Annotated in this window: 102 protein-coding genes and 1 pseudogene (1 of these 103 running past the window's edge); 60 read left to right on the forward strand and 43 right to left on the reverse strand. The window is 65.0% G+C overall.

What is annotated here, in order from left to right:
* Window positions 1-14 precede the first annotated feature (14 nt).
* Window positions 15-134, forward strand: a complete 120-nt coding sequence (locus tag GM910_RS27545; protein ID WP_281354853.1) for a hypothetical protein — start codon at window positions 15-17, stop codon at window positions 132-134.
* A 49-nt stretch (window positions 135-183) separates the two neighbouring features.
* Here GM910_RS27545 and GM910_RS00010 read toward each other — a convergent pair whose 3' ends face one another.
* Window positions 184-594 carry a DoxX family protein gene (locus tag GM910_RS00010; RefSeq protein ID WP_159585745.1) on the reverse strand — a complete coding sequence of 137 codons (411 nt, stop codon included), beginning with the start codon at window positions 592-594 and terminating at the stop codon, window positions 184-186.
* Between the two features lie 374 nt (window positions 595-968).
* Between GM910_RS00010 and GM910_RS00015 the strand changes: the two genes are divergently transcribed.
* The 6 genes from GM910_RS00015 to GM910_RS00040 all read left to right on the forward strand — a co-directional run bounded on the left by GM910_RS00015 (window position 969) and on the right by GM910_RS00040 (window position 7,444).
* Entirely contained in the window at window positions 969-2,036 is a 1,068-nt protein-coding gene (locus tag GM910_RS00015) for a LacI family DNA-binding transcriptional regulator (protein WP_159585293.1), read from the forward strand.
* A 30-nt stretch (window positions 2,037-2,066) separates the two neighbouring features.
* A complete protein-coding gene (locus GM910_RS00020; RefSeq protein WP_159585295.1) occupies window positions 2,067-3,332 on the forward strand; it encodes an ABC transporter substrate-binding protein in 1,266 nt (421 codons plus the stop codon).
* Window positions 3,333-3,394: 62 nt separating this feature from the next.
* Entirely contained in the window at window positions 3,395-4,465 is a 1,071-nt protein-coding gene (locus GM910_RS00025) for a carbohydrate ABC transporter permease (RefSeq protein ID WP_159585297.1), read from the forward strand.
* On the forward strand, window positions 4,465-5,346 hold the full coding sequence (locus GM910_RS00030) for a carbohydrate ABC transporter permease (protein WP_159585299.1): 882 nt from the start codon (window positions 4,465-4,467) through the stop codon (window positions 5,344-5,346). Before GM910_RS00025 ends, GM910_RS00030 begins: the two co-directional genes overlap by 1 nt.
* Before the next feature lie 21 nt (window positions 5,347-5,367).
* Window positions 5,368-6,363, forward strand: coding sequence for a glycoside hydrolase family protein (locus GM910_RS00035; protein WP_159585301.1), 996 nt, complete (start codon window positions 5,368-5,370; stop codon window positions 6,361-6,363).
* Window positions 6,364-6,373: 10 nt separating this feature from the next.
* Entirely contained in the window at window positions 6,374-7,444 is a 1,071-nt protein-coding gene (locus GM910_RS00040) for an ABC transporter ATP-binding protein (protein ID WP_159585303.1), read from the forward strand.
* Window positions 7,445-7,503: 59 nt separating this feature from the next.
* On the opposite strand, the gene GM910_RS00045 is transcribed toward GM910_RS00040, so the two are convergent.
* On the reverse strand, window positions 7,504-7,983 hold the full coding sequence (locus GM910_RS00045) for an Lrp/AsnC family transcriptional regulator (RefSeq protein WP_159585305.1): 480 nt from the start codon (window positions 7,981-7,983) through the stop codon (window positions 7,504-7,506).
* A gap of 144 nt (window positions 7,984-8,127) precedes the next feature.
* Here GM910_RS00045 and GM910_RS00050 point away from each other — a divergent pair, with 144 nt between their 5' ends.
* The 7 genes from GM910_RS00050 to GM910_RS00080 all read left to right on the forward strand — a co-directional run bounded on the left by GM910_RS00050 (window position 8,128) and on the right by GM910_RS00080 (window position 15,731).
* The gene (locus tag GM910_RS00050) at window positions 8,128-9,141 is read left to right on the forward strand and encodes a 1-aminocyclopropane-1-carboxylate deaminase (protein WP_159585307.1); all 1,014 of its coding nucleotides are present in this window, start codon (window positions 8,128-8,130) and stop codon (window positions 9,139-9,141) included.
* 218 nt (window positions 9,142-9,359) lie between these two features.
* Window positions 9,360-10,070: a FadR/GntR family transcriptional regulator gene (locus GM910_RS00055; RefSeq protein WP_159585309.1), complete on the forward strand. Its 711-nt coding sequence runs from the start codon at window positions 9,360-9,362 to the stop codon at window positions 10,068-10,070.
* Window positions 10,067-11,239 carry a PLP-dependent transferase gene (locus GM910_RS00060; RefSeq protein ID WP_159585311.1) on the forward strand — a complete coding sequence of 391 codons (1,173 nt, stop codon included), beginning with the start codon at window positions 10,067-10,069 and terminating at the stop codon, window positions 11,237-11,239. Before GM910_RS00055 ends, GM910_RS00060 begins: the two co-directional genes overlap by 4 nt.
* Before the next feature lie 40 nt (window positions 11,240-11,279).
* Window positions 11,280-12,536: an ABC transporter substrate-binding protein gene (locus GM910_RS00065; protein WP_159585313.1), complete on the forward strand. Its 1,257-nt coding sequence runs from the start codon at window positions 11,280-11,282 to the stop codon at window positions 12,534-12,536.
* A 343-nt stretch (window positions 12,537-12,879) separates the two neighbouring features.
* On the forward strand, window positions 12,880-13,812 hold the full coding sequence (locus GM910_RS00070) for a carbohydrate ABC transporter permease (protein WP_159585315.1): 933 nt from the start codon (window positions 12,880-12,882) through the stop codon (window positions 13,810-13,812).
* A gap of 4 nt (window positions 13,813-13,816) precedes the next feature.
* Window positions 13,817-14,650 (forward strand): carbohydrate ABC transporter permease, encoded by an 834-nt coding sequence (locus GM910_RS00075; RefSeq protein WP_159585317.1) that lies wholly within the window; start codon window positions 13,817-13,819, stop codon window positions 14,648-14,650.
* Window positions 14,651-14,660: 10 nt separating this feature from the next.
* Complete coding sequence (locus tag GM910_RS00080; protein ID WP_159585319.1) at window positions 14,661-15,731, forward strand: ABC transporter ATP-binding protein; 1,071 nt, start codon at window positions 14,661-14,663, stop codon at window positions 15,729-15,731.
* A 37-nt stretch (window positions 15,732-15,768) separates the two neighbouring features.
* Here GM910_RS00080 and GM910_RS00085 read toward each other — a convergent pair whose 3' ends face one another.
* On the reverse strand, window positions 15,769-16,488 hold the full coding sequence (locus GM910_RS00085) for a response regulator transcription factor (RefSeq protein ID WP_159585321.1): 720 nt from the start codon (window positions 16,486-16,488) through the stop codon (window positions 15,769-15,771).
* A complete protein-coding gene (locus GM910_RS00090; RefSeq protein ID WP_159585323.1) occupies window positions 16,485-17,729 on the reverse strand; it encodes a GAF domain-containing sensor histidine kinase in 1,245 nt (414 codons plus the stop codon). The genes GM910_RS00085 and GM910_RS00090 overlap by 4 nt, the downstream gene beginning before the upstream one ends.
* Window positions 17,730-17,997: 268 nt before the next feature.
* Between GM910_RS00090 and GM910_RS00095 the strand changes: the two genes are divergently transcribed.
* The 5 genes from GM910_RS00095 to GM910_RS00115 all read left to right on the forward strand — a co-directional run bounded on the left by GM910_RS00095 (window position 17,998) and on the right by GM910_RS00115 (window position 23,601).
* The gene (locus GM910_RS00095; RefSeq protein WP_159585325.1) at window positions 17,998-19,014 is read left to right on the forward strand and encodes an ABC transporter substrate-binding protein; all 1,017 of its coding nucleotides are present in this window, start codon (window positions 17,998-18,000) and stop codon (window positions 19,012-19,014) included.
* Window positions 19,015-19,321: 307 nt separating this feature from the next.
* Entirely contained in the window at window positions 19,322-20,782 is a 1,461-nt protein-coding gene (locus tag GM910_RS00100) for a sugar ABC transporter ATP-binding protein (protein WP_159585327.1), read from the forward strand.
* Window positions 20,779-21,726, forward strand: a complete 948-nt coding sequence (locus tag GM910_RS00105) for an ABC transporter permease (RefSeq protein ID WP_159585329.1) — start codon at window positions 20,779-20,781, stop codon at window positions 21,724-21,726. The genes GM910_RS00100 and GM910_RS00105 overlap by 4 nt, the downstream gene beginning before the upstream one ends.
* The gene (locus GM910_RS00110; RefSeq protein WP_159585331.1) at window positions 21,723-22,673 is read left to right on the forward strand and encodes an ABC transporter permease; all 951 of its coding nucleotides are present in this window, start codon (window positions 21,723-21,725) and stop codon (window positions 22,671-22,673) included. The genes GM910_RS00105 and GM910_RS00110 overlap by 4 nt, the downstream gene beginning before the upstream one ends.
* Before the next feature lie 13 nt (window positions 22,674-22,686).
* Window positions 22,687-23,601, forward strand: a complete 915-nt coding sequence (locus GM910_RS00115; protein ID WP_159585333.1) for an SMP-30/gluconolactonase/LRE family protein — start codon at window positions 22,687-22,689, stop codon at window positions 23,599-23,601.
* Window positions 23,602-23,731: 130 nt separating this feature from the next.
* Here GM910_RS00115 and GM910_RS00120 read toward each other — a convergent pair whose 3' ends face one another.
* The gene (locus tag GM910_RS00120) at window positions 23,732-25,261 is read right to left on the reverse strand and encodes a winged helix-turn-helix domain-containing tetratricopeptide repeat protein (RefSeq protein WP_201285369.1); all 1,530 of its coding nucleotides are present in this window, start codon (window positions 25,259-25,261) and stop codon (window positions 23,732-23,734) included.
* 127 nt (window positions 25,262-25,388) lie between these two features.
* Here GM910_RS00120 and GM910_RS00125 point away from each other — a divergent pair, with 127 nt between their 5' ends.
* A complete protein-coding gene (locus GM910_RS00125) occupies window positions 25,389-26,555 on the forward strand; it encodes an MFS transporter (RefSeq protein WP_159585746.1) in 1,167 nt (388 codons plus the stop codon).
* 139 nt (window positions 26,556-26,694) lie between these two features.
* Here GM910_RS00125 and GM910_RS00130 read toward each other — a convergent pair whose 3' ends face one another.
* Entirely contained in the window at window positions 26,695-27,057 is a 363-nt protein-coding gene (locus GM910_RS00130; protein WP_159585337.1) for an MFS transporter, read from the reverse strand.
* A 6-nt stretch (window positions 27,058-27,063) separates the two neighbouring features.
* Window positions 27,064-27,273, reverse strand: a complete 210-nt coding sequence (locus GM910_RS00135; RefSeq protein ID WP_159585339.1) for a hypothetical protein — start codon at window positions 27,271-27,273, stop codon at window positions 27,064-27,066.
* A gap of 15 nt (window positions 27,274-27,288) precedes the next feature.
* Between GM910_RS00135 and GM910_RS00140 the strand changes: the two genes are divergently transcribed.
* Window positions 27,289-27,627 carry a TetR/AcrR family transcriptional regulator C-terminal domain-containing protein gene (locus GM910_RS00140; RefSeq protein WP_281354854.1) on the forward strand — a complete coding sequence of 113 codons (339 nt, stop codon included), beginning with the start codon at window positions 27,289-27,291 and terminating at the stop codon, window positions 27,625-27,627.
* Window positions 27,628-27,670: 43 nt separating this feature from the next.
* Here GM910_RS00140 and GM910_RS00145 read toward each other — a convergent pair whose 3' ends face one another.
* Entirely contained in the window at window positions 27,671-28,705 is a 1,035-nt protein-coding gene (locus GM910_RS00145; RefSeq protein WP_159585343.1) for an aldo/keto reductase, read from the reverse strand.
* Window positions 28,706-29,106: 401 nt separating this feature from the next.
* Between GM910_RS00145 and GM910_RS00150 the strand changes: the two genes are divergently transcribed.
* From GM910_RS00150 to GM910_RS27550, 3 genes are read left to right on the forward strand one after another with little or no spacing between them, the layout of a single operon-like run.
* Window positions 29,107-29,919 (forward strand): BtpA/SgcQ family protein, encoded by an 813-nt coding sequence (locus GM910_RS00150; protein WP_159585345.1) that lies wholly within the window; start codon window positions 29,107-29,109, stop codon window positions 29,917-29,919.
* Between the two features lie 11 nt (window positions 29,920-29,930).
* Window positions 29,931-31,034 carry a M42 family metallopeptidase gene (locus GM910_RS00155; RefSeq protein ID WP_246225789.1) on the forward strand — a complete coding sequence of 368 codons (1,104 nt, stop codon included), beginning with the start codon at window positions 29,931-29,933 and terminating at the stop codon, window positions 31,032-31,034.
* Window positions 31,031-32,533 (forward strand): FGGY-family carbohydrate kinase, encoded by a 1,503-nt coding sequence (locus GM910_RS27550; protein ID WP_159585349.1) that lies wholly within the window; start codon window positions 31,031-31,033, stop codon window positions 32,531-32,533. The genes GM910_RS00155 and GM910_RS27550 overlap by 4 nt, the downstream gene beginning before the upstream one ends.
* Before the next feature lie 179 nt (window positions 32,534-32,712).
* On the opposite strand, the gene GM910_RS00165 is transcribed toward GM910_RS27550, so the two are convergent.
* From GM910_RS00165 to GM910_RS00175, 3 genes are all read right to left on the reverse strand, one after another.
* Window positions 32,713-33,594 carry a carbohydrate ABC transporter permease gene (locus tag GM910_RS00165; protein WP_159585747.1) on the reverse strand — a complete coding sequence of 294 codons (882 nt, stop codon included), beginning with the start codon at window positions 33,592-33,594 and terminating at the stop codon, window positions 32,713-32,715.
* A 55-nt stretch (window positions 33,595-33,649) separates the two neighbouring features.
* On the reverse strand, window positions 33,650-34,786 hold the full coding sequence (locus tag GM910_RS00170; RefSeq protein ID WP_425482635.1) for a carbohydrate ABC transporter permease: 1,137 nt from the start codon (window positions 34,784-34,786) through the stop codon (window positions 33,650-33,652).
* Between the two features lie 439 nt (window positions 34,787-35,225).
* The gene (locus tag GM910_RS00175) at window positions 35,226-36,896 is read right to left on the reverse strand and encodes an ABC transporter substrate-binding protein (RefSeq protein ID WP_159585351.1); all 1,671 of its coding nucleotides are present in this window, start codon (window positions 36,894-36,896) and stop codon (window positions 35,226-35,228) included.
* Window positions 36,897-37,476: 580 nt separating this feature from the next.
* Here GM910_RS00175 and GM910_RS00180 point away from each other — a divergent pair.
* The 7 genes from GM910_RS00180 (at window position 37,477) to GM910_RS00210 (ending at window position 45,078) form a co-directional block, all read left to right on the forward strand.
* A complete protein-coding gene (locus GM910_RS00180; RefSeq protein ID WP_159585353.1) occupies window positions 37,477-38,532 on the forward strand; it encodes an ABC transporter ATP-binding protein in 1,056 nt (351 codons plus the stop codon).
* A gap of 152 nt (window positions 38,533-38,684) precedes the next feature.
* Window positions 38,685-39,137: an RbsD/FucU family protein gene (locus tag GM910_RS00185; RefSeq protein WP_159585355.1), complete on the forward strand. Its 453-nt coding sequence runs from the start codon at window positions 38,685-38,687 to the stop codon at window positions 39,135-39,137.
* 3 nt (window positions 39,138-39,140) lie between these two features.
* Entirely contained in the window at window positions 39,141-40,079 is a 939-nt protein-coding gene (gene rbsK / locus GM910_RS00190) for a ribokinase (protein WP_159585357.1), read from the forward strand.
* Window positions 40,080-40,323: 244 nt separating this feature from the next.
* Entirely contained in the window at window positions 40,324-40,572 is a 249-nt protein-coding gene (locus GM910_RS00195; RefSeq protein WP_159585359.1) for a glycine zipper 2TM domain-containing protein, read from the forward strand.
* Window positions 40,573-40,588: 16 nt separating this feature from the next.
* On the forward strand, window positions 40,589-40,954 hold the full coding sequence (locus tag GM910_RS00200; protein WP_159585361.1) for an EF-hand domain-containing protein: 366 nt from the start codon (window positions 40,589-40,591) through the stop codon (window positions 40,952-40,954).
* A 342-nt stretch (window positions 40,955-41,296) separates the two neighbouring features.
* On the forward strand, window positions 41,297-43,165 hold the full coding sequence (locus GM910_RS00205; protein WP_159585363.1) for an ABC transporter ATP-binding protein: 1,869 nt from the start codon (window positions 41,297-41,299) through the stop codon (window positions 43,163-43,165).
* A complete protein-coding gene (locus GM910_RS00210; RefSeq protein WP_159585365.1) occupies window positions 43,165-45,078 on the forward strand; it encodes an ABC transporter ATP-binding protein in 1,914 nt (637 codons plus the stop codon). The genes GM910_RS00205 and GM910_RS00210 overlap by 1 nt, the downstream gene beginning before the upstream one ends.
* Before the next feature lie 575 nt (window positions 45,079-45,653).
* On the opposite strand, the gene GM910_RS00215 is transcribed toward GM910_RS00210, so the two are convergent.
* From GM910_RS00215 to GM910_RS00255, 9 genes are all read right to left on the reverse strand, one after another.
* Window positions 45,654-46,568: an ABC transporter ATP-binding protein gene (locus tag GM910_RS00215; protein WP_159585367.1), complete on the reverse strand. Its 915-nt coding sequence runs from the start codon at window positions 46,566-46,568 to the stop codon at window positions 45,654-45,656.
* Window positions 46,565-47,545 carry an ABC transporter ATP-binding protein gene (locus GM910_RS00220; RefSeq protein ID WP_159585749.1) on the reverse strand — a complete coding sequence of 327 codons (981 nt, stop codon included), beginning with the start codon at window positions 47,543-47,545 and terminating at the stop codon, window positions 46,565-46,567. The genes GM910_RS00215 and GM910_RS00220 overlap by 4 nt, the downstream gene beginning before the upstream one ends.
* Before the next feature lie 51 nt (window positions 47,546-47,596).
* Window positions 47,597-48,454 carry an ABC transporter permease gene (locus tag GM910_RS00225; protein ID WP_159585369.1) on the reverse strand — a complete coding sequence of 286 codons (858 nt, stop codon included), beginning with the start codon at window positions 48,452-48,454 and terminating at the stop codon, window positions 47,597-47,599.
* 7 nt (window positions 48,455-48,461) lie between these two features.
* On the reverse strand, window positions 48,462-49,466 hold the full coding sequence (locus GM910_RS00230; RefSeq protein ID WP_159585371.1) for an ABC transporter permease: 1,005 nt from the start codon (window positions 49,464-49,466) through the stop codon (window positions 48,462-48,464).
* Between the two features lie 267 nt (window positions 49,467-49,733).
* Window positions 49,734-51,641, reverse strand: coding sequence for an ABC transporter substrate-binding protein (locus GM910_RS00235; RefSeq protein WP_159585373.1), 1,908 nt, complete (start codon window positions 51,639-51,641; stop codon window positions 49,734-49,736).
* A 200-nt stretch (window positions 51,642-51,841) separates the two neighbouring features.
* Window positions 51,842-53,353 (reverse strand): arabinosylfuranosidase ArfA, encoded by a 1,512-nt coding sequence (gene arfA / locus GM910_RS00240; protein WP_159585375.1) that lies wholly within the window; start codon window positions 53,351-53,353, stop codon window positions 51,842-51,844.
* Window positions 53,354-53,697: 344 nt separating this feature from the next.
* Complete coding sequence (locus GM910_RS00245) at window positions 53,698-54,627, reverse strand: ArsR/SmtB family transcription factor (protein ID WP_159585750.1); 930 nt, start codon at window positions 54,625-54,627, stop codon at window positions 53,698-53,700.
* A gap of 320 nt (window positions 54,628-54,947) precedes the next feature.
* Window positions 54,948-56,750: an ABC transporter ATP-binding protein gene (locus GM910_RS00250; protein WP_159585377.1), complete on the reverse strand. Its 1,803-nt coding sequence runs from the start codon at window positions 56,748-56,750 to the stop codon at window positions 54,948-54,950.
* 369 nt (window positions 56,751-57,119) lie between these two features.
* A complete protein-coding gene (locus tag GM910_RS00255; protein ID WP_246225791.1) occupies window positions 57,120-58,043 on the reverse strand; it encodes a helix-turn-helix domain-containing protein in 924 nt (307 codons plus the stop codon).
* 92 nt (window positions 58,044-58,135) lie between these two features.
* On the opposite strand from GM910_RS00255, the gene GM910_RS00260 reads away from it, so the two are divergent.
* The 5 genes from GM910_RS00260 to GM910_RS00280 all read left to right on the forward strand — a co-directional run bounded on the left by GM910_RS00260 (window position 58,136) and on the right by GM910_RS00280 (window position 64,359).
* On the forward strand, window positions 58,136-59,413 hold the full coding sequence (locus GM910_RS00260) for an ABC transporter substrate-binding protein (RefSeq protein ID WP_159585379.1): 1,278 nt from the start codon (window positions 58,136-58,138) through the stop codon (window positions 59,411-59,413).
* A gap of 97 nt (window positions 59,414-59,510) precedes the next feature.
* Window positions 59,511-60,371 (forward strand): carbohydrate ABC transporter permease, encoded by an 861-nt coding sequence (locus GM910_RS00265; RefSeq protein WP_159585381.1) that lies wholly within the window; start codon window positions 59,511-59,513, stop codon window positions 60,369-60,371.
* Complete coding sequence (locus GM910_RS00270) at window positions 60,368-61,204, forward strand: carbohydrate ABC transporter permease (RefSeq protein WP_159585383.1); 837 nt, start codon at window positions 60,368-60,370, stop codon at window positions 61,202-61,204. Before GM910_RS00265 ends, GM910_RS00270 begins: the two co-directional genes overlap by 4 nt.
* Window positions 61,205-61,215: 11 nt before the next feature.
* Window positions 61,216-62,301 carry an ABC transporter ATP-binding protein gene (locus GM910_RS00275; protein ID WP_159585385.1) on the forward strand — a complete coding sequence of 362 codons (1,086 nt, stop codon included), beginning with the start codon at window positions 61,216-61,218 and terminating at the stop codon, window positions 62,299-62,301.
* Between the two features lie 42 nt (window positions 62,302-62,343).
* A complete protein-coding gene (locus GM910_RS00280; protein ID WP_159585387.1) occupies window positions 62,344-64,359 on the forward strand; it encodes an aldo/keto reductase in 2,016 nt (671 codons plus the stop codon).
* A 71-nt stretch (window positions 64,360-64,430) separates the two neighbouring features.
* Here GM910_RS00280 and GM910_RS00285 read toward each other — a convergent pair whose 3' ends face one another.
* From GM910_RS00285 to GM910_RS00310, 6 genes are all read right to left on the reverse strand, one after another.
* Window positions 64,431-64,814, reverse strand: a complete 384-nt coding sequence (locus GM910_RS00285) for a type II toxin-antitoxin system VapC family toxin (protein ID WP_159585389.1) — start codon at window positions 64,812-64,814, stop codon at window positions 64,431-64,433.
* Window positions 64,811-65,005 (reverse strand): type II toxin-antitoxin system VapB family antitoxin, encoded by a 195-nt coding sequence (locus tag GM910_RS00290; protein WP_159585391.1) that lies wholly within the window; start codon window positions 65,003-65,005, stop codon window positions 64,811-64,813. The genes GM910_RS00285 and GM910_RS00290 overlap by 4 nt, the downstream gene beginning before the upstream one ends.
* Before the next feature lie 115 nt (window positions 65,006-65,120).
* Complete coding sequence (locus GM910_RS00295; RefSeq protein WP_201285370.1) at window positions 65,121-66,344, reverse strand: sialidase family protein; 1,224 nt, start codon at window positions 66,342-66,344, stop codon at window positions 65,121-65,123.
* Window positions 66,345-66,383: 39 nt separating this feature from the next.
* A complete protein-coding gene (locus GM910_RS00300; RefSeq protein ID WP_159585393.1) occupies window positions 66,384-67,295 on the reverse strand; it encodes a dihydrodipicolinate synthase family protein in 912 nt (303 codons plus the stop codon).
* A 2-nt stretch (window positions 67,296-67,297) separates the two neighbouring features.
* Entirely contained in the window at window positions 67,298-68,302 is a 1,005-nt protein-coding gene (gene pdxA, locus GM910_RS00305; RefSeq protein ID WP_159585395.1) for a 4-hydroxythreonine-4-phosphate dehydrogenase PdxA, read from the reverse strand.
* Window positions 68,299-69,063, reverse strand: a complete 765-nt coding sequence (locus GM910_RS00310) for an SDR family NAD(P)-dependent oxidoreductase (RefSeq protein ID WP_159585397.1) — start codon at window positions 69,061-69,063, stop codon at window positions 68,299-68,301. Before GM910_RS00310 ends, pdxA begins: the two co-directional genes overlap by 4 nt.
* Window positions 69,064-69,364: 301 nt before the next feature.
* Between GM910_RS00310 and GM910_RS00315 the strand changes: the two genes are divergently transcribed.
* From GM910_RS00315 to GM910_RS00360, 10 genes are all read left to right on the forward strand, one after another.
* Complete coding sequence (locus tag GM910_RS00315) at window positions 69,365-70,996, forward strand: ABC transporter substrate-binding protein (RefSeq protein ID WP_159585399.1); 1,632 nt, start codon at window positions 69,365-69,367, stop codon at window positions 70,994-70,996.
* Between the two features lie 259 nt (window positions 70,997-71,255).
* Complete coding sequence (locus GM910_RS00320; RefSeq protein ID WP_159585401.1) at window positions 71,256-72,212, forward strand: ABC transporter permease; 957 nt, start codon at window positions 71,256-71,258, stop codon at window positions 72,210-72,212.
* 8 nt (window positions 72,213-72,220) lie between these two features.
* A complete protein-coding gene (locus GM910_RS00325; protein WP_425482641.1) occupies window positions 72,221-73,171 on the forward strand; it encodes an ABC transporter permease in 951 nt (316 codons plus the stop codon).
* Complete coding sequence (locus tag GM910_RS00330; protein ID WP_159585405.1) at window positions 73,171-74,181, forward strand: ABC transporter ATP-binding protein; 1,011 nt, start codon at window positions 73,171-73,173, stop codon at window positions 74,179-74,181. Before GM910_RS00325 ends, GM910_RS00330 begins: the two co-directional genes overlap by 1 nt.
* 5 nt (window positions 74,182-74,186) lie before the next feature.
* A complete protein-coding gene (locus GM910_RS00335) occupies window positions 74,187-75,179 on the forward strand; it encodes an ABC transporter ATP-binding protein (RefSeq protein WP_159585753.1) in 993 nt (330 codons plus the stop codon).
* Window positions 75,180-76,292, forward strand: coding sequence for a four-carbon acid sugar kinase family protein (locus tag GM910_RS00340; protein WP_159585407.1), 1,113 nt, complete (start codon window positions 75,180-75,182; stop codon window positions 76,290-76,292).
* Window positions 76,289-77,047 carry a FadR/GntR family transcriptional regulator gene (locus GM910_RS00345; RefSeq protein ID WP_159585409.1) on the forward strand — a complete coding sequence of 253 codons (759 nt, stop codon included), beginning with the start codon at window positions 76,289-76,291 and terminating at the stop codon, window positions 77,045-77,047. The genes GM910_RS00340 and GM910_RS00345 overlap by 4 nt, the downstream gene beginning before the upstream one ends.
* Before the next feature lie 347 nt (window positions 77,048-77,394).
* Window positions 77,395-78,378: an alpha/beta hydrolase gene (locus GM910_RS00350; protein ID WP_159585411.1), complete on the forward strand. Its 984-nt coding sequence runs from the start codon at window positions 77,395-77,397 to the stop codon at window positions 78,376-78,378.
* Window positions 78,379-78,420: 42 nt separating this feature from the next.
* Window positions 78,421-79,293: a TIGR02587 family membrane protein gene (locus GM910_RS00355; RefSeq protein ID WP_159585413.1), complete on the forward strand. Its 873-nt coding sequence runs from the start codon at window positions 78,421-78,423 to the stop codon at window positions 79,291-79,293.
* A gap of 14 nt (window positions 79,294-79,307) precedes the next feature.
* On the forward strand, window positions 79,308-79,754 hold the full coding sequence (locus tag GM910_RS00360; protein WP_159585415.1) for a TIGR02588 family protein: 447 nt from the start codon (window positions 79,308-79,310) through the stop codon (window positions 79,752-79,754).
* Window positions 79,755-79,829: 75 nt separating this feature from the next.
* Here GM910_RS00360 and GM910_RS00365 read toward each other — a convergent pair whose 3' ends face one another.
* From GM910_RS00365 to GM910_RS00380, 4 genes are all read right to left on the reverse strand, one after another.
* A complete protein-coding gene (locus GM910_RS00365) occupies window positions 79,830-80,450 on the reverse strand; it encodes an outer membrane protein (protein ID WP_159585418.1) in 621 nt (206 codons plus the stop codon).
* Between the two features lie 506 nt (window positions 80,451-80,956).
* Window positions 80,957-81,667, reverse strand: a complete 711-nt coding sequence (locus tag GM910_RS00370; protein ID WP_159585420.1) for an ABC transporter ATP-binding protein — start codon at window positions 81,665-81,667, stop codon at window positions 80,957-80,959.
* Window positions 81,664-82,905 (reverse strand): ABC transporter permease, encoded by a 1,242-nt coding sequence (locus GM910_RS00375; protein WP_159585422.1) that lies wholly within the window; start codon window positions 82,903-82,905, stop codon window positions 81,664-81,666. Before GM910_RS00375 ends, GM910_RS00370 begins: the two co-directional genes overlap by 4 nt.
* 7 nt (window positions 82,906-82,912) lie before the next feature.
* Window positions 82,913-83,920 (reverse strand): efflux RND transporter periplasmic adaptor subunit, encoded by a 1,008-nt coding sequence (locus tag GM910_RS00380; protein ID WP_159585424.1) that lies wholly within the window; start codon window positions 83,918-83,920, stop codon window positions 82,913-82,915.
* Between the two features lie 157 nt (window positions 83,921-84,077).
* Here GM910_RS00380 and GM910_RS00385 point away from each other — a divergent pair, with 157 nt between their 5' ends.
* A complete protein-coding gene (locus GM910_RS00385; protein ID WP_159585426.1) occupies window positions 84,078-84,770 on the forward strand; it encodes a TetR/AcrR family transcriptional regulator in 693 nt (230 codons plus the stop codon).
* A 102-nt stretch (window positions 84,771-84,872) separates the two neighbouring features.
* Entirely contained in the window at window positions 84,873-85,994 is a 1,122-nt protein-coding gene (locus tag GM910_RS00390; RefSeq protein ID WP_159585428.1) for a 5-methyltetrahydropteroyltriglutamate--homocysteine S-methyltransferase, read from the forward strand.
* 173 nt (window positions 85,995-86,167) lie between these two features.
* Here the strand turns inward: GM910_RS00390 and GM910_RS00395 are convergent, their stop codons facing one another.
* The 10 genes from GM910_RS00395 to GM910_RS00440 all read right to left on the reverse strand — a co-directional run bounded on the left by GM910_RS00395 (window position 86,168) and on the right by GM910_RS00440 (window position 97,046).
* Window positions 86,168-86,446 carry a hypothetical protein gene (locus GM910_RS00395; RefSeq protein ID WP_159585430.1) on the reverse strand — a complete coding sequence of 93 codons (279 nt, stop codon included), beginning with the start codon at window positions 86,444-86,446 and terminating at the stop codon, window positions 86,168-86,170.
* 103 nt (window positions 86,447-86,549) lie between these two features.
* Window positions 86,550-87,248, reverse strand: coding sequence for a L,D-transpeptidase (locus tag GM910_RS00400; protein ID WP_425482636.1), 699 nt, complete (start codon window positions 87,246-87,248; stop codon window positions 86,550-86,552).
* Window positions 87,249-87,262: 14 nt separating this feature from the next.
* The gene (locus GM910_RS00405) at window positions 87,263-88,222 is read right to left on the reverse strand and encodes an ABC transporter substrate-binding protein (protein ID WP_159585434.1); all 960 of its coding nucleotides are present in this window, start codon (window positions 88,220-88,222) and stop codon (window positions 87,263-87,265) included.
* Between the two features lie 485 nt (window positions 88,223-88,707).
* Window positions 88,708-89,451 (reverse strand): GntR family transcriptional regulator, encoded by a 744-nt coding sequence (locus tag GM910_RS00410; RefSeq protein ID WP_159585436.1) that lies wholly within the window; start codon window positions 89,449-89,451, stop codon window positions 88,708-88,710.
* A gap of 119 nt (window positions 89,452-89,570) precedes the next feature.
* The gene (ligM, locus tag GM910_RS00415) at window positions 89,571-90,968 is read right to left on the reverse strand and encodes a vanillate/3-O-methylgallate O-demethylase (RefSeq protein ID WP_159585438.1); all 1,398 of its coding nucleotides are present in this window, start codon (window positions 90,966-90,968) and stop codon (window positions 89,571-89,573) included.
* Window positions 90,969-91,005: 37 nt separating this feature from the next.
* The gene (locus tag GM910_RS00420; protein WP_159585440.1) at window positions 91,006-91,902 is read right to left on the reverse strand and encodes a methylenetetrahydrofolate reductase; all 897 of its coding nucleotides are present in this window, start codon (window positions 91,900-91,902) and stop codon (window positions 91,006-91,008) included.
* 389 nt (window positions 91,903-92,291) lie between these two features.
* The gene (locus tag GM910_RS00425; RefSeq protein ID WP_159585442.1) at window positions 92,292-93,308 is read right to left on the reverse strand and encodes an amidohydrolase family protein; all 1,017 of its coding nucleotides are present in this window, start codon (window positions 93,306-93,308) and stop codon (window positions 92,292-92,294) included.
* An 84-nt stretch (window positions 93,309-93,392) separates the two neighbouring features.
* Window positions 93,393-94,172 (reverse strand): IclR family transcriptional regulator, encoded by a 780-nt coding sequence (locus GM910_RS00430; protein ID WP_159585444.1) that lies wholly within the window; start codon window positions 94,170-94,172, stop codon window positions 93,393-93,395.
* Window positions 94,169-96,085 (reverse strand): TRAP transporter permease, encoded by a 1,917-nt coding sequence (locus tag GM910_RS00435; RefSeq protein ID WP_159585446.1) that lies wholly within the window; start codon window positions 96,083-96,085, stop codon window positions 94,169-94,171. The genes GM910_RS00430 and GM910_RS00435 overlap by 4 nt, the downstream gene beginning before the upstream one ends.
* Before the next feature lie 7 nt (window positions 96,086-96,092).
* A complete protein-coding gene (locus tag GM910_RS00440; RefSeq protein WP_159585448.1) occupies window positions 96,093-97,046 on the reverse strand; it encodes a TAXI family TRAP transporter solute-binding subunit in 954 nt (317 codons plus the stop codon).
* A 214-nt stretch (window positions 97,047-97,260) separates the two neighbouring features.
* On the opposite strand from GM910_RS00440, the gene GM910_RS00445 reads away from it, so the two are divergent.
* Both GM910_RS00445 and GM910_RS00450 read left to right on the forward strand, forming a co-directional pair.
* Window positions 97,261-98,982: a thiamine pyrophosphate-requiring protein gene (locus GM910_RS00445; protein WP_159585450.1), complete on the forward strand. Its 1,722-nt coding sequence runs from the start codon at window positions 97,261-97,263 to the stop codon at window positions 98,980-98,982.
* A gap of 158 nt (window positions 98,983-99,140) precedes the next feature.
* A complete protein-coding gene (locus GM910_RS00450) occupies window positions 99,141-99,890 on the forward strand; it encodes a sulfite exporter TauE/SafE family protein (protein ID WP_201285373.1) in 750 nt (249 codons plus the stop codon).
* 19 nt (window positions 99,891-99,909) lie between these two features.
* Here GM910_RS00450 and GM910_RS00455 read toward each other — a convergent pair whose 3' ends face one another.
* Together GM910_RS00455 and GM910_RS00460 are read right to left on the reverse strand one after the other, a co-directional pair.
* Window positions 99,910-101,388, reverse strand: coding sequence for a methyltransferase (locus GM910_RS00455; protein WP_159585452.1), 1,479 nt, complete (start codon window positions 101,386-101,388; stop codon window positions 99,910-99,912).
* Entirely contained in the window at window positions 101,385-101,657 is a 273-nt protein-coding gene (locus tag GM910_RS00460; protein ID WP_201285374.1) for a hypothetical protein, read from the reverse strand. The genes GM910_RS00455 and GM910_RS00460 overlap by 4 nt, the downstream gene beginning before the upstream one ends.
* 197 nt (window positions 101,658-101,854) lie before the next feature.
* Between GM910_RS00460 and GM910_RS00465 the strand changes: the two genes are divergently transcribed.
* A complete protein-coding gene (locus GM910_RS00465) occupies window positions 101,855-103,555 on the forward strand; it encodes a hypothetical protein (protein ID WP_159585454.1) in 1,701 nt (566 codons plus the stop codon).
* Here the strand turns inward: GM910_RS00465 and GM910_RS00470 are convergent.
* Window positions 103,513-104,631: a Gfo/Idh/MocA family protein gene (locus GM910_RS00470; protein WP_159585456.1), complete on the reverse strand. Its 1,119-nt coding sequence runs from the start codon at window positions 104,629-104,631 to the stop codon at window positions 103,513-103,515. The two genes, GM910_RS00465 and GM910_RS00470, sit on opposite strands and share 43 nt — an antisense overlap.
* Before the next feature lie 252 nt (window positions 104,632-104,883).
* On the opposite strand from GM910_RS00470, the gene ytfQ reads away from it, so the two are divergent.
* The 9 genes and pseudogenes from ytfQ to GM910_RS00515 form a co-directional block, all read left to right on the forward strand.
* Window positions 104,884-105,846 carry a galactofuranose ABC transporter, galactofuranose-binding protein YtfQ gene (ytfQ, locus tag GM910_RS00475; RefSeq protein WP_159585756.1) on the forward strand — a complete coding sequence of 321 codons (963 nt, stop codon included), beginning with the start codon at window positions 104,884-104,886 and terminating at the stop codon, window positions 105,844-105,846.
* Between the two features lie 216 nt (window positions 105,847-106,062).
* Window positions 106,063-107,586, forward strand: coding sequence for a galactofuranose ABC transporter, ATP-binding protein YtfR (gene ytfR / locus GM910_RS00480; RefSeq protein WP_159585458.1), 1,524 nt, complete (start codon window positions 106,063-106,065; stop codon window positions 107,584-107,586).
* Window positions 107,583-108,617 (forward strand): ABC transporter permease, encoded by a 1,035-nt coding sequence (locus GM910_RS00485; RefSeq protein WP_159585460.1) that lies wholly within the window; start codon window positions 107,583-107,585, stop codon window positions 108,615-108,617. Before ytfR ends, GM910_RS00485 begins: the two co-directional genes overlap by 4 nt.
* Window positions 108,614-109,600 carry a galactofuranose ABC transporter, permease protein YjfF gene (gene yjfF, locus GM910_RS00490; RefSeq protein WP_159585462.1) on the forward strand — a complete coding sequence of 329 codons (987 nt, stop codon included), beginning with the start codon at window positions 108,614-108,616 and terminating at the stop codon, window positions 109,598-109,600. Before GM910_RS00485 ends, yjfF begins: the two co-directional genes overlap by 4 nt.
* Window positions 109,597-110,337: a FadR/GntR family transcriptional regulator gene (locus GM910_RS00495; protein WP_201285385.1), complete on the forward strand. Its 741-nt coding sequence runs from the start codon at window positions 109,597-109,599 to the stop codon at window positions 110,335-110,337. The genes yjfF and GM910_RS00495 overlap by 4 nt, the downstream gene beginning before the upstream one ends.
* 833 nt (window positions 110,338-111,170) lie before the next feature.
* A pseudogene (locus GM910_RS27090) lies at window positions 111,171-111,473 on the forward strand (DUF2269 family protein); the annotation flags it as partial.
* 69 nt (window positions 111,474-111,542) lie between these two features.
* On the forward strand, window positions 111,543-112,712 hold the full coding sequence (locus GM910_RS00505; protein WP_159585468.1) for an acetyl-CoA acetyltransferase: 1,170 nt from the start codon (window positions 111,543-111,545) through the stop codon (window positions 112,710-112,712).
* A gap of 72 nt (window positions 112,713-112,784) precedes the next feature.
* Window positions 112,785-113,684, forward strand: coding sequence for an NAD(P)-dependent oxidoreductase (locus GM910_RS00510; RefSeq protein ID WP_159585470.1), 900 nt, complete (start codon window positions 112,785-112,787; stop codon window positions 113,682-113,684).
* A 69-nt stretch (window positions 113,685-113,753) separates the two neighbouring features.
* A protein-coding gene (locus tag GM910_RS00515; RefSeq protein ID WP_159585472.1) for a sugar-binding transcriptional regulator crosses the window boundary here: on the forward strand, window positions 113,754-114,272 show its 5' portion. The gene runs 435 nt beyond the window's last position; the window shows 519 of its 954 coding nt (coding positions 1-519); the start codon lies at window positions 113,754-113,756; its stop codon lies off the right edge, out of view.

Genomic DNA, 114,272 nt, shown 5'->3' on the forward strand with positions numbered 1-114,272 from the left:
TGACCGTCGTGGGCGTGAAACGGCCGCGGACGGAGTTCACCTATGCGACGCCGGAAACCATGATCGAGCGGGGCGACCTGCTGATTGTGTCGGGCCCAACCAAGCTGGTGGAAAAGTTCGCGGCGATCGGCTGACGAGCCACGACCGCGATCAAGCGGCCAGCCTGGTTACCCGGAGTGCGGTTCAGGGCGTCGCGAAGCCGCTTCCGCGGCGGGCCGCATCGACGCTCCACGCGCCACCTCCCGCGAAGAAGAAGTAGAGGAAGATGAAGCTGAAGAGGATCGCCGCATCGCCCTGGTTGAAAATCGGATAGAAATTTTGCGGTGCGTGCGCCATGAAATAAGCGACCGCCATGTTGCCGGACAGAACGAACGCGACGGGCCGGGTGAAGAACCCGATCGCCAGCAGTATGCCGCCGATCACCTCGATCAGGCCCTGAACCAGGAAAAGCCCCGACAGTTGCATCGGCTCGGCCTCGGGCGGAAAATTGAAAAGCTTCTGGGTTCCGTGCTCCAGGAACAGGAGCGCCGACATGATCCTCACGACGCTTAACCACTGCGGCGCCCAGGCCGAAATCCTGTCGAAATTCATCAGATCGCCTCCTTCATGGTCACCGGCGATTCTGGCCGGCAGGCTGAGCCATCAATGATTTCCGCGCTTATAGCATTTTGCAGTCAGGTGGAATCACCTGACGTCCGCATAAATGCGGAAAAACAAAGAGATAGAGCGTCCTTTGTGCGTCCAAATGGACGCACGGCGCTCTAGCGAGAATGGCATGATGCATAACGCGAGGCGCAAAACCAATGATGCCCGGTTCACAGTCGCGTGAGGACGGAACGCGCGTCGCTCGCGCGCCCGTTCTGAAGCAGTGACCCGACGCACGGACTGCCTTGCATATGCGCTGCGGTTTCTGTTATGACACCGATGTCATGACATCGGTGTCATAACATCGCATGCGGGAGGACGATTTGGCGACCATCTACGACGTTGCCAGGAAAGCGGGTGTGTCGCCGAAAACGGTCTCACGCGTCATGAATGGAGACGCGCCGGTCAATACCGAGACCCGCAAGGCCGTCGAAAGCGCAATGGGCGAGCTCGCCTATGTGCCCTCGCGCGCTGCGCGCACCATGCGGTCCAACAAGACGGGGCTGGTCGGCCTGATCACCGGCGCGATCAGCACCACGCCGTCCTCGCCCGAATCCTCGGGCCTGCCGGACCTTTTGATCGTCCAGGGGATCCTGCGCGTCCTTACCGAAGCAGGCATCACGCTCCTGATCTCCGACACGGGCGGCGATCCGGCCAACGTCGCGGATCTGACCCGCACCTTCGCCCAGCATCGCGTCGAGGCGCTCATCTATGTCGCCGACTACCATCGCAAGGTCGACCTGCCGGAGATCGCGCGGGCCGAGACGCTGATCCTCGTGAACTGCTTCGACGATGCGGGAACGCCCTGCGTCCTCCCGGACGACCGCCGCGGCCAGCATGCGCTCGTGGCGCGGCTGACCGCGGCGGGGCATCGCCGTATCGGCTTCCTCACCTTGCCGGACGACCTCGTTGCGCAAGGGCTGCGTCTTCAAGGCTACCGCGACGCGCTGGAGGAGGTGGGCATCGCATACGACCCGGACCTCGTCGCCGTCGCCGGCCTCCACAACAGCGGTCCGCGCGAGGTCACGCTGATCGGTGACGCCATCGCGCGCATGATGGCGCTCGACGCGCCGCCGACGGTGCTGTGCTGCGGCAACGACCGGATGGCGCTGCAGGTCTACGGCATATTGCGCAGCCGCGGCATCGCGGTGCCGGGAGACATCTCCGTCGCCGGCTTCGACGATTACAAGCTCATATCCGAAACGCTCTACCCGCCGCTGACGACGGCGGTGCTTCCCTATCAGGCCATGGGCGAGAAGGCGGCGCACATGCTGCTCGAACGCCTGCGCGCGAACGCACCCGCAAAGGGCGGGCCATCGCCACTGATAAGCGGTCCGGTTGTCTGGCGCCAATCGGTCACCGAGCAAAACCCGAGCGCCCAAACGGGATGAAAGATCCCTGTCACGGAGGAGGAAATACCTATGAGGAAGACATCATTGTTCGCCGCCGCGCTTCTGGCGTCCGCCGCGCTGCCGTATGCGGCGCATGCGCAGACCGAACTCAGCATGTGGTACCACGGTGCCGGCAACGAGGTTGAATCGAAGCTGATCAACCAGATCGTCTCGGACTTCAACGAGAGCCAGTCCGACTGGAAGGTGGTGATCGAGAGCTTCCCGCAGAGCTCCTACAACGATTCCGTCGTGGCCGCCGCGCTTGCCGGAAACCTGCCCGACATCATCGACGTCGATGGTCCGGTGATGCCCAACTGGGCCTGGTCCGGTTACATGCAGCCGCTGTCCATCGACGAGAGCATCATCGAGAACTTCCTGCCCGGCACCAAGGGCTACTGGAACGACGAACTCTATTCCATTGGCCTGTGGGACGCGGCCGTGGCGCTCTATGCCCGCGCCTCGACGCTCGATGAGCTTGGCTTGCGTCGTCCGACGCTCGAGGAGCCATGGACGGGCGAGGAATTCACGGCGGCCCTCAAGGCAGCCAAGGACAGCGGCAACTACAAATTCGCCCTCGACCTCGGCATGAACGACCAGGGCGAGTGGTATCCTTACGCCTTCGCTCCGTTCCTCTGGTCCCGTGGCGGCGGCATCGTCAACCGCGACACCTACCAGACCGCCGAGGGCGTGCTGAACGGCGATGCGGCCATCGAATTCGGCGAGTGGTGGCAGTCGCTCTTCGAGGAAGGCTATGCGCCGGGCACCAGCGAGACCCCCTCCGACCAGGAGCGCGGCTTCATCGAGGGCGACTTCGCCTTCCAGTGGAACGGCAACTGGCGCGCCGTGGCCACGCTCGAGGAGGTGGACGACGTGGTCTTCCTGCCCGCGCCCGACTTCGGCGAGGGCAATTATATCGGCGGCGGCTCCTGGCAGTTCGGGATCTCGGCCAGCTCGGAGAACCCGGAAGGCGCTGCCGCCTTCATCGAGTTCGCGCTTCAGGACAAGTACCTCGCGGCATTCTCCGATGCGATCGGCCTGATCCCCTCGACACCCAGCGCGGCGGCGATGACCGAGAACTACGCCGGGGGCGGCCCGCTCGAGGCGTTCTTCGCCCTTTCCGAGCAGCAGGCGCAGCTGCGCCCGGTGACGCCGGGCTATGTCGTCCAGTCCAAGGTCTTCACCAAGGCTCTGGCCGATATCGCCAACGGCGCCGACGTCGGCGACACGCTCGATGCCGCCGTCGACGAGATCGATGCCGACATCAAGCGCAACCAGGGCTACGGCCACGAAGGCTGAACCAGGCGCGGCTCCCGGCGCGTGCCGGGAGCCATCTGCCGCGGAACTAGCGGAGGCGGACCGTGGGATCGAAACTGACGCAATCCAACAGGGCGGGGTGGGCCTTCGCGCTGCCGGGTTTCGGCCTCATCGCGCTCTTCATCATCGTGCCCTTCTTCTTCGCGTTCGCCCTTTCGCTGACCGATCAAAGGCTCATCTCGCCGAACCCGACCCAGTATGTCGGCCTCGAGAACTACCGCAATTTGCTCGGCCTTGCGGTCATCACGCTGGAGCCGGAACGCGACGAGAGCGGCGGGATCGTCCGCGACGAGGACGGCGCCCTGCAATATCCAAGGGTCCGCTCCATCACCCGCAGCGACGAATACAGCCAATATGCCGGCATGCGCGAGTGGTTCCGCTGGCAGTCGGGCGACAATGCGCGGGTGGTGGTCGCCAGCGACGTCATCTTCATGAAGGCGCTCGTCAACACGCTGACCTTCGTTATCGTCGTCGCCCCCGTCCAGGGCGGGCTGGCGCTGGTGCTGGCTTTGCTGATCAACCAGAGACTGCGCGGCATCAACGTGTTCCGCACGGTCTTCTTCATGCCCGTCGTCGTCTCCATCGTCGTCGTCTCGCTTCTGTGGCGCTTCATTTATGACGGCAATGACGGCCTGTTGAACAACCTGCTCTCGGGCCTCACCTTCGGCCTCTTCAAACCGGTGGACTGGATCGGCAATCCCGACACCGCGCTCGGGTCGATCATCGCCATGTCGATCTGGCAGGCCGTCGGCTTTCACATGGTGATCTGGCTCGCCGGGCTGCAGACGATCTCGCCGACGCTCTACGAGGCTGCGGCGATCGAGGGCGCATCGAAGTGGCAGACCTTCCGCTATGTCACCTGGCCCGGGCTGCGCAACACCGCCGTTCTGGTGCTGATCGTCATCACCATGCAGTCGTTCGCACTGTTCGCGCAGATCGACGTGATGACCAATGGCGGGCCGCTCGACAGCACGCAGACGCTTGTGTTCCAGGCCGTCGAACGCGGTTACGGCAAGCAGGACATTTCCGGCGGATCGACGATCTCCGTAATCCTCTTCCTGCTCGTCCTGACCATCTCGCTCATTCAGCGCTACCTGACGCGGGAGCGGAACTGATGGCCACGATCTCCCGCGACAATCGCGGCCTGCGGCTCGCCGTGCGCTATCTGGTGCTGGTGCTCGTCGCGCTGGTGTTCGCCTTTCCCCTCGTCTTCATGATCGTCTCTTCCCTGAAACCGACGGCGCAGCTCCTCAGCGACACGTCTTCGCTGCGCGCCTTCCTTCCCGTCGGCGACATCAGCCTGAGCAACTATACAGCCGCCTTCCAGCGCGCGCCCATCGGGCGCTTCGTGCTCAATTCCGTCTTCGTCACCGTCGTCACCGTGACGGCCTCCCTCTTCCTCTGCTCGCTCGCGGCCTTTTCCTTCACCTATCTGAAATGGCGCGGCAACGGCCTGCTTCTGTCGATCGCGCTTGCCACGCTCATCGTCCCCTTCGAGACCATAGCCATACCGCTCCTCCTGTTCGTCTCGCGGCTGCCATGGCTCGGCCTCGACGGCATCGAGTATGGCTGGCTCAACACTTACCGGGTGCAGATCATCCCCTGGATCGCCGATGCGCTGACGATTTTCCTCTTCGTGCAATATTTCAAGGATCTGCCCCGCGAGCTCATCGAAGCGGCGCGCGCGGAAGGCGCGTCGTGGTGGCAGATCTATCGAAGGGTGGTGATGCCGCTGTCCGGCCCGGTGCTGGCGACGGCCGCCATCCTGAAATCGCTGAAGATGTACAACGAGCAATATCTGTGGCCGCTGATCGTCGTGCAGGACGAGGCCCACCGGCCGATCATGGTCGGGCTCGGCTACTTCTTCCAGCTCAATGTCGCCTGGGGGGAGGTGATGGCCTACCTGTCGGTCATCACCCTTCCCGTTCTTGCCTTCTATCTCGTCCTGCAACGCGCCTTCATCGCCTCGATCGCATCGACCGGCGTGAAGGGCTGAAAAAGGGAAAAACTGAAAAATATGGTTCTGGCGCTCGACGACAAATGGATATGGGACAGCTGGTACGTCCGCGACGGCGACATCTGGCATGCATTCTTCCTGCAGGCCGACAAGGCGCTGGTGGACCCGGACCTGCGCCACTGGAACGTCAGCCAGGGCCACGCGACGAGCCGCGATCTCGTTAACTGGACGCATCTCGGCACCTGTTTCTCGCCTGCGCCGGGGCCGGCCTGGGATGACTATACGACATGGACCGGTTCGGTCGTGCACGGCGACGAGGGCCTGTGGCACCTGTTCTACACCGGCGCCAGCCACGGGGAGGACGGGCTGATCCAGCGCATCGGCCATGCGACCTCCACCGATCTTCATTCCTGGAAGCGTGTCGGGCCCGATCCTTGCCTCGATCTCGTCGGAGAGGCGGCGAAGGCCTACGAGGCGGACCACGCGCATGGCTTCTGGCACGACCGCGCCATGCGTGACCCGTGGGTCATGCGCGATCCGGCGGGCGACGGCTGGCTGATGTATTTCACTGCCCGCGCGGCCGGCATCGCCGAGCCGAACGGCGGCGGCGCCATCGGCTTCGCCACATCCCCCGATCTCCACCACTGGACCTTGCAGGAGCCCGTTTTCGTCGGCGGCTTCGGGCAGCTTGAGGTGCCGCAGGTCTTCGAGAAGAACGGCCGCCGGTATTGCCTCTTCTGCACCGCGGCCGAGCACTTCTCCAGGGACCAGGCCGAGGCGGTGCCCGGCGGGCCGGTTACCGGCACCCATTATCTGGTCGCCGACGATCCCCGCGGGCCATGGCAGGTGGCGCCGGGACCTTTTCTCGACGGTGCCCTGCCGTGCCGGCGCTATGCCGCGCGCATTGTCGAGACCGGCGAGGGCATGGCGATCATGGGCTTCGCAGATCGTCCGGACGGCCGCGGCTTCGCCGGCCATATCATGGACCCGGAGCCCGTCGTCATCGATGAAAATGGCGCGCTGAAGGTCGTCACCAAGACGGCCCTGGCCGTATGAGGAGGAAGCCATGGCGGATGTCTCGCTGAAAGAGGTGCGCAAGAGCTACGGGAAGGTCGAGGTCATCAAGGGCGTCGACCTCGACATCGAGGATGGCGAGTTCGTCGTCTTCGTCGGGCCGTCCGGCTGCGGCAAGTCCACGCTCCTGCGCATGATCGCCGGGCTGGAGGACATCACCTCGGGCACGCTCGAGATCGGCGGCCGCATCGTCAACGAGGTCCAGCCGAAGGACCGCGGCATCGCCATGGTGTTCCAGACCTACGCCATCTTCCCCCACATGTCGGTGCGCGAGAACGTCGGTTTCGGGCTCACCATTGCCGGCGTTGCGAAGGAGGAGAAGGAGAGGAAGGTCATGGAGGCGGCGCGTATCCTGCAGATGGAGCACCTGCTCGATCGGCGCCCTTCGCAGCTTTCGGGCGGCCAGCGCCAGCGCGTCGCCATCGGCCGCGCCATCGTGCGCGATCCCTCCGTCTTCCTGTTCGACGAGCCGCTGTCGAACCTCGACGCGGCGTTGCGCATGGACATGCGCATGGAGATCGGCAAGCTGCACAAGCAGCTCGACGCGACGATGGTCTACGTCACCCATGACCAGGTCGAGGCGATGACGCTGGCGGACAAGATCGTCGTTCTTCGCGACGGCATCGTGCAGCAGATCGGCGCTCCGATGGAGCTTTACCACAACCCGGCAAACCTCTTCGTCGCCGGCTTCATCGGCTCGCCCTCGATGAACTTCATGGATGTCGATGTGGTGGAGCGCTCGGCGGAGGGCGTCACCGTGCAGGCCCCCGCCCTCGACCCGGTGACCCTGCCCGCCGCCGGCCGGGACTACGCCTCGATGGCAAAGGCGAAGCTCGGCATCCGGCCGCAATATCTCTCCGTTTCGAAGAACGGCGCCGCCGGCGCGCTGCACGGCACAGTGGCGCTGGTGGAGCGGCTCGGCACGGAAACCGTGGTCAATGTCGAACTGACGCGCGGCGGCCGCATCGTCGCGGCACTTTCGGAGGATCGCCCGCTGGATCTCGGTTCGCAGATAGCGCTCGGCTTCGATCCCGCGCGGGCACATTTGTTCGAGGCTACGTAGGACAGCCTGCTTCAAGCGCGACGCTTCGGCTGTTTGAAAGCGTGCAAAGGCCGCTGGCCTCAGAAGTCGAGCTGCGCCCCGTCCACCACCTCCTTCATGACGAAGAAAGTGCGCGTCTGGCGCACGCCTGGCAGGGCGATGAGCTGGCTTCCGTGCAGCCGGTTGAAGTCGGCCATGTCGCGGACGCGGATTTTCAGGAAATAGTCGAAGTCGCCCGCCACCAGGTGGCAGTCGAGGATGAAGGGCAGCTTCCGCACGGCGGTCTCGAAGGCGGAAAAGCTCTCAGGCGTGGAACGGTCGAGAACCACACCGACGATGACAAGCGCGCCCCGCTCGACGCGCTCGGGCGCGATCGCCGCATGGACGCCGCGGATATAGCCGGCCCTGAAGAGCCGCTCGGTGCGGCGATGGCAGGTCGCGGCGCTGACGCCCACCAGCCTGGCGAGATCGGCATTGCTCAAGCCGCCGTCGCGCTGCAGTTGCCGGAGGATCTTGAGATCGATCCGGTCCAGCGCCGCATTATCGGAAGGTTCTCTCATTAAGTCTGCCTTTTGCAAAAGCTTCCATCATGAATGCCATGAGAATGAAGAGCTCATAGCAACTCCATCGGCAACTATGAAAGCACCTTTCGGGGAAAGTTCGCTAGCCTCTCTGCCGGCTCCACTCCTTCGGAAAGGTTGTACATGCTGCAAAAATTCGAACGCTATCCGCTTACCTTCGGTCCCACCCACATCGAAAAGCTGGAGCGTCTTTCGGCGCATCTGGGCGGCGGGGTGGAGCTTTATGCCAAGCGCGAGGACTGCAATTCGGGCCTGGCCTTCGGCGGCAACAAGCTGCGCAAGCTGGAGTATATCGTGCCCGATGCCATCGCTTCCGGGGCCGATACGCTGGTGTCGATCGGCGGCGTGCAGTCGAACCACACGCGCATGGTCGCCGCCACGGCGGCGAAGATCGGCTTCAAATGCCGCCTGGTCCAGGAAAGCTGGGTGCCGCACGAGGATGCCGTCTACGACCGCGTCGGCAATATCCTGCTCAGCCGGGTCATGGGCGCGGAGGTGGAACTGGTCGACGAGGGGTTCGACATCGGCATCCGCGAGAGCTGGGAAAATGCGTTGAGGGATGTCGAAGCGAAGGGCGGCAAGCCCTATCCGATCCCCGCCGGGGCCTCGGTTCATAAATATGGCGGGCTCGGCTATGTGGGTTTTGCCGAGGAGGTGCGCGCGCAGGAAGCCGAGCTCGGCTTCAAGTTCGACTATATCGTCGTCTGCACGGTGACCGGCTCGACCCATGCCGGCATGCTGGTGGGTTTTGCCGCCGACGGGCGGGCACGAAAGGTGATCGGCATCGACGCCTCGGCGACCCCCGCGCAGACGAAGGCGCAGGTTCTCGATATCGCACGGAAGACGGCGGCGCTCGTGGACCTCGGGCATGCGATCGAGGAAGACGACGTGGTGCTGGTCGAGGACTATGCCTATCCGCTCTACGGCGTGCCGTCGGAGGAGACGAAAGAGGCGATCCGCCTATGCGCGCGGCTCGAGGGCATGATGACCGACCCTGTCTACGAGGGAAAATCCATGCAGGGCATGATCGACCTGGTGAAGAAAGGCTTCTTCCCGGAGGCCTCGAAGGTGCTCTATGCGCATCTGGGGGGCGTGCCGGCGATCAACGGCTACAGCTACGCGTTCCGGAACGGGTAGGGCAGCCACCTTCATCGACGTCAATCGTGCGGGGCATGACCGATGCGCGTATCGGTGCGAAGGCGAACGCGTCCTCAATATCGCTTTTGACAATCCTGCCCCGCCGAGCACGGAAGTTTCTCCGCTCCCAAACATCTTGACCGCCGCGACGCGGTGGGTCAAACTGCTATGATGTCAGACCAATTCTACGAGCGCATGCCGGTCGGAGCGCGGGGACGATGAGCGGAAATCCGATGATCCACTCGCTGCCCGCGCACGACCGGGTGAGCCAGGTGTCGGAGGCGTTGGCCGCCTATATCGAGCGTGCCGAGCTGAAGGCGGGCGACCGGCTTCCTGCCGAAAGGGAACTGATGGCCGCCCTTGCGGTGGGGCGCTCGACGATCCGCGAAGTCATCCGCCGCTACGAGGCGCTCGGCGTCATCGATACGCGCAGGGGCAGCGGGAGCTATCTCAAGAAACCGATTTCCGCCGGCACGATCCATATGCCGCTGTCGTTGAACACCGTGCATCTGCGCGACGCGCTGCTTAAGACGCTGGAGGTGCGCCGCGGCATCGAGGCGGAGGCGAGCGTGGTGGCGGCGAAGCGGCGCACGGAAGACGACATTACCACCATCGAGGAGAAGCTCGACGAGATGGAGCGCGTGCATCTGGCCAAGGGCACGTCCGGGCCGGAAGACCTTGCCTTTCATCTGGCCATCTACGATGCCACGCACAACCCGCTCTTCCGCCAGCTTCTGGAGCAGATGCGGGAAGCGTTCGAGCGCTTCTGGGAGCACCCGTTCGACCGCCAGGACTTCGCCCGCCGCTCCTTCCCGTTCCACCGCGAGCTGTTCGACGCGATCGTCGCGCAGGACGCGGAAGGCGCGCGGGAGAAAACGCTGAAGATCCTCGAGATCGTCGAGGAAGACATCAAGGAAATGTCCAGATGACAGGCGGTCCCGACCCGCTCGCCCAAGCCGCCCTCATCGTCGCCCATGACGAGGGCAACGCCTTCGACGCGGTGGTGCCGCCCATCGTGCAGACCTCGCTCTTCACCTTCGCAAGCTATGACGAGATGCTCGCCACCTATCGCGGCGAGAAGGTGCGGCCCACCTATACGCGCGGGCTGAACCCGACGGTGCGCATGTTCGAGGAGATGCTGGCGAAGCTCGAGCGGGGGGAGGACGCCATCGGCTTTGCCAGCGGCATGGCGGCAATCTCTTCCACGGTGCTGAGCTTCGTTGCGCCCGGCGACCGCATCGTCGCAGTCCGGCACCTTTATCCCGACACCTTCCGCCTTTTCGGCACGCTTTTGAAGCGCATGCGCGTGGAGGTGACCTATGTGGACGGCCGCGACGAGGCGGCGGTGGCGAAGGCGCTTCCCGGCGCGAAGCTCTTCTACATGGAAAGCCCGACGAGCTGGGTGATGGAGACCCACGATGTCGGCGCCCTTGCAGCGCTTGCGAAGGCCGCCGGCGTCCTGACCGTCATCGACAACAGCTGGGCGAGCCCGATCTTCCAGCGGCCGCTCACACTCGGCGCCGATCTCGTCGTCCATTCGGCCTCCAAATATCTGGGCGGCCACAGCGACGTGGTGGCCGGCGTGGTGGCGGGCTCGAAGGAACTGATCGGCCGCATCCGCGCCGAGGCCTACGCCTATCTAGGCGGAAAGCTGTCGCCCTTCGATGCCTGGCTTCTGATCCGCGGCATGCGCACGCTTCCCGCCCGCATGCTGGCGCATCAGGCGGCCGGGCTTACGATCGCAAAGAGGCTTGCGGAAAGCCCGATGGTGGAGACGGTCTGCCATCCGGGGGTCTTGGGGGCGCTGCCGCCCGGCCTCGAAGGCACCTCCGGCCTGTTCTCCTTCGTCTTTCGCGAGGGCGTGGACATCCGCGCTTTCGCCGACCGGCTGCGCCTCTTCAAGCTCGGCGTGAGCTGGGGCGGGCACGAGAGCCTCGTCGTGCCGGCCGAAATCGTCCTGAACCAGAAGGCTGAGCCCAACTCGGCCGTCGCCTTCGGCATCCACCCGCGCTCCGTGCGACTTCACGTAGGCCTCGAGGGCATCGAGGCGCTGTGGGCTGACCTGGAAGGAGCGATCGCCGCTGCTTCCGAAACCTGAAGGGAGAGAGACCAATGAAAAACAAGAAAGGGGAACTGACATGAGAAAGCTTCTGACGGCGGCCCTGTTCGCCTCATTGATGACGGGAACGGCAACGGCCGAGACGCTGAAGCTGGTGGAGGTGATCACCAGCCCCGAGCGGACGCAGACGCTGAAATCCATCGTCGCCAAGTTCGAGGAGGCCAATCCGGGAACGACGGTGGAGATCGTCTCGCTGCCCTGGGGCGAGGCCTTCCAGAAATTCGCCACCATGGTGTCGGCGGGCGAGATTCCCGACGTGATGGAAATGCCCGACACCTGGCTGTCGCTCTATGCCAACAACGGCATGCTGGAGAGCCTGGAGCCCTATCTGGAAGCGTGGGAGCATACCGACGGCCTGACGGCCCGCGCGCTGGAGCTTGGCCGCGACGTCGAGGACACGGCCTACATGCTGCCCTACGGCTTCTATCTGCGGGCCATGTTCTACAACAAGAACCTGCTCGATGAGGCCGGCGTCTCCGAACCGCCGAAGACGCTCGACGAATTCGTCGAGGCTTCGCAGAAGGTCTCCGAACTGCCGGGCAAATACGGCTACTGCATGCGCGGCGGGCCCGGCGGGCTCAACGGCTGGATGATGTTCGGCGCCACCATGGCGGGCGACAACACCTTCTTCAACGAGGACGGCACCTCCACCATGAACAGCGAGGGCTGGGTGAAGGGGCTCACCTGGGTGATCGATCTCTACAAGAACGGGCTGGCGCCGAAGGACAGCGTCAACTGGGGCTTCAACGAGATCGTTGCCGGGTTCTACACCGGCACCTGCGCCTTCCTCGACCAGGACCCGGATGCGCTGATCGCCATCGCCGAGCGCATGGACGAGGACGATTACGGCGTGACCACCATGCCGAAGGGGCCGTCGGGCAAGACCTTCCCGACCATCGGCTATGCCGGCTGGTCGATGATGGCGGCGAGCCAGAACAAGGATCTGGCCTGGAAGCTGATCGCGACACTTGAGGGGCCGGAAGGCAATGTCGAGTGGAACAAGCGCACCGGCGCGCTGCCGGTCCACACCTCGGCCGAGAACGATCCCTTCTATTCGAGCCCGCAATTCGCCGGCTGGTTCGCGGAGCTTGAGGACGCCGACGCGGTGCCGACGGTGATGCCGACCTATCTGGAGGAGTTCGCCTTCTTCAAGGATTCGCTGGCCATCAAGACGGGGCAGGAGGCGCTTCTGGGCGATATTTCGCCGGAGGAGCTGGCCAATCAATGGGCCGAGTACCTGACCAAGGCGCAGCAGAAGTATCTCGCCGGAAAGTGAGTGGCTGGCGGCGGGCGAGGGGGCGTCCTCCTGGCCTCGCCCGCCACTTGCCCCAGGGCCATCTAGGTGGAAACAGCCATGCATGGAACTGCCGGCGCCCCTTCGCGCCCCCCTCTGTCCTGCCGGACATCTCCCCCACGAGGGGGGAGATCAGCCGTCACCACGACTTTCGCCACTCGGCAACGTCGCAGAACAGGTGCCGGAGCAAGCGGCCAGCGCAATCTCCCCCCTCGTGGGGGAGATGTCCGGCAGGACAGAGGGGGGCGCGAAGGGGCACCGTCATCTCCATCCGGCTGCGCCGACCTATAAGCAGAAGGCTTTAGAGAAAGCGAGGCTCCGCCTGATGGCTACAACCGTCATCGCCGAACAACCACCCGGCCGCAAGTCGCTCATGCAGCGCTTTGCTCGCGGCTGGGAACCTTATCTCTACAGCGCGCCGGCGCTCATTCTCATCGTCACCGTCATGCTGGTGCCCCTGGTCGTCGGCATCTCCTATGCGTTCCGCGACGTCCAGATCCTCAACCCGTTCTCCGGCGGCTTCATCGGCCTCGACCATTTCCGGGCGCTGGCCGGGGATCGGGCCTTCCTGGTGGCGCTCAAGAACACCGTGTGGTGGACGGGGGCGTCGGTTCTCCTGCAATTCGCCTTCGGCCTCATCCTGGCGCTCTTGCTCGACAAGCCCTTCACCGGCCGCGGCCTCGCCCAGGCGCTCGTCTTCCTGCCGTGGGCGGTGCCCACTTTTCTCACCGGCCTCAACTGGGCCTGGCTGTTCAACCCGGTGATCGGCCCGCTGCCGCACTGGCTCCATGCCCTCGGCATCCTGAGCGAGCCGAACAACATCCTCTCCGACCCCGAGCTTGCCATGTGGGGGCCGATTATCGCCAATGTGTGGTGGGGCATTCCCTTCTTCGCAATCACCCTGCTTGCCGCCCTGCAGGCGATCCCGCGCGACCTCTACGAGGCCGCCTCCATCGACGGCGCGGGGCCCGTGCAGCGTTTCCTCTCGATCACGCTGCCCTTTCTCGCCCCCACCATCGCCATCACCATACTGCTTCGCACCGTGTGGATATCGAACTTCGCCGACCTTATCGTCGTTATGACCAAGGGCGGGCCGGCCGACCGCACGCAGATCGTCGCCAGCTATATCTTCACCCAGGCCTTCACGCGCCTCGACTTCGGCTATGCCTCTGCGGTGGCCATGGTGCTTCTGGTCTTGCTGCTCGTCTATTCGATGCTGATCGTCGTTTTGCGCCAGACGCTGCTCAACAAGGACTGAGGACATGAGAGCAAGACCGTTGATCCTCACCCTTGCGCACCGGCTGGCGATCCTCGCCTATATCCTCTTCGCCCTGTTCCCGCTCTTCTGGCTGCTCAAGGTCTCGCTGACGCCGAACGACCTGCTTTATTCGGAAGGCGTGCGGATGTGGCCCTCGCGCACGAGCTTCGACCATTTCCGCTTCGTCATCGCGCACAGCGATTTCCCGCTGTTCTTCCGCAACAGCCTCATTGTCGCCGGCTCCACGGCGCTTGTGGTGACGGCGGTCGCCTCGCTCTCCGGCTATGCCCTGTCGCGCTTCGCCTTCCGGGCGAAATACTGGATCGTGGCGCTCATGCTGCTCACCCAGATGTTCCCGCTCGTCATGCTGGTGGCGCCGATCTTCCGGCTCCTGTCGCCGCTGGGGCTCACCAACAGCCTCACCGGCCTCGTCATCGTCTATTCGGCCTTCAACGTGCCCTTCGCCACCTTCCTCATGCAGTCCTTCTTCGACGGCATCCCGAAGGACCTCGAGGAGGCGGCGAAGATCGATGGGGCGACGCAGTTCATGGCCTTCCGACAGATCATCCTGCCGCTGACGCTTCCGGGCATCGCCGCAACGGTCGGCTTCGTCTTCACCGCCGCCTGGAGCGAGCTTCTGTTCGCGCTGATGCTGATCTCGGGCAACGAGGCGGCGACCTTCCCGGTCGGGCTCCTCTCCTTCGTGTCGAAATTCTCGGTCGATTTCGGGCAGATGATGGCGGCCGGTGTGCTGGCGCTCATCCCGGCCTGCATCTTCTTCTTCCTCATCCAGCGCTATCTCGTCCAGGGCCTGACGGCCGGCGCCGTGAAGGGCTGAAAGGGTTTCCATGGCCTCCATAGACATTCGCGACATCCACAAATCCTACGGCAAGATCGAGGTGCTGCACGGCGTCGACCTTACCATCCGCGACGGCGAGTTCATCGTGCTCGTCGGCCCGTCCGGCTGCGGCAAGTCCACGCTCCTGCGCATGATCGCCGGGCTCGAAGAGGTAACGGGCGGCGATATCCTGATCGCCGAGAAGCGCGTCAACGACCTCGCCCCGAAGGACCGCGACATCGCCATGGTGTTCCAGTCCTATGCGCTCTATCCGCATATGAGCGTGGCGCAGAACATGAGCTACAGCCTGAGGCTGCGCAAAACCCCGCGCGAGCGAGTGGCGAGCGCCGTTTCGGCCGCCGCCTCGAAGCTCGGCCTCGACCCATTCCTGGAGCGGCGGCCGAAGGCCCTGTCCGGCGGCCAGCGCCAGCGCGTCGCCATGGGCCGCGCCATCGTGCGCCAGCCCAAGGCCTTCCTCTTCGACGAGCCGCTTTCCAATCTCGATGCCCGGCTGCGCGAGCAGATGCGCGCCGAGATCAAGAAGCTGCACGGCGAGCTTGGCGCCACCTCCATCTACGTCACGCACGACCAGATCGAGGCCATGACGCTCGCCGACCGGATCGTCGCCATGCATGGCGGCGTCGTGCAGCAGGTGGGAAGCCCGCTCGACCTTTACGACCGCCCGGCCAATCTCTTCGTCGCCGGCTTCATCGGCTCACCTGGCATGAACTTCATCGAGGCCCGCTATCAGCCGGGCGAGGGCAGTCCGGCGGCAAGGCTCGCCGACGGCACGCTCGTCGCCCTGCCGCATGCCTATGCGCTTGAGCCGGACACCCCGGTGACGCTCGGCATCCGCCCGGAGCACGTCGTCATCGGCGGGGAGGGGAGGGAGGCGGCGGTGGAGCTGATCGAGCCCACCGGCTTCGGCACCATCCTCCACCTCGCGCTCCATGGCCTGCCCTTCAAGGTCTTCACCACCGACCGCAAGGTCTTGAACGCGGGCAATGCGGCGACGATTTCCTTCCCGCCGCAGCACCTTCATCTCTTCGACCAGGAAGGCGCGCGGGTCGGCGCAGTGTGAGTTGGGCGCGGCGCGGCCCGCCCTTGCGACGAGCCCCTCACCGCCCCTCGAGCCATTCCTTGAGCTCCGCCTCGGCGCGCTCCAGGGCGCTGTAGTTCAGGAGCTTGCGCAGGAAGGCCACGGCGACCGCGCGGGTGCGCAGGTTGAAGCGGCCGTCGTCGTCCTCGCCCGCCGTCTGGTAGACCTCGAGCTTGTCGTAGAGCTGCTGCAGGCGGTTCTGCACGCTTCTGAGCGAGAGATTGCGGCGCTTGGCGATGGCGCGGTCGGTCATCCCCAGCGCGATGTCGACGAGGATCTCGTATTCGCTGTCGGTGAAGCCGCTCACCTGGCCGAGGCTCTTTTGCTGCAGGCCGCGCACCTCGCGGTCGATCACGCACTGGCTCTCGATGAAGATCGAGCGCAGCGCCAGCTTCAGCCTCCCGTCGGAGGCCGATTTGAGGACGTAGCCGTAGGCCGCGCCGTCCGGCACGATGCGGGAGACGCCGCGCACATAGGCTTCGTCCGAATAGTTGGACCAGAAGAGGATGCGCGTCTCCGGCCGCTCCTTCCAGATGGTGCGCGCCGCCTCGATGCCGTTCCTCACGCTCATCTGCAGGTCCATGACGATGTGCGCGGATTCGTGATGGCGGGCAAGCTGCTCGCCCGCCGTGCCGTTCTCCGCCTCGATCACCGTGTCGCACTCCGGCAGCGCCGCACACACGGCCTCGTGCAGATAGGACCGGTGCAAAGGGTCGTCCTCGACGATCAAGACCTTCATCGCAGTTCCTCATGCATGCCGGCTATCTCCGTGGGGAGCGGCAGCAGCACCCGGACCGCCGTTCCCTTGCCCGCGCGCCCGGCGCCGATGGAGAATTTCGCCGAGATCAGCCGCGCCCGCGTCTTCATGTTGTCGAGGCCGCCGCCGATGCGTCCGCATGGCCTGGAGATCCCTTCGCCGTCGTCGCTGATGTCGATGGCGATCCCGGCCTCGTGGCAGGAAAGCCGCACCCTGATCGCCGAGGGCCGGGCATGGCGGACGGCATTGTTGATCGCCTCCTGGGCGATGCGGAAGAGCGCCACGCTGACCGTCGGCTCCAGCCGGTCGCAGACGCCGTCCGTCTCGTCGGCAAGCTCCCATTCGATGGCCGTGCCGCTGTCGCGCACCGAGCGTTCGAGATGGTTCTCCACCGCCTGCGCCAGCCCGAAAAGCTGCAGCACGGAGGGCTTGGCCTGCTCGATGATGTGCCTCAGGTCCTGCATGCAGTGCTGCAGGCTCCGCGACAGGGGTTCCAGCGCTTCCGGCGTGATATCGCCGGTGCGCGACAGGTGCTCGATGCGCCGCGCCAGCCGCGTCAGGTCGGCCAGCGTCTGGTCGTGCAGGTCCATGCCGATGCGCTGGCGCTCCTGCTCCAGCGCCTCGGTGAGCTTCAGCGCGCCCTGGCGCAGGCCCTCCTCGCGGGCGCGCGCCTCCGCCTCCACGATGGCCGAGCGCTGCGCCTGCTCGGCCGCGCGCAGCGCGAAGAAATAGGGGGAGAGAAGATCGGCGATGGCCCGGGCATGGCCGATATCCTCTATCGTGTAGAGGCCCGCCGTCTGCGACGAGCAGGAGAGGGCACCGATGATCTCGCCCTGCACCTTCATCGGCACGTGCACGCGGCTTCGAAGCGACTGCTCGACGATCGGCGCCTTGAACGCACCCTCGAAGTGGAAGCGCGGGTCGGCGCAGGCGTCGTCGGTCAGGAGATGGTCGACCTCGCCCCACAGCAGCGAGCGGATCGGGCTGTTGGCGACGGGCGCAGATTTGAGCTCGCCCCAGGCCGTGCTCATGCCCGTCTCGTAGGCCGTGTGGTACTTGCCGTCGACCATGAGGATGCAGACATCCATGTGGTCGTGGGGCAGGATGTGGCCGACCTCGGCCGCCACCGCTCGGATGGCCGAGCGGAAATCGAGCTGCCCGGCGAGCAGGCGCGAGATTCCAAGATAGTGATCGACGAGCGCCGCCGGCGCCATCTGAAGCATGTCGCGGTTCCTCCCGCGGCCGTACGGTTTCGGCCGCTTATACGAATAAGCGCCGGAGCGGGCGCCTTCGTCCTGCATAAACCCGCATCATTTGCGGTAGGACCCGCAAACGGCTTGCCTCAATGATCCTATACACGATCCGCATTCTATTTCATCCTGCGCGCACTGAGGGAGGAGACTCAGCGCAAAAGGACCGTCCGTTTTCTGCCGCCGCGGCGGCCGATGGAGTGTTTCCTGCTGGCGGGCGGAGTTCACAAGGGAGAGAGACATGAGATTCCACAAAACGCTTCTGGCCTCGGCCGCCATCCTGTGCGCGGCGATGCCCTTTTCGGCGAACGCCGGCACGTCGGACAAGCGCATCGCGCTTTCCAACAACTATGCCGGCAATTCCTGGCGCCAGGCCATGCTGACGAGCTGGGACAAGGTGACCGGCGCGGCCGTGGAAGCCGGCACTGTCGCCGCTGCCGACGCCTTCACCACCGCCGAGAACCAGGTGACTGAACAAGCGGCCCAGATCCAGAACCTGATCCTTCAGGGATACGACGCGATCGTGCTCAACGCCGCCTCGCCCGAGGGGCTGAACGGCGCCGTCAAGGAAGCCTGCGACGCCGGCATCACCGTCGTCTCGTTCGACGGCATCGTCACCGAACCCTGCGCATGGCGGATCGCCGTCGACTTCCACGAGATGGGCCGCAGCCAGATCGAGTACCTCGCCGGCCGCCTGTCCGACGGCGGCAACCTCCTGGAGATCCGCGGCCTTGCCGGCGTTTTCGTCGACGACGAGATCTCCGCCGGGATCCACGACGGGGTCGAGGAGCATTCGCAGTTCAAGATCGCCGGTTCCGTGCATGGCGATTGGGCGCAGGACGTGGCGCAAAAGGCCGTCGCCGGCATCCTGCCAAGCCTGCCGGACATCGAGGCCGTGGTCACGCAAGGCGGCGACGGTTACGGCGCGGCACAGGCTTTTGCCGCGACGGACAGGGAGATGCCGATCATCGTCATGGGCAACCGCCACGACGAGTTGACCTGGTGGAAGGAGCAGAAGGACGCGAACGGCTACGAGACCATGTCCGTCTCCATCGCCCCCGGCGTCTCCACCCTGGCATTCTGGGTCGCGCAGCAGATCCTCGACGGCAAGGACGTGCCGAAGGACCTGACGGTGCCCTTCCTGCGCATCGACCAGGACAATCTCGAGGAGAACCTGGAGAATACGGAAGCCGGCGGCGTCGCCAATGTGGAATACTCGCAGGAGGACGCGCTGGAGGTGATCGACGCGGCGATGTAGGGGACTTGGCGGTGGCGGCGACCCCTGGCACCGGCGATGGCGGTAGGGGCGCAAACCTCCGCGACTCCCCTCCCCCTTGTGGGGAGGGGTGAGGGGTGGGGGTCGTCACGACGGCCGCCGGCCTACGTGATTTGCCGGTTCCTTGCCATAACAAGGGAACGCCGGTGTGCGATCGCCGCCACCCCCACCCCTTACCCCTCCCCTCAAGGGGGAGGGGAGTCTTCTGGCGAAGATGCGTTTCGTGCTGGACATCGCAGGGGCTTGCCCACCATAGGTCGACAATCATCACCCGCTCATGAAACCCTCCATGCCAACACCTTCCGCCCCGCCACCACCCATCATCGAAGTCGAGAACGCCCGGATCAGCTTCGGCGCGGTCAAGGCGCTCGACGGCGTCACGCTCCAGATCATGCCCGGCGAATGCGTCGGCCTCGTCGGCCATAACGGCGCCGGCAAGTCGACCATCGTCAACGTCATCAATGGCGGCCTGACGCCGGACGAGGGCGGCGTGTCGGCCAACGGCAACGCCATCGACGCCTACGGCATCAACGTTGCCCGCGCCCATGGCGTGCGCTGCGTGTTCCAGGAACTGTCGCTCTGCCCCAACCTGACGGTGGTCGAGAACGCCCGCATCGTGCACCGCGACCTCGGCGGTGCCGGCTGGCGGGGGAGGGCGCGCCGGATCATCGAGGAAAGCCTCGACGCGGTCTTCCCCGGCCACGGCATCGACAGCGGCGAGACGGTGGGCGCCCTTTCCATCGCCGAGCGCCAGATGGTGGAGATCGCCATGGCCTTCTCCGATGCAGGAACCGCGCCGCGCCTCGTCATCCTCGACGAGCCGACCTCCTCGCTCGACGCGAGCCTCGCCAAGCAAATGCTCGCCCATGTGCGCCGCTTCGTGGCGGCGGGCGGTGCGGTCATCTTCATCTCGCACATCCTGCACGAGATCCTCGCCACCGCCGACCGCATCGTCGTCATGAAGGACGGCCGCATCGTCGCCGAGCGCCCGGCGGGCGGCTTCACCGCGCACAGCCTGTTCGAGACCATGGGCAGCGTCGCCAAGGGCGAGGCCGCGCGCCGCGAAAGCCGCGACCTGGCCTCCGCACCCCTCGTCCTCGAACAGGCCGGAAGCGGCCTGCCGTTCACGGCGCGTAAGGGCGAGATCGTCGGTCTCGCAGGCCTCAGCGGCCACGGCCAGACCGAGATGCTGATGAAGCTCCATGCGCAACGGAGCGGCAACTGGTGGCCGCGGCACGACCCGGCGGTCGCCTTCGTCGCCGGCGACCGGCGGCTCAACGGCGTCTTCGAACTGTGGAGCATCCTGAAGAATCTCTCCATCGCCTCGCTCAGTGACCTGTCGCGCCAGGGTTTCGTGAACGATGAGGCCGAAGAGGGCAGGGGAGAGGACTGGAAGAAGAGGATCGACATCCGCACGCGCGCCATGGAAAATCCCATCCTCTCCCTTTCCGGCGGCAACCAGCAGAAGGTGCTGTTCGCCCGTGCCCTTTCCACGCGCGCACCCGTGGTGCTGATGGACGACCCGATGCGCGGCGTCGATGTCGGCACCAAGCAGGAGGTCTACCGCATCGTCCGCGACGAGGCGGCGGCCGGCCGCACCTTCGTCTGGTACTCGACGGAGATGGAGGAGGTGTGCCTGTGCGACCGCGTCTACGTCTTCCGCGAAGGCGTGATCGTCGCCGAACTCGCCGGCGGCGACGTCAACGAGGCGAACATCCTCGCCGCCTCCTTCCAGGGAGCGGCGGCGTGAATCTCAGGCCTTCCTCCGACACCATCCGGCTGATCGTTCCCGCCCTCTCGCTGGCGAGCCTCCTCGCCGCCGTCTTCTGGCTGCAGCCGCGGGCGATGAGCTATATCGGCCTGAACCTGCTTTTCAATCTGGCGGTCCCCATCGCGCTGGCGACCATCGCCCAGATGCTCATCATGGCGGTCAACAATCTCGATCTTTCGATGGGCGCCTTCGTCAGCTTCGTGGCCTGCGTGGCGGCAACCTTCCTCTACGACAGCCCCTTGCTCGGTGTGCCGATCCTCGTCGCCGCCGTCGCCGCCTATGCCCTCCTCGGCGTCGTCATCCACCTGCGCAACCTGCCCTCCATTGTCGTCACGCTCGGCATGAGCTTCATATGGACGGGGCTCGCAGTGCTTCTCCTGCCGGCCCCCGGCGGGCATGCGCCGGAATGGGCGCGCTGGCTGATGACGGCCAAGCCGCCGCTCATGCCGATGGCCATCGTCGCCAGCATCTTGATCGCCCTTCTCGCCCATTTCATCGTCATGCGCTCGTCCTTCGGCGTGCTCGTGCGCGGCGTCGGCGGCAACGAGCGCTCGGTGGAGCGGGCCGGCTGGTCGGCGCTGGCGGCCAGGGCAGGGGCCTACGGGCTGGCCGGCGCCTTCGCGGTGGCCGCCGGCATCGCCCTCGTCGGCCTCACCACCTCGGCGGACGCCAACATCGCCCTGCGCTACACGCTCCTTTCCATCGCCGGCGTCATCCTCGGCGGCGGCGAGTTCGTCGGCGGCCGCGTCTCGCCCATCGGCGCCGTCATCGGCGCGCTGACGCTGACGCTCGCCGGCTCCTTCCTCTCCTTCCTGCGCATATCGCCCGACTGGCAGATCGGCGCGCAGGGCGCCATCCTCATCATCGTCCTGGCGCTCCGGCTGTTCCTGAACCGCATCGAGAACAGGGAGAGGCGCCGATGACCCTCTTCCACGGCCTCTTCAAAAAACCCTGGCTCTGGTCCTGGCTCGCCGTCGCCGTCGTCTGGTCCGCCACCGTCATGGTGACGGGCGGGGCAGGCGCGCTCGGCCTTTCCCAGGCCGCGCTCACCTTCGCCGCCTTCTCGGTGATCGTCGGCATCGGCCAGATGTTCGTCATCACGCTGGGGCCGGGCAACATCGACCTCTCGGTCCCGGCCACCATGACGCTCGCCGGCACGGTGGCGCTCAAGCTGATGAACGTCGACAACGGCATGATCGTGCCGGGTCTCCTTGCCGCGCTTGCCGTTGGCGTCGCCGTCGGCATGTGCAACTACACGCTCATCAAGCTCCTGCGCATCCCGCCGATCATCGCCACGCTGGCCATGAGCTTCATCGTCCAGTCGGCGGCGATCTGGACCAATCGCGGCCTCAGGATCAAGCCGCCGAGCCTCTTGGCCGAGTTCACCACGTCGAGCACGCTCGGCATCCCCAACATGGCCATCGTGGCGCTCCTCATCGCCGTCGCCGCCTGGGTCCTCCTGGAAAAAACCCTCTACGGCCGCTGGATCACGGCCATCGGCCAGAGCATGGCGGCCGCCCGCATGGCCGGCATTCCCGTCGACGGCACGCGCTTCATCACCTACGTGCTGTGCGCCGTGCTCGCCGCCCTTTGCGGCTATCTGCTCGCCTGCTTCTCGGGCGGTGCGGCGCTCAACATGGGGGCGGAGTATCTCCTGATGTCGATCGCCGTCGTCGTCATCGGCGGCACGTCGGTCGCCGGCGGCGATTCCAACGTGCCGGGCGTGTGGGGCGCCTCGCTGTTCATGTTCCTGGTCGTCTCCATGCTCAACACCTACGGGCTTGGCGCCGGCGTCCGCCTGATCATGACCGGCCTCATCATCATCAGCGTCATCGTCGTGGCCAGCGGCCGCCGGGCGCGGCAACCCTGAGACAGAACGAAGCATGAGCCACGATACTCTCTACGAAGTCCACGACCCCCGCTTCCGCTCGCTGATCATCGAGAACGCGCGGCTCGAACAGCTCCACACCGGCTGCCGCTGGGCCGAGGGCCCTGTCTGGTTTGCCGACGCCAACCAGCTTCTCTTCAGCGATATCCCCAACCAGCGCATGCTGCGCTGGGAGCCTGACGGCGGCGTCTCGGTCTTCCGTGCGCCCTCCAACTTCGCCAACGGCAACACACGCGACCGCCAGGGCCGGCTCGTCACCTGCGAGCACGGCACCCGCTGTGTGACCCGCACCGAGCCCGACGGCACGATCACCGTGCTCGCCGATTCCTTCGCCGGCAAACGGCTCAACTCGCCCAACGACGTGATCGTGCGCTCCGACGGCTCGGTCTGGTTCACCGATCCCACCTACGGCATCCTTTCCGACTACGAGGGCTACAAGGCCGAGCCGGAGCAGGGCGCCCGCAACGTCTACCGCCTCGACCCGGAAACGGGCGAGCTTACAGCCGTCGCCGGCGACTTCCGCCAGCCCAACGGCCTTGCCTTCTCGCCGGACGAAAGCACGCTCTACATCGCCGATTCCGCCGCCAGCCACGACGAGACCGCCCCACGCCACATCCGCGCCTTCGACGTAGTGGACGGCAAGACGCTCGAAAACGGCCGCGTCTTCGCCTCGATCGACAAGGGTATCCCCGACGGCATGCGTGTCGACACGGAGGGCAACGTCTGGTCGAGCGCCGCCGACGGCGTCCACTGCTTCGCCCCCGACGGCCGGCTCCTCGGCAAGATCCTTGTCCCCGAGACCGTTGCCAACCTCACCTTCGGCGGCCCCCGCCGCAACCGCCTCTTCATCACCGCGACGACGTCGCTCTACGCACTCTACGTCACCGCAACCGGCGCGCAGCGGCCTTAGGCCCGAACGGCGCCGAACCGCAGCGCATAAGTTCCATAACGTATATTATGCGATCTTTCTGTGGGTGCAGGTGCATTCCATTTTGAAGTGCGGCTTCCCTGACCCATCACCGGGAGGTCACGCCGGCGCGTCACTCCGGAAGACCGGCCTTGCGGTAGCCATCGACGAAATGCTCAAGCGTCGCAGCGTCGCGGAATGGCTCCGTCGTGGCCCAGTGGCGGGTTGTGAAATGCGGGTTGCCGACGAGGAACAGTTCGACCTCCGCGCGCGCCTCGTCGAGCCGGCCGAGTTGGGCAAGGCTTGCCGCCAGGAACCGGCGTGAGCTTGTGCGATAGGTCTCGTCCCTGCGCAGCGTCTCGACAGCGGCTTCGTATTCGCCGGCCGCATATTGCGCCTGGCCGAGCGTCAGATAGTACCAACTTGCCGGAAACGGGTTCAGCCGGAACGCCTTGCGAATGTGCTCAAGGCCCTCCTCTACCCGCCCGGCGAGGACCGCGATGTCGGATAATGCCGCCCACGCGTCGGCCTCGTTCGGGTCGAGCTCGATCGCCTTGGCGAATTCCGCATCCGCTTCGGCGAAGCTGCGGTTATATGCAAGCAGGTAAGCCAGGACCCAGCGGCAGCCGGCATCGTTGGGATCGATCGCCACAGCCTTGCGCGCCAGCTCCAAAGCAGCGCTGCGGGAAGATTCAGTCGGCCCGCCAGAATGCACCCACCCCATCCAGTGGTTCAGGGCAAGCCAACGATAGGCCTCTGCGTATTCCGGATCGAGCGAAACCGCGCGCGTGAGCATCAGATGCGCTTCCCGCGCCGTCTGCGGCGCATCGTCCATCAGCTTGCGCGCCCGCACGCAGAGATCGTAAGCCTCGAGATTTTTGGGCCGCTTGCGCGGCGGCGGTGCGCGCAGCCGGCCGAGCAACGCCTCCACGATCCTGGCCGTGACCTCGTCCTGAACGGCAAAGATATCTTCCAGGCTGCGATCGAAGCGTTCCGCCCATAGATGATCGCCGCTCGCCGCGTCGACCAGCTGTGCGTTGATGCGCACGCGCCCCGCCGCGCGTCTTGCGCTGCCCTCCAGCAGGTAGCGCACGCCGAGGTCCCGTGCGATCCCGCGCACGTCCATCGCCTTTCCCTTGTAGGCAAAGGCCGAGTTGCGTGCGATGACGAACAGGCCGGAGATCCTGGACAGGTCCGTGATCAGGTCTTCGGTCAACCCATCCGCGAAGGATTCCTGCTCGGGATCGTTGCTGACATTGACGAAGGGCAGCACGGCTATCGACGGTTTGCCGGGCAGCGGCAACGGTTTTCGCTTCGCGCCACCGAGCTGTTCGACGGCGCCTAAGAAGCGGTAGCCGACGCGTGGAACCGTGGCGATCCATTCACCGCCCCCATTACCGGCATCGCCGGCCGGGCCAAGCAGCTTCCGTAAGAGCGCGATCTGGACGGTGAGATTGCCTTCCTCGACCGCCCTGCCCGGCCACGCCGCGTCCATCAACTCGGCCTTGCTCAGGATTTCGCCGGGCCGTCCGACGAGCGCCGCAAGCAGCTTTATCCCGCGGTAGCCAACGGCAACGGGGACATCGTTCCGAAGGAGCGTTCCCGCAACCGGATCAAGCACGAACGGACCAAAGGCAACGCGCGATCCCTCCATGCGGCGCATCTATAGCCCGTTTGGAAGTTTTTGGAACTATTTGGGAGCGCTTAATTACGGCGCTGTCCGTATCCGGCAGAAGTCATCCTCTTTCAAGGTTGTGGGCCTGCGGACCCCCAAACCAATGGAGGTTGCCATGACTGCCGAAAGCACGACATCACCGCGAGAGGATCGGATCCCATGGGCCGCGATGGCGGGCATCATCGCGACCGTCACGGTGTTCGCCGTGGCACAGGGGCTGACCTATCCGCTGCTCAGCTTCATCCTGGAGCGGCAGGGGACGACGCCGGGCCTGATCGGCTTGTCGGCGGCGATGACGCCGCTGGGTTTCATTGTATCCGCGTCCTTCATTCCGGCGCTGGCGCGGCGCGTGGGCGGGGCGCGGCTTGCGATCCTGTGTTCGATCCTGGCAGCGACCGCCCTGATCGCGATTGCCTGGACGCAAGGCATCTGGGCCTGGATGCCGCTGCGCTTCCTGCTCGGCTTCTTCGCCAATCCGCTTTACGTGATCAGCGAAACCTGGCTGATCTCGATCACGCCCGCGCCACGCCGGGGCCGCATCATGGGCCTCTATTCATCGATCGTTTCGGGTGGCGTCGCCATCGGCCCGCTGTCGCTCGGCCTGGTCGGCACTGAGGGTTGGCCGCCCTTCATGATCGGCATCGTGGCCTTCCTTCTCTGCGGCCTGATCGTGCTTGCAGTCGTGCCGCGCCTGCCGAAGATGGCGCATGAAGGCGAGGCAACATCGCTCGGTGGCTTCTTCGCACTGGCGCCGCTCCTGTTGTTCGCGGTTTTCACTGCTGCCGCCTTCGAGCAGATCCTGCTTTCCTTGTTCGCGGTCTATGGCGCCGCGCTCGGCAGCGCCGAGGAGCGCGGCGCTTCGCTCATCACCTCATTCATCGCAGGCAATGCCGTGCTGCAGATCTTGCTCGGGCGCGTGGCCGAACAGTTTGGCGCAACGCGGACCATGTTGTTCTGTGCCCTGGCTTCGCTGGCCGGCTGCTTGGCTCTGCCGTCGATCTTCAACGCGTGGCTCATCTGGCCGCTCGTTTTCGTGTGGGGCGGGGTCTCGTTCGGGATCTACACCATGTCGCTGATCCAACTCGGCGAGCGTTTCACCGGTCAAGCCTTGATCGCCGGTAACGCGGCCTTCGCGTTCGTATGGGGCATCGGCGGCATCGTGGGCTCGCCCGCGACGGGCCTCGCGATGCAACTGATCGGGCAACAGGGGCTGCCATTGTCCCTTGGCCTCATGTGCTGTGCACTGGCGGTGTTTCTGGTGGCGAAGAGACGGCGGGTCTGATCGAGGCACCAGTGGTGCGATCCTGACAGATGGTACCCATCTGTCAGGGCAAATCGCCCCACCAGATCACTAGCCTCGTGCCGCGCCGATATCGCTTTCAGGCTCTCAAAGCTAAAGAAGGCGATGGGTTGGCGCGCCGCTACACGGCGGGCGCCAAGGATTCGCCGGCAGGCGGGCGGAGCGCGATCAGAACCACGAGGATCAGAACGGCGGTGCCGGCCAGCACGAGATAGCCGGTGGCGATGGAGGTCGACGCCATCACAGGCCCGAGGACGAGCGGCGAGACGAACTGGCCGAGGAAGGTAAGAGTGCTCGAGATGGCCGTTGCCCGGCCCAAAAGCGATTCAGGTACAAGCTCCGCGATGACGATGGAAAGCGCGGAGAACACCACGCCTTGGCCGAACCCCAGGAACACCATGGCCGCGCTGAGCGTGATAGGCCGATCGGCGGTGCCAAGGATCAGGAAGGCGGCGGTGAGCGCCAGGGTCGAGAAGCGCAGCAATGTGAGCTAGGAGGCGCGGGCCCTGAGCCACGGATAGACAAGCCCGACCAGGATCGCGCTCACCCCCATCACCGAGATGTACATGGAGACCCGGACGGGCTCGTGGACGCCAAGCTCGCCCAGCCGCTGCGGCAGGAAGACGGCGACGCCGTACATCATGATCCACAGCGCGAGCACGAAGGCGTAAACGCCGAGGAGCGCGGGGCGCCGCGGCACCTGGAGGAGGCGCTCCTGGAATTCGCGCGGAAAGTGGTCCGGAACATCTATTACGATCCCGATACCGTGAGACTTCGCCGCTTTCTGCGCATGGAGAACGTCGTCAATCCCGAGATCTCGGCCGCCGCGCGCGAACATGACAGGCCCCACCGCGACCGGCTCGCCGACGCGCTGGCGGGGCGTCTGGCCCGGCTGGCCTACGCGGGGTATCTGAAGCTGGACGATCCCGACCGCGCCGCCCGCCAGTTCCTGGCGCTCATCACCTACGCCACCCAGAGGCTCGACGAGACCGAGCTCACCGATACCCTTACGGCCAACATCCGCTTTTTCCTGCGCGGCTACGCGCCGGACTGACGGGTGGCGCGGCGGATGGCCTCCCAAGAATGGGATCCCCACCCTATCGCCCGGAAGAGCCGGTCGGTGCGGCGGGGTGCATCAGGCCTTCGGCCTTGAGATCACTCCACAGCTCCGCCGGAATGTCGGTATCGAGGATGGCCCGGTTTGCCTTGACCTGGTCGACGCTCTGCCCGCCGGGGATGACGGAGCAGACGAGCGGGCTTAGCAGCGGAAACTGCAGCGCCGCCTCGATGAGCTTCACGCCATGACGGCCGCAGACGGCCTCGATGCGCCCGACTTTTTCCAGAATCTCCTTCGGCGCTTCCGAATAGTTGTAGAAGGCGCCGGGCTTCGGCCCAGTGGCGAGGATGCCTGAGTTATAAGGCCCGCCGAGCACGATGCCGATGCCGCGTTTCTCGCAGAGCGGCAGGAAGCTATCCAGCGCTTCCTGCTCCAGAAGCGTGTAGCGGCCGGCGAGCAGGAACAGGTCGAAATCGCCGTGCTCGGCGAGCCACTGGCACGGTTGCCATTCGTTCACCCCTGCCCCGAACGCCTTGATCACGCCCTGGTCGCGCAGCGAAAGAAGGGCGTAATAGCCGGAGCGCATCAGTTCCTCGAGCTTCGCCTTCAGCGCCTCCTCGGAGCCGTGGTTGAAGACGTCGAGATCGTGGGCGTAGAGGATGTCCACGCGGTCGACGCCGAGCCGTTCGAGCGAGAATTCGACGGAGCGCATGACGCCGTCATAGGTATAGTCGTACACCTCCCGGCGCGACGGCGTGTCGAAGAACTTGCCGATGCCGGTGCGCTCCTCCGGCGGGCACGCGCGCAGGAGCCGGCCCACCTTGGTGGACAGCACATAGTCGTCGCGCTTCCGGCCGCGCAGGAAACGGTTGAGCCGCGTCTCCGCCAGGCCGAGCCCGTAGAGCGGCGCGGTATCGAAATAGCGGCACCCGGTCTCCGACGCGCCTTCCAGCGCAGCCTGCGCCCCCTCGTCGGAGATCGCCCGGTAAAGGTTGCCGAGCGGTGCGGTGCCGAAGCCGAGTTCGGTAAAGGTGATGCCGCGGCCGGCAAGCCGCTCGAAGTGACGCGTTTTCATTGAACGTTTCCTCATTTTCCGCCGTGTGGGGCGCAACGTATATCGAGATCCGGCTGGTTGGTAGCGGGTGGCGGCGGCAAATCCGCAAGGATGTTCCCACTCGCGTGCACTTGCGGTAAGGCACCGGCCCTCACGCCTCCCCTCCCCCTCGTGGCAGGGCTATCGCATATGGACGGAGTCTTTGTTCGGCTTCGCCGGACCCCCACCCCTCACCCCTCCCCTCAAGGGGGAGGGGCGCGCCGACGTCTCAGAATCCCCCTCCCCCTTGTGGGGAGGGGTGAGGGGTGGGGGTCGTCGCGACAAGCTCAGGGGGAGGAACGGCGCCGAGCCAATAGACTCCCCTCCAACCCGTTGCTAGCATCCCTCCCCTGTCGGGAGCGAGGGGCAATCGGGGAGGACGAATGAGCCAGAAATTCCGGCGCCTGTTCAAGACCGCCAAGCCGGTCATCGCCATGGTGCATCTTGGCGCCCTGCCCGGCTCGCCGCTTTACGATGCGGAGGGTGGCATGGAGGCGCTCGTCGCGGGTGCGGCGAAGGATCTCGACGCCCTGCAGCGGGCCGGCGTCGATGCGGTCATGTTCGGCAACGAGAACGACCGCCCCTATGAGTTCACCGTCGACACCGCCTCGACCGCCGCCATGGCCTACGTGATCGGCTCCTTGCGTGAGCGGATCACTGTCCCCTTCGGCGTCAACGTCCTGTGGGATCCGATGAGCACAGTCGCGCTCGCCGCCGCCACCGGGGCCGCCTTCGTGCGCGAGATCTTCACCGGCACATACGCCTCCGACATGGGCCCCTGGACGCCCGATGCCGGCAAGGCGATGCGTTACCGCGACCGCCTTGGCCGTTCCGACCTCGCCATGCTCTACAACATCTCGGCCGAGTTCGCCTATTCGCTCGACCGGCGCAGCCTCTCCGATCGCGCCCGCAGCGCCGTCTTCTCCTCGATCCCCGACGCCATCCTCGTCTCCGGCCAGATCACCGGCGAGGCGGCCGCGCTCAGCGACCTTGTGGCGGTCAAGAAGGTGCTGCCCGATACCCCGGTGCTGGCCAACACCGGCGTCAAGCACGCCACCGTCGCCGACGTCTTGAAGACCGCCGACGGCTGCATCGTCGGCTCATCGCTCAAGGTCGACGGCGACACCTGGAACCCGGTCGACCCCGAACGCGCGGCGGAGTTCATGCGCCTTGCGCGCGCCGCCCGCGGCGAATAGAGGAGCGGATGGTGAAGGAACGGCTGCGCACGCTTCTGGGCGAACTGATGCTCATCCCCGGCCTTTCCGGCCACGAGGGCCGGGTCCGCCGCGCCATCCGCGAAAAGCTCGCCCCACTCGGCCTTGCCTGCCGCACGGACATGCTGGGCAACCTCATCGCCACCATCGAGGGCGACAAGGCGGCGCCCAGCATCATGCTTTTCACGCACATGGACCAGCTCGGCTTCGTCGTGCGCAAGATCGAGGCCGGCGGCTTCATCCGCGTCGAGCGGCTGGGCGGCGTGCCGGAGCGGGCGCTGGCCTCGCAGGCCGTGCTCCTGTGCGTGGGCGAAGGGCGCGACCGCAAGGGCGTCATCGCCAACAAGAGCCACCACGCCACCACGCCCGACGAAAAATACAAGGTCGTCCCCTACGCCGATCTCTATATCGACGCCGGCTTCGCCTCCGCCGAGGAGGCGCGGAGCGCCGGCGTCGAGATCGGCACGCCGGTCACCTACCTGCCCAACATGGTGGAGCTTGGCGAGGACCGTATCGGCGGCACGGCGGTCGACGACCGCGCCGGCTGCGCGGCGCTTATCGAGGCGGCGCGGATGCTCGTCGAGGAAAGGCCGCGGCCCACCGTGCACCTGGTCTTCGCCGTGCAGGAGGAGTTCAACCTGCGCGGCGCGCTGACGGCCGCACAGGTGCTCCAGCCCGACATCGCCATCCAGATCGACCTCGTGCTCGCCACCGATACGCCCGACATGGCCCATCGAGGCGACGTGCGGTTGGGTAGCGGCCCGGCGATCAGCCTTTATTCCTTCCACGGCCGCGGCACGCTCAACGGCACCATCCCCCACCCTGCCCTCGTCCACCTGTTCGAGAAGGCGGCCGGCGGGCTCGCCATGCCGCTGCAAAGAAGCGCCCATGTCGGCGCGCTGACGGAGACCTCCTACGTGCAGCTCGTCGGCGGCGGCGTCGCCTGCATCGATGTCGGCTTCCCGATGCGCTATTCTCATTCCTCGCTCGAGGTGTGCGACCTCGGCGACCTGGAACAGCTCGTCCGGCTCACGGTCGCCGGCATCGCCGCCATCGACGAGACCTTCAGCCTCGACCGGGACGACTATGTGACATGAAGCACTATCTCGGCGTCGATATCGGCACCTTCGAGACCAAGGGCGTCCTCGTGGACGAGGCGGGCGGCATCCTCGCCAGTGCGGCCTGTCCGCACAAGATGCTGGTCCCGCAGCCCGGCTGGGCCGAGCACCGGCCGCGCGAGGACTGGTGGGGCGACTTCGTCTTCGTCACGAAGAAGATGCTCTCCGAAAGCGGCATCGATCCGAAGACTATCCGCGCCCTCGGCTGCAGCGCCCTCGGCCCCTGCATGCTGCCGGTTGATGCGGCGGGCGAGCCGCTATCGAACGCCATCCTCTACGGTGTCGACACGCGCGCCGCGCGCGAGATCGAGGCTCTTAACGAGCGGATCGGTCTAGATACGATCCTTGAGCGGTGCGGCAACGCGCTGACCTCGCAATCGGTCGGCCCGAAAATCCTCTGGCTCAAGAACAACCGCCCCGAACTCTACGACAAGACGGCGAAGTTCCTGAATTCCACGAGCTACGTCAATTACCGCCTCACCGGCCGCTACGTCATCGACCACTATTCGGCCGCCAACGCGAGCCCCCTCTACGACGTCGAAAAGCGCGACTGGATCTTCGATCTCGCAGACGACATCGCCCGCCCCGACCAACTCCCCGATCTCCTGTGGACCACCGACATCGCCGGCGAGGTCACACCCGAAGCCGCCGCCGAGACCGGCCTTGCCGCCGGCACGCCCGTCACCGCCGGCACCATCGACGCCGCCGCCGAGGCGCTCAGCGTCGGCGTGCTCGCCCCCGGCGACATGATGGTCATGTACGGCTCCACCATCTTCACCATCATGGTGACCGACGGCCCCGTCCGCGACCGCCGCCTGTGGTACGCGCCCTGGCTGTTCGAGGGCGAGCACGCCTCCATGGCCGGCCTTGCCACCAGCGGCACCCTCACCCACTGGTTCCGCGACCAGTTCGCCCGCGAGCTGCCGCCGGAAGAAGCCTTCGCCACCCTCGCCGAAGAAGCGGCAGCGACGCCGCCCGGCGCGGGTGGCCTCGTGTTCCTGCCCTATTTCTCCGGCGAACGAACCCCCATCCACGATCCCGACGCAAAGGGCGTCCTCTTCGGTCTCAACCTGACGCACACGCGCGGCGACATCTACCGCGCGCTGCTGGAAGGCATCGCTTGCGGCACGGCCCACATCGTCGACACCTACCGCGAGATCGGCCGCCCGCCGGAGACGATCTACGCCGTCGGCGGCGGCACGAAGAACGCCGTCTGGGCGCAGGCAACCTCCGACATCTCCGGCCTCGACCAGCTCCTGCGCGCCCGCACCCTCGGCGCGTCCTACGGCAATGCCTTTCTTGCCGCGGTGGCGGTGGGCGACGCGCAAAAGGAGGACATCGCCGGCTGGAACCCCGTGGAAAGGACGATCGCCGCGCGAAGGGAGCATGCGGGCGTCTATGGGCGGCAGTATCGGGTCTTCCGGCGGCTTTACGAAGAGACGCGGGGGCTGATGGCGGAGTTGTCGGGGGCGCTGTAGGTGTTCCGGCGACAGGATGTGCTCTGCATCCCGCCCTCGTCCTTCGACAGGCTCAGGATGAGGGCTGTGTTTGCTCCCTTCCGCGCACGTCGAAGCCCGCGCGGCGTCGCCTTGCCTTCACCCTCATCCTGAGCTTGTCGAAGGACGAGGGTGAAGGCACGCGCCCAGCCCTCGCCGGCCTACTTCACCGCCCCCGTCGCCATCCCGGCGATGATGTAGCGCTCCAATATGATCCCGACGATCAAGAGCGGAGCGATCGCCGCCGTCGACAGCGCCGCCATGGACCACCAGTTGATGCCCTGGCTGCCCGTCTGGCTCGCCACCATCACCGGCAGCGTCTTCGCCTCGGTGCTCGTCAGGAGCGCGGCGAAGAAATACTCGTTCCAGCACAGGATCAGCGACAGGATGAAGGCGGCGACGATGCCCGGCAGCGAGATCGGCAGGACGATGCGCAGGAAGGCGCCCCAGATCGACAGGCCGTCGACCAGCGCCGCCTCCTCCAGCTCCACGGGAATGGCCTTGAACTGGTCGCGCATGATCCAGATGACGATGGGCAGCACGGTGAGCGTATAAAGAAGGATGAGCCCGATGCGCGTGTCGAGCAGCGCCAGCTCCTTGTAGAGCACCAGGAACGGCAGGGCGAGCACCACGGGCGGCAGGATCAGTTGCGAGAGGAAGAAGAACGAGATGTCCTTGTTCTTCATCGGGCCGAACCGATAGGAGAAGCGGCTGAGGCCGTAGGCCGCCAGCGAGCCCAGAACGGCGGCCAGGAACGACGCCGAGAGGGAGACGACGACGCTGTTCATGAAGCGCTTCATGAATTCGCCGCGCACCGTCGAGGTGTTGAAGAGCGTCTCCGGCGACAGGCCGAGCGACCGCCAGCCGAGCCACTGCGGCGTGAAGTCGAGGAACGGGACGAGATTGCCGCGCATGACGTCGGGCGCGGCCTTGAAGGAGGTCGTGACCGTCCAGTAGATCGGCACGAGGCAGATGAAGGCCCAGACGATCAGGATGCCGTAGACGATCACGCGCGTGGTCAGCCGGCGCGTCCGCTCGGCCATCGTCTGCTCGGGCACGGCCGCCTCGTCCAGCCTTTCGTCGATGGCAATCATCGCTTTACGATTCCTCCTGGCCGTAACCGCGCATCCAGCGGCCGAGCACGTTGAGCATGATGGTGAGCGAGACGACGATCAGCACCAGATAGACCATCGCCAACAGCGTGCCGTAGCCGACGTTGGAACGGTCGCGGTAAACGCGGAAGATGAAGCTCGTCACCGAATCGGTCGCCCCGCCGGGGCCGCCGGCGGTCACGTTGATGATGACGTCGGCGAGCTTCAGCTTGAAGATGATGCGGATGAGGACGGCGGTGATCGAGACCGGCAGCGTCAAGGGAAAGACGACCTTCCAGAAGGTCTGCCAGGGATTGGCGCCATCCACCCTCGCCGCCTCCATCACCTCCTTGGGCAGCGCCTGAAGGCCGGCGAGGAGCATGATCATCATCAGCGGAATGAAGGTCCAGGCGTCCATCGCCATGATGGAGAACCGGGCGAGCCATGGGTCGGTGAAGAAGGCCGGGTTCTCCCATCCGAGCCAGCGGGCGAAGTTGGCGATCGGCCCGAAGCGTATCTCCATCATCGACTTGCCGACCATCCAGCTCACCGCCACCGGCGACAGCATCAGGGGTAAGAGGAAGACGACGCGGAAGAACTTTCGCGCCCGGATCTGCGAGTGCAAGAGAAGCGCCATGCCGAAGGCGATGGCGTATTCGACGAGCACCGCCAGCGTATACCAGACCATGTTCTTGAGCGCGTTCCAGTAGAAGGCGTCGCCAAGCATCTGGCGGAAATTGTCGAGGCCGTTGAACCTGCGCCCCTGAAGCGAGGAGAGGTTCCAGTCGGTAAACGAGATGTAGAGGCCGAAGAGCAGCGGAAAGACGACCATGGCGACGACGAACAGAACCGCCGGCAGCACGAAGAGCGCCCGCACGCCTGCCTCGCCGCGCCTCAAGACCTGCGCGGTTCCGAGCGTGATGCCCCAGAAGAGATAGGCATAGACGACGGGCCGCCAGTTGGCGAAGCCGAAGTCGATGGTGCCGGCCCGGTAGAGCGCCTGGACGAGAAACGCCGCGACAAGCACCAGCGAGCCGAAGGCCAGGATCAGGCGGCCCAGCCGCTTGCGCGATTGAGGAATCGGATCGGGCGGAACATATTCGTCGAAGTCGATGTCGAGCGGCGCTGTCTTTTCCATGCTCATGCAGGTTATGTCCGGTCTTGGCTGCCGGCAGAGCAATTCCCGGAAAAGTGGAAACCGGTTTTCCGTCCGGAATTGCGACGAAACAAAGAGTTAGACCACTTCATCGATTCCATGAAACGATGAGCTGGTCTAGTTTTGCAGTTACGATTTACCGTCGCACCCTTCGCGCCCCCCTCTGTCCTGCCGGACATCTCCCCCGCAAGGGGGGAGATCATCTCTTCATTGATATCTCGCCTCTTCTGCAGCGTTGGAGGATTGGCAAAAGCGACGATGACAGCCAATCTCCCCCCTTGCGGGGGAGATGTCCGGCAGGACAGAGGGGGGCGTGAAGGAGCGCTGACCATCTCGAACTTCAACTTACAGGCGCAATGCTAGGCAGAGCGAACCGACGGCATGAGGCCGCCGGTTCGATACTGTCACAGAGCCCACCCATCGTCAGCTACGCGCCGAGCGAGGCCTTGTAGAGCTCGATCTGGCTCTCCCGGCCGATCTGGTCGGTGATCCTCTCCCAGGCCTCGGCGATCTTGTCGGCGCCTTCCTGGGCCGAGGCGTACTGGCCAGCGAAGATCTTGGCCAGTTCGTCCTCCGCCACCGAATAGTACTGGAAGATGCCGGGGATGCGCGGCTCGATCGCCGCGTTGGGATGGTTGTAGGAATCGGCCTCCGAGGCGAGATAGTTCTCGATGAACGCCTCTTCGTAGCCGGCCTCCACCCATTCGGGGATGTTGAAATGGCTCTTGCGGTAGGGCTGGAAGCCGGACGGATAGGCCGCACACCACAGCGACAGGTCCTTGCCGCCGAGATGGGCCGCCGCCGACCAGGCCGCCTTTTTCTTCTTCTCGTCGCTGTCGACGCGCGCCATCACATAAACGCCCCAGCCGATATAGGCCATGTTGGGCGCGACGTTCGGCCCGTCGGGCAGCGTCTCCCATTCGCCGCTCGTATGGTTCCACACATCGTCAGAGCCAGGCAGGACGGAAAAGCCGATGACGTCGCCGACGATCGAGGAATCCGACGTGCGGGCGTTGGAGCCGACGTCGCCCCACCAGGAGAGCATGCTGCCGGTGCCGGCCAGGAACTGCTGGAAAGCGGTCGTGTTCGGGTCGGCGTTGATCTGGTCCGGCGGCTGCGCGTCGAGCACGTCGAGGACGTCCTGTATGGCGCGCACCCATGCCTCGTTGTTGACGCGCGGCTTCATGGTGTCGGGGTCGAACAGCCAGGCCGGGTCGTCGGGATGCTTGGCATAGGCGGAGGCGCGGCTTGCCAGGAAATAGAAGCCGAAGCCGCCCCAGGACTTGGGCGCGTCCAGATAGCCGTAGGCCGGCCCGCCGAAGGGGTCGTTCTTGCCCTTGAGGAACTTGGTGACCTCCTGCACCTTCTGCCAGGTGGTCGGCACCGCCCATTCGCCTTCGTGGCCCTCGTCCCGCCAGGCCTGGGCCAACTCCTCGTTCTCGAAATAGTCGGTGCGGAAGTTGAAGTTGTGGCAGTCGCCGTCGACCGAGATGCGGTAGGTCTTGCCGTCCCAGGTGCCGACCGGGGCCTTGAGATAGTCGACGTAGTCGTCCATCTCGATCAGATCCCTCACCCAGTCGGGCATCTCGGAGGCGAGCCCCTTGCCGCAAACGTCGCCCTCGAAGGGCGCGCCCATCTCGATGATGTCGAAATCGACCGTTTCGGTGGCGATCGATTGCTGCAGGCGGGCGTTGTAGTCGGCCTGGGCGAGGTCGATCCACTCGATCCGCGCACCGGTATAGGCCTCCCACGGCTTCAGGAAGCCGCGGAACAGGAAGTTGTGCAGGTTCTGGTTATTGAGGCCCATGAAGGTCAGCTGGACGCCCTCGAACTCGCCCTCCTCCACGGTGGCCCTGGTGCCGTCGAGGCACAGTTCGCCGACCCTCTGCCAGTCGGCGTCGGTCGGCGATCCCATGCCCACGCCGGGGATCTTCAGGATTTCGGCGCGCACGTTCGCCTGCGCCGAGGCATGCCGGGCAAGCGCTCCCAGCCCGCTCGTCGTGCCGAGCGCCAGGGCGCCGGCGCCCGCCGCGCCCTTCAGGATGCCGCGGCGGCTGGCCTGCATGGCCATCAGTCGCTTATAGATATGGACCTTCATGGACGATTTCCTCCCTTAAGACTTCCATGATCGCGGTGTGGGAGCCATCGATAGCCGGTAAAACGATTTACCGGCGGCAGGCACTGGGGACCTCTTCTCGCCCTTCTCCCGCCTGCTCCTCCCCGTATGCCTCCCGGTTTCCGTTGAGTATGAGGCAAGTTCGACCATTGTCAATAAATCGCCAGCGGACGGAGTTGGGGCTTCAAGATGCTTGAGATTCACGGGAGATATGGCAAGGAGCAAGCCCCCTTTCTTGCAAATTCCAAGGGCTTGGCTTCGCCAAACCCAAGAATTTGCTTTCTCCCCCACCAAGGCATGGATGCTTCCGCAAATCGCGAACGCAGGTGATTTGCAGCGACGGTGGCGCAGCCCCTATCTCCCCCTTGGTGGGGGAGAAAGCGATTTCAACACCTTAGCTGGAGCGAAGCGGAAGCTAAGTGTTAGAAATCGCAAGAGAGGGGGCCAGTCGAAGCCACGCCCGTAACCTGTGTGGGCGGAGGTGGCGCCCGAACTGTCTTTACAATTGACATCGCGCGCCGGCTCGTTTGTTCTTTTGGCCGGTCGGGTCTCGGGAGGAACCATGTCCAACGTTACGGTCCGCAGGGTCCGCAAGTCTTTTGGCTCCGTGGAGGTGATCCACGGGGTGGATGTCGACATCGCCGATGGGGAGTTCGTCGTCCTTGTCGGGCCGTCGGGATGCGGCAAGTCGACCTTGCTGCGCATGATCGCCGGCCTCGAAAGCATCACCAAGGGAGCGATCCTCGTGGGCGACCGGATCGTCAACCACCTGCCGCCCTCCCAGCGCGACATCGCCATGGTGTTCCAGAACTATGCGCTCTACCCGCACATGAAGGTGAAGGACAACATGGCCTTCGCACTGCGCCTGCGCGGCATGGCTGCCAGCGAGGTGAGCGAACGGGTCGACCGCGCGGCCGGCATCCTCGGGCTCAACCCCTTTCTCGACCGCTATCCGCGGCAATTGTCGGGCGGCCAGCGCCAGCGGGTCGCTATGGGCCGCGCCATCGTGCGCGACCCGCAGGTCTTCCTGTTCGACGAGCCGCTCTCCAATCTCGACGCCAAGCTGCGCGTGCAGATGCGCACCGAGATCAAGGAGCTGCACCAGCGGCTGAAGACGACCACCGTCTACGTCACGCACGATCAGGTGGAGGCGATGACCATGGCCGACAGGATCGTCGTCATGCAGGACGGGCGGGTCGAGCAGGTCGGCGAGCCCCTGGAGGTCTTCGACCGCCCGGCCAACCTTTTCGTCGCCGGCTTCATCGGCTCGCCGTCCATGAACATGCTCAAGGCGACGGTGAACGGCGGGAAGACCGCCGTCGAGGTCAACGGCGCGCATGTCGCCGTCTCCGGCGATCATCACGCGGAAGACGGCCAGCCGATCGTGCTCGGCATCCGCCCGGAGCATCTGGAGCTTTCCGACGACGGCTTTCCGGCAGAGGTTTCCGTGGTCGAGCCAACGGGCTCGGAGACGCTGGTGTTCCTGCATTTCGGCGGCGACGACCTCGTCGCCCTGTTCCGGCAGCGTCACAATTTCCGGCCCGGCGAGACGATCCGGTTGCGCCCGCGCCCGGACCAGGTGCATCTGTTCCATGCCGACACCGGGCAGAGGCTATAGAGCAATTCCAGGAAGTCGAAACTGGTTTTCCGTCCGGAATTGCGACAAAACAACGAGTTAGACCCGTCCATCGATTCGATGAAACGGTGAACAGGTTCCAACGCACAACCGAAATTTGGCCGGGACAGACCGGCCGCTCTTGGAGGGAAGACATGCTCAAGGGGATCAACCCGCTACTGAATGCCGATGTGCTCTTCGCGCTGAGGGCCATGGGCCACGGCGACGACGTCATCATCGCCGACACCAACTTCCCCTCCGATTCCCTCGCCCGGCAGACGCGCCTCGGCAAGCTTCTGCGCATCGATGCCACGGCAGCCGAGGTGGCCGCCGCCATCCTCTCCGTCTACCCGCTCGACACCTTCGTCGACGACGCGGCGGCCCGCATGGAGATCGTCGGCGCGCCGGACGAGATCCCGCCGGTGCAGGCGGAGGTGCAGAAGGTGGTCGATAAGGCGGAGGGCCGCTCCTGGCCGATGATCGGCGTCGAGCGCTATGCCTTCTACGAGCGCGCCAGAAAGGCCTATTGCGTCATCCAGACCGGCGAACGCCGCTTCTACGGCTGCTTCGCCTTCCGCAAGGGCGTCATCCCGCCGGATCAGGGCTGAGCCATGGAGAAGGGCAAGCCGATCGTCATCCTCGGCGTGTTCGTCGCCGACACCGCCTACCGCGCCGCAAGGCAGCCGCGGATGGGCGAGACGCTCCTTGGCAGCGCCTTCAAGCTCGGCCCCGGCGGCAAGGGCTCAAACCAGGCCGTCGCCGCCGCGCGGCTTGGCGCCGAGGTCAGCTTCATCACCCGGCTCGGCCGCGATCCGTTCGCCGACATGGCGCTCACGACATGGCGGGAAGCGGGCGTCGAACCGGCGGTCATCGAGACACCGGAGAGCTACACCGGTGCCGCCTACATCTTCGTGGAGGAGGAAAGCGGCAACAACGCCATCATCGTCTGCCCTGGCGCCGCGAGCCTCATCTCCCCCGCCGACATCGAGGCCAAGGCAGACCTCATCCGCTCCGCCGGCGTCTTCGTCACGCAGCTCGAGCAGCCCATCGAGGCGGCCATCCGAGCCCTGGAAATCGCCCGGGAAGCGGGCGTGACGACGATCCTCAACCCCGCGCCCGCCGCAAAGCTGCCGCCGGAGATCTTCGCCCTTTGCGACTACGCCACGCCCAACGAGACGGAGGCGGAAGAGCTGACGGGCATCGCGGCTGCCTCCCCCACCGACGCGCGCCGCGCCGGCGAGGCACTTCTGGAGAAGGGCGTCCGGTCGGCCGTGATCACGCTGGGCGAGAAGGGAGCGCTCATCGTCGATCGCGACGGCGCTCGGCACGTCCCCGCGTTCGCCGCCGGCCCCGTTGTCGAGACCACGGGCGCGGGCGATGCCTTCAACGGCGGGTTCGCCGTAGGCCTGGCGCGCGGCCTGACACCGGCCGAAGCCGTGCGCTTCGGCTGCACCGTCGCGGGCATCTCCGTCACCCGCCCGGGCACCGCCCCCTCGATGCCGACGCTTACCGAAGTCGAAGCGCTTCTTGCGTCTCAGGCAAGCGCCTGAAACCGGCAGCCAGGCACACTCAAAGACACGGCAGCCTCGCCGACGCCGTGAACGAAATTTAGACGTGAAAGAAACTGTGAATCGGAATTGAAGGCGACTGGCCTATCCTAGTTCCGTCTCACCGGCGGGGTTGGGCTCATCGCGAGTGACGGTCGGCCTGACGAGGACTCCTGGTCGATCGGACACGCTCCCGGGGCGTTGGCCCGACAATCATGCGGGCGCCCTGAAAAACGAGGAGAGGGACATGATCAGGAACGGAGTAATTGTGGCTGCGGCCGCGTCATCCTTGTTGGTGGCCGGCTGCCAGTCGAGTTCGGACCCGAATGTTCAGGCCCGCAATCACGAATTCGGCTGCATTGCCGGGACTGTCGGCGGAGCGGTCGTCGGCGCCCTGATCGGCTCGACGATCGGCGGCGGGACCGGACGGACCCTTGCCACCGCGGCCGGCCTCGGCGGCGGCGGTCTTCTCGGCAATCGGCTGGCGTGCCGCTAAGGCGAAGGAGGATCCCATGAAGAAAACAATCTTTGCCGCCCTGTCCGGCCTTCTTCTTTTCGCGGGCGCCGCGGCCGCCCAGACCGCACCGACAACCGAAATGCCGATGCACGAAGGCCATCTCAATGAGCTCGACGCCAACGACAGCGGCGCCGTGAACCAGCAGGAATACCAGACCTTCATGATCCAGGCCTTCGGCAGGCTCGACGCCAATGGCGACGGCTATCTGGTCGAGACCGAAACCGGAGAGGTCCTGACCGCGGATCAGTTCGCCGCCACCGATGCCAACGGCGACGGCCGCGTCAGCCAGGACGAGTTCATGAACCGCGTCATGCAGGATTTCGCCGCGGCAGACAGAAGCGGCGACGGGCGGCTGGAATAGGTTCAGCCGCCCCGGCGAGTGATCGCCCGAAGACAGGGGTGCGATCCTGACAGATGGTGCCCATCTGTCAGGACAAATCGCCCCACCGGATTAATAGCTTGCGGGCTGACTTTCCCAAACGGATGGGTACCATCCGTTTGGGTCAGACCACTAGGCCGGCGGGGTATCGTGCCACGCCGGCCGCAAATGCTGTGCCAGTCGTCAAAAAACCGCCATATAGGGGTTCAAGACACTTGAACCCGCCGCCCCGTTGCGCCCTAATTGCGCGGCGAGTGGTCCTGACGGCGAGTCGCTCGGCTTGCCGCCGCCCGTAGGGCGAAAAAACTCAGTCTGGAAAGCACCTTGAGCAGCGATGCCATTGGCAGCGCGACGAAGGCACGGAATTCGTTCGCGCATGTGGAGGCGGCCGGTTGGGGCCAGGGCCTCAGCACACTGTTGCGGATCACGCGCATGAATTTGCGCCATCCCTGGCAGGTCACCTTCGCGATCGGCTCGACCATCATCGCCGCCACCCTGCAGCTCACGATCCCCCAGCTTCTGGGCCGCGCCGTGGACCAGACCCAGACCGCCATCGGCGGCGGGGCCGAGGGCGCGGCTGCCGAAAGCGCGCTTCTCATCTCCGCGCTTCTGCTTTTGACGGTCAGCATCCTGCGCGGCCTTTTCACCATGACGCAGAACTACTACGCCGAAGCCGTCGGCCATCACATCGGCTACGAGCTCAGGCTTGCCTGCTACGAGAAAATCCAGCGCCTGTCCTTCTCCTTCCACGACCGGGTGCATTCGGGCGACCTCATCACCATCGGCATGCTCGATCTGGAGGGCGTGCGGATGTATTTCTCGACCGCGCTGGTGCGTGTCGTCCTGCTCACCATGCTGATCGGCATCGGCGCCTATCTTCTGATCTCCACCGACCCCGTGCTCGGCCTCCTGGCGCTGAGCTTCGTCCCCTTCGTCGGCTGGCGCTCCTCCGTCACCCGGCTGAAGCTGCGCGCCACCTGGCTCGAGCTGCAGGAGCGCCTTTCGGTGCTCACCCGCGTCATGGAGGAGAACCTCGGCGGCATCCGCGTGGTGCGCGCCTTCGCCGCCCAGGCTCACGAGATGATGAAGTTCGACCGCGCCTCCAAGAGCGCGCTCGAGCTCGCCCACGAGCGTGTCGGCATCCGCGTGCGCAATACCTCGGCCATGACCTTTTCCTTCTTCCTGGCCATGGGACTGGTGCTGCTCGTCGGCGGCAACAAGGTGGTCGCCGGCGAGATCAGCGTCGGTACATTGGCGACATTCCTCACCTTCATGACCATCCTGCAGATGCCCGTGCGCCAGCTCGGCATGATGGTCAACGCGTTCGCCCGCGCCTCCACCTGCGGCTCGCGGCTGTTCGGCCTGCTCGACCTCGACATCGCCGTCAAGGACGCGCCGGACGCCAAGCCGCTCGACATCACCGACGGCACCCTGCGCTTTAACAACGTCTCCTTCGCCTATCCGGGCGCGCAGGACCGCCAGGTCCTGAAGAATGTCAGCTTCGAGGCAAGGAAGGGCGAGACAGTCGGCATCGTCGGCCCGCCCGGCTCCGGCAAGTCGACCATCGCCCACCTCATCCCGCGCTTTTACGACGTCACCGGCGGCGCCATCACGCTCGACGGGCAGGATATCCGCAAGGCGACGCTGGCATCGCTCCGCCAGTCGGTCGCCGTCGTCCAGCAGGACGCCTTCCTTTTCACCACCACCATCGAGAACAACATCGCCTATGGCGATCCCTGGGCCAAGGAGCGGCGCATCGCGCGGGCCAGCGAGTTCGCCCAGCTCCACAACTACGTCCTCGGGCTTCCCGCCGGCTACGGCACGGTGGTGGGCGAGCGCGGCGTATCGCTGTCGGGCGGCCAGCGCCAGCGCCTGACGATTGCCCGCACCATGATGCTCAAGCCCTCGGTCATCGTCTTCGACGATTCCACCGCCGCCATCGACGCCGCCACCGAGAGCCGCATCCGCACGGCCATGCGACGCTTCGCCAAGGACCGGGTGACGATCGTCATCGCTCACCGGCTGAGCTCGCTGATGCATGCCGACCAGATCCTCTTCGTCGAAGGCGGCGAGATTGTCGAGCGCGGCACCCATGAGGAGCTTCTCGCCAAGGGCGGGCGCTACCGGGCGCTCTACGACCTCCAGGTCCGCCCCGGCGAGGAGATGCTGGACGAAGCGGGAGGCGGCGGCTGATGGCCCCGGACGGCGCAGGCGAGATCGAGGTCGAACGCAACGAGGTGCGCGACGGCGGGCGCCGCCCGCCGCGCGCCGTCGTCGGCTCGCACCGAATCGAAGAGGAGATGTTCGGCCGCGTCTTCGACAAGAACATCGTCAAGCGCATCTGGGCGTTCGTGCGCCCCTACCGCGCCAGGGTGATCATCTCGGTGGCCGCCGTCCTGATCTTCACCGCCACGCAGCTCGTCATCCCTCTCATCATCCGCTACGCCATCGACAACGGCATGGCGCCCGGCGAGATCGACCACCCTGCCCTCCTTTATTCCGTCGCCGCCTTCGCGCTGGCCATCCTCATCAATTACGCAGCCAGCTACATCCAGGAAACCGTGGTCGGCCAGATGGCCGAGAACGTGCTGTTCGACATCCGCCGCGCCATGTTCGGGCACCTGCAGAAGGTCTCGCTTTCCTTCATGGACAAGACCGAGGTCGGGCGCCTGATGTCGCGGCTCCAGGGCGACGTCAATTCCATGCAGGAGTTCCTGGAGACCTCGGTGCTCTCGGTCGGCGACATCGTGCTCCTCTTCGGCATCGTCTTCGTCATGCTGTGGCTCGATTTCCGCCTCGGCTTGCTGACGCTGTCGGTGATGCCGATCCTCTTCATCGTCCGCATCTTCTGGCTGCCGCGCGCCCGCGAAGCCTTCATGGCCGCCCACGAGACCAATTCGGTCGCCAACGGCGCGCTCGCCGAGGCCATTCACGGCGTGCGCGCGGTGCAGTCCATGGACCGCCAGCAGGTCAATTTCACCCTCTACGACGACAAGGCCGCCGCCAACCTCAAGACCCACCTGACGGCGGCGAAATACGCCCAGGTCATGGTGCCCATCGTCGACAGCCTCACCGGCCTTGCCATGGCTTTCGTCATCGTCGTCGGCGGCTCCATGGTGTTGAACGGCGGTCTTGACGTCGGCATCATGGTCGCCTTCCTGTTCTATATCCAGCGCTTCTTCGACCCGATCCGCTCGCTGACCCTGCAATACTCGGTCATGCAGCGCGCCATGGCCTCGGGAAAGCGCCTCACCGACGTGCTCGACGTCCGCATCGACGTCAAGGACAAGCCGGGCGCCAAGGTGCTGTCGCCGGACATGGACGGCTCGGTGGAGTTCAAGGACGTCACCTTCGGCTACGATCCGAAGCAGCCGGTGCTGAAAGACGTCTCCTTCCGCGTCAATCCCGGCGAGACGGTCGCCCTCGTCGGCCCCACGGGTTCGGGCAAATCTTCCGCCATGGCGCTCGTCCACCGCTTCTACGACGTGCAGAAGGGCGAGGTGCTGGTCGGCGGCCACGACGTGCGCGACTTGACGCAGGAATCGCTCGGCCGCCAGGTTGCCATGGTGCTTCAGGAGCCGTTCCTGTTCACCGGCACCGTCTTCGAGAACATCCGCTACCACAAGGCCGACGCCACCCGCGATCAGGTGATCGAGGCGGCCAGGGCAGTGGGCGCGCACGACTTCATCATGTCCCTCGACGGCGGCTACGATGCCATCCTCGGCGAGCGCGGCGGCAATCTCTCGCTCGGTCAGCGCCAGCTCATCAGCTTCGCCCGTGCGCTGGTGGCCGACGCCAAGATCCTCGTCCTCGACGAAGCCACCGCCAACATCGACAGCTATACCGAGATGCTGATCCAGAAGGCGTTGATCAGGCTCCTCCAGGGTCGCACCGGCCTCGTCATCGCCCACCGCCTCGCCACCATCCGGGGCGCGGACCGCATCATCGTCCTGCAGAACGGCCAGGTGATCGAGACCGGCAACCACGACCAACTCATGGCCAAGGGCGGCCTCTACTCCAAACTCTACAACCTCAACTACGCCTCTTTCGACGATATCCCGGAGGCGGAGCTTGAGGCCTCGGCGCAGAGCGGGTCGCAGACCTAGCCGCCGTCCGGTCAACGGCGCCAACCTTGCCACGGGGATAAAATCGGCGGCCAATTTCCGCCAACCCATTGATTCCAAAAAACCTGCAAACTTTTTTCGCACGAAAATACGCCCCCCTCCCTCGGCCGCCCCTATCATGCTCCCCGTCCCTCCCGCGGGAACGTGGATCGCGACGGCGGTCTCGCGGGGAGGGGCCGGCGCCTCCGGCGGGCCGCTAACGTGGCGGCCGGCCCGGGGAGGCTCCGCCCAAGGGTTCCCCTGCCGCCACTACGGGCGGCGCGTGCCGGACGGTGCACTTTAAAGGGGAGCCGGGGAGACGGGGGCGCGGAGCGCCCTGTCGTGGGAGGCCTAAAGCCTTCCGGATCCGGCTTCGTGGAAGCGGAACGGGCGGAGACTTAAGAACGCCGGACGGGCGGCCGAGAGGTCGCTGAAAAAATTTAGACTGGCGACACTTTGGCCGCCCGTCTTCCCACCACCCTTCCCGAAGGGTGGGTTCTTTGAAATGGCCAGACGGTGAAAACCGGGCGTGGCAACGATGGCGCATGTCATGTCGGCATCGACGCGCCTCCTCCCCCTCACCCCACTCGCACCAGCCGCCCGTCTTCTGCCGGCTCCAGCCGCCCTTTGACGAGCGCTTCGGCGCTCGTGTCCACCTCTTCGCGGCCGGAGCGGGTGATCAGTCCCCTCCCCGCGTCGTCGAAGGAAAGCACCGAGCGCTTCAGAAGCTGCGAATAGGGGTGCTGCGGGGCTTCGAGGATGGGGCGGGCGGGCCCCATCTCCACCACGTGCCCCTTCTGCATGATGATGATGCGGTCGCTGATGTAGTAGGCGGTGGCGAGGTCGTGGGTGATGTAGATGATGGTCACGCCGAGTTCGTCGCGCAGCCGCTTGAACAGGTTGACGATCGCCATCCGGAGAGAGGCGTCGACCATGGAGACGGGCTCGTCGGCGACGATCACGCTCGGCTGCGAGATCAACGCCCGGGCGATGGCCGTGCGCTGCAACTGGCCGCCGGACAATTCGTGCGGAAAGCGCCCCTTCACCTCCTTCAGAGACAGGCCGACATGGTGGAGCGCCTCGTCCATCGGCCCTTCCATCTCGGCCTCGGTACGCGCGTTGAGAAACCGCCGGGCGGTGGAGGCGAGATAGCGGTCGACGCGCTTCAGCGGGTTGAACGCTTCGAACGGGTTTTGGAAGATCGGCTGTACGCGCGCCATGAAGGCAAGCCGATCCGCTCCGCGGCGCGCGGCGATGTCCCTCCCCTCGAACTTGAGTTCGCCGCTCGTCGGCACGTCGCTGCCGAAGATCATGCGGGCGAGCGTCGTCTTGCCGGAGCCCGATTCGCCGATGATCGTGAAGATCTCCGGCGTCTCCGTCGACAGCGCGAAGCTCACCTCGTTGACGGCCCTGATCTGCTTGCGCGACAGCACTCCCCCCATGGTGAAGACCTTGCTGACGTCGCGGACGTCGAGAAGCGGCGGCGCGCTCATGAGAGGGGCTCCTCGACATTAAGGATCTTTTCGGCGGGAAGCGCCTCGTCGGCGCGGAAGCAGGCGACCCGATGTCCGCCCGGTCGCTCCTCCAGCACCGGCACCTCCCTGCGGCAGCGCTCGACGGCGATCGGGCAGCGCGGGTGGAAGCGGCAGCCCGCCGGCGGCTCGGCAAGGCTTGGCGGGCGACCCTCAAGCGACGGCTTGGGGCTGGTGTCGCCGATGCGCGGCAGGCTGGCGACCAAATGGCGGGTGTAGGGGTGGCGCGCGGCGGTGAAGATGGTCCGCGTCGGCGCCTCCTCGACGATGCGGCCGGCATAGACGATGGCCAGCCTGTCTGTAACGTTGGCGTGGACGGACATGTCGTGCGTGACGAAGACGACGGAGGAGCCAAGCGCCTGCTGCACCTCGCGGATCATTGCCAGCACGTCCTTCTGCACCACCACGTCGAGCGCCGTCGTCGGCTCGTCGGCGATGATGAACTCCGGGCGGCAAACGGTGGCGAGCGCGATGGTCACGCGCTGGCGCATGCCGCCGGAAAGCTCGTGCGGATAGGCCCTCAGCACCCCCGGCTCGAGGTGGAGGCGGGCGAGATGCGCTTCCACCGCCTCCCAGAACGCATCGCGCTTCAGGCCCATCGGCCGGAAGGCAAAGTCCTCGAAGGTGGAGCGCACGCGGCGCACGGGATTGAGCACGCTCATGGAGCCCTGCATGATATAGGACAGGTGCTTCCAGCGGATCTTCGCGATCTCGTCTTCCCCGGCATGGGCGACGTCGATGGGCTTGCCGTTGAACCGGTACGTCACCCGTCCGTCGACGATGCGGAAAGGCGGTCGGATGGCGGCGGCCAGCACCTTGATGAAGCTGGTCTTGCCGGACGAGCTCTCCCCGGCGATGCCGTAGATCTCGTTGGCCATGACGCGCATGGTGACGTCGTCGACCGCGCGCACCTCGCGTTCCACGCCGAAGTAGTTCATCTGGTAGTAGGCCTTGAGACCCTCGACGGTGAGAATGTCGTCGGCCAAGGGTCAGGCTCCCATGCGGCGCAGGCGGCTGCGCGGGTCGATGTATTCGTTCATCGAGACAGCCAGGAGGAACAGTCCCAGGAAGGTCATGACGATCAGAACCACCGGGATGACGATCCACCACCAAACGCCGACCACCATCGCCGAGTGGTTGTTGGCCCAGTAGAGCGCCGTGCCGACGGTCGGCACGTTGATGTTGGTGAAGCCGAGGACGGCGAGCGTCACCTCGAGCCCGATCGACCAGATCATGTTGGCCATGGCGGTCGAAAAGACGATCGGCATCACATAAGGCAGATGCTCCTCATACATGATCCTTGCGGGCGACATGCCGGCGAAGACGGCGTGCCGCGTGAACTCGCGGTGCTTCAGCCCCAGCGCCACCGAGCGGATGAGCCGCGCGTCGAACGGCCAGCCGAAACAGGCCATGATCAGCGCCAGCTTCATCATGTCGAGGTTGTTGCGCAGCACGAAGTAGAAGAGGATGAGGATCGGAAAGATGGGAATGGCGACGAAGATATCGTTGAAAAACATCAGCGTCCGATCCGTCCACCCTCCGAGATAGCCTGCCGTCAGCCCCACCGTGATCGAGATGATGCGCGACAGCACCGCGACGGTCAGCCCGAAGAACAGCGTGTTGCGGAAGGCGAAGGTGAGTTGCCAGAAGAGATCCTGCCCGCGCGAATTGGTGCCGAACCAGAACTCCGCGCTCGGCGGCATATCGGGGATCGTCGTATAGATGGCCGTCGGATCGACGGGCGAGGCGAAGCTCAGAAGAGAGAAAGCGACGATGACGCCGACGAGCACCACACCGATGGTGAACTCGATGTTGTAGCGGATGAGATCGCGGAAGACGCTGAACATATCGGCCTTACTCCGCCTTGATGCGCGGATCGAGAAGGGGGTGGAGGAGGTCGATGAGGAAGATCGCCGTCGCCACCGCGATGACAGCGATGCACGAGACGGCGAGCACCACCGCCGAATCCCCGGCATTGACCGCCCGCACCAGAAGCGTGCCGAGGCCTGGATAGGAGAAGACCTGCTCGGTGATGATGGTGCCGGAAAAGATGCCCCCCAGCGCCATGGCGAGCGCGGTGAGCTGGGGCACGATAGCGTTGCGGATGACGTAGGAGGAGACGATGCGCTCGCGCTTCACGCCGGCAAGCTCGGCATAGGTCACATAATCTTCGGTGACGATGTTGGACACCAGCGCCCGCATGCCGAGGAACCAGGTGCCGAGGCCGACGATCACCAGCGATGCCGCCGGCAGGATGGCGTGGCGCAGGATCGAGACGACGAATTCGGGCGACCAGGAGGGGCGGACGTTCATGGAAAAGCCGCCGGAGATCGGCAGCACCGGCCACAGGAAGCCGAAGATGATGACCATCAGGAAGGCGACGATGTAATAGGGGATCGGCTGGATGCCGATGGCGACGACGCCGAAGGCCTTGAGCAGCCGCGAATTCTGGTAGTAGCCGGCAAGGCCGCCGAGAATGTTGCCGATGAGCCAGGTAAGGATCGTCGACATCGTCAGGAGCCCGACCGTCCACGGCAGCGCCAGCATGACCAGCTTCATGGCGGGCGTCGGAAAGGCGAGCAGCGACGGCCCGAGATCGCCGACCAGAAAGCGGCCGAGAAAATTGAAGTACCGTTCGTGAAGCGGCACGTTGAGGCCGAAAAGCTCGGTCAGCGTCTGCCGCAGCGATTCGATGGCCTCAGGGCTGTAGGCCGACTGCCCGGCGACACGCCCGATGATGGTCTCAACGGGGCTGATGGGGCTCAGGTACGAAACGAAGAAGGCCACCGAGATACCGGTGAAGACGACGGCGAGAAGCTGCAAGAAGCGCTTCAGGGCGAAAGTCAGATAGTCCTTCATGGGCGCGCGGTGAATTCAGCTTGGTTAAGCAGGAAAGCGCCGTCATCCCTGCCGAACGGAGCGAAGCGCAGAGAGAGCCGGGATCCATTCCGTGACGTCGACGTTCCGGAATGGGTCCCGGACAGCCTCCGCTCCGCTGCGGCTTCCGGGATGACGGCGAGGGGGTTGATCCGGCCTGAATTCATCTTGCTTGGCTCGCTGCTCCTCAGCCGGGTTGCGGGAGACGCCCGGCTTCCGCCGGACGCCTCGTCCTGGGAGGTGGTCCGCCTACTTTTTGGCAGGTTTCAACTGGGTGAGGATATATTTCGAGTTCGCCCAATTGGTGACGATGTTGGCGTAGGGGTCTTCTTCCGCCGTCGGGAACCCGGTCCAGTACCGTGTGTCGTAGGCCGAGAACACGTTGAACGACATCACCGGGATCACCGGCATCTCCTCGACCATCAGCTTCACGAACTCATGGCCGAGCTCGAGGTTGCGAGGATTGGTGAACTCGGTCTTGCGCACCTCCTCGATGATCTCGTCGAGCTGCGGGTTCTTCCAGCGCTGCCAGTTGCGGTGCGGCTGACGCTCGCCGGGTTCTGCAACGTAGTCGGAATGCCAGCTGTCGAGGAAGAAGCTCAAGTCCGGATCGCCGCCCCAGGTCTCGATCGACCAGGCGGTCGCCGCCTCGTATTGGCCGAGCGGCAGTGTCGAGCGGTAGATCTCCGGGTCGGCTTCTGCCGTCACCTGAATGCCCTGCTGCGACCATTGCTGGGCGATCATGGTGCCCATGCGGTTGATCACGCCTTCCTGGAATGTGTTGAGCGTGAAGGCGAAGGGCTCGCCGTCCGGCATCATCCACTGGTTGCCCTGTTTGGTGAAGCCGGCCGCTTCCAGAAGCTCGGTCGCCGCCTCGATGTCCTGTTTCCACCAGCCATAGCCGAAGGCGGTGCGGATGGCTTCCTCGTCGGTCGGCACCTCGTCGCCGAACTGCGGGCGCACCATGTCGGCCACCTGCAGACCGATCGTCGGATCGTAGGGCTTGATCGTCCGCGTGCCGGTGTCCAGCTCGTAGTCGGTCAGCCATTCCTGAAGCGGTGCGTGATAGTCCCGCGGATGCGTGCCCGTCGGCGGGATGGCGATGGCCGAGAGTGTCGCCGCACCCCGGTAGGAGGCCATGGAGATGGCGCGCGCATCGAGCATCAGCGCCAGCGCCCAGCGCACCCGCTTGTCCTGGAATTTCTCGTTCTGGTGATTGAAGATCACCATGGGCAGTGTCGGATCCGGATGGGCGTAGGGGAAGCCGGGGAACCAGCCGCGCGACGTCGGCGACTGCTTGATGAGGCTGAACATGCCCTCCGGCGTCAGATCGTGGATCATGTCGAGGTCGCCGTTGACCATGTCGATCAGGCGGCTGTCGGTCGACGGAATGGACCGGTAGATGACGTATTTCGGCCCAGGCTCGCCCCACTGGGCGAGTGCCGTCTTGTCCCAATCCTCGCGCTTCTCCCAGATGTACCAGTAGCCGTTCGGATCGAAGGAATGGAGCGTGTAGGGACCGAGCCCGACCGGTGGGTTGAAGTCGTACGCCGTCACGTCCTCCACCTTGGAGAAGATATGCTCGGGCATGATCCAGGCGGCGTTCCAGCGCACGGAAAAATTGGAGTGGAACCGCGAGTTGGGCTCCTTGAGGGTGAAGTGCACCGTGTAGTCGTCGACCGCCTCAACGCTTTCCACATACTCCGAGAACGGCGCGCTCCAGACCATCCCGGGCGTCTTCATCTGCGTCTCCACGGTGAAGACCACGTCGTCGGCCGTGAACTCCTCTCCGTCGCTCCACAGGATGCCTTCGCGCAGATGAACCGTCATCTCCGTGAAGTCTTCGTTGTACTGCCAGGGCTCGCTTGCCAGCTGGTTGTAAAGCGCGCCTTCGAGGCCGGCGTCGGGGTCGATGAACCAGAGCGTGTCGAGCGCCAGCTGATGCAGGCCGTTCGCCCATGCGGCGCCGTTGCCGGCGACCCACATGTTGAACATGCCGGGATTGATCGCCGGCGGCTCGGGATTGTTGATGATCAGCGTTTCTTCGCGCGGAAATTCGTTGAGCGGCGGCGCGGCGGCCTCTTCCTGGGCAATGGCGGTGCCGCCAAAAGCCAGCGAGACGAGCGCCGACACCAGAAGCGTCTTCAGCTTTCGCATCGGTTTCCTCCCTAGGCGAGGATGCTCAGCGGCACCCTGTCGCAAGTGCCCTCCGACACCCAAAAGACATGCTTCACCAATGTCGGGCGCTTGTCAACGGATAATCTGATGTAAACCAGAAATCATGATATATAGAAAAGAAAGGCGCACTCCCTGTTGGAAATGCGCCTCCAAGGCGGGGAGGAATAGCTGTGGTTTGCTTAGAGCCTCACGCGGATCATCTGATACGAATAGGCAGGCAGCGAAGCGGCAAGCGCCCCATCGGCCACCCTCGCACCCGAACCGCTGCGGGGCCTCACGTTCTGCTGGTTGGCGGCGGTGTTCACCGCTTCGAGGTCCGTATGGGTCATCACCTGATGGTCGATGACCGTGCCGCCGGCAAAACCCTGCAGGCTCACCTCGACGTCGATCGCCTCCGAGCCGTGCCGGTTGACGAGGAAGAAGGTGAGCGTGCCTTCCTCCTCGTTGTGCACGCCCGAAACGTCGACATAGGGCACGTTGTCGTCGTGCGCGCTGTCGTAGCCCGGGCAGTCCACCAGGAGATTCAATGCCGTGCCGCGCCCGTGGATCGAGGCGAAATAGTAGGGGTAGTAGATCGTCTGCCGCCAGGCGGGGCCGCCCCTCTCGGTCATGATCGGCGCGATGACGTTGACCAACTGCGCAACGCAGCCGATCTTCACCACATCCGAACGGCGGATGAAGGTGTTGAGGATGCAGCCGACCTGCAGAACGTCCTCGAAATTATAGATGTCCTCGAGAAGGCCAGGCGCCAGCGGCCAGCCGTTGCCGCCGTCGAGGATGGCGCGGTCCTTTTTGTTGGAGTGGTACCACACGTTCCACTCGTCGAAGGAGATGTAGACGTCGCGCTTCGACCGCTTCTTGCCCTTCACGTAGTTGATGGTGGAGGCGACAGTGCCGATGTAGCGGTCCAGTTTGTGATTGAGCGCCAGATAGTTGGCCGTGTTCTTCTCGGGATTGCGGAAGTACATATGCAGCGAGACGTGGTCGACCACCTCGTAGGTGTGCTCGAGAACGACGCGCTCCCACTCGGGATAGGTGGGCATGTCCGAGTGGCTCGACCCGCACACCACCAGTTCCAGCGACTTGTCGAAAGCGCGCATGGCCTTGGCGGTCTCGGCGGCGAGCTTGCCGTATTCGTGCGCGTCCTTGTGGCCGACCTGCCAGGGGCCGTCCATCTCGTTGCCGAGGCACCACAGCTTCACGTCCCACGGCTCGCGCCGGCCGTTCTTGGCACGAAGATCGCTCCAGTAGGAGCCGCCGGGATGGTTGCAGTATTCGAGGAAATTGCGCGCCGCATCGAGCCCGCGTGAGCCGAGATTGACGGCAAGCATCATCTCGGTGCCGGCAGCCTGGCACCAGTCGGCGAATTCGTGGATGCCCACCTCGTTGGTCTCGCTGGTGTGCCAGGCAAGATCGAGCCGCACCGGCCGGTCTTCGCGCGGGCCGATGCCGTCCTCCCAGTTGTAGGCGGAGACGAAATTGCCGCCGGGATAGCGCACGACCGGGACGTTGAGCGCGCGGACGAGCTCGAGCACGTCGCCGCGGAAGCCGTTCTCGTCCGCGGTCGGATGACCCGGCTCATAAATTCCGGTATAAACGGCACGGCCCAGATGCTCCAGAAAGGCGCCGTAAAGCCGGTCGTCGATCCTGGAGACGGTGTAATCCTTGTGTGCGGTGACGTGAGCCTTCACGGCGTCCTCCCAATGGCCGATCCTTTTGAATCGGTCTACGCGATATATATCGGCTATCCTGATTGCTTGGAGGAGCCGTGTCAACCTCGGAGAATAGATGTGTTGCGGGGGCAGTCGCTTGAAAGGACGGCGCCCGTCGCCACCACCCCCTCCGCCTGCCGGCACCTCCCCCGCAAGGGGGGAGGAAAGCTGTCGCCGCCCTCTTCGCCAATCTCCACCGTTTGCAGATTAGGCGCGCCGGAGCGAGCGGCCAGCCTGCCTCCCCCCTTGTGGGGGAGGTGCCGGCAGGCGGAGGGGGGTCGACGCGACGAGCGCCATCCTGACGATTCTCACACCGGCAGGCGTCACCGCTTCACGTTGATGCGCATGACGATGTCCTGATCGTAGTTCCCGAAGCCGCGTCCGAAGATGTTCACGCCGCCCGGATGCTTCGCGTCCTCGCGGATGCCGATGCGCATGCGGATCGAGTGATGGCCGGCGAGATCGAGCGTGTCGATCGTCATATCGGAGATCTTCATGCCGTCGATGAAGGTGCCCTTGCCGTTGACGGACCAGGTCTTCAGCATGCCGTATTGCGAACCTTTCAGCTTCCACCAGGAGGGCGTGTAGACGCCGCGCTTGTCGCCGAAATCGCCCGGCGAGGTCCACGTGCCGACCTCGATGCCGTTGAGCCAAAGCGTGATGTCGGAGGGCCAGTTCGTGCTGGTTCCGGGCACCTCGGAAGACAGTTCCATCGAGAACTCGATGCTGTCGATGCCGGAGCCGGCGAGCTTGGCGTTGTTGGGGAACTGGTATTCGACATAGCCGCGGCCGAACCACAGAAGCGCCGCCTTCATGCGGTCCGGATCGAGGAAATAGTCCGGCACGTCGAGCAGGCCGATGATGCCCTCGACGGAGCAGAGCCCGCAGGGCGCCTCCGTGCTGCAGGCCGTGTAGAGGCCGAGCGGCATGACGACCTCGATGGTGTTGTCGGCCTTCGGCGGCAGCGTTTCCTTGAAGAGCACGAGGATCTCGTCGAAGGTGGAATGGCAGATCTTCTGGTTGCCCTTGCGCGCCTTGACCGTCTCGCACCGGACGAGCCCGCCCTCCTCCAGGATCTGCAGGTTGGAGGATACCGTCGACTGCGGCAGCGAGAGCACACGCGCGATATCGTTGACGTTCATCGGTCCTTCGACGTGCAGAAGCTTCAGCATCCGCGCGCGCACGGGCGAGGCCAAGCCCCTGAGCGTGGGCATGTTTTCTTCTGGATCGACGACGAGGAAGTTGCGGTTCATGAAGTCACCGGTGCCGGCATGAAGGAGGGCTGTCACGGGCAGCCCGCGACGTCGCGGGCAAGCATATCAAGAAGTTTGATAATGTCGATCCCAGTCGGAAACGGCGTAGCGAACGGAATGAGTTTAAGCCCGGTTTCCCCAACCGCCGTCATCCCGGCCGAACCCCCGGGTCTCGCCTTCGGCGAGCCCGAGGACAGGCTCCGTGAGAGCCGGGACCCATTCCGGAACGTTGACGTCACGGAATGGGTCCCGGACAAGCCTTCGGCTTTCCGGGATGACGCGCGGCGGTAGAGGGTGACCGATCCAAAACTCGTCCCGCTCTACGCGAAGCCCTTGGTGAGCTCCAGGGCCTGGCGCTCGAAGAGCCGGCGGTAGATGCCGCCTTCGCGCCGGACGAGCTGGACGTGGTCGCCCTCCTCGACGATCCGCCCCCGGTCGAAGACGAGCAGCCGGTCGAGCGCGCGCACGGTGGAAAGCCGATGCGCGATCACCAGTGTCGTGCGCCCGACCATCAGCCGCTCCATCGCTTCCTGGATCAGCACCTCCGATTCCGAATCGAGGCTCGACGTCGCCTCGTCGAAGATCAGGACCGGCGCGTCGGCCAGGAAGGCGCGGGCGATCGCCACGCGCTGGCGCTCGCCGCCCGACAGTTTGACGCCGCGTTCGCCGACCAACGTCGCGTAGCCCTTGGGCAGCGCAGTGATGAAGTCGTGCGCGCTCGCTAGCCGCGCCGCCTCCTCGATCTCGGCCATCGACGCGCCCGGACGGGCGTAGGCGATGTTCTCCGCCAGCGACCGATGGAACAGGATCGGCTCCTGCTGCACGATGGCGACCTGGCTGCGGAGCGAGGCCTGCGCCACGCGGGCGATGTCCTGGCCGTCGATCAGGATGCGCCCGCTTGTGACGTCGTAGAGCCGCTGGATCAGCTTGACGAAGGTCGTCTTGCCCGATCCCGAGTGCCCGACGAGGCCGACGCGTTCGCCCGGCCGGATCGATAGCGAGAAGTCGCGGTAAAGCGGCGTCGCGTGGCCGACATAGTGGAACGTGACGTTCTCGAACTCGATACTGCCCTCTTCGATGGCGATAGGCTGCGCGCCGGCAACATCTTCCACCCCGAGCGGCTGGCTGTGGATATCGACCAGCTCCTCCATGTCGTTGACCGAGCGCTGCACGTTGCGCACATGCATGCCGACATCGCGCAGGTAGCCTTGCAGTACGAAGAAGGCGGTGAGCACGAAGGCGATGTCGCCCGCCGTCGCCTGGCCGCCGCTCCACAAGAACACGGCGAAGCCGATGACCGCCGCGCGCAGGACGAGCATGATCGCTCCTTGCGTGGTGCCGTTGATCGTGCCGCGCACCCAGGTGCGGCGCGTGCGGTGACGCCATTTCCCGATAACGCGACTGAGACGCGCATCCTCGCGCCCCTCCGCACCGAAGGCCTTGACAACGGCGTTGCAGGAGACGGCGTCGGCGAGCGCGCCGCCGAGCCGCGTATCCCAGGCGTTGGCAAGGCTCGCCGCCGGCGCGACATAGCCAAGCGAAAGCGTGACCGTCAGCGCCACATAGACGATCGAGCCGGCGGCGACGATCAGGCCCATCGTCGGCCAATACCATCCGAGCAACAGGGCCGAGCCCACCAACATCACCGCGGAAGGAAGCAACGCCACCAGAAGGGTGTCGTTCAAAAGATCGAGCGCCCAAATGCCGCGCGTGATCTTGCGCACCGTCGAACCGGCGAAGCTGTTGGCGTGCCAGTCCGTCGAGAAGCGCTGCACGCGGTGAAACGTATCGGCGGCGATTTCCGACATCATCTTCAGCGTCAGGTCGATGATGCCCATGAAGGCGATATGGCGCATGACGATGGCACCGCCCGAGAGCGCGAGCAGGGTCAGGAATGCGGCGATTGCCGCGTTCCAGGCGACCTCGTCCGTGGCCGCGCCTCGCGCCACGGCATCGACCAGCCGGCCGGAATAGAGCGGCGTCAAAACGTCGGCCGTGGTCGAAACGAGCACGGCCGTGATGATGAAGGCGAGCCTTGCCGGCTGGCGCCGCCAATGCGCGTCCAGGAATTGGAACACGCTGCGAAAGGCATTACCCCGCAGGGCATTGCGGAAGGAAGTCATGGCGTTCGACGGATGCGCAGGGCATCCGGTCCTCAGAATCGGAAAATCATGAAACGGCGCCGGGACGAAAAAAATGCATCGGTCAAGCGGTGCCGGGCTACGCTGCGCACGCTCCACGTGGGAGGCGCACGGGCGGCAGCCGTCTTGACCTTTTGGCGCGCTAAGCGGTCAGTGCTGACCTAACGACGCGGGAAGCCCAAGCCGCTGCCCTTTAGAGAAGAAGCGCCGAATGCTGGCATTCTTAGCCTCCTTAGTAGGGCTGAACGGGGAAGAGCTTCATAAAGGGGCCGTCGCACCATGCCAACCCCTTCATGCCATTTCCGCAAGCGGTGTGTTCGCGCCGCAACACCACCGCCGGCTGTTGGACTTTTATCTGGATGCCCTTTCCCGCGCCACCACCGGCGGCATGTGCGGGCGCGTGCGCAGGCGCTGGCGGAAGTCGGACGGCGTCATGCCGGCGATCTTGCGAAAGCACTTCGTGAAGGCCGACAGCGAGCCGAAGCCGCTGTCCATCGCCACCCTTAGCACGTTCGCATCCTCCTGCATGAGCAGCGCCTGGGCGTAGGAGAGCCGCAAGAGGCTGACATATTCGTTGAGCGTCATGCCGGTGGATTTCTTGAACACGCTCATGGCGTATTTGGGATGGATGTCCGCCGACAGCGCGATGTCGGTGGAATCGATGTCGTGGCGGAAATTATCGGTGATGAACGCGCAGATGCGGCCGATATTGTGGAAGCTCGTCCGGTCGGGCGCTTCGGCGCGGGTGACCGGCTGGCCGGGATTTTCCAGAAGACGGTACGGCTCGAACTGAATGCGCTCGATGCGCAGGAGAAGCTCGTCGACGGCGTGATTGACGCGCTTTTCCTCGCCCGAGCGGATGTATTGGGACCAGCGGTTGAAATCGAGGTCGTCGGCGCTGCCGGGCTGATGGGCGATCAGCGTCGCCCCGCGCATCAGCTTCTGCTGCATCTCCGCAATCAGCCGCAGCCGGAAGAAATGCACCAGCGGCAAGTGGATGGCGACGAACCAGGCGTCCTCCGAGGTGTCGACCACCTGATGCGGCAGGCCGCCCCAGAAGAGGCAGAGATCGCCCGCCTTCAATTCGGCCATGTGACCGCGCATGCGGTAGTCCACCCGGCCCCGGAAAACGTAGTTTATCTCGACCTGGGCATGCCAGTGCGCGGTCCGCATGATGCCGGGCTGCTCGTGGCTGACCACGAGGCTGTTCGGGACCTTCTCGACGGTACTCTTGGCGGGCTCCCAATACCGCTTGCCGGCTATCTTACCATCCAACGGTTCCGCCTTCCCTTTCACAGCGACGCAAGAACAGCGTCCTTTAACCTATGAGAGGCCCGGTCTTCGGGCAACAGGAAAGGGAGGAACCCATGCGCATGACGCTCGGCCGCGCCGCTCTGGCGCTTGTCTTGGCCACCGGAAGCGCTCCGGCCTTCGCCCAATCGGGCGAGATCACCGTCTGGAGCTGGAATGTCGCCGCTTCGTCGCTCGAATCCACCATCGAGGGCTTCAACGCTCAATATCCCGACGTCAAGGTGACGGTCCAGGATCTGGGCAACCAACAGGTCTTCGACCGCACGCTTGCCGGCTGTGCGGCGGGAGGCGCCGGCCTGCCCGACGTGCTTTCCATCGAAAACCACGAGGCGGAGATCTTCTGGGCGCAGTTCCCCGACTGTTTCACCAACCTGAAGGAGCTCGGCTACACCGAGGAGATCGCCGCGGGCTTCCCGGACTTCAAGCGTGTGGAGCTGGAAGTGGGCGATGTCGCCTATGCCATGCCCTGGGATTCCGGTCCGGTGGTGATGTTCTACCGCCGCGACTTCTATGAAAACGCCGGCGTCGACCCGGAGGAGATCAAGACCTGGGACGATTTCATTAAAGCTGGCAAGGCAGTCGCCGAGGCCAATCCCGGTGTGGTGATGACGCGGGCCGACTTCAACGGCGACACGGAATGGTTCCGCATGCTGGCGAACGAGCAGGGTTGCGGCTTTTTCTCATCCGACGGGTCCGAGATCACCGTCAATCAGCCGGCCTGCGTGGCCGCGCTGGAGACAGTGAAGAAGATGTACGACGCCGGCATCATCACGGCGGCCGACTGGGACGAGAAGATCCAGGCCAACACCGCCGGCACCGTTGCAAGCCAGCTTTACGGCGGCTGGTACGAGGGCACGATCCGCTCCACCTCGCCCGACCTTGCCGGCAAATGGGGTGTCTACCGCATGCCGAGCGTGACGGAAGACGGACCGCGCGCGGCCAATCTCGGCGGCTCTTCGCTCGCCATCGCCAATAATTCGGACAACGAGGAAGCCGCCTGGGCGTTCGTCAACTATGCGCTCGGCACCAACGAGGGCCAGGTGACCATGCTGCGCGAATACGGTCTCGTGCCCTCGCTGCTCTCGGCGCTCGACGACCCCTACATGCAAGAGCCGCAGCCCTATTGGGACGGCCAGAAGGTGTGGATCGATATTCTCGGCACGCTGGACCAGGTCGTGCCGAGCCGGGGAACCCCCTTCTTCGGCGACGCCGACGGCATCATGAACGCGGTGCAGAGCCAGTACCTCAACGATGGGTTCGACAGCGCGCAAGCGGCGGCGGACGACGCGGCCAATCAGATCGCGCTGGTGACCGGTCTGCCTATTGCGGAATGAGCGAAGGCAGCGACCGGCCGGGCGGTCTCCGCTGCCCGGCCCTTCGCTCATCTGACCACGGTCGAGCACGCCCGGCGGCGGTAACGGGAGGATAGACATGCGGATGCGGACACGGGCGGCGTACGGCTTCCTGGCGCCCTATCTCCTGATCTTCGCCACCTTCTGGGTGTGGCCGATCATCTATTCCTTCTATCTCTCCTTCCTCGCCACACGCATCCAGCCCTGGAGTTTCAATCCGGCCGTCACCTGGGGAAGGCTGGTGGTGGACCCCGCCTTCCTCAACGCGCTCAGGAACACCCTGATCATCCTGGTCATCCAAGTGCCGGTGATGATCGCGCTGGCCACCCTGCTCGCCGTATTGCTCAACTCGCAGCTTCTGAAGGCGCGCGGCATCATGCGCTTTGCCTTCTTTGCGCCTGTCGTGGTCGGCGAGGCGGCCTATGCGGCTGTGTTCCGGCTGATGTTCAACGCCGATTTCGGCGTCATCAACAAGATCATCGGCAGCATCGGCCTGCCGCCGGTGGCGTGGTTCGGCAACCCGACGGCGGCGATGGCGCTCATCATGATGGCCGTCACCTGGCGCTGGGTTGGCTACAACGCCATCATCATCCTTTCGGGCCTGCAGGCAATCCCGCAGGATGTCTACGAGGCCGCCACCCTCGACCGGGTGTCGAAGCCGAGGCAATTCTTCTTCATCACCCTGCCGCTCCTGCGGCCGATCATCCTTTTCTGCGTGGTGCTTTCGATCATCGGCACGATGCAGCTCTTCGCCGAGCCGTTCCTGATCACCAACCGTGGCGGCCCCGGACAGGCGACCGAGACGCTCGGTCTCTTCCTCTACCGGCAGGGCTTCACCGTGCTCAATTTCGGCTACGCCTCGGCCGTGGCCTACACCATAGCCGCGCTCGCCATCCTCATCTCGCTCGCCAATCTGTGGCTGGGGAGGTCCGCCAAATGAGATCGAAATCCGCCTCCACGTTTCGACGCTCGATTGCGCTGCACGCGGTTCTGGTGCCGTTGGCGATCGTCTGGCTGTTCCCGATCTGGATGATGGTGGTGTTCTCCACCATGCCGGAGAACGCCATCTTCAGCCCCAACATCCACCTGATCCCCTCCGACAGGTTCTGGGAGAATTTCCTGATCCTGCAGGCCGATACGGATTTCCTGCGCACCATCTTCGTCTCTGTCGTGGTGGCGCTGGTCTATACGGTCCTTTCGGTGATGCTCACCTCGATGGCCGGCTGGGCGCTTGCCCGCTACAGTTTCGCCGGAAAGGGGCTGGTGCTGTCGATCATCCTCGGCACCCTGACGCTTCCCTATTTCGTCGTCGTCATCCCGCAATTCATCATGGTGGCGCGCGACTTCGGCCTCTCCAACACCTGGTTCGCGCTGATCGTGCCGCCGCTGTTCAATTCGCTGGGCGTGCTCTTCATGCGCCAGTCCTTCTCCATGATGCCGGCGGAATTGTTCGACGCCGCGCGCGTCGAGGGTGTGCGGGAGTGGCGCATTTTCCTGTTCGTCGGCATGCCGCTCGCCCGCCCGACGCTGGCCGCGCTGTCGATCATCCTCTTCCTGGCTTCGTGGAACAACTATCTCTGGCCGCTCCTCATCAACAACCGGCCCGACATGATGACGGCGCCGGTGGCGCTCGGCTCGCTGATCGGGCTTACCAAGGTCTCCTGGGGCGGCATCATGGTGGGGGCGGTCTTGCTGACGGCGCCGATGATCGCCGTCTTCGTTCTCCTGCAGCGTCATTTCATCGCCGGCATCGCCGCCGGCGCCGTAAAGTAAGGGCGGAATTCATGGCAGGCGTATCGCTCAAGAACGTGGTCAAGCGCTTCGGCACAATGGAGGTCGTGCACGGGGCGAGCCTGGACGTCGAGGATGGCGAGTTCATCGTCTTCGTCGGCCCTTCTGGCTGCGGGAAGTCGACATTGTTGCGCATGATCGCCGGGCTCGAGGACATCTCCGGCGGCGAGATCGCTATCGGCGGCATGGCGGTCAACGATGTCGAGCCCGCCGACCGCGGCATCGCCATGGTGTTCCAGACCTATGCGCTCTACCCGCACATGACGGTGGAACGGAACCTCTCCTTCGGCCTGCGCATGAACGGCAACGACAAGGCCGATACCGCGCGCAGGGTCGCCAAGGCGGCACAGATCCTGCGTATCGAGGAATTGCTCGACCGCCGCCCCCGCCAGCTTTCAGGCGGCCAACGCCAGCGCGTGGCCATCGGCCGGGCGATCGTGCGCGAGCCGCAGGTCTTCCTCTTCGACGAGCCGCTCTCAAACCTCGATGCGGAACTGCGCGTGCAGATGCGGGTGGAGATCGCCCGGCTGCATGCCGAACTCGGCGTTACCATGATCTATGTCACCCACGACCAGGTGGAGGCGATGACGCTGGCCGACAGGATCGTCGTCCTGCGCGCGGGCCGCATCGAGCAGATCGGCAAGCCGCTCGACCTCTACGACGATCCGGCAAACCAGTTCGTCGCCGGCTTCGTCGGCTCGCCAAAGATGAACTTCATGGCGGCCGAGGTCGCATCCGTCGAAGACGGCCGCGTTACGGTCGCTCTCGTCAACCACGGCGGCGCGCGGCTGACGATGCCGGTGGAAAACGGCTTTGCCGTCGGAGACCGTATCACCGTAGGCTTGCGGCCGGAGCATTTCCGGCGCGAGGGTGAGGGCGACTGCGACCTGCCCGTCAAGGTCGACATGGCCGAGCACCTGGGGTCGACCAGCTACATCTACGCCAACACCGCATCCAGCGAACAGCTTGTCATCGAACGGGAGGAGTCGCGCAGCGAGATCGGCATGGAGCGTCTGACCGTCTCCATTCCAGCGGCCAGGGCCTATCTGTTCGATACCTCCGGCGCACGCCTGCGCTGACAACGCAACAACCACTCGAAGAAGAGAAGAAAGCAGCTTTCCATGACTTCATCACCCAAACTGCGCTGGGGCATTCTCGGGCCCGGAAACATCGCCAAGGCCTTCGCCGGCGGCATTGCCCATTCGGAGACGGGCGAACTCGTCGCCGTCGGCGCGCGGCGGCCGGACAAGGCGCGCTACGCCGAGGATTTCGCCGGTGCGCGCGTGCTCGACGGCTATCAGGCGCTGCTCGAGGATAGCGAAGTCGAGGCGGTTTACATTTCGACGCCGCACCCGCTGCACGCCGAATGGGCGATCAAGGCGGCGCGGGCCGGAAAGCATGTCCTGTGCGAAAAGCCCATGGGACTTACCGCCTACGAGGCAGATGCCGCCTTCCACGCCGCACGCAAGGCCGGCACCTTCATGGGCGAGGCCTTCATGTACCGCTTCCACCCGCAGACGGCAAAGCTCATCGAGCTTGTCGCCGGCGGGGCGGTCGGCCAGGTGCGGCTCATCAGGTCGAGCTTCGGCTTCGCAATGCCGTCCGTCATGGCCGATCACCGGCTTTACGCCAATCACCTCGCCGGCGGCGGCATTCTCGATGTCGGCTGCTATCCTGTCTCCATCGCGCGTCTGCTCGCGGGTGCGGTGGAGGGCAAGCCGTTCCTCGATCCCGCCAAGGTGGTCGGCACGGCGCATCTGGGCGAGACGGGCGTCGACGAGTGGGCATCGGCAATTCTGCATTTCGACAACGGCATCATCGCCGAGGCCTCCTGCTCGATCTCGCTGAAGCAGGACAACATGCTGCGCGTCTTCGGCACCGAGGGGCGCATCGAGGTAGCCGACTTCTGGTTTGCGAGCGGCGTGAAAGGCGGTGTCGGAAACATCGAGATCGTCAGGCCCGACGGTTCGAGGGAAATCGTTTCCGTCGCCGAGGACCGCTGGCTCTACGCTTTCGAGGTCGACGCGGTGGCCGGGGCCGTGCGTGCCGGGCGGCAGGAGTTCGCAGCTCCCGGCAAGAGCTGGGACGACACGCTGGGCAATATGCGCACGCTCGACCGCTGGCGTGCGGCCGCCGGCCTCACCTACGAGGTCGAGAAGCCGGCGCTGCGCAAGGCGACGCTTTCCGGCGAGAGACTGGAAAAGCGTGCGGAGACCATCGGCCGCCGCACCCTGCCGGGCATCGGCAAGCCGCTCTCCGAGGTGGCTCTCGGCTTCGAGGATTTCCCGGATTTCGCCAGTGCGGCCATCCTGCTCGACGCCTTCTACGAGGCTGGCGGCAATGTCTTCGACACCGCTTTCGTCTACGGCGGCGGGCGCACCGAGGCGATCCTCGGCGACTGGCTTTCAAGCCGCGGGGTGCGCGAGGAGGCGGTGGTGATCGGCAAGGGCGCGCACTCGCCGCTCGCCTATCCCGACGTCATCGCCAAGCAGCTCGACCAGTCGCTGGAGCGGCTCAAGACCGATCATGTCGACGTCTATTTCATGCACCGCGACAACCCGGACGTGCCGGTGGGCGAGTTCGTCGACGCGATGGATGCGGAGGTGAAGGCGGGGCGCATCCGCGGGCTGTTCGGCGGCTCCAACTGGTCGATGGAGCGGATGAGCGAGGCAATCGATTACGCAAGGAAGAACGGCAAGACGGCGCCCGGCGTTTTGTCCAACAACTTCTCGCTGGCCGAGATGATCGACCCGATCTGGGCCGGCTGCGTGAGCGCTTCGGATGCGGCGTGGAAGGCCTGGCTCACCGAGCACCAGATCCCCAATTTCGCCTGGTCGAGCCAGGGGCGCGGCTTCTTCACCGACCGCGCCGGCCGCGACAAGCGCGACAACGAGGAGCTGGTGCGCTGCTGGTACTCCGACGACAACTTCGCCCGCCGCGACCGCGCCGAGGAGATGGCGGGGGAGCGTGGGGTGAAGCCGATCCACATCGCGCTCGCCTACGCCCTGGCGCAGCCCTTCCCCGTGGTGCCGCTTATCGGGCCGCGGCGGCTGATGGAACTTGACGACAGCCTGACCGCGCTGTCGCTGAAGCTTTCGGCGGCGGATGTGCGATGGCTGGAGACGGGGGAGCGGTGAGCCGGGGGCGGTTGGCAGCTGTCAACGGCCGTGTGCATCCTCGCTCTTCGACCCCTTCGGCGGATGAGGAGCTAGTTGGGCCTGGTACCGTCAGATACCACCCGAGCGCCCGCCTTTTCCGCAGCTTTGCGCAGCCGCTTATCTCGTGTCCACAAAGCGGCTCGGCTGTCGATCAAAGTTGATGCGAGAAGATGGGCGTCGGTGTAGCCTATGCCCATGCCGTAGAGCTGGTGTTTGTCGATCATCGCCATGACTTCATGGTGTGTGGCGACGATGACCTCCTGCTGTACGGCCAAGAAGCCGAGCGTGTTCGTGCGATCGCGCAGGCTGCCCAACGCAAGTTCGCCAACGATGGCCGGGTGACAAAGCAGCATATCGTTTTCGATCGTCTGGATCAGGCGCGGATCAGCCTGGCGGAAGTGGTCGATCCAGATCCCGGTATCGGCTAGCCTCAATTTTCAGCTCGCCTGCGCGGACCAGCTTCGGCGTTGGGCATCGTGCCACCCAAGGCAATCAAGCGCTTGCCTGCTTCCATGCGAACCAACGTTTCCAGCGCCTGACGGACAATTGCCGCTGTTTCCTTCGTACCGGTCAGGGCCTTCGCCTTCTCCATGAGGCTATCGTCTATGTTGATGGTTGTGCGCATGTGCGTCTCCTGGGGAGCATCATAATAAATAGCATCAATTGATGCTGATTTCAACGCCTATACTGCGGCTGCTTCAACTCGTGGACACCCTGTGTCGTAGCATTCGATGTCGCGGCTAGCTCCCCGCCGCCAGCACCCACTCTTCGGAAAACCGCACATGCTTGATCGCCTGCCTGTAGTAGGTGAAGGCGACATTGATGGTGCCGTCGCTTCCCTGGCAGATGGTGGGGTAGGAGAACTCGCGGTTGCGCAGCTCGGCCGAGTTGTTGGAGAGGCAGTTGCCGTCGCCTGTCTCGATATCGCGGTGGATGGGGAATGTCCTGCCGCCGTCCTCCGACAGTGCGATGGTCATCGGCGCGCGTGGCGTGCCCCAGATGGCGGGCGGCTGGCCGGGCGGCGGCAGATCCTCGTTGCCGTGCGCCTCGATCTCGTCGTAGAGCCCGGCGCGCCGCTCGGTGGAATCGGCGGCGCTGATGTGGTTGTAGACGATGGCCAGCCGGCCGCTTTGGAGCTTGATCATCTGGATCGACGAATTGTTGTTCGGCAGATCGGTCGGCTCCGGCGCCGTCCAGCTATGCCCGCCATCGCGCGAGATGCTGCGCTTGATGCTGTCGGCGAAGCGTGAGCGGTAGGCGGCGATGTACTGGTCGTCCTGAAGGGGAACGATGTCCATATGGACCGCGCCGAGGCTGCCCCGCACCTCCACCCGCCGCCAGTTCTTGCCCGCGTCCCTGGAGATCATCACCGCGCTGGTGTCGTTGTGCCCGCGCCAGCGCTTGCCGGGGGCCGCGCGGCATAGAAAGACCGGCAGCAGCCACTCGCCGGCGCCGTTGACGACGATCGGATGGCGCACGAAGGTGCCCGGCTCGTCAAAAAGAACGCCGACGGGACCGAAGGTCTCGCCGTTGTCCTCGGAGATGCGATATTTGACCAGCGCCGTCGCCTGGTCTCCGGCGATCTGAGACGTATAGACCAGCCACAGCCGGCCATCCGGCACCGAAAACAGGAACGGGTTCTGTTCCGAGCGTTCCATGTCGTCGGTAAGGCGCACCGGCTCGGACCAGCGGCGGCTGCCTTTCTTGAGCCGGGCGAAGAAGATGCAGACGTCTCCCCTGCCCTCCTGGGAGCCGGCGAACCAGACGCAGGCAAGATCGCCGTTGGCAAGCTCCAGGAGGTTGGCGGCATGGCTCTGCGGTACGGGCGATGCCAGCCACGTCTCCTCCCTTTCGCTGTCACCCGGATTGGGGCGCAGCACGCCGTCCATGGCATCGCGCACTGCCTCCGGCGCGAGCGGCGGGTGCACCGGGTACACCGGGTGTGACCGATCTATAGGGGTCATCGGGTTCCTCCTCGTTCGTGCCGATGGCCCCTGCCCGGCTTAGCCGAGCGCGGCCATGGCGGCTTTCAGCTCTTCCAACTGCGCATCGTTGAGCGGCGTGAGCGGCGGGCGCACATTGCGCCAGGCTGGCTCGCCCGTCCTCAGCGCCAGCATCGCCTTGACGGTGGGGATCTGCGGGAAGCGGTTGGCAAGGGTGCGCCAGGCGGTGATGCGCTCCTGCGCGGCGGCGACCTCGACCTTGCGCTCCGGGTCCGCGAAATGGTCGAAGACGGTTCTCAATTCGCCGGCGATGAGGTTGGAGGTCGCGGTGATGCAGCCGGCGCCGCCGGCCTCGAGCAAGGGCAGCATCAACGGGTCGGCTCCGGACAGGACCGCGAAGCCCGGCACGGCGGCAAGCACCGCCTTCATGTTGGCGATATCGCCGCCCGAATCCTTGATGCCCACCACCGTGTCCGGATAGGCGGCGGCCAGCCGCTCGATGAGCGGGATCGACAGGGGCACGGCGGACATTGGCGGGATGTGATAGAGCAGCACCTGCAAGCGCGCATCGCCGATGCGCTCGATGATCTCGGCATAGGCGGCGAAGAGGCCATCGTCGGAAACGCCCTTGTAATAGAAGGGCGGCAGCATGAGGACGCGGTTGATGCCGAGCGCCAGCGCATCCTTCGTCAGCGCCACGGTGTCCGGGATCGCCGGCGTGCCGGTGCCGGGGATGAGCTGGCCAGGCTTAAGGCCCGCATCGAGGGCGGCTTCGAGGATCTGCCTGCGTTCGTCGCGGGAGAACGAGTTCGCCTCTCCCGTCGTGCCCAGCACGGCAAGACCGTCGCATCCCTCTTCGATCAGCCGGCGGCAGTGGGCCTTGAAGAGGTCGAGGTCCGGGGAGAGGTTCCTGCCGACAGGCGTGGCGGCAGCGGAAAAGACGCCGGAAATTCTTGGCGAGCGCGAGTTCATCATCATGCTCCGGGTGAGGGTTTCGGATGCGCCGCCAATTTGCGCGCATAGGCAATCGCGGCATGCATGTTGATATGACTCGCCTTGCCGGTGCCCGCAATGTCGAATGCCGTGCCGTGATCGACCGAGGTGCGGTCGATGGGAAGGCCGAGGGAGACGTTGACCGTGGTGTCGAAGGCCACCAGCTTCATCGGGATGTGGCCCTGGTCGTGATACTGCGCCACCACAAGGTCGAACGCACCGTGATAAGCGCGGTGGTAGACCGTGTCGGGCGAAACCGGCCCGGTGACGTCGATGCCCTCGCCCCGCGCCATCTCGACGGCCGGCGCCACCTGCTCGTCGTCCTCGCGGCCGAACAGGCCGTTCTCGCCGCAATGGGGGTTGATGCCGGCAACCGCGATGCGCGGCGCAGCGAGGCCGAGCCGGCGCAGGTGTTCATGCCCGGCGCGGATCGTTTCCAGAATGCGCTGCGGCGTGGCGCGGTCGATCGCCTTTTTCAGCGAGACATGGGTGGAGACGTGCACCGCCGACAGCCGCTCGGACGCCAGCAGCATGAAGGAGGAGCGCGAACCGGTGAGCGCGGCCAGCATGCCGGTATGTCCATCGTAATGGTGGCCGGCGCGGTTTAGCGCCTCCTTGTTGATGGGCGCGGTGACGATGCAGCCGATGCGGCCGGCACGGGCATGCTCGACCGCCGATGCGATGAAGCGGAAGGCGGCGTCGCCGCAGCGCGGGTCGAGCCGGCCGAAGGTGACGGGCCCGTCCAACGGAATATGGTCGACGGCAACGGTGCCCTCGATCACCTCCCCCGGCCTTCCCTCCACGAATTTCAGATCGGTGCCGGTGATCTCCGCGGCCGCCTTCAGCACCGGGATGCTGCCGATCACGAGCACCTGGCGGCGGTGCGCCGCTTCCATGTCGGCCAGCGCCTTGCAGATGATCTCTGGACCGACGCCGGCGGGGTCGCCGAGGGTAATGCCGATCGGCCGTTCAGCACCTTCACTCATGGCATCAACTGTCCGCCGTTGACCTCGATCACCTGCCCGGTGATGTAGCCGCTCATGCGCTCGCTGGCCAGGAACTCATAAGCGCCGACACAGTCCTCCGCCGTGCCGAGACGGCCGAGCGGAATGCCCTTCGTCACTTGTGCGAGCTGCTCCGGCGTCGAGTAGCGCTCGTGGAAGGGCGTGGCGATCACGCCGGGCGCCACCGCGTTGACGCGCACCGAATAGGGCGCCAGCTCCTTGGCGAGAACCCGCGTCAGCGTGCTGACGAAGGCCTTGGCCGAGCCGTAGAGCCCTGCCCCGTCGCTGCCGCCGGTGCGCGCGGCGATGGAGGTGGTGTTGATGATGGTGCCGGAGCGCTGCTCGCGCATGATGTTTGCCGCCCGCCGCGCGGCGAAGAAGACGCCGCCGATATTGACGTCGACGACCCGGCGGTACTGCTCGTCCGCCGCCTCGGCGATGGCCGTGCGGCCGAACATGGAGCCGGCGTTGTTGATGACGATATCGAGCCGGCCAAGCGCTTTCGCAGCCTCGTCCACCAACCGGCCGCCAGCCTCCGGTGCCGCGACATCCCCCTGGACGACATGCACCTTTACGCCGCTTTGCACGACCTCGGCGGCTACCGTCTCGGCGCCGTCACGATTGGCGTTGCAATGGATGACGAGATCGACCCCCAGCGCGCCGAAGCGGCGTGCAACCGCCGCGCCGATGCCGGAGCTGGCTCCGAAAATCAAGGCTGACTTACCCTTCAAGTCCGTGCTCACCGTCTCGCTCCCATGTCAGCCTCGTCTGCGGAATATGCCGGCGAGGGTGTTTTTTCTCCTCAAATTTGTCAAGTTGATATTTTGGCTCCTCGCGTTTGTGGTGTCTGCTGTTCCACATTAACTCATTGAAAATAAATGATTATACATAGCCTAAGCAAATTTATCTGATGAAGGCTTAGGATTATATGTTGACATGTTTGCAGATTATGAGAGGCTTTCACGATTGGCAGACCGGCGTTACGGCAAGGCGAGGAATCGCCGCCGGAGTGCGGGTGCGGAATTTTTCAGGGAGGAGCAAATCATGTCAGAGGAACATCTGTCGCGCCTTTCGCGGCGAGCGTTGTTGAAGTTCGGCGGGGCGGCGTTTGCCGGCCTTTCCGCCTATTCCATGGGCCTGCGCCTTGCGGGGGCGCAGGAGGAGCAGGTTCTCAAGGTCGCCCATCCGGTCTTTACCATGGACTGGTCGCCGCTGCGCGGCGGGGGACACCATTTCCGCTGGAACTCGCTGTGGTGGGCCGCGCCCATGTACTTCGATGCCGAAAGCGAGCTCCAGCCTTACGTCTTCGCCTCCTGGGAGCCGTCGGAAGACGCAAAGACATGGACCTTCAAGATTGCCGACGGCGCGAAGTTCTCGGACGGCAGCCCGATCACGTCGGCCGACGTGAAGGGCTCGTGGGAGCTTGCCGCCATGCCGGCGTCCAAGAGCCAACGCGTGGCCCAGTTGCTTTCCGGCGTCGAGGGCTATGACGCGGTTGTCGGCGGCAGCGCCAGCGAGATACCGGGCATCGCCACGCCCGACGAGGGCACGGTGGTGGTCACGCTGACGGCGCCCGACCCGGTCTTCCACATGCGCATCGCCAACCACATCGCGCCTATCGTCAAGGCATCGGAAGCGCGCGATGAGAGCGGCAACGAGGTGCTGGACTGGTACATGCCGGAAAACGGCGGCTCCGTCTCCGGTCCGTTCAAGATGACCAGCGTCGATCTCGACGCCGGCACGCTCGTCTTCGAGCCGAACGAGAATTTCTTCGGCCCGGCGCCGAAGCTGACGCGCGTCGACATCACCACGGTGGAGGACGCGGTGGCGGCGACGGCACTTCTGCAGGCCGGCGATTACAACGCCCACACGGAGCTCGTGACCTCGACCATTATCCAGGACCTTGGCACTGAATTCTCCGCCGGCCCGATCATCCCGACCGGCCAGCACTTCTGGTTGAACACCAGCCGCGCACCCTTCGACGACCCGAAGGTGCGCGAGGCGTTGATCCTCGCGGTCGACCGTGACGGTCTCTTCCAGGCCACCTTCCCCGACGGACCGCACAAGAAGGCGGACCAGATCATCTTTCCCGTCCCCGGCTCCGATGATAGCGGCTTCGAGCCCTATCCCTACGATCCGGAACGGGCGAAGCAGTTGCTTGCCGAATCGAGCTATGGCGGGCCCGAGCGGCTGCCGAAGATCCTCATCGCCGGCATCTCCTCGCCGGCGCGCGCGGTGGCAGGGCAGTACATCGCCGAGCAATGGCGCCAGAATCTCGGCATCACCGCCGTCGAAATGAAGCCCAGCCAGGACGATTTCGGGCCGGAAGGCTCACAAGTGCAGGTGATGCGCGACGACGTGGGTACCCGCGTGCCCGACGCGGTCGCGTATCTTGCCGGCGCCATCGCCTCGTCTTCGTCCACCGCCACAAACAAGCTGGGCGGCTACAAGAACGAAAAGGTCGACGCGCTTCTGGAGGAGGCCGCGACTTTGCCGGCGGACGATCCCGAGCGCATCGCCAAGGCGCAGGAGGCGCAGCGGCTGTTCCGCGAGGATTACTGCTTCATCCCGTGGTACCATGAGGCCATGTCGCGCTGGGCGCTGCCTTCGGTGAAGAACATCGACAAGAACCTCGACTGGCAGGTCGCCACGCCTTGGGCGGTGGAGATCGGGTAGGCGGAGCGAGGTGAAAGGCTGATGGCTGGAGACGTCGGCGCCCCGTCACGCCCCCTCTGCCCTGCCGGGCATCTCCCCCACAAGGGGGGAGATCGGCCGTCACGACGGCTTTCGCCAATAGCCAAGGTCGCAAAACAGGCGCCGGGGCGAGCAGCCGGCGCAATCTCCCCCCTTGTGGGGGAGATGTCCGGCAGGACAGAGGGGGGCGCGAAGGGGCACCGACGCGCGCTCCCAGCCGCACGACAGGAAGAGAGCCGCAATGCTGCGTTACATACTGATCCGCCTGGCAATCTGGATCCCGTCGGTGCTGCTCATCGTGCTTGGCGTCTACGCCCTCGCCTTCTACGGCACCGGCGACCCGATCAAGCTGATCTTCCTGCGCGCGCCGGGCGATGTGGCCTATGATCCCGTGCGCATCGAGGCGATCCGTGAGAGCGCCGGGCTCAACCGGCCCTTCATCGTCCAGTTCGGCAATTATCTCTGGAACGTGCTGCACGGCGACTTCGGCAACTCGCTGCTCTCCGGCCGCTCCGTGTGGAGCATGATTTCGGCAGCCGCGCCCGTGTCCTTCCAGCTCGGCGTGCTCGCCATCCTGCTTGCCGCCGTCACGGCGATCCCGCTCGGCATGATCGCCGGGCTGAAACAGAACACGCGCCTCGACTATGCCATCCTCGGCTCGGCGCTGTTCTTCTGGTCGATCCCCGCCTATGTGGCCGGCCCCGTGCTGATGGTGCTGCTTCTCGTCGTGTTGCCGTCGAGCAGCGTGCCCTATGGCTGGGGCGGCGTTTTCGATCTCCGCATCATCCTGCCGCTCATCGTCTTGTCCTTCCAGCCCATCGCGCTCACCGTGCGGCAGACGCGGGCGGCGGTGATCGAAGTTCTGAGCGAGGACTTCGTCCGCACGGCGCGGGCCAAGGGCGTGCCGGAGATCATGGTGGCGCTGCGCCACATCCTGCGGCCGGTGCTGACCCCCATCGTCACCCAGCTCGGGCTCATCATGATCATGCTGGTCAATGGCGCGATCTTCGTCGAATTGGTGTTCGGTCTGCCCGGCCTCGGCCGGCTCACCGTCTCGGCGCTGCTCAACTCCGACTATCCGCTGATCCTGGCGATCACGATCATCGGCTCGTTCCTCGTCATGGCGTCGAACCTTCTGGTGGACGTGCTCTATCCCCTGCTCGATCCGCGGGCGACCCATATGCGGAGGGCACAGTGATGAGCGACATGGCCCTCAAGCAGGAGGATGTCCGCGAGGAGCCGCCGGCCAATCTTTGGCGCGATGCCTGGTATCGGCTGAAACAGAACCGCATGGCGCTGACGAGCCTCGTCATCATCCTGGCGCTCGCCTTCATCGCCGTCTTCGGGCCGTGGCTGACGCCTTACGACTTCCTGAGTCAGGATTTGATCGCCCGCAACCAGCCGCCCGCATGGGCGCATCCCTTCGGCACGGACGAGCTGGGCCGGGATGTGCTTTCGCGCGTGATCTACGGCACGCGCACCGCCTTCATCGTCGCCATCTCGGTGACCGCCGTCGCTACCCTCATCGGCATCGTTCTGGGCGCGTTCGCCGGCTATTTCGGCGGCCTGCTCGATCGCTTCGTGATGTGGTTCACGGACATGACCATGTCGGTGCCGCAGCTTCTCCTGGTGGTCGTCATCAACGCTTCGCTGAAGCCGCCGCTCGCGCGCTGGATGGAGGCGCAATATCTGGAGACGCTGAACCCGATCTACCGCAATTCGATCATCATCGATTTCGTTCTCGTGTTCGGCTCCATGGCGCTGATCACCTGGCCGCCCTACGCGCGGCTGGTGCGGGCCCAGGTGCTGAGCGTGCGCAACCGGCCCTATGTCACCGCGGCCCGTGCGCTCGGCCTGTCGACACCGGTCATCATCGCCCGCTACATCGTGCCGAATGCGCTGGGACCGCTGATCGTCGCCGTCAGCGCCGGGCTCGGCACGGCGATGGTCCTGGAGAGCGCCTTCAGCTTCCTCGGGATCGGCGTCAATCCGCCCATGCCGAGCTGGGGCAACATGATCGCCGATGGCCTGAGGGTGTGGCGCAACTATCCGCACCTGCTTCTGGCGCCCGCCATGATGCTGGCCGTCGCCACCGTCGCCTTCAGCTTCCTCGGCGACGGGCTCAACGACGCGCTCAACCCGAGGGGGCAGAAGTGATGGCTCGGAAGAATGGCCAAGAGCTGCTGCTTGACGTGCGCGACCTCGCCATCGAGGTCGTCACGCGCAATGGGCCTGCGCGCATCGTCGACGGCATATCGCTCACGGTGGAAAAGGGCGAAACGCTGGGCGTGGTGGGCGAATCGGGCTGCGGCAAGAGCCTCACCATGCTGAGCCTGCTCGGCCTGTTGCCCAACAAGATCTCGGTCATAGGCGGCAGCGCCACGTTCAAGGGCCGCGATCTGTTGGCCATGTCGCACAAGGAGTTGCGCAAGGTGCGCGGCGGCGAGATCGGCTTCGTCTTCCAGGACCCGATGACCTCGCTCAACCCGGTGGTCAGGATCGGCCAGCAGGTGATGGAGCCGCTCCTTTATCACCGGAACATGGGCCGCGCCGAGGCGCGCAAGCGGGCGGGCGAGCTTTTGAAGCTTGTCGGCATTCCCGGCGCGGAGGAGCGGCTGGACAACTACCCGCACGAGCTTTCCGGCGGCATGCGCCAACGCGTGATGATCGCCATCGGCCTCGCGTGCGATCCCGCGCTTTTGATCGCCGACGAGCCGACCACCGCCCTCGACGTGACCATCCAGGCGCAGATCGTCGACATCGTGAAGGAGCTGCGCGCAAAGCTCGGGATGTCCATCGTCTGGATTACCCACGACCTGGCGCTGATCGCCGGGCTGGTGGACCGCGTGGTGGTGCTCTACGCGGGAAGCGTGGTGGAGGATGCGCCGGTCGACGAGCTCTACGAGAACCCGGCACACCCCTATACGCGCGGGCTTCTGGCTTCGATCCCGAGGCTGAAGGACGAGGGGGCGGAGAAGCTGAGCTCCATCGGCGGCACGCCGCCCGAGCCCGGCCGCCGGCCGGCGGGCTGTCCTTTCGCGCCGCGCTGCCCGATTGCGCGGGCCGAATGCGAGCGGGCCGTGCCGGCGCTCGAGCCGGTGAAGGGAGAAGGCGCGCATCGCGTTGCCTGCTTCGCGGCCGGCGAAATCGCGGAGGCGGTGGCATGAACGCGATGACGAAGACCGAGCCGCTGCTCCAGATCGAAGGACTGACGAAGCATTTCCACGTGCGCCTCGGCGCCTTCGGGGAGCGCGAGGCGGTGGTGCATGCCCTCGACGATATCTCCTTCGACATCATGCCCGGCGAGACGCTGAGTGTGGTCGGCGAGAGCGGCTGCGGCAAGTCCACCGCCGGCTTCACGATCCTGCAATTGCACCGGCCGACCGCGGGCCGCATCCGCTATCAGGGCCGCGACCTGGCGGGCCTCGATGAAAAGGCGCTCAGACCTTATCGGCGCGAACTGCAGATCATCTTTCAGGACCCCTACTCCACCCTCAACCCACGCATGACCATTGGTGAGGCGATCGCCGAACCCATCCTGTTCCACAAGCTGGCGCCGAAGGGGGAGGTGAAATCACGCGTTGAGCGGCTGCTTGCCGATGTCGGCCTGCCGGCGCGTTTTGCGATGCGCTACCCGCACGAGCTTTCCGGCGGCCAGCGCCAGCGCGTGGCGATCGCCCGGGCGCTCGCCTGCGAGCCGAAATTCATCGTCTGCGACGAGGCAATCTCGGCGCTCGACGTGTCGATACAGGCGCAGATCATCAATCTGCTTCTGGAGCTGCAGCGGAAATACGGTCTCACCTATCTCTTCATCGCCCACGACCTGGCGGTGGTGCGCCACATCAGCACGCGGGTGGCGGTGATGTATCTCGGCCGGGTGGCCGAACTCGCCCCGCGCGCCCGCCTGTTCGGCAACCCGCTGCATCCCTACACCAAGGCGCTGCTTTCCGCGGTACCCGAGGCGGACCCGGCCTATGAGCGAAAGCGCCAGCGACAGATCCTTCAAGGCGATGTGCCGAGCCCGATGGCACCGCCGGCAGGCTGCCGCTTCCATACCCGCTGTCCGCTCGCCATCGAGCGTTGCCGCGTCGAAGCACCCGTCTGGCGAGAGACATCGCCCGGACACCATGTGGCCTGTCACCTGGCGGAGGGCGGAGGCGAATGAATGGGCGTTAGGTTAGCCGTCATCGCCGACGATTTGACGGGCGCGCTCGACACCGCCGCCCCCTTCGCCGCCAGAGGGCTATGCATACGCGTGGCGCTCCGCCTCGAAACACTGAAGACGGCGCTCGAGGGCAACCCCGAGATCGTCGCCGTGAACACGGCCTCGCGCGGCCTTTCGCCGGAAGCCGCTGCCGGGCGGGCGGCAGCGGCGGCGGAGCACATTCTTGGTCATGGCCGACCGGCCGTCGTATTGAAGAAGATCGACTCGCGGCTCAAGGGCAACATCGCCGTCGAGACTGTGGCGGTTGCCGAAATCTTTGGCTTTGCCCGTGCCGTTGCCGCACCGGCAGTGCCCGATCAGGGGCGCTGGACGGTCGAGGGCGCGGTGATCGGCCGGGGCGTGGAGCATTGCATACCGGTTGCCGCGCTGTTCGACGGGGCGGGATTGGCCGTGGATGTTGCCGACGCCAAGCACGACCGGGACCTTTTGAACATCGCTGCCGGCACAGACTGGTCGCAGACGCTGGCGATAGGGGCCCGCGGACTGGGCCAGGCCTTCGCGGCTACGCTGGAGGCAGAGCGCCGCCTCTCCCCCGCCCCGATGCCGCGCTCCGATGCCGTTGTCTTCGCCTTCGGGTCCCGCGATCCGATCACCGAAGCCCAGATCGCACATCTCAAGGCGGCACGGGCCGACCTTATGGTCGTTACGGCACCGGATGGTCGCGTGCCGGAGGTCGACAACCCGCGCCTGCCGCTCCTCCTGCATTGTACTGGCGGGATGAGGGCGCGGCCGGAAGAGGTTGCCGCGCAGTTCGCCGAGGGTGTCGTCAGGCTTGTCCGGCAGGTGAGGCCGGATCTCCTGGCATTGGGCGGCGGCGACACGGCTCTGGCGGTCTGTACGGCGCTCGGCGCCGGCGTGGCCGTACCCTTGGGCGAGGCCGCCCCTGGATTGCCCTGGTTCGAATTGGCCTGCGAGACGGACGTCGCCTTGCCCTGTGTGGTAAAGTCCGGCGGATTCGGGCGCGTGGACGTGTTGAGCGGTTTGCTCTCGGAGGGTTCGGCGGATATAGCCGGGGCGCCTAGGAGCCGGGAACGGGAATGGACAGCCAGATGACGGAGAATGCAACCACCGGTGCGGACAAGAGCGCAGAGGCGCCGCCGCGCGGGCGCCCCGTCAAGCTGGTCGATCTCGTCTACGGCAAACTTCTGGAGCGCATTCAAACGGGTGAATACGGGCCTGAAAGCCGCCTGCCGGCCGAGCATGACCTCGCCGCCATGTTCGACGTTTCGCGGCCCATCGTGCGCGATGCGCTAAGCCGGCTGAAGGAGCAGGGCATCATCTATTCGCGGCAGGGTGCCGGCAGCTTCGTGCGCGGCGAACTGCCGCCGGCGGCCGTGCTCGCCTATGCGCCGGTGGAGAACATCGCCGACATCCAGCGCTGCTACGAATTCCGCCTGACGCTGGAGCCGGAGGCGGCCTATTATGCGGCCAAGCGGCGCGACAAGGCGGCTATCGCCAAGATCGCCGCGGCCCTCAACCAGATGAAGGACGCAACCCAACACAAGCTGCACCGCGAGGACGCAGATTTCAGCTTCCACAAGGCCATTACCGACGCCTCGAACAACCACTTCTATGCTTCCTCCATGGAGGCGCTGAAGCAGCACATCGCGGTGGGCATGCACCTGCACGGCCTGTCGCTGCAGGGCCCCACGCGCGGAGGGCTGGAGCATGTGCTCGAAGAGCACCGCACCATCTACAACGCCATCGTGGAGGGCCGTGCCGAGGATGCGCGTGAGGCCATGCGCAAACACCTGGAAGGCTCGCGCGACCGCCTGTTCGAAGGCCGCATCCTGGACCTGTCGCTATAATGCCGCACTTCTCCCCGCGCCCCCGCCGGGAGAACTGAGACCGGCGCCCCCGGGAGTCAGGGGCATTGCCTGAATGCCGGCCCTGCGGTTGCCTTTGACGGTTCCGCAGTGAGTCGCAGACTCGCATAATGATGCTGCAAGGTCCAGTCCGGCGGTCGGCGCTGCTGCCGGAACTTTTTTGCCGGCCGCTGGTTGAGGTTCTGGTTCGGTTGAAGCTGCAACGGCTGCTTCACAATGGTTCCGCGATCCTGCGACCCTTGGAAAAGCGGGCATTTTATTGAAAACTCATAGGGCCGGCCCGACCAAACCTCCTGGACGTGCCCTGCCCCAGCGTATTGAATTCAGACATGCCTCTTCGTCTCGATCCCGCCGATATCGCTGAAGCCAGACACCTGAACCGGAAGCTCGCCTGGATGCCGAAATTCCGCCCGCGTGGGCGGATCAAGGCGTTTTTCATGCAGGGCACCATGCGGATGCAGCAGCTTCGTCCGCAACCCTATCTGCGGCGTCTGAACGTAGGCGTCGAGATGCGTGAGGTGACGTTCGACGGCGGGCGGGTCCCGATCAGGATCCTGCGCCCGAACACCCGGCCCAAGGGCATCTATCTGGATATCCATGGTGGCGCGTGGATCGTCGGCAACGCGCGCTGCGACGACCCATGCAACGCGATGATCGCTGCGGAATGCGGTATGGCCGTGGTGAGTGTCGATTACCGCCTGGCGCTCGACAACCGGCTCGATCTCTGCATCGAGGACTGCCGCAAGGCGACCTTCTGGCTCGTGGAGAACTGCGAGAGCGAATTCGGGACGGACCGCATCGTCATCGGCGGCGAATCGGCCGGCGCGCATTTGGCGGCGTGCGCACTGCTTGCGCTACGCGATGCGGGGCAGGCCTCCGGGCTTGTCGGGGCAGTGCTGTTTTACGGCGCCTACGACCTGAGCGGCAGCCCGAGCCTGCGCGCCGCGGGGCCCGAGACACTGGTGCTGCACGGCCCGTCGGCCTTTCGCAACCTCAAGCGGCTGACTGCGGACCGGAGCGAGGAAGAACGGCGCAGACCGGATATCTCTCCGCTCTACGGGGAACTGGCGGGCCTTCCGCCGGCGCTCTTTTTGGTTGGCGCTCTCGACCCGCTGCTGGACGACACCCTGCAGATGGCCGAACGCTGGAACGCCGCCAACGGCAATGCAGAACTGACGGTCGTGCCGGAGGCGCCGCATGCGTTCAATCGGCTGAAAACCCCGATAGCCGTCAAGACGAACGCCTATGTGCGGCGGTGGGTAAGCCGCAGGCTGATGGCGCTGACGGCGGTCCGCTCGGACAAGGTGGCCTGAACGGCGGGAACGCAACGCCAGTCCGACGCGTTCCGGACAGCTATGCAAAAGGCGAGAAGCCGCCCTGCCGGGCAAGAAATAGAACAGCGTGCACGCCGGTCGCCGCGCCGCAAACTGCTCGTCGGGCTCGGCCGGGGCTTCGGCGGCGCCTTGATCTTCGGCCTGCCGATGCTGATGACGATGGAGATGTGGTGGCTCGGCTTCTACATGGACCGCTTTCGCCTCGCTCTCCTCCTGATCCTCAACATGCCGCTCTTGATACTCCTTTCCCACCATGCGGGCTTCGAGGAGACGACGCGCTGGCACGACGACCTTCGCGACATGGCGGTCGCCTATGCAATCGGTGTCGTTGCCAGCGCCGTCGTACTCGCCGTTTTCGGCATTGTCACCTTGGCCATGTCTGCGGACGAGATCGTCGGCAAGGTAGCCCTGCAGTCGGTGCCTGCCAGCATCGGCGCACTTCTCGGGCGCAGCCAGCTAGGGGGGAGCAAGGCCGAGCCGTCCCAGAGGACGGAGCGGGTGAACTATGCCAGCGAGCTGTTCCTGATGGCGGTCGGCGCCCTCTTCCTCAGCCTCAACGTAGCGCCGACCGAGGAGATGGTGCTGATTTCCTACAAGATGACCGGATGGCACGCGCTGGCGTTGATCGCCTTGTCCATCTTCCTGATGCACGCCTTCGTCTATGCCCTGGAATTCGCGGGCTCGGACCCTTCCCTGCCGCCTGGAACGCCATGGTGGAGCGCTTTCCTGCGCTTCACCATCACCGGCTACGCAATCGCCATGCTGATCAGCCTCTATGCGCTTTGGACCTTCGGGCGGACCGACGATGCCGCTCTGATGCCGGTGCTCATGTCCATGGTCGTGCTGGCCTTTCCCGCTGCCATCGGTGCGGCTGCGGCCCGGCTGATCCTCTGAGGAGGAGGTAACAGATGGGACAGAAACGGCAGCGGTCGGCGAAGAGTGGGGCGGCGCAAACACCGAAGCGTGAGGAAAGCCGAAACAAGAAACCGCACACGCTCGAATGGGTGGCAGGAGGGCTCTCGGCCGCCGTCATCCTGGCGATGGTGGGCTTCATCCTCTATCACGCGCTCAACACTACGGCGATAAAGCCAGATCTGCGCGTTCTCGTCGAACAGGTCGAGGTGACGGACGACGGCTTCCGCGTCGACTTCCGCGCCGTCAACCGAGGCGATGCCACCGCCGCGGGCGTGGAGATCGAGGGGCGGATCGAGCGCGATGGCGAGACGATCGAGACGAGCCGGATCACGATCGATTACATCCCCGCGCATTCCAGGCAGCGGGGCGGACTCCTTTTCAGCCAGGACCCTGACCGCTACCGGCTGCGGCTTGCCGCGAAGGGCTATACGGATCCTTGAGCAAGTCCAGGAAAAATGGAAGCTGGTTTTTGCGTCCAGGTATAGCCGAATGGAACTACCCGGCTGCGGAATGTCCTAGAACTTGAGGCCGAGCCCCGCGCGCACGGTATGCATGTGGAAGGGCACCTCGGTGGCTGTGCCGGAGTCTATGCCCGAAAAGCGGAACTCGCCGAAGTCCATGTATTGGTATTCGATCCTGCCGATGAGCCTCTTGCGGAGGGCATAATCGACACCGGCGCCGATCGTATATCCGATAGTCGTGTCGTTGATTTCTTCGTGGTAGCGTTCGCCGTCGAGATCCACGGCGGTTCCGGACACCTCTAATTTTCCGAAGGCCAAGCCGCCCGTCACGTAGGGCAGGAGCAGGCCTGCTGCCGGACCTGCACGCAGGCGCGCGCTACCGAATCGTTTGGGGCCGTATTCCAAGGTGAGTTGGCCTGTGTCCGGGATCGAGAAGGTGACCTCCTTGTTGACCTTGGAGAACTGGATATCGCCTTCGATACCGAGAACCCAGTCGTCGAACTGATAGTCATAGCCTGCGAAGATACCGCCGAATGCGCCCTTGGCGGTAAGATCGATCGAATCCTCGTATTTGTCGTGGTCGATTTCTCCCCAGCCATATCCGCCGTCGACGCCGATATGGAATCCGCGCCAGTCATAGGTGGGCATTGGCGCTACGACGGTGGGAGCGGGCATCGGCTCCTCATAGATCATGTCGGCGGCAAGAGCAGGAGACGTGAGGAATATTGCCAAGGGGATTAGCGGGCGCAGTCGCATGAGGGCCTCGATTTATACCTGCAGTTGTAATTTCCATAGCAGGCGAAAGCGATTTGCTCAACCCTGAGGCGATATGATACGGCAAGATATCCGGTATTTAACCGTATTATCGTGGAAGGAACCACGCAAGAATCAGCACCTATAGGTTGAGCATGACTCAACCCGAACTGATGCTGTGGCTACGGAAAGGCTGAGCTGGCTGCGCCCGAATGCCGCACTGCACAAAAATGCAAGGCAGATATGCGTTTCGCCCCTTTAAACCGTGCCGTGACCGGACTATGTAAGCGTCAAGTTCTCGACGGGGTTCTCCTCCTCCCAAATCCTGTCGAGCCAGGCCAGCCTTATCCTCCTCCCAAGTGCTGGCCACCCAAAAAGGCGCCTGTCGGATCTCCTCCCCCGATAGGCGCTTTTTTTTGCACTTTCCCTCAGGTCCTCTGCGCTTGTGCGCCGGCAACATCTTCATCGGCCTCGACCATGCCGTCCACCAGATGGATGCGGCGGTCCATGCGGGCGGCCATGCCGAGGTCGTGGGTGACCGCGACGACCGTCTTGCCACGTTCGCGCACCAGCGCCTCGAGGATCTTGAACACCTGCTCGGAGCTCTTGGTGTCGAGGCTTCCCGTCGGCTCGTCGGCGAGGATCAGCGGCGGGTCGTTGGCGAGCGCCCGCGCCACCGCCACGCGCTGGCGCTGTCCGCCCGAAAGCTGGTCCGGGCGCTTGTCGATATGACCTTCGAGGCCGAGCGATTCGAGAATCTCCGCTGCCCACGCGCGCATCTCGGGGCGGCTCAACCGGCCGAGCTTGCGCATGGGAATTTCGACATTCTCGCGCGCGGAGAATTCGGGCAGCAGGAAATGGAACTGGAACACGAAGCCGATCATGGAAAGGCGGGTCCTGGCGCGTTCCCCCTCGCCCATCGGTTCGGCGTCACGGCCGCCTACCCTGAGCGTCCCGCTCGTCGGCCGGTCGAGCAGGCCGAGCAGGTAAAGCAGCGACGACTTGCCGGAGCCGGAGGGGCCGGTGACGGCGATAAACTCGCTTTCGCCGACGGTGAGCGAGACGTCCTTGACCAGGGTAACGGGCACCGTCTCGTGCAGGATGCGCGTCAGGTTCTCCGCTTCGATCAGCGCGCTCATGTCGCGCCCCGTATGATGTCGACCGGGTTCTGCCTGGCCGCGCGCCGCGCCGGCAGGTAACCTGCCACCGCTGCCGCGGCCAGCGCGAAGCCGGATGCGATGAGGTAATGCCAGATGCTCCAGGCGACGGGCAGCTGCGTCATCTCCTGGCCCGTGGCGGCAAGCTCGAACCGCACCAGCGATAGGGCGTAGACGAGGCCGAAGCCAAGCACCCAGCCGAGCGCGGAGCCGCCAAAGCCGATTACCACACCTTCGAGCAGGAAGAGGCGGCGCATATCGCTCTCGGCAAAGCCGAGCGACTTCATGATGGCGATGTCGCGTGCTTTCTCGTGGGTAATCGTGGAGATGATGTTGAAGATGCCGAAGCCGGCCACCAGCATGATGGCCGCGACGACCGTGTACATGATGACGTTGCGCACGACGAGCGCCTCAAGGATCGACTCGTTCGCCTCCTGCCAGGCCACGGCCTTGTAGCCAAGCTCGGCCTCGACGCGCCGCGCCACCATCGGTGCCTGGTTGGGATCATCGAGCTTGATGCGGATTTTGTTGACGGCATTCGGCCGCTCCGCCAGGATTTGCGCGTTCTTCAAAAGCGCATAAGCCTCGCCCTCGTCACGCGCCGTCGTGCCCGTATGGAAGAGGCCGACGATCCTGAAGTTGCGCGTCAGCCCCTGCGAGGAGACGGCGGTGACGGTGTCGCCCAGCTCCGCGCCCAGCCGCTCGGCCATGGTGTCGCCGATAACGACGTTGTTGCCGCCTGCCGTCAGCGCCGCGAAATCGCCGGCGACGAATTCGCCGACGATGGGGGAGACGCCGGGCTCGCTCTGCGGGTCGATGCCGATGATGGTGGCGCCAACCTCACGGCCGGAAAAGCGCACCACCCCTTGCGCGTTCAAGCTGGGCGCGAAGCGGCCGGGGATCCATCCTCCAAGCCAGGCAAGGGCGGCCGTCGGATTGATGATGCCGCGACGGTCCTCGCGCGGCCTGAGGCCCGAGATCTCCGTGACGGCGAAGACCGCCTCTGCCGGCTGACGGCGCGCGGAACGCTCCTCGTCAGTCACCTCGACGTGCGGCATGGTGTTGACGAGCTGCTCGACGAAGTCGTCCTGTCCGCCCTCCATGAGCGCCGCCATCGCAATGGAGAAGCCGACGCCGACCGCAACGCCGATGACGGCGACCAGCGTCTGCCGTCCGCGCCCGGCAATATGGGTGAAGGCAATCTCCAGGATGAGCTGCATGGCTTTCTCACCCGTCTCCGACGGAAACTCTCACCCGCGCACCATCCGCGAGATCCTGCGGATAGGGCGAAACGACACGCGCGCGCTCCTTAAGGCCGGACAACACCTCCACATTCTCGGTGCCGCGAATGCCGATCTCGACCTCCCGCAGCCGCGCCTCGCCTTCTTCGACGACGAAGGCGCGGTTTCCCTCAACGGCGACGGAGGGGACCAGGAGCGCGTCTTTCGAAACGCGGACAACGACGTTGACGTCGACCGACATGCCGATCATCAGCGGCGTCTCCTCCGGCAGGCGGAAGCGTACCCGGTAGGTCTTCGAGACGGGATCGCCCTTGGGCGTGATGCTGTCGACGACCGCGTCGAGCTGCCGGCCGGGAAAGGCGTCGGAGCTGAGCAGCGCGCGCTGGCCCGGCTCGACGCGCGGTATGTCCTCTTCATTGACGTCGGCAACGACGAGGAGCGGGCTTGGGTCGCCCACCCAGAAAAGCACCGTGCCAAGGTCGGCCACCTCGCCCACTTCGCCATCCTGCCTCAAGACGACACCGGCGCTTGGCGCGCGCAAGACGTAGCTTTCGAGCCGTGCCTTCTGCCCCGCCACCAGCGCTTCGAGCTGGCTCACTTCGCTCTGCGCCCTATCAACGGACTGTTGGCTGGTTGCATTCCTTTCTGCAAGCACGGAAAGGCGCCTCAACTCGCCCTGTGCCAGCGACAGCCGCGCTTCGAGCTCGGCAAGGGCGGCTTCCGCCTCCCCGGTGTCCAGTCGGGCGAGCACGTCTCCTTTTTCCACCCTTGAGCCTTCGCAATCGCATTGCTCGACGATCCGCTCGCGCACGAGGGGCGTGACCTTCGCCCAGCGCCGCGGCTCGACAACGCCGCTGGCATAGACGATTTCCGCGGCGTCACCACGCGTCGGGTGCGCAATCGAAACCTCAGCCGGCCGCCACATATACCATATGGCCGCGGCCGTAATGACCGCCACGACCAACAGCCCGATGAGAAGGCGCATCAGTGGCATGGTCGTCTCCTGGTGGCAGTTGATTCCGGCATTTGGCGGCGGTAGCTATAGCATTAGACCGACCGTCGGTCTAATGTCGTCCCGAAGCAGGTTTGCCGCGCACAGGTTCCACGTGCCTGGCAGTCCGTCTTTGACATCTCGCAAGGAGAGTTGTTGCGTGACCCGTGTGATCAAGCCGCCGGAAATCCGCTCGGCCGAGCTTCTCGACTGCGCCCAGCGCCTCTTCTTCAAGCACGGCTATGACAATACGACCGTCAACGACATCATCCGCGAAGCGGACATCTCGAAGGGTGCCTTCTATCACTATTTCGCCTCCAAGGAGGCGCTGCTGGAAGCCTTGTCGGCCCGGCTGGCGCGCGAGAGCCTTGCCGAGCTCCAGCCTATCATCGACGATCCGTCGCTCGACGCGGTAGAGCGGCTCAACGCGCTGTTCGCCGGCTCGCGGCGCCTGAAGGTGGAGCTGGCGCCGCAGATGCGCAGCACCTTCGACGTCGTCTTTCGGCCGGAAAACATCGTGCTTTTCCACCGCACAGATCAGGCGGTGAGCGCCGTCGTCGCGCCTCTCATCGCCGACATTCTGACTGAGGGCGCCAGGGAAGGCGTGTTGGATGCGCCCGATCCGGACGCTTTTGCCGACATGCTGTTGCAGATGCGCCTGGGGCTGGGAAAAATCATGCACCACGCCCTGCGCGAGGCCGATAGCGGCAGGATCGACGAGGCCGTCCATGCGCTCGACATGCGACTGCGCTATTACGGCATCGCCATCGACCGGCTCCTGAAGCTACCCGACGGCACGATTCAGATGGCCGAGCCGGGGTTTTCCCGCGCATTGCTCGAAGCCGGGCCATAAACCGCTTTCAGTGCCTTGCAGCATGCGGCCAAAGGGGTAAACATGGACACCATCCAAAGAGTGCTCCCAGGCGCTCGCCAAGTCCCGAAAATCGAGGAAGCCATGACGACCCACACTCCGCCTTATCGCGCCGACCATGTCGGTTCGCTTCTGCGCCCGGTTCCCGTCAAGGAGGCGCGCAGGAAGTTCTACGAGAACAAATCCATCTCGGCCGAAGAGCTCAAGGACGTCGAGGACGCCGCCGTCACCGACGTGGTGAAGATGCAGCAAAACCTCGGCCTGAAGGCTGTCACCGACGGAGAGCTACGCCGCTCCTTCTGGCACTTCGACTTCATGGGTGCTCTCGAAGGCCTTGACCTGGAGGAGCGGGAAGGAGAGCAGGGCCTGCAGTTCCACGGCGCAACCGTTCGGCCGATCTTCCCGACCATCACCGGCAAGCTGGACTTTCCCGACGACCACCCGATGCTCGACCATTTCAAGTATCTGGCGTCGGTGGCCAAGGTAACGCCGAAGATCTCCATTCCGGGCCCGAGCTGCTGCCACTTCCGGGTGGCCAAGGAAGACGTCAACCCGAAGGAATATCAGGACCTCGAAGTTCTCTTCGCCGATCTCGCCCGCACCTATGCCAAGGCGGTGAAAAAATTCTACGAGGCGGGCTGCCGCTATCTGCAGATGGACGATATCTTCTTCGCCTATCTGTGTGACCCGAAGATCCGCGCTGAAAAGAAGGCGGAAGGGCTCGACCCGGACTGGCTCATCGACCAGTACGCCAAGATGATGCATGACGCCATCAAGGATCGGCCGGAGGACATGCTGATCGGCATGCATATGTGCCGCGGCAACTTCAAGTCCACCTGGGTTGCCGAGGGTGCCTACGATCCGGCGGCCGATGCCGTGTTCAACAAGACGGGCGTCGACATCTACTTCATGGAGTACGACACGGACCGCGCCGGCGGGCTGGAGCCGCTACGCCTCTTGCCGAAGGGCAAGAAGCGCGTGCTGCCGGGCTTCATCACCACCAAGGTACCCGACCTCGAGCCTCTCGACGACTTGAAGCGCAAGTTCGACCAGGCAGGCAAATATGCCGATCTCGACCAGCTCGGCATCGCCCCGCAATGCGGCTTCGCCTCGACGGAGGAAGGCAATCTCATCACCGAGGACGACCAGACGCGCAAGCTGGAGCTGGTGGTGAAAACGGCGGAGGCGATCTGGGGAGAGGTGTGAGCCGCACCCCTCCGCGCCGGCACCATTGGAACACGACAAGGCGCTCTCGTCTGATGGGGCGAGAGCGCCTTTAGCGATACATCCCTGTTTGCGGCGGAAACCTATGCTCCTGCCCTGCCAGGGCAATCGCTTGAAAAGCCGAGCCCTACGGCGCCCCCTCTGTCCTGCCCGCCCTACGAAGGCTGGATCGACGTGACGTTTCCCTCGCCATCGATGATGCAGCTCATCCTGCTGCCGGCGGCATCGAGTTCGACCTGGTAGTTGCCGGCGTCAAGCTGTTGCGAACTGACCGGGAGCACCCTGGCACCCTCTACCCCCGCGGAGTTCGCCGCGGCACTCGCACACAAAAGCTGCAAGTCGGCGGGTGCCGTCTGATGACTGGACCGGGCCATCTCCTGTGGCGCGGGTTCGGGGCCCGAAGCACACCCGGCAAGCAGTATCAGGCTTGCCATGAAGACTCCGGTGGCGGACACACCTGGGCCCCTGAGCTGAAGCAGCGACATCAGCATTGTTTCCCCTCTCCAATATGACGTCCCCTTCGAACGTCCTTGATCTTCAAACACCCTTGTAGAGCGCTGCGCCTTGCATCAGCACAATCACTTTGGCCCCCACCGCAATGCGGGAATGCAGGTCGATAACGTCGTCATTGTTCATGCGGATACAGCCCGACGATACATCAAGCCCGATCGTCCAAGGCTCGGGCGTCCCGTGGATGCGGTAGATCGTATCCTGGTCGCCTTCATAAAGATAAAGCGCCCGCGCACCGAGAGGATTGTCCGGACCGCCGGGCATGCCGGCCGCCCATTGCCGGGCATTGGGATCGCGCTCGACCATCTCCGCCGGCGGTGTCCAGGTCGGCCACTCCGCTGTCCGCCCCACCCTGACTATACCGGCCCATCCGAACCCCTCCCGCCCAACGCCGATGCCGTAGCGGATCGCTTGGTGATTGGGCTGGACCAGATAGAGGAAATGCTGGTTGCCGTCGATGATGATCGTGCCCGGTTCCTCAGCGGTGCGGAACTTGACGACCTGACGGCGGAAGGCCTCCGGCGGCTGCTTGTTGCGGGCGAAATATCTCGTCGCCGTCTGCCGGTCATATTTCACCCATTTGCGGGTTTGCGGATCGAATATCTGCGTTTCGGCATGGGTAGGCGTGGTTCCAAGACCGAAGGCCACCAGAAGCACGGCTGCAAAGATCCGACGGTGCAAATGGGCGTTGCGCGCAACGGGGGAAGCCGCGGAGCGCTTTTCCATCGCCTTCTTCCCTGTCATGGCTTCACCCATTCGTCGACGCGCCCGCCATTGTCGGCGACCCATTTCTTTGCATAGTCGTGGGGATCCTGGCGCTCGACTTGGAGCGCATAGGTCATTGCGTTCACCTCCGCCGACCTGAAATTGACCTTTTCCAGGAATGCCGCCACATCCGGATGTTCTTCGCCGAACTTCGTCGAATAGGCGATGTGGAAATGCGAGATGCCCCAGGCCACGGGCGCGCTTGACTTGGAGATCCAGAGCGGATCTTCCGCAGGCGCGATATTCCATTTCGACCGGTCATGCGCCGGCTCCGTGAGCCGGACGATGTCATGGAGCTTGAAAACATGGTGCGGTGCATAGCACGCAAAAACCATGGGCCGCCCGGTCGCCACGGCCGCATCGACCGCAGCCATCCCAACGTCCTCTTCAGCCTCGACGAGTGTTAGCGTCTTTGCATAGCCATAGCTGTTGGCCCTGACCCGCTCGACGCCTGTCGAAGACCATGTCGACGCGCCGATCCACATCTCGCCTCGCCCATCGCCATCCGTGTCGAGCGCGGCGGCCTTTTCCGGATCGCTAAGATCCGCCACATCCTTGATGCCAAACTCGGTGGCGGTCTCCGGGGTCGCGCAAAGACCCTGCCATGCCGGCACACCGACCAGGCTGACGATCACGCTTCCTTTGGCGCTCTCATATTTCCTGATCAAGTCATCGAGATTGGGACGCCAAACCTCGGGATGAATGTCCACTTCGCCGGAATCCAGCCCGCCGAATGCCGACAGCGTGCCCATTGCGCGGACCTCGGCATCAAGTCCAAATTTCTCTGCGATACTGACCTTAAGGATATTGGCCGTTGCCTGGCCGGACGGCCAGTTGGGCATGGCGATAACCAGGTCCGCCGCCCGTGCTGTAGCAAGTGTTGTGATCACCGCCGCAGCGGTCAAGACTGTTCGGGCGATGCCGCATAACTGCATCTGTTCTCCCCTCTGGCATTTTCGCCACCACGATAATCATCGTCTGTATACAAAACCATAACTCGTATACAAAATGAAGTCATTTCGTCCCGGCCGCGAACTCACTACGGCGCGTGGAGCGCGCTTCGCTTGCGGTCCCCCTCAGGGCCGCACAAAGCTGCGGCGACCGATAGGATATCGTAGGGGGAATGCCCGCTGTGAACACGTTATCTTACAGGCAGAAAAAAGCCGGGCACAGCGGCCCGGCCAGATGAAGGTCAGAAAACCTCCAGAGGGGAAACATCAGCGAAATGGGAGGATAACGCTGATGTATATGTGAGATAGGTAAGCAATTCGCGTGCTGCATGGAGCCATGCCGTTGCATCGATTGGACCAGTCGGACAGCGCAACCGCCGACTTCGCGCCGCCCCTACCTCAACCTCCCAACAGCCTTCTTTCCGCGCTCTCGCGCCTTGTCCCTTGCCCGCGCCGAGACCCTTTGCAAATCAAGCCGAAACCAGCGCCAGCCCCGGCACGCGGGGGATCAGGCTGCGGTCCTCGTCCAAGACGAACTCCATGTTCTGGCGCGCCAGCCGCGCGTGCTCGCGCGCCAGCGCCTCGGCGCGCCCGCCTTCGCGCATCTCGATGGCTGAGACGATCTCCCGATGCTGGCGCTGGGCGTGTACCAAAGAAAGGCGGAAGGCGAGCACATCCTCCTGCTTTTCCAGGAAGGCGCTGGGCGAGGCGAAGGGAAGGTGCGCGGCCCGCTCCACCTCGCGCCGCATCATTTCGCTTCCCGGAAGCGTTGCCAGCATGGCGTGGAACTCGGCGTTGAGCTCCACATACTGGTCGAACAGCATGTCCTCCGGGCGGCCGCGAAAGGTCCTGTCGAGCTCGGCCACGAGCTGCTTGATGGCCTTCATCCGAGCCGGCGGGACGCCGCGCTCGGCGGCAAGCCGCGCGGCCGTGCCCTCCAGAACGCCGCGCAGCTCGATGGCGTCGAAGACGTCGGCCATGGTGAAGCTGCGGGCCGCGTAGCCGCCGGAGGGGATTTGCTCCAGGAGCCCCTCTTGCTCAAGGCGCGCAAGGGCGGCGCGCAGCGGCGTGCGCGAGATGCCGAGCCTCTCGGCAAGAACCGCCTCCGACAGCCGCTCGCCCGGCGGCACCGTGCCGCCCAGCACGAGCTCGCGCACGCCGAGCAGCGCCTTGAAGGTCTGGCTGTCCCGCTTCTTGTCCGCCGAGCGTCTCATCGCCTCACCCTGATCTTTGCAGCTTGTTCGGTGAGCCCAAGAATACCTTCTGTATACAACGGCTTGTCAAGCGTATTCCCGCCCCCGGAGCTAGACGCTCTCAAGGGGAGGGAAATGGGCTACACCGCCTGCTTGGTCCGCCAGCTCTCGGCGTAGGTTTCGCGGGCATCCCGCGAGTAGGGCACAGGCGAGACCTTGACGCGAATCTCCAGCTGTTTGTGCGGCTCGACGGTGGTCTTCTTCGTGCCGCCGCCTTCCTCGCCCCATGTGAGGGTGAGCACGTCGCCGATCTGGACATCGGGGTCGACCGTGCCCAACGACAGCATGGAGCGCTCGTTGTAGCTGTAGCCCGAGAACATGGAGAAGCCGACGGTCTTGCCGTTCTTCGTCACCTTGTCGTAGTTCGACGAGGCATAGTTCGACAGCGGCAGATCGATATATTTATAGCTGTCGATGCCGGGCTCCAGAAGCGAGCGGAAGACCTTGGCCACGTCGTCGGCGTTCCAGGCGAAGGTCACCTTTCGGCGGTGCGGCTGGTCGGCGATCTTCTCCAGCGCCTCGCGGCCGATGAAGTCATGGTCGAACTTGACGAACGGCCCGTAGCCCATCTCGTATGGCGTCAGATAATAGTCCTCGATGTTATCGGAGACGAAGCTGCCGCCGATCGAACCTGTGCCTTCGTAGCCGTCGCCCGGCAGCCACTCGCGGAAGGCCTTCATCTCGTCGCCCGTGTAGACGGCCGGCAGCGGTGAGGGAATCCAGCCCGATTCCAGCGTGTTGGTGGCGTAGGCGCGTGAGCCGACGGGCACGATGCCGAACTCGGCTCCCGCCTCAAGGATGGTGGCGCGCACCTCCTCGCCCTCCTCGTAAGGCCCCCAGACCTCCAGCCCCGGCTCGCCCGACATGCCGTGGCGCAGGCAGCGCACCGTGCGGCCGCCGATCCGGATGGTATCCATGTTGAAGAACCTGACCTCGGGCAGCGGCCCGCCGTTCAGCTTCTCGAGGATCTTCATCGCCGCTGGGCCCTGGATCTGATAGCGGTAGCGCCGGCGCATTACCGGCTTGCCCATGGGGCGGGCGGGCGAACGGTCGTCGCGGTCGAGCTTGACGTCGTAGCCGCCCGTCTCCCCGTGGAACTGGACCCAGTTGATCGCCGGTACGCGGCCGACGATGAGATACTGGTTCTCGGCCAGGTGGAACAGGATCACATCGCCAATGACGTGGCCGCTGTGGCTGCAAGGCACGAACTGCTTGGCCTTGTCGACGGAAAAATTGGCGAAGCTGTTGACGCCGAGATGCGACAGGAGCTTGAGCGCGTCCGGCCCCTCGATCATCAATTCGGCCATGTGGTGCGACTGGTCGAACAGCACTGCCGTCTCGCGCCAGGCGCGCTGCTCGTCGCGCCAGTTGGTGAACTCGGCCGGTACCACCGGATAGACATAAGCGCCGATCTGCGAATGGCGCAGCATCTCCACCGGATTGCCGGCGCTTTTCAGCTTCTGTTCCAGGTTCTGCATGGTTTCCTCCCTGCGATGCGTGACGTTTCGATGATCCTTACGCGCCGGCCATGGCGTCCTCGCGGCTGGGCTGCCGCTGCTCCTCGGCCCAGCGGGCGGAGCGTGCCGGGTCGCCGAAGGTGAAGAAGTGGACCCCGGCGATACCGAGAGACGGGTCGACCGCTTGGGCGAGCGCGATCTCGCCCAGAAGCTCGTCAGGTGTGAAGCCCGCAAGCACGTTCCGAGCCAGATTGCCGCGTTCCCTCAGCACGCGCAAGGAGGCGCCGACGCCGCAGCGAAGGGCATATCTTATGAGCTTCGCCCGGTTGGCCGGCCCGGCGACGCCCACGCGCAAGGGAGCCGTGATGCCGGCGCTGCGGAGCGCTTTGGCAAAGGTCACGACGAGTTTCGGATCGAATAGGAACTGGCTCACCAAAGCTGTGTCGAGCCCGGCCTCGTTGGCGGCATCGAGTTTATCGCGGAGCGCCTGCCACAGCACATCGGCGGAGATGCGCGGGTGGCCTTCCGGATAGCAGGCGACGGCGATCCGCCGGATGCCATGCTCCTGAAGAAGCCCCGTGTGAATAAGTTGAAGAGCGGCGTCGAATTCGCCCGCCGGCCGGTCGCGGTCGCCGCCCAGCACCAGCGCCTTTTGCACCTCCGCCTCGCCGGCCAGGCCCGCCAGCATCTCCTCGAACTCCCGCCGGCTGCCAAGGTTGCGGGCAACGATGTGCGGCACGGGTGTCAGGCCTGCATGGCGCAGCTTTGCAGCCGCCCTGATGAGTACGTCGGCGCCCTCGTTCGGCAGGTTGGCGACGAACACTTCCGTTCCAGGCCGAAGGATCTCGGCAACCGCACCGAGCGACCGCTCGTCGCGCGCCGTCACCTCGACGGAATAGGTTTGCAGCAGCGTTGCCAGCGCCGTCTCTTCCTCAGCTGCGTGCTCCCGCGTCATCAATCGCTCCTCACCTGCAAGACAATGTCGGGTACCGATGCATTCTAACGGTATACAATCTGCATTTCTTCGCAGGTGCTGTCAATCGTGCTTGGAATTCGAAAACAGAGATGGCCGCTCCATCCACAAGTGCGCCAGAAAGTGCCCTTAGTGCCGCATTTCCTTGTTAACTATGGCTTCTGGAATGGCGCTATCTTGAAAAGCAAGCCTACGCGACAAGGCTCCGCACAGCGCCGAAGTTCCAGACTCCGTACGCGATCGTTTCACCCGCTGATTTTCAGTATACCGGTTGGTCGATGTCGCTGCGCTCTGGAATATCCGTGACGGATCAATCCCCTACGGGGTCTTCGGGCCGCAAGCGGGAATGGACGCATCCATCGCCCCTTCCCTCAGATGGCCAACCCAAGAAGCTCGACGGCATTGTCCTGGTAGAGTTTCCTGCGTGTCGCCTCGGACACGTCGAGCGTGTCCAGGATGCCGATCGTTTCGCGGATATACATCGGCCCGCCCTCGGGATCGAAAGGCGCATCGGAGGCGAAGAGCACGTGATCCTCTCCGAAAAACGCGATCGCGTGCTCGATGGCCTTGCGCGAGCCGAAGGACGCCGTGTCGGCGTAGAAGTCCTTGAAATAGTCGAGATGCGGCCGCTTCAACGCCTTCAACACGGCGGCAAGATCGCGGTCGGTCGTGCGCTTGCCCATCTGGTCCCAGCCGGGGCCGACGCGCCCCTCGAAGAAGGGCACCATGCCGCCGGCGTGATGGGTGATGACCTTGAGGCCGGGATACTTGTCGAAGATGCCCGAGAAGACGAGACGCGCCATGGCGGCGGACGTCTCGTAGGGCCAGCCGAAGGTCCACCAGATCTCATACTCGGAACGGCTCTCCGACTGATAGTCGGGGAAGTTCTCGCTGCGCGCGGGGTGCATCCATACGGGCTTGCCGGCCGAGGCCATGTAATCGAAGAAGGGCTCGAACTCCGGCAGGTCGAGCGGCTTTCCGGCGACGTTGGTGAATATCTGCATGCCTACGGCGCCGAGCGTCTCGACGGCGCGCTTCGATTCTTCAACCAGTGCGTCGGGATTGTTCATCGGCGCCGTGCCGATGAAGGCGGGGAACCTCTCCGGATATCGTTCGCAAAGCTCGGCCATGGAATCGGAGCCGATGCGGGAAAGCTCCAGCGCCTTTTCCGGCCCGGCGATCTTCTCCAAGGGCGGCGAGGCGAGCGAGAGGACCTGACGATAGTCCTCGCCGAACATGTCCATGACCTCGAAGCGCCGGTCGATCTCCGTCATCATCGGCACTGCGCCCGAGCGCATGGTGATGTCGGTCATCTCGCCGACATGCGCGATCAGCGCCTCGAAGAAAGGTTTTGGCCAGATATGGTTGAAAATGTCGATCTTCTTCATGGGTCCTCGCTCGCCGGTTGCCGGGGCAAGGATGCGTGGCGAACCATGTGAAGTCAACAATCATCTCACTAAATGAGATAATTGTCAGGCCATCTTCCCATTCTCCCGCTCCAGCGACAGCGCCTCGCTGATCTCCCGGCCGGCCTGGCGTACATGGGCGCTGATCTCGTCGATGTCGTTGCCGTTGACGAGGTGGCCGGCAATCGTCACGCATACGCTGGCGACGGGGCTGCGGCCGGCGTCGTAAACCGGCGCGGCGATGCCCACCACGCCGGGCGTCACCTCGCCGAAGGCCACGGCGTAGCCGGCCCGCTTTACCCGCCGCAGGCTTTCGTGGACCTCTTCCACCGTGTTGCCGAGGCCGATGGAGCGCAAATCCTCCATATGCCGCTCGATCATGGGAACGAGTTGGCGGCGCGGCAGGAAGGCCATCAGCGAGCGGGCGATAGCGCCGCGCCCGAGCGGCATGGGCCGGCCGCGCGGATAGCTGCTGCGCGGGTTGGCGACCGAGCGTTCCGAGGCCACGCACAGGATGCGGTCGCCATAACGCCGCACAAGAAGCGCGGTGCACGCGTATCTTTCTGTAAGATTCTTGAGATGCTTTTGGCCGTTGAGAATGAGCGCATCGGACTTGCGCAGGAGGAAGTCCATCTCCACCACCTTGGGCCCCAGCGTGAAGCCGGCATTGGCGGAGGAGCTCAGAAGGCCGGCTTCCCGCAGCGTCTTGAGGTAGCGGTAGAGTGTCGGCCGGCTGTAGCCCAGCTTCTCCATCAGCTCCTCCGGCGTCCATTCCAGGCGGTCCTCGGAGAACACTTCCAGGATTGCCAGACCGCGCTTGAGACTGTTGCCCGCGTTTTCCGTCAAGATAGCGCCTTCTTCCTCTGTTCGCGGGCACGATAGGCCTCGATGGCGAGCAGGGCCGCACCGCCGCCAACCCCGACGACGTCGCTGTAGATTGCGCCAGCGAAAGCCCCCGCCGGCACCAGCGCCATGAGACCGGCAAGGCCGAACAGAACCCGCATCGGCATCGACAGCCTGGTGGCGACATAGCCGGCGAGCGCGGCCGAGACAAGCCACACGCCCACACCCGCGGTGACAACGGCGAAGACGATGTCCAGCGGCTCGCCGATCAGAAGCAACGTCGGCGAGAAGACGAACAGGAACGGCACGATGAAGGCCGACCAGCCGAACTTGGCCGAGGCGAAGCCGGTCTTCATCGCCGGCGCGCGGGCGATGCTGGCGGCGGCGAATGCGGCGATGGCGATGGGCGGTGTGATCATCGACATCATGCCGAAATAAAGCACGAACAAGTGCGCGGCGATCGGCTCGATGCCCACCGCCACGAGTGCCGGCGCCACCAGTGCTGCCAGAAGCACATAGACGCCGAGCGTCGGCAACCCCATGCCGAGCACGATGCACACCATCGCCGAAAGCACCAGAAGCACCGGCGCGCTGCCGCCGCCGATCTGCACCAGGGCATAGGTGAGGTTGAAGGAGAGCCCGGTGACGTTGAGCACGCCGATGACCAACCCGGCGGCGGCCGAAATGACGATGATCTCAACAACCGCCCTGCCGGTCTCCTCGAAGGACGAAAGCAGCCTGCCGATGCCCGGCCGCACCGATTGATAGCCGAACAGAAGAGAGGTCACGACGACGGTGAGCGCGGCTGCGAGCGCGGAACGCTCCGGCTGCCAGCGCAGCGAGAACAGCGCGCCGATGAGCACCACGAAGGCGAGGACGAAGTGCAGGCCGGCCAGGACCGACCTCCCCGGCGGGATCTCGGATTTCGGCACCGGCGCAATGCCGAGCCGCGCCGCCTCGAGATCCGCCTGGATGAAGAGTGCCACATAGTAGAGCAGCGCCGGCACGAGGGCTGCGAGCGCCACTTGCGCATAAGAGATCTGCAGGAACTCGGCCATGAGGAAGGCCGCCGCCCCCATCACCGGGGGCATGAGCTGACCGCCCGTGGAGGCCACCGCCTCGATGGCACCCGCCTTATGGGCCGGATAGCCGTCGCGCTTGATCATCGGGATGGTGACGATGCCGGTAGCGGTGACGTTGGCCACCGCCGAGCCCGAGATGGAACCGAACAGGCCGGAGGCCAGAACCGCGATCTTCATGGAGCCGCCGCGAAAGCGCCCCATGAGAAGCAGCGAGGCATCGGTGAAGAAACGCGAACCTCCGGTAAGGCTCAGGAGGTTGCCGAACAGGATGAAGGCTACCACCACGGTGGCGGCTACGGCCATTGGAATGCCCAATATGCCGTTGGAATCGAAGGCCATGTAGCCGGTGAGCATCCGCCAGTCCTGCGCGCGTCCGGCAAGCCGCCCCGGCACATGGTCGCCGAACATGGCATAGACGAGGAAGACGGCGATGATGATGACGAGGGCCCAGCCCGTTGTGCGCCGCAGCGCCTCGAGCAGAAGCAGGATGATGACGAGGCCGGGCACATAGGCGCTGGGCGGCCGTGAAAAGATGAAGTTGACGACTTGCGGATAGCGCAACGCCACGTAAGCCACGGCCGCGAAGGCGGCGAGCGCGAGGAGGCAGTCATACCAGGGCGCGGCCTCGCGCGCCGCCCCACGTCGCGCCGGCAGCATGAGGAAGACGATGGGCAGGGCGAAGGCCAGGACGACCGCCATGAACTGCTGCGGATAGAACGCCATGCCGAAGCTGCGCGGCAGGTTGAGCGACCATGCCACCGCTGTGAGCGTCAGGCAGACAGAAAGGGCGCCCACGATGGGGCGCCAGATGCCGGGCGGAAGGCCGGGCGTCATCGCATCCCTACTCGTTCCAGAGGCCGGCTTCCCGATAGAAGCGGATGGCGCCCGGATGGTACTCGGTCGGCGCCGTATCGCCCACCATTTCCTGCGGGTCGAACTGGTTGAAGGGCGGGAAGGTCTCGGCCATCACCTCCTTGCTCTCGTGCAGGATCCTGGTCATCTCGTAGACCACGTCCTCCGGCGCGTTCGCATGGGTGAAGACGAGCTGCGGATAGGCCATGTAGTGGGCTTTCTCCAGGACGCCCGGCGCCTCGCCCGGCTCCATCTCGACGAGGAAGGCCACCGGCCAGTGCTCGCGGATGGCGGCCAGCGTCTCCTCGTTGTTTTCCACCGGCAGCGCCCTCAGCCCGCCGACGGCGGCATCGGCCTCGCGCACCTTGCCGGCGCCATGGGCGAAGATGAAGCCGACCGAATCTCCAGCGATGAAAGCATCGGCGCCGGCAACCACGCTTGGCACCTGCACCGGCTGCATGTCGTCGCGCGTCAGCCCGACCGAGGCATACATCGCGTCGAGCTGCGGCAGGATGGTATTCTGCGCCGTGTATCCGTCCACCATCGGCTTGCCTTTCAGGTCGGCGATCGATTCGATGTCGGAATCGGCGCGCACGAAGATCGCCTCCCTGAGCGGCATGATGAGCCCGACCACCCTCAGATCCGGATTGGCGTTGCCCTCGAACCACGCCTTACCTTCGAGCGCGTAGTTCACCTCCTGCAAATTGGCGACGCCGAACTCGATGCCGGCCGAGGCCACGAAGGGGATGTACTGATTGGGGCTGGTCGCCGGCTGGATGGTGGCGTTGAGGCCACCCTGGTTGGCCGCGTTGGCGACAGCCGTACCGATGTTGTGGAATAGCGATCCAGGATTGGATGTGGCGATGCCCACCGTCTGCGCCGCCGCGGCGCCGCTGAAGGCGAAGCCGGCCGCAAGCACGGCCGAAGCGATAAAGCGTTTCATGGTCTCCTCCGCTGCTCGTAGGTCGCCGGCAAAGGCGACATAAATCCCTAAAAATGAGATTATTGTTTCATCATGCACTTGCATTCGCCGATTTTTCAAGCGCATTCTGGTCCGCATCGCCCGCCGTCATGACCTTCACGTATGCCGGAACCGGCCGGCGATGCTGAAACTGCGGGTATGCGTATCGATTTATGAGAATCGCAAGGAGGATGCGATGGCGCCCGACCAAGCGGAGGGAAAGACGGAAGCGGAAGGTCGGACAGGTGCGGAAGACCTCCTGCTCGGGCTGAAGCGCGCCGGCATCGACTTCATCTTCGCCAACGCGGGAACCGACTTCCCGCCCATCATCGAGGCCTTCGCCGCACTGGACGAAGGCGCCGTGCCGGTGCCCGTCACCGTGCCGCACGAGACGGCGAGCGTGGCCATGGCGCACGGCTACTATCTCCTCACCGGCCGGCCGCAGGCCACCATGGTCCATGTCAATGTCGGGCTTGCCAATTCCGCCATGGGCGTCATCAACGCCGCCAGCGACAACATCCCCGTCCTCGTCATGTCCGGCCGCACGCCGATTACCGAGCACGGGCGGCGCGGCGCCCGCGTCTCGCCCATCCAATACGGGCAGGAGATGTACGACCAGTCCTCGCTGGTGAGCGACGTCGTCAAGTTCCACTACGAGATGCGCTACCCCGAGCAGGGCGGCTTGCTCGCCGCGCGCGCCGCGGCACTCGCCATGAGTGAGCCGAAAGGCCCGGTCTATATCAGCCTGCCGCGCGAGGCGCTGATGGACACGGTGCCGGCCTCCGCCGCCGGCGCTTCCCCGCAGGTGCCGGCGACGGTCCCCTACCCCGATCCGGCGGCCATCGCCCAAGCCGCGCAATGGCTCTCGGCGGCGAAAAGCCCGCTGATCGTTTGCCAGCGCGGCGATCCCGATGGACGCGTTGGCGCAGCCCTTGCCGAAATGGCGGAGACCTTCGCCGTTCCCGTCGTCGAGCCTTTCTCGATCCGCAACCTCATGGCCTCGGACCACCCGATGTTCCGCGGCTACGACATCAAGGAGCCGCTGGCCGAGGCGGATGTGGTGCTGGTTGTGGACAGCGGTGTGCCGTGGATCGAATCGCTGCACCGCCCGGCTACGGAGACAAGGATCGTCCATCTCGGCCCCGACCCGAATTTCCAGCGCATGCCCGTTCGCGGCTACCAGGCCGACCTCGCCGTCGCCAGCGATGCTGCCGCCGGGCTCAGAGCGCTCGCGGCCGCCATGGAACCGGCCGCCGGCGTGGAAGAGGAGCGGCGTTCCCGCTGCGCGCGGCTAGGCCGGGAGCGGCTGGAGGGGGCGGATGAGGAAGCGGCAGCGGGTTGCACCAGCCCTATGAGCGCGGAATGGATGAGCCGTTGTGTTTCCGCGATCATGGGCGAGCGCGCGGTAATCTTTAGCGAACTCGGTATCCTGCCGGGCTCGATGCGCGTGAATGGGCCGAACCGCATCTTCAGCAACCCGCACTCGGGCGGCCTCGGCTGGGCCCTGCCGGCGGCCCTCGGCGCTCAGCTTGCCGACCGCGAGCGGCTGGTCATCGCCTGCATGGGCGACGGCTCCTATATGTTCGCCAATCCGATCGCCTGCCACCAGATCGCCGAGGCGCTGGAACTGCCGGTGCTCACCATCGTCAAGAACAACAGCATGTGGAACGCCGTACGCCGTTCCGTCGTCAACAGCTATCCGGGCGGAGCCGCCGCAAAGGCGAACCTTATGCCGCTCACATCGCTGGAGCCCTCCCCCGACTACACGCGGGCGGCGGCCGCCAGCCGCGCCTACACGGAACGCGTAGAGCACGGCGTGGACTTGCCTGCCGCGCTTGGGCGAGCAGTGGAGGTGATCCGCAAGGAGCGGCGGCAGGTTGTGCTGGACCTGAAGGTCGCCATTTCCGACAGGTACTAGGATGGGGTTTCATGGAATCCACATTGCGCTTCCCAACCGTGTGTCCCCCAGGTGGGGCCGAGGGGTTGCCGCGCTGAACGCTTTCCTGGTTTAACCAGATCGATTTTCGGGTAGTGAACCCAAGCCGACCACGATCCCCCAAAGAACGGACCCGCCACGTGGCTTTCGAACCGGTGCAACTCGCCATCATCTTCGCCTGTCTGGCGGGCGGCGGAATCCTCAAAGGGGCGACCGGTGCCGGTGCACCGGTGCTGGCGGTGCCGGCGCTGGCGATGATGTTCGACGTGAAGTTCGCGGTGGTGGTGATGATCATGCCGAACCTGCTCACCAATATCTGGCAGGGATGGCTTTTCCGCCGCCACCGCCTGCCGGCCTCCTTCGTCTGGGGCTTTGCCGCCGCAGGTGCGGCGGGCGTCCTCGCCGGCACGCTGATGCTCGCCTTCTTCTCCCAGAGGCTGCTTTCGCTCATGGTGGCGGCGGCGGTTTTCGGCTACGTGCTTCTGCGGCTTACCCGGCCGGACTGGAAGATCGCCTACCCGCTGGCCAGTCGGCTACGCCTGCCGGCGGGCATCACCGCCGGGGTACTGCAGGGCGCCTCCGGCATCTCCGCGCCCGTTTCCATCACCTTCCTCAACGCGATGCGGCTGGAAAGGCCGGTCTTCATCTCCACCGTTTCAATCTTTTTCGCGGTCATGAGCGCGCTGCAGATCCCCGCACTCGGTTATTTCGGCATCCTGTCGGGGCACGGCGCCCTGATCAGCCTCGCCGCCATCTTCCCGATCCTCGCCTTCATGCCCGTCGGCTCAGTGCTGGCAAGGCGCCTGTCGAAGGAAAACTTCGACCGCGTCATCCTCATCCTGCTCAGCCTGTTGGCGCTAAAGCTGGTCTACGACGCACTTGCAGGATGACCAGGTATCGCCGATAGGTTCAACTCGCCTTCGCCTCGGCGAAGTAGATGTGCCTCCTGCCGCCCTTCAGCGCCTCTTCGGCCTTGATGTCGAAATGGGTTTCAAGCAGTGCGCGGAAGATTTCGGGATGATAGTCGTTGTACTGGTCCTCGCGGTTGGCGAGCAGCGTCTGCACCATCTCGTCGTCGCGGCCGACGAATTCGATCACCACCGCCGTCCCCAGCCCCGCCAGCCACTCGATGAAGTCAGCGAGCGGGATATTTGCGGTGATCACGATGTGGTGGATGAGGGCCAGGCAGAGCGTCAGCTCCGGCCGGCCACGCTCGGCGATGCCCTTACGCTCCACGCCGCGCCAGCCCTGGTTGGGCGAGGCGTCGGCCAGGTTGACGACCAGCGGCAGGATGGATTTCGACGCCGCCCCGGCCTTCTCGCGGCGATAGAAATGCTCGATGGCCATCCAGTCTCCGTCCATGGCCACCACGTAGTCGGCGTGTTCGGCGGCAATGCGCGAGAAGGTTCCGGTGTTGCAGCCGAGATCCCAGGCTAGCCGCCAGCGGCGGCTTGCCGCCGCCCGGCGCACGAATTCGGCTTTCCGCGCAAGCTCCCCGTCGTCGTAGGAATGGGTCCGGTCGTAGTCGGACCACTCGGTTTTCGTGCGTGCGGGCTCCAGCTTCGAGACGAGAGCCGTCAGCCTCTCTACGTTCCGCTCGATCAACGCCTTGCCGAAGCCGGCATCGGCAAGCGCGCCGCGCATGTCCTGCCTGCCACCGGCATAGCGCTTCTGCAACGCGCTTTGCGCGGCAACATGCAGGAGCACGCCGGGCCGCACGAGGTCGCGCGCCGACATCAGCGCACGCATCTCCTCGGCGGGGATACCGTCGATACGCCCGCGCAGCCAGGGGCGGAAGTCGATGCCCTTATAGGCAGCGAGCATCAGCGGATAGAGGAAGAGTTCGCAGAACTGCCGGTAACCCACCCACGGCTCACCCTTTTTGAGCGGCTCGAAGGAAGGGACGTCGATGAAGACCGGGTGCACGCCGTTCCACTGGATGTTGTAGGGCGAGGAGTCCTTCAGGATCATGTCCGCGCGAAGCGCGCCGCGCATCAGGTCGAGATGCAGCAGCGCGGCATCCTTCAGCATGCCGAAGGTCCACTCGTAGGGGTAGGAGACATAGGGGATGCGGGCATGCTCCAGAACGCCCGCCCAGGCGCCAAGGGCGATGTTCTCCTTCCGCGGGTCGGCCAGGCTCGTCTCAATGATCCGGCCCTCGCTGCGGAAGCTTTCGAAGAAAGGTGCCTCCCGCAGGTGCCGCCAGTTCTCCAGCGCCCGCTCGCTCACATAACGAAACACCCGCCCGTCACGGTAGAAGACGGCGCCGTTGCGATCGCGATAGGAGCCCGGCTCCAGTTCGCCCGCCCGATCGGAAGACGCGCCGCTGGGTCCGCCGGCCTCGGCTCGTTTTGGCGCCTCGGCTTTCAGCGCGTGGGTCTCGTTCACCTATCGGCCCGCGGTTGCGACTCCACAACGGGCTCGTCCTTCGCCTCATCCGTCTGAGGCGGGTCCCGTCTGAGCCCGACAAGCGAAAGGAATTTGTGCCAGTAGAGCCTACCGGCGATCAGCAGGCCCGCAATACCCCCCAGAAGCACCTGGAGGATCATGCTGCCTGTGCCGGCATCCAGATAGGCATGCGCGCCGGACGCGGACATGCCGAGGAACAAAGTAGAGAGAGAAAGCGGAAAGAGACGAGAGAAAAATCTAACGTGCATCGAAGCTCCCTTTCGTCGGACCGGAGACGAGCGTGGTTGACGGCTGTCAACGTGGTCGAGCAGAAGACGTTCCTTGTTGCTTCAAAAAAGTGACATAAATCTGTCATAAGCGCTTGTCGGCAACGGAACGAAGGCTGGGATCGCTCCCGAACGCATTCCCGGAATCATGGAGCGCCGCGCCGAACGGAGGTGCTTTGATGGCCGACGCGGGAGCAACAGCCGACGACCCTCGCCCCCACGAGCACCGGCGGAAAGTCTGGGACGGGAGCTATCCTCTCCATCCTTTTCTCCTCGCCGCCGCCGCCGTCTTCGCCCTCATGGCGAGGAACCTGAACTTCACCTCGCTAGCCGACGTCGCGCCCTCTCTCCTGGGGTCCCTCGCCTTTGCGCTTGCAGTCTATCTGGCGGTCGCGGCGATGCGCCGGCGCTTTGATGCGGCCGGCGCGGTGGTCGCCAGTATCTGGGTTGCCGGCAGCCTCTTCTATCTCGGACTGTTCGGCCGCCTCAACGACATGGTGGCAGGCGGCTTTCCGATGGTGAAGTCACTGCCCTTCGCGCTCGCCATCCTGGCGCTTCTGACGCTCGTTGCGCTGCGCCTTCCCGGCCTCACCCGCCTGGCCCACAGCATTCTCAACGGTGTCGCGCTGGTTCTGTTGGCAACGCCGCTTTGGCAGGTTGGCGTCTACGAATGGCGCAACGGCGCGGCCCGCACCGCCTACGATGCCGAACAGGCCCTGGCGGAGATCCGACAGTATTTCCCTTCCGAAGAAAGTGCCGCCCGGCCGCCGGACATCTATCATTTCGTGTTCGACCGCTACACGTCGGAGGAGATCCTCCAGCGCCACTACGACCTCGACAATCGCGCCATCGGCCGTTTTCTGGAGGAGCGGGGCTTTTACGTCGCCCGTCGCAGCAACTCCAACTACCAGAAGACCGGCCATTCCGTCGCCTCGACCTTCCATATGAACTACCTCGATTTCCTTGAGGACGACGCGCGGGTCACGGGCGCCAACTGGCATCCGATCTACGAGATGCTGGGCGACCATCGCGTGGGGCGGGCCTTGAAGTCGCGCGGATACGACTTCATCCAGTTCGGCGCCTGGTGGGTCGGCACCTACAATAGCCCGCTCGCCGACGAGAACCGGCCGCACGGCTTCAGCGAGTTCGCCATGCTCTATCTGCGGCGCACGATCCTGCGCCCGATCTTCCACGTCCTGCCCGACACGGCGCTGACGATGCGGCTCGACTGGGACAATGCCCAGTGCCAGCGCGTCGCCGCCCAGGTGGAGAAGATCAAGGCCATCGGCGCGCGTGAGCGGCCGGTCTACGTCTTCGCCCACTTCCTGGTGCCGCACGGCCCTTACGCCTTTGCCGCCGACGGGCGCTGCCTCAGCCAAAAGGAAGCGGCCAAGCGCGGCGACAAGCAGGGCTTCGTCGACCAGGTCGCCTATGCCAACCGCATCATCAGGGATATCGTCACCACGCTTCAGGCGTACGGCCGGAAGCCGCCGATCATCCTGCTACAGGCAGATGAAGGCCCCTTTCCCCAGCGCGATTCACGGGTTCCCTGGCAGGATGCGCCGGCCGAGGAGTTGCGGATCAAGACCGGCATCCTCAACGCCTATTATTTTCCCGGGAAAGAGTACCGCCATCTTACCGACGACATCACGCCGGTGAACAGCTACCGCGTGCTGTTCAACACCTATTTCGATGCCAAGTTCCCGCTACTCGCCGACCGCATCTACGCCTTCCCGAACGACAGCACGATCTACGACTTCCACGACGTGACGGACAAAGTTCGCGAGCCGGCGAGCATCGCCGACACGATGCCGGGCGCGCGCGCCGGTCCCGTTAATCAGGACACCCTGGTCCAGCCGCCGCCTCCCGTGGAGCGGTAGATCGCCTCCAGCGTACGCTGCACCTCCAGCCCCTCGCGGAAATCGGCATGGCCGGTCTTCTCGCCGGCGATCGCCCGCACGAGATCGCGCACCTCGATAGTCTTCAGGTCGTTGAAGCCGAGTTGGTGGCCCGGCGCCACGCAGAACGCGCCGTAAGGTTCGTTGGCCGGCCCGGCCAGTATCTTGCGGAAACCGTCGCGCCGGGCCTTGCCGGAGGCCACGTAAAGGTCGAGCTCGTTCATGCGTTCGCCGCAATAGGCAATGGAGCCGCGCGAGCCGGTGATCTCGAAATCCTGCCGCATCTTGCGCCCGCCGGCGATCCAGCTCGCCTCCAGAACGCCGCTGCAGCCGTTCTCGAAGCGCAGAAAGGCGCGGCCGATGTCCTCCACCTCGACGGGCTTTCGATTAGTCGAGCCGGCGCCGTCCGGGCGCGTGGCAACCAGCGTTGCCACCTCCCCGCACACCTCGGCCACAGGCCCGACAAGATAGCGCGCGGCGGCGATCAGGTGGCTGCCAAGGTCGGCCAGCGCCCCACCGCCCCCGGCCGGGTCCAGCCGCCATGTCCACGGCACCTCGGCATCCATCATGAAGTCCTCGGCGTGGACGCCGCTGAAGGCACGGATTTCTCCGATCTCGCCGCTGTCGATGATCTCCTTGGCGAGACGCATCATCGGGTTCTTCAGGTAGTTGAAGCCGACCGCGGTGACGACGCCCTTCGCCTCGGCCGCCCGCACCATCTCCTCGGCGTCGCTTACCTTCGGCGCCAGTGGCTTCTCGCAGTAGACATGCTTGCCGGCGGCAATGGCTGCCAGCGCCATCTCCTTATGAAGGAGATTGGGTGAGGTGACGGAAACGATATGGACGCGCGGATCGGCGACGAGGCGACGCCAGTCGGCCGTCGATTCGGTAAAACCGAGGGCCGCTGCCGCACGCGCGGCCTGCTCCTCCCCGACGTCGGCCAGCATGACCGGCCGCACCTTCACCGGCAGATCGAATACGCGGGCGACATTGTTGAACGCGAAGGCGTGCGTCCTGCCCATGAAACCCGAGCCGATCAGCCCCAGTCCCAGCTCCATCCCGGTTCTCCACGCAGATCTGTGATTTTCGACAAATGGCGGCAACCATCGATGACGCGTGTAGACGGTTGCCGCCGCGCCGTAAAGGAGGCTTTCATCCGCGCGCTGCTGCATGAGCCACGGTGACTTCGCAGCGGCTTTTGGGGGACGCCGGCACGCTCGGCCGAGGCCTCTCCAACACGTGCTTTACAAAAGTCATACTATATGATTTTTTCTCCTTCGCTGCTTCGCAGCCTAGCAACCGGGAGGAACATAATGCTCAAGTCAGCTCTTGCTGGCGCGACCGCGCTCGCGTCGGTGATCCTTACCACGTCCGTCGCCTCCGCCGTGACGGTCGGTTTTTCGCAGATCGGCTCCGAATCCGGCTGGCGTGCCGCCGAGACGACGGTCACCAGGCAGGAAGCCGAAACGCGCGGCATCGACCTGAAATTCGCCGACGCCCAGCAGAAACAGGAAAACCAGATCAAGGCGCTGCGCTCCTTCATCGCCCAGGGCGTGGACGCGATCCTGCTCGCACCGGTGGTGGAGACGGGTTGGGACTCCGTGCTGGAAGAGGCGAAGGATGCGGAAATCCCCGTCGTCCTCCTCGACCGTACCGTTGCCGCCTCGGACGATCTTTACCTCACCGCAGTCACCTCCGACCTCGTGCACGAGGGCCGGGTGGCCGGCGAGTGGCTGGTCGAGAATGCCGGCGACACGGACTGCTCGATCGTCGAACTTCAGGGCACCACGGGCTCCTCGCCCGCCATTGCCCGCAAGAAAGGGTTTGAGGAAGCGATCGCCGGCCACGACAATTTCAAGATCATCCGCAGCCAGACCGGCGACTTCACCCGCACCAAGGGCAAGGAGGTGATGGAGAGCTTCCTCAAGGCCGAGAATGGCGGCGCCGACATCTGCGCGCTTTACGCCCACAACGACGACATGGCGCTGGGCGCCATCCAGGCCATCAAGGAAGCCGGGCTGAAGCCGGGCGAGGACATCCTCGTCGTCTCCATCGACGCCGTGCCGGACATCTTCCAGGCACTCGCCGCCGGCGAGGCCAACGCCACGGTCGAATTAACGCCGAACATGGCCGGCCCCGCCTTCGACGTGCTGGAAGCCTATCTGTCCGACGGCACCGCGCCGCCGAAGTGGATCCAGACCGAATCCAAGCTCTACACGCAGGCCGACGACCCGATAAAGGTCTACGAGGAAAAGAAGAACCTCGGTTACTAGTGGTGCGATCCTGACAGATGGTCCATCTGTCAGGACAAATCGCCCCACCAGATTAATAGCTTGTGGGCTGACTTTCCCAAACAGATGGGTACCATCTGTTTGGGTCAGACCACTAGGGGGCGGGGGGACAGGCGGGCCTTCGCGGGCCCGCCTTCTCTTCCGACTGCAGCAACCGGTGTCCCTTAAGGGCACTCGGTTCCTTTTCGGGGAAACGCCGTGGAAAAGCCTCAGGAACCGCTGCTGAGCGTGGCAAGCCTCACCAAGAGCTTCCCTGGCGCGCTGGCGCTCGACGGCGTCGACTTCGCCTTGCGGGCGGGGGAGGTGCACGCGCTTCTAGGCGAGAACGGCGCCGGCAAGTCCACCCTCATCAAGTGCCTCACCGGCGCCTACCGGTGCGACAGCGGCGATATCCGGCTTTCCGGGCGCCAGGTCGACCCGCGCGACACGTTCGAGGCGCAGGCGCTGGGCATCGGCACCGTCTATCAGGAGGTCAACCTCCTGCCCAACCTGACGGTGGCACAAAACCTCTATCTCGGCCGCCAGCCGACGCGCTTCGGCATGGTCGGCACGCGGCGGATGAACGCCGGGGCCGAGGCGCTGCTTTCTCAATACGGCCTCGATATCGACGTGACGCGGGAGCTTTCCTCCTACTCCGTCGCCGTCCAGCAGATCATCGCCATCGCCCGCGCGGTCGATCTGTCCGGCAAGATCCTCATCCTCGACGAGCCGACCGCCAGCCTCGACGCGCAGGAGGTGCGCATGGTGTTCGACATCGTGCGGGCGCTGCGCGAGCGGGGGCTGGGCATTATCTTCATCACCCATTTCCTCAACCAGGTGTTCGAGATCTCCGATCGCATCACCGTTTTACGCAACGGCCGGCTGGTCGGCACGCGCAATGCCGCCGACATCGAGCGCCTCGACCTTGTGACCATGATGCTGGGCCACGAGCTTTCGCAGGAGACCATCGCCCACACGGCGGCCCGCAAGAGCGAGGGTGAGGTTGCCTATCGCTTCCGTGATTTCGGCCGCGCCGGCACGATCGAGCCTTTCAACCTGGAGGTCCGCCGTGGCGAGGTGGTCGGCGTTGCCGGGCTCCTCGGCTCCGGGCGGACCGAGACCGCCGAGGTGATCTTCGGCGTGCGCCCGCACGACGGCGGCAGCGCCGAGAAGGACGGCAGGCAGCTCGAACTCAGCGGGCCGCGCAAGGCGATCGCCGCGGGCCTCGGCTTCTGTCCCGAGGACCGTAAGACCGACGGCATCGTCGGCGACCTCTCCGTGCGCGAGAACATCGTCCTGGCATTGCAGGCGCGGCGCGGCTGGTCGCGGCCGCTGCCGAGGCAAGAGCAGATCGAGATCGCCGACCGCTTCATCGACGCCCTCGACATCCGCACGACGGACCGCGAGAAGCCGCTCCGGCTTCTCTCCGGCGGCAACCAGCAGAAGGCGATCCTCGCCCGCTGGCTGGCGACCAACCCCGAGTTCCTCATCCTCGACGAGCCGACGCGCGGCATCGACGTCGGCGCCCACGCCGAGATCATCCGCCTGATCGAGCGCCTGTGCGAGGATGGCGTGTCGCTGCTCGTCATCTCCTCGGAGCTGGAGGAGCTGGTCGCCTATTCGCATCGCGTGATCGTGGTGCGCGACCGGGAGCATGTGTCGGAACTGACGGGCGAGGAGATCAACACCGACAACATCGTCCGCGCCATCGCCGCCGACAGCCAGCCGGAGCAAGCCCGATGAACGGCGATAGCAGCTCCGCCCTCCGCCGCTTCCTGCCCCAGGTCCTGACGCTTCTCGTCATCCTGGCGCTGATCACGGCGGTCTTCCCGAATTTCCTGAACCTGACGTGGCAGAACGGCCGTTTTTACGGCAGTCTGATCGACATCCTCAATCGCGGCGCGCCCGTGGCTCTTCTGTCGATCGGCATGACGCTGGTCATCGCCACCAAGGGCATCGACCTTTCCGTCGGCGCGGTGATGGCGATCTGCGGCGCGGTGGCGGCATCCACCGTCGCCGGCGGCGGCAGCGCGGCGACAGCCCTCCTCTTCGCCCTCGCCGTGGGCGTGGCCTGCGGCGCCTGGAACGGTTTCCTCGTCGCCGTGCTCGGCATTCAGCCCATCGTCGCAACGCTGATCCTGATGGTGGCCGGGCGCGGCATCGCCCAGCTCATCACCGAAGGCATCATCGTCACCTTCAACGATCCGGGGTTCGCCTTCTTCGGCAGCGGGGCACTTCTCGGCCTGCCGGTGCCCGTCCTCCTGTGGGTGGCCACCGGCATTGCCGCAGCCCTCATCGTGCGCAAGACGGCGCTCGGACTTCTGATCGAGGCGATCGGCATCAACCGCCGCGCCAGCACGCTTTCCGGCGTCAACAGCGGTGTGCTTCTGGTGACGGTCTACATGGTCTCGGGCCTGTGCGCGGCCATCGCCGGCATCATCGTCACCGCCGATATCCGCGGCGCGGACGCCAACAATGCCGGCCTGTGGCTGGAGCTCGACGCCATCCTCGCCGTCGTGCTGGGCGGCACGTCGCTGCTCGGCGGCCGCTTCACCATCCTCGGCTCACTGATCGGCGCCATGATCATCCAGTCGATCAACACGGGCATCCTGCTCTCCGGCTTCCCGCCCGAGTTCAACCTGATCATCAAGGCCGTCATCATCATGCTGATCCTTATCATCCAGTCGCCGGCCCTGCGCATGGCGACGGTGTTCTGGCGTGGCCGGCCGGCGGAGCCGGTGGCCACGGAAGGCAAGGAGCGGTCGGCACCATGAAGTCCCGCTATCTGCCGCTGGCGGCAACCATCCTCATCTTCGTCCTGGCATACGCGCTGTGCTACGCGCAGTTCCCGTCGATGCTGTCGACCCGCGTCATCGGCAATCTCCTGACCGACAACGCCTTTCTCGGCATCGTCGCCGTCGGCATGACCTTCGTCATCCTCTCGGGCGGCATCGATCTTTCCGTCGGCTCGGTCATCGCCTTCACCAGCGTCTTCATCGCCGTGGTTTTGGCGAATACAGGCCTGCACCCGCTTGCCGTCTTCGCCATGGCGCTCCTCATCGCCACGGCCTTCGGCGCGGCAATGGGCGCGGTGATCCATTATCTGGAGATGCCGCCCTTCATCGTCACGCTGGCCGGCATGTTCCTGGCGCGCGGCATGGCCTTCGTGCTGTCGATCGATTCCATCCCCGTCGCGCATCCCTTCTACGATACCCTGCAGTCGTTCTACTGGCGCATGCCGGGCGGCGGGCGCCTGACGCTGATCGGCGGGCTCTTACTGCTCGTCTTCGCGGTCGGCGTCCTGATCGCCCACCGCACGCGCTTCGGCGCCAACATCTATGCTCTGGGAGGCGACGCCACTACCGCGCGATTGATGGGCGTTTCCGTCGGCCGCACCACCATCGGCATCTATGCGCTGTCCGGCCTGCTGGCGGGCCTCTCCGGCATCGTCTTCTCGCTCTACACCACTGCCGGCTATTCGCTTTCCGCCGTCGGCGTCGAACTCGACGCCATCGCGGCGGTCGTCATCGGGGGCACGCTGCTTACGGGCGGCAGCGGCTTTGTCGCCGGCACCTTCGTTGGTATTCTGATCATGGGTCTGATACAGACCTACATCATCTTCGACGGTACGCTGTCGAGCTGGTGGACGAAGATCGTGGTCGGAGTGCTTTTGTTCGTCTTCATCTTCCTGCAGAAGGGAATTCTCTGGCTTTCTGCCAGGAAGGCGGCGGCGCTGCACCACGCGCATGGAAGCTGATGGGTCTGCTTGAAACCGCCATATCCGGCCGCGCCCGGCGCACGAGCCATTCCCATGTGGTGAACGAACTGGGCAAGGCGATCATCGGCGGCACCTATCCCGTCGGCAGCATCCTGCCCGGCGACAGCGAGCTGGCCGCGCGCTTCCACGTCTCGCGCACCGTTCTGCGCGAGGCGATGAAGACGCTCTCGGCCAAGGGGCTCATCGTGGCGCGGGCGCGCATCGGCACGCGCGTGACGGAGCGCAGAGAGTGGAACCTTTTCGACGCCGACGTGCTCACCTGGCACCTGGAGCGCGGCGTCGACCGCACCTTTCTCGTCCACTTGAGCGAGATGCGCCTTTCCTTCGAACCCTATGCGGCGGGGCTGGCAGCCGGGCGCGCCAACCCGGAGACTGCCCATCGGCTCCTGCGGCTGGCGGGCGACATGGCCTCGGCTCCCTCGCACGAGGAGCTTATCCTGGCCGACCTGCGCTTCCATCTGGCCGTTCTGCAGGCTTCCGAGAATCCGTTCATGTACGGCGTCGGCACCCTTATCGAGGCGGCCCTCGTCGCCGCCTTCGGCCTCAGCTCCCCGAACGTCCCCTCGCGTGAGCTGGAAAGGATCGGCGCTTCCCACAAGGCGATCGCCGAGGCCATCGCCCGCGGCGACGCTGAGGCGGCCTCCAAGACCATGAGGGAGGTCATCCTGACCGGCCGCGCCCAGGCGCTCGACCGGATCGACGAGAAAGGCGGCTAGGCGCTGCGTTTTTGGCTTGAGGCAAGCATTCTAAACGCAGCCCGCTACACCCATGGCTCCATCGCCAGCCGGCTCGGCCGGCCCGGCGACGCGGCGACCGCCGCCGTCGAGCGCTTTCTGGAAAGGGTGACACGCTGAGGCGGCGCGGACGGCCGGCCGGGGCTGTAAATGCGGGCTCATGGTCATCGCCCCCGACGGCACACGGGCGCGTCCACCCCCACCCCTTACCCCTCCCCACAAGGGGGAGGGAGGCGTGAGCGCCCCGCCTTTCCTGGCGAAGGACGCGCTTATCCGTTGCCGCGCTTCATGCGAAGCCGGGCTATGTCAAAGAACCGGGAAGACGGGCGACCTTCGTGTCGCTCGTCATATTTTTTTCGCGACCCTCGGGCCGCCCGTCCGGCGTTCTTAAGTCTCCGCCCGTTCCGCTTCCACGAAGCCGGATCCGGAAGGCTTGCACCTCCCACGACAGGGCGCTCCGCGCCCCCGTCTTTCCGGCTCCCTTTTAAAGTGCACCGTCCGGCACGCGCCGCCCGTAGTGGCGGCAGGGGAACCCTTGGGCGGAGCCTCCCCGGGCCGGCCGCCACGTTAGCGGCCCGCCGGAGGCGCCGGCCCCTCCCCGCGAGACCGCCGTCGCGATCCACGTTCCCGCGGGAGGGACGGGGAGCATGATAAGAGCGGCGCGGGCAGGGGGGATAAAATGCGGTGAAAAAAGTTGGAGAAATTTCACCGTCTCCAACGGAAACAATGGGTTAGTAGCGAAGAAAGTTTTCGTAGCTACAGATTTATCCCCGCGGAAACAGAGCGATCGACCGCTGCCCGTCAAGCTCCGTCGCGCCGTCGTCGCGCAACCGGTCACCGGCATGGCGCTCGTCTGGCATCTGGGCTATCCCCCCGGCGAAGACTGGATCGTTCTGTCGATCCTGCTTTATCTCCTCACCGGCGCCTTCTGGCTTCCCGTGGTGTGGATGCAAATGGAGATGCGCCGCCTTGCCGCTGCCGCCGCCGAGCAAGGGACCCCGCTGCCCAAACGATACCACCGCCTCTTCCGCCTCTGGTTCGCCTTCGGCTTTCCCGCTTTCGCCGCCGTGCTGGGTATTTTCTGGCTGATGATCGCCCGTCCTGTCGATATCTGGTAAGGAACGGGCGCCGGAAAGGGCTGGGTTTCGTCGCCGCGCGGCACTATCTGATGAACAAGGAGATGTCGGATGACCAAGGCACAGATCGTCGGCTGGGCGCATGCGCCCTTCGGAAAATCCGAGATGGAAGACACGGAGGCGCTGATGGCCTCGGTCGCCACCCCGGCGCTCGACCATGCCGGCGTCGAGACCGGCGATGTGGACGGCATCTTCGTCGGCGTCATGAACAATGGCTTTTCCAGGCAGGATTTCCAGGGCTCGCTCGTCGCCATGGGCAACGAGGCGCTGGCCCATGTGCCGGCGGTGCGGCTGGAGAACGCCTGCGCCACCGGCTCGGCCGCCATCTATACGGCCATGGACTTCATCGAATCAGGCCGCGGCCGCATCGCCCTCGTGGTGGGCGCGGAGAAGATGACGGCGACGCCGACCGCGCAAGTGGGCGACATCCTCCTGGGCGCCAGCTACCGCAGGCAAGAGGCGGACGTGGATGGCGGCTTCGCCGGCCTCTTCGCCCGCATCGCGCAAAACTATTTCCAGCGCTATGGCGACCGCTCGGAAGAGCTCGCAATGATTGCGGCGAAGAACCATGCCAATGGCATGGCCAATCCCTACGCCCATATGCGCAAGGACTTCGGCTTCGACTTCTGCAACACGGTCTCGGACAAGAACCCCTATGTGGCCGAGCCGCTCAGGCGCACCGATTGCTCGCTGATCTCCGACGGCGCGGCTGCCCTGGTGCTGGCCGATGCCGAGACGGCGGCAAGCCTGGAGCGGGCGATCGCCTTCCGCGCGCGCCGGCATGTGAACGACCTCCTGGCGATGAGCCGGCGCGACGTGACCGCCTTCGAAGGCGCGCGGCGCGCCTGGGCCGGCGCGCTGGAAGACGCCGGCGCATCGCTCGACGACCTGTCGCTGGTCGAGACCCACGACTGCTTCACCATTGCGGAGTTGATCGAATATGAGGCGATGGGCCTTGCCAAACCAGGCGAGGGCCACCGCGTGGTGCGCGACGGCATTGCGCAGAAGGACGGCAAGCTGCCGGTCAATCCTTCCGGCGGGCTCAAGGCCAAGGGCCATCCGATCGGCGCCACCGGGGTTTCCATGCACATCATGGCGGCCATGCAGCTCATGGGCGAGGCCGGCGACATGCAGATCCTTGAGGCGCGCCTGGCCGGCGTCTTCAATATGGGCGGTGCCGCGGTCGCCAACTATGTCTCGCTTCTGGAGCGCACGAAGTAGCGCCTACCGGCACGTGACGGCCCGCCGATTTCCGACTAACTTCCGGCACACACAGGTTTTCAGGAGGAATGAATGGGCAAGGAACGGATCGGCTTTGTCGGCGTCGGGCTGATGGGCCATGGCATGGCCAAGAACATCGCCCAGAAGGGCTGGCCGCTGACCGTGCTCGGCCATCGCAACCGCGAGCCGGTCGAAGACCTGAAGCGCCGCGGTGCGGCGGAGGCGGAAAACGCGCGCGCCTTGGCGGAAGCGAGCGACGTTGTCATGATCTGCGTGACAGGCAGCCCGCAGGTTGAAGAGATCGTCAAGGGGCCGCAGGGCCTCGCCTCCGCCGGTAAGCCGCTTCTCATCTGCGACTGCTCCACCTCCGACCCCTCCTCCACCGTGAAGCTCGCCGCCGATCTTGCCGCGCAGGACATCACGCTGGTCGACGCCCCGCTCAGCCGCACGCCGAAGGATGCCGAGGAAGGCACGCTGGACGTGATGGTCGGCGGCGAGGAGGCGGCGGTCGACCGCATCTGGCCGGTGCTCGAGGCCTTCGGCCAGCGCATCGTCAGGACCGGGCCGACGGGCAGCGGCCACACGATGAAGCTACTCAACAACTTCCTCTCCATGGGCTATGCCGCCCTCTATTCCGAGGCCCTGGCGCTCGGCGCCAAGGCGGGCTTGACGCCGGCCGTTTTCGACAGCGTCATCAGCGGCGGCCGCATGGATTGCGCTTTCTACCAGACCTTCTTCAAATGGGTGCTGGAGCGGGACCGCGACGCCCATAAATTCACGCTGAAGAACGGTCTCAAGGACATGTCCTACCTCGCCGCCTTCGCCAATGCGGCGGAGGTCTCCAATCCCCTGGGCGCGGCCGTGCGCAATTCCTTCGCGCTTGCCGTCGGCGCGGGGCGCGGCGAGGACTACGTGCCGATGCTGTCCGACATCGTGGCGGAGCTGAACGGGGTCAGCCTGACCGAGAAATAGAATGCCCATGGGCTGCGGATATCGGCTCGCTCCGCTGTCGCAGGGTAAACGAACGGCGGGAGGTGACGGATGGCCGTGAATGGCGGGAAACTCGATGAGGCTGCGCGCGCCGCCTGGCTTTACTACGTCGCCGGCAATACGCAGGACCAGATCGCCGCCAAGCTCGGTGTTTCGCGCCAATCGGCCCAGCGGCTCGTCTCGCTCGCCGTCTCCGAAGGGCTGGTGAAGGTTCATATCGACTATCCGATCGCCCATTGCCTCGACCTTTCGAAGGCGCTGCGCGAAACCTATTCGCTCTCCTTCTGCGAGGTCGTGCCGACGGATCCGGACTCGACCTCGACCACCCTCGGCGTGGCGCAGGCCACTGCGGCGGAGATCGAGAACTGGCTCGGGCGGCCGGAGCCGCTCATCATGGGGATCGGCACGGGGCGCACACTTCGGGCCGCCGTCGAGCACCTGAGCACCATGGAGTGCCCGCAGCACCGCATCGTTTCGCTTACGGGCAACATCGCTCCGGACGGCTCGGCGGCCTATTACAACGTCATCTTCACCATGGCGGACAAGGTGAAGGCACGTTTCTTCCCGATG

Origin of the sequence: Chelativorans xinjiangensis (genome assembly GCF_009812055.1) — a bacterium.
In the GTDB taxonomy this organism is placed as follows: domain Bacteria; phylum Pseudomonadota; class Alphaproteobacteria; order Rhizobiales; family Rhizobiaceae; genus Chelativorans; species Chelativorans xinjiangense.

Excerpts from the sequence above, each read along its gene's own strand:
- GM910_RS00055 (WP_159585309.1), top strand. The coding sequence starts at position 9,360 with ATGAGCGGAAATCCGATGATCCACTCGCTGCCCGCGCACGACCGGGTG.
- GM910_RS00365 (WP_159585418.1), bottom strand. The coding sequence starts at position 80,450 with ATGCCCGCTCCCACCGTCGTAGCGCCAATGCCCACCTATGACTGGCGC.
- yjfF (WP_159585462.1), top strand. The coding sequence starts at position 108,614 with ATGAAGTCCCGCTATCTGCCGCTGGCGGCAACCATCCTCATCTTCGTC.
- GM910_RS00260 (WP_159585379.1), top strand. The coding sequence starts at position 58,136 with ATGCGCATGACGCTCGGCCGCGCCGCTCTGGCGCTTGTCTTGGCCACC.
- GM910_RS00445 (WP_159585450.1), top strand. The coding sequence starts at position 97,261 with ATGGCGCCCGACCAAGCGGAGGGAAAGACGGAAGCGGAAGGTCGGACA.
- GM910_RS00245 (WP_159585750.1), bottom strand. The coding sequence starts at position 54,627 with ATGAACCGCAACTTCCTCGTCGTCGATCCAGAAGAAAACATGCCCACG.
- GM910_RS00325 (WP_425482641.1), top strand. The coding sequence starts at position 72,221 with ATGGCCCTCAAGCAGGAGGATGTCCGCGAGGAGCCGCCGGCCAATCTT.
- GM910_RS00170 (WP_425482635.1), bottom strand. The coding sequence starts at position 34,786 with ATGAGCATGGAAAAGACAGCGCCGCTCGACATCGACTTCGACGAATAT.
- GM910_RS00350 (WP_159585411.1), top strand. The coding sequence starts at position 77,395 with ATGCCTCTTCGTCTCGATCCCGCCGATATCGCTGAAGCCAGACACCTG.
- GM910_RS00295 (WP_201285370.1), bottom strand. The coding sequence starts at position 66,344 with ATGACCCCTATAGATCGGTCACACCCGGTGTACCCGGTGCACCCGCCG.
- GM910_RS00290 (WP_159585391.1), bottom strand. The coding sequence starts at position 65,005 with ATGCGCACAACCATCAACATAGACGATAGCCTCATGGAGAAGGCGAAG.
- GM910_RS00465 (WP_159585454.1), top strand. The coding sequence starts at position 101,855 with ATGGCCGACGCGGGAGCAACAGCCGACGACCCTCGCCCCCACGAGCAC.
- GM910_RS00090 (WP_159585323.1), bottom strand. The coding sequence starts at position 17,729 with ATGCTTCAGATGGCGCCGGCGGCGCTCGTCGATCACTATCTTGGAATC.
- GM910_RS00035 (WP_159585301.1), top strand. The coding sequence starts at position 5,368 with ATGGTTCTGGCGCTCGACGACAAATGGATATGGGACAGCTGGTACGTC.
- GM910_RS00405 (WP_159585434.1), bottom strand. The coding sequence starts at position 88,222 with ATGCAGTTATGCGGCATCGCCCGAACAGTCTTGACCGCTGCGGCGGTG.
- GM910_RS00335 (WP_159585753.1), top strand. The coding sequence starts at position 74,187 with ATGACGAAGACCGAGCCGCTGCTCCAGATCGAAGGACTGACGAAGCAT.
- GM910_RS00420 (WP_159585440.1), bottom strand. The coding sequence starts at position 91,902 with ATGACGCGGGAGCACGCAGCTGAGGAAGAGACGGCGCTGGCAACGCTG.
- GM910_RS00200 (WP_159585361.1), top strand. The coding sequence starts at position 40,589 with ATGAAGAAAACAATCTTTGCCGCCCTGTCCGGCCTTCTTCTTTTCGCG.
- GM910_RS00275 (WP_159585385.1), top strand. The coding sequence starts at position 61,216 with ATGGCAGGCGTATCGCTCAAGAACGTGGTCAAGCGCTTCGGCACAATG.
- GM910_RS00030 (WP_159585299.1), top strand. The coding sequence starts at position 4,465 with ATGGCCACGATCTCCCGCGACAATCGCGGCCTGCGGCTCGCCGTGCGC.
- GM910_RS00210 (WP_159585365.1), top strand. The coding sequence starts at position 43,165 with ATGGCCCCGGACGGCGCAGGCGAGATCGAGGTCGAACGCAACGAGGTG.
- GM910_RS00050 (WP_159585307.1), top strand. The coding sequence starts at position 8,128 with ATGCTGCAAAAATTCGAACGCTATCCGCTTACCTTCGGTCCCACCCAC.
- GM910_RS00115 (WP_159585333.1), top strand. The coding sequence starts at position 22,687 with ATGAGCCACGATACTCTCTACGAAGTCCACGACCCCCGCTTCCGCTCG.
- GM910_RS00395 (WP_159585430.1), bottom strand. The coding sequence starts at position 86,446 with ATGGCAAGCCTGATACTGCTTGCCGGGTGTGCTTCGGGCCCCGAACCC.
- GM910_RS00320 (WP_159585401.1), top strand. The coding sequence starts at position 71,256 with ATGCTGCGTTACATACTGATCCGCCTGGCAATCTGGATCCCGTCGGTG.
- GM910_RS00065 (WP_159585313.1), top strand. The coding sequence starts at position 11,280 with ATGAGAAAGCTTCTGACGGCGGCCCTGTTCGCCTCATTGATGACGGGA.
- GM910_RS00375 (WP_159585422.1), bottom strand. The coding sequence starts at position 82,905 with ATGCAGCTCATCCTGGAGATTGCCTTCACCCATATTGCCGGGCGCGGA.
- GM910_RS00345 (WP_159585409.1), top strand. The coding sequence starts at position 76,289 with ATGACGGAGAATGCAACCACCGGTGCGGACAAGAGCGCAGAGGCGCCG.
- GM910_RS00485 (WP_159585460.1), top strand. The coding sequence starts at position 107,583 with ATGAACGGCGATAGCAGCTCCGCCCTCCGCCGCTTCCTGCCCCAGGTC.
- GM910_RS00180 (WP_159585353.1), top strand. The coding sequence starts at position 37,477 with ATGTCCAACGTTACGGTCCGCAGGGTCCGCAAGTCTTTTGGCTCCGTG.
- GM910_RS00125 (WP_159585746.1), top strand. The coding sequence starts at position 25,389 with ATGACTGCCGAAAGCACGACATCACCGCGAGAGGATCGGATCCCATGG.
- GM910_RS00435 (WP_159585446.1), bottom strand. The coding sequence starts at position 96,085 with ATGACGCCCGGCCTTCCGCCCGGCATCTGGCGCCCCATCGTGGGCGCC.
- GM910_RS00410 (WP_159585436.1), bottom strand. The coding sequence starts at position 89,451 with ATGAGACGCTCGGCGGACAAGAAGCGGGACAGCCAGACCTTCAAGGCG.
- GM910_RS00510 (WP_159585470.1), top strand. The coding sequence starts at position 112,785 with ATGGGCAAGGAACGGATCGGCTTTGTCGGCGTCGGGCTGATGGGCCAT.
- GM910_RS00165 (WP_159585747.1), bottom strand. The coding sequence starts at position 33,594 with ATGGCCGAGCGGACGCGCCGGCTGACCACGCGCGTGATCGTCTACGGC.
- ligM (WP_159585438.1), bottom strand. The coding sequence starts at position 90,968 with ATGCAGAACCTGGAACAGAAGCTGAAAAGCGCCGGCAATCCGGTGGAG.
- GM910_RS00280 (WP_159585387.1), top strand. The coding sequence starts at position 62,344 with ATGACTTCATCACCCAAACTGCGCTGGGGCATTCTCGGGCCCGGAAAC.
- GM910_RS00045 (WP_159585305.1), bottom strand. The coding sequence starts at position 7,983 with ATGAGAGAACCTTCCGATAATGCGGCGCTGGACCGGATCGATCTCAAG.
- GM910_RS00195 (WP_159585359.1), top strand. The coding sequence starts at position 40,324 with ATGATCAGGAACGGAGTAATTGTGGCTGCGGCCGCGTCATCCTTGTTG.
- GM910_RS00110 (WP_159585331.1), top strand. The coding sequence starts at position 21,723 with ATGACCCTCTTCCACGGCCTCTTCAAAAAACCCTGGCTCTGGTCCTGG.
- GM910_RS00340 (WP_159585407.1), top strand. The coding sequence starts at position 75,180 with ATGGGCGTTAGGTTAGCCGTCATCGCCGACGATTTGACGGGCGCGCTC.
- GM910_RS00150 (WP_159585345.1), top strand. The coding sequence starts at position 29,107 with ATGAGCCAGAAATTCCGGCGCCTGTTCAAGACCGCCAAGCCGGTCATC.
- GM910_RS00250 (WP_159585377.1), bottom strand. The coding sequence starts at position 56,750 with ATGACTTCCTTCCGCAATGCCCTGCGGGGTAATGCCTTTCGCAGCGTG.
- GM910_RS00225 (WP_159585369.1), bottom strand. The coding sequence starts at position 48,454 with ATGTTCAGCGTCTTCCGCGATCTCATCCGCTACAACATCGAGTTCACC.
- GM910_RS00085 (WP_159585321.1), bottom strand. The coding sequence starts at position 16,488 with ATGAAGGTCTTGATCGTCGAGGACGACCCTTTGCACCGGTCCTATCTG.
- GM910_RS00040 (WP_159585303.1), top strand. The coding sequence starts at position 6,374 with ATGGCGGATGTCTCGCTGAAAGAGGTGCGCAAGAGCTACGGGAAGGTC.
- GM910_RS00300 (WP_159585393.1), bottom strand. The coding sequence starts at position 67,295 with ATGAACTCGCGCTCGCCAAGAATTTCCGGCGTCTTTTCCGCTGCCGCC.
- GM910_RS00390 (WP_159585428.1), top strand. The coding sequence starts at position 84,873 with ATGACGACCCACACTCCGCCTTATCGCGCCGACCATGTCGGTTCGCTT.
- GM910_RS00460 (WP_201285374.1), bottom strand. The coding sequence starts at position 101,657 with ATGCACGTTAGATTTTTCTCTCGTCTCTTTCCGCTTTCTCTCTCTACT.
- rbsK (WP_159585357.1), top strand. The coding sequence starts at position 39,141 with ATGGAGAAGGGCAAGCCGATCGTCATCCTCGGCGTGTTCGTCGCCGAC.
- GM910_RS00330 (WP_159585405.1), top strand. The coding sequence starts at position 73,171 with ATGGCTCGGAAGAATGGCCAAGAGCTGCTGCTTGACGTGCGCGACCTC.
- GM910_RS00020 (WP_159585295.1), top strand. The coding sequence starts at position 2,067 with ATGAGGAAGACATCATTGTTCGCCGCCGCGCTTCTGGCGTCCGCCGCG.
- GM910_RS00230 (WP_159585371.1), bottom strand. The coding sequence starts at position 49,466 with ATGAAGGACTATCTGACTTTCGCCCTGAAGCGCTTCTTGCAGCTTCTC.
- GM910_RS00370 (WP_159585420.1), bottom strand. The coding sequence starts at position 81,667 with ATGAGCGCGCTGATCGAAGCGGAGAACCTGACGCGCATCCTGCACGAG.
- GM910_RS00380 (WP_159585424.1), bottom strand. The coding sequence starts at position 83,920 with ATGCCACTGATGCGCCTTCTCATCGGGCTGTTGGTCGTGGCGGTCATT.
- GM910_RS00060 (WP_159585311.1), top strand. The coding sequence starts at position 10,067 with ATGACAGGCGGTCCCGACCCGCTCGCCCAAGCCGCCCTCATCGTCGCC.
- GM910_RS27550 (WP_159585349.1), top strand. The coding sequence starts at position 31,031 with ATGAAGCACTATCTCGGCGTCGATATCGGCACCTTCGAGACCAAGGGC.
- GM910_RS00100 (WP_159585327.1), top strand. The coding sequence starts at position 19,322 with ATGCCAACACCTTCCGCCCCGCCACCACCCATCATCGAAGTCGAGAAC.
- GM910_RS00505 (WP_159585468.1), top strand. The coding sequence starts at position 111,543 with ATGACCAAGGCACAGATCGTCGGCTGGGCGCATGCGCCCTTCGGAAAA.
- GM910_RS00175 (WP_159585351.1), bottom strand. The coding sequence starts at position 36,896 with ATGAAGGTCCATATCTATAAGCGACTGATGGCCATGCAGGCCAGCCGC.
- GM910_RS00120 (WP_201285369.1), bottom strand. The coding sequence starts at position 25,261 with ATGCGCCGCATGGAGGGATCGCGCGTTGCCTTTGGTCCGTTCGTGCTT.
- GM910_RS00095 (WP_159585325.1), top strand. The coding sequence starts at position 17,998 with ATGAGATTCCACAAAACGCTTCTGGCCTCGGCCGCCATCCTGTGCGCG.
- GM910_RS00270 (WP_159585383.1), top strand. The coding sequence starts at position 60,368 with ATGAGATCGAAATCCGCCTCCACGTTTCGACGCTCGATTGCGCTGCAC.
- GM910_RS00220 (WP_159585749.1), bottom strand. The coding sequence starts at position 47,545 with ATGAACTACTTCGGCGTGGAACGCGAGGTGCGCGCGGTCGACGACGTC.
- GM910_RS00235 (WP_159585373.1), bottom strand. The coding sequence starts at position 51,641 with ATGCGAAAGCTGAAGACGCTTCTGGTGTCGGCGCTCGTCTCGCTGGCT.
- GM910_RS00265 (WP_159585381.1), top strand. The coding sequence starts at position 59,511 with ATGCGGATGCGGACACGGGCGGCGTACGGCTTCCTGGCGCCCTATCTC.
- GM910_RS00080 (WP_159585319.1), top strand. The coding sequence starts at position 14,661 with ATGGCCTCCATAGACATTCGCGACATCCACAAATCCTACGGCAAGATC.
- GM910_RS00470 (WP_159585456.1), bottom strand. The coding sequence starts at position 104,631 with ATGGAGCTGGGACTGGGGCTGATCGGCTCGGGTTTCATGGGCAGGACG.
- GM910_RS00315 (WP_159585399.1), top strand. The coding sequence starts at position 69,365 with ATGTCAGAGGAACATCTGTCGCGCCTTTCGCGGCGAGCGTTGTTGAAG.
- GM910_RS00215 (WP_159585367.1), bottom strand. The coding sequence starts at position 46,568 with ATGAGCGCGCCGCCGCTTCTCGACGTCCGCGACGTCAGCAAGGTCTTC.
- GM910_RS00070 (WP_159585315.1), top strand. The coding sequence starts at position 12,880 with ATGGCTACAACCGTCATCGCCGAACAACCACCCGGCCGCAAGTCGCTC.
- GM910_RS00185 (WP_159585355.1), top strand. The coding sequence starts at position 38,685 with ATGCTCAAGGGGATCAACCCGCTACTGAATGCCGATGTGCTCTTCGCG.
- GM910_RS00400 (WP_425482636.1), bottom strand. The coding sequence starts at position 87,248 with ATGGAAAAGCGCTCCGCGGCTTCCCCCGTTGCGCGCAACGCCCATTTG.
- GM910_RS00440 (WP_159585448.1), bottom strand. The coding sequence starts at position 97,046 with ATGAAACGCTTTATCGCTTCGGCCGTGCTTGCGGCCGGCTTCGCCTTC.
- GM910_RS00145 (WP_159585343.1), bottom strand. The coding sequence starts at position 28,705 with ATGAAAACGCGTCACTTCGAGCGGCTTGCCGGCCGCGGCATCACCTTT.
- GM910_RS00425 (WP_159585442.1), bottom strand. The coding sequence starts at position 93,308 with ATGAAGAAGATCGACATTTTCAACCATATCTGGCCAAAACCTTTCTTC.
- pdxA (WP_159585395.1), bottom strand. The coding sequence starts at position 68,302 with ATGAGTGAAGGTGCTGAACGGCCGATCGGCATTACCCTCGGCGACCCC.
- GM910_RS00075 (WP_159585317.1), top strand. The coding sequence starts at position 13,817 with ATGAGAGCAAGACCGTTGATCCTCACCCTTGCGCACCGGCTGGCGATC.
- GM910_RS00360 (WP_159585415.1), top strand. The coding sequence starts at position 79,308 with ATGGGACAGAAACGGCAGCGGTCGGCGAAGAGTGGGGCGGCGCAAACA.
- GM910_RS00355 (WP_159585413.1), top strand. The coding sequence starts at position 78,421 with ATGCAAAAGGCGAGAAGCCGCCCTGCCGGGCAAGAAATAGAACAGCGT.